Below are 115,343 nucleotides of genomic sequence, written 5' to 3' on the forward strand. Positions count from 1 at the left end.
CCAACCACACCGGTGCCGGCGTGGCGGCGGCCCTCGCCCCCGAGACTGAATGGCTCACGCCGCTGGGGTCGGTGCCGGTGAACCGGCGCCTGTCGCAACTCATCCTCGAACACGCCCCGCTGGTCCGCGAGGACGCGGTGGCGCACCGTTTCGAGCACTCCCTCGAAGTCCAGGTTCCTTTCCTGCAGTACCGCAATCCCCGCGTCTCCATCGCCGCCCTTTGTCTCGCGCTGCCCGACTTCCCCTCGATCTCCCGCATCGGAGAGGGGATCGCCCGGGCCATCGCCGCCTACGGCGACGAGGTTCTCATCGTCGCGAGCTCCGACATGACCCACTACGAATCCGCCGCCGCCGCGAAGGTGAAGGACGACCAGGCCCTGGATCGCCTGACGGGCATGGACCCGGAGGGATTGCTCAAGGTCTGCCGCGAGAAGAACATCACCATGTGCGGTGTGATCCCCGCCACGGCGCTGCTGGTCGCCGCCAAGATCATGGGAGCCACCTCCTGCCGCCTCGTGCATTACACCACCAGCGGGGAGGTGAACGGCGACCTGCACAGCGTCGTCGCTTACGCCGCCCTCATGGTTTGCTGATGGAGATAATCACCACCCACGTCAACGCCGACTTCGACTGCATCGGTTCCATGGTCGCAGCCAAAAAGCTCTACCCCGATGCGGTGCTGGTATTTTCCGGGGCACAGGAGAAAGGGGTGCGCGAGTTCTTCCTGAAGTCGCCCCATCCCGAGTTCGAGTCGGTCCGGATCAAAGACGTGGATTTTTCCACCGTAACCCGCCTCATCGTCGTCGACTGCCAGCACTCCGCGCGCCTTTCCAAGTTGGGGGAGCTCGCCCAAAAAGAGGGCGTCGAGCTCATCATCTACGACCACCACCCGATCAGTTCCGGAGATCTCAAGCCCGACGGCGGCATCATCCGCCCCTGCGGTTCCACCACCACCATCCTCGGGACCTTCCTGATGGAGCGCGGTATCGAGGTGAGCGCGGCGGAGGCCACCCTGATGATGCTCGGTATCCACGAGGACACCGGCAACCTCACTTTCCCCTCCACCACCGCCGAGGACTACGCCGTCGCCGCCTGGCTCCTGGAGCGCGGCGCCCAGCTGAACGAGGTGGCCGACTCCATCGGGCGCGAACTCACCGTCGAGCAGGTGTCGCTGCTGAACGATCTCCTCACCTCGCTTAAGACCAGCTCGCTCAAGGGGGTGGACGTCTCGGTGGCGCACGCCTCGGTGGACCGCTACATCGGCGACATCGCCTCGCTGGCGCACATGATCCGCGACATGGAGAACCTGCAGGTCCTGTTCCTCGTGGTGGGGATGCAGGACCGCGTCTTCGTGGTCGCCCGCAGCCGCATCCCCGAGGTGAGGGTGGGGGAGATCCTGCGAGAGCTGGGTGGGGGAGGGCACGCCACCGCCGCGTCCGCCACGGTGCGGGGGCTCACCCTCATCCAGGTGCTGGAGCAGTTGGATGTAGTGCTGCGCAAGCGGGTCGACCCCATTCGCGTCGCGCGCAGCATCATGTCCTCGCCGGTCAAGACCCTCCCCCCCGACTGCACCATCGAGGAGGCGCGCGAGCGGCTGGTGCGCTACAACGTGAGCGCCATGCCGGTCCTCTCCGGCGAGGAGGTGCAGGGGATCATATCCAGAAAGACCGTCGAGAAGGCGCTCTACCATAACCTCAACACGGTGCCCATTTCCGACTACATGCACTCCGAGTTCTACGCGGCCACGCCGGAGACGCCCATCAGCGAGATCCAGAGCTACATGGTGGGAGGAGACTCCCGGCTGGTGCCGGTCCTCGACCAGGGGCGACTGGTAGGGGTCATCACCCGCACCGACCTCCTGCGCTACAGCCTCGGGAGCGAGGCGATCTACGACCTGTCGCGCGACGCCCTTCAGGTGAAGAACCGCGAGGTCGAGGGGATGATGAGGCGCTATCTCCCCAAGAGCTCGGTGGAGATCCTGCACAACCTGGGACTGGTCGCGGACCGGCTCGACCTCCAGCTCTTCGCCGTGGGGGGCTTCGTGCGCGACCTGCTGCTTGGGCAGCGCAATTCCGATGTCGACGTCACCGTGGACGGCGATGGCATCCTGTTCGCGGAAACCTTCGCCGCCGAGTTTGGCTGCCGCGTCAAGAGCCACGAGAAGTTCGGCACCGCCGTGATCGTCTTTCCCGACGGCTTCAAAATCGACGTCGCCAGCACCAGGCTCGAATACTACGTCTCCCCGGGGGCACTCCCCACCGTGGAGCGCTCATCGCTGAAGATGGATCTCTACCGCCGCGATTTCACCGTGAACACCCTGGCCATCGCCCTCAACAGCCAGTCCTTCGGCAGGCTCATCGACTACTTCGGGGCTTACCGGGACCTGCAGGCGAAGGTGATCCGCGTGTTGCACAACCTCTCCTTCGTCGAGGACCCGACCCGGGTGTTCCGCGCCATCCGCTTCGAGCAGCGGCTCAACTTCAAGATCGCCAAGCACACTGAGGACCTCATCAAGAACGCGGTGAAGATGGACTTCCTGGTGAAGCTCGGGGGGAGAAGGCTCCTCTCGGAACTGGTTCAGATCCTTAGGGAAAAGGAACCGCTGCAGGGGATCGGCCGGATGGCGTCGCTGGGGCTTTTGCGCTTCATCCATCCCTCCATCCAGCTGACACCGGAACTGCAGGCCGCCCTGGAGCAGGTACGCTACGTCGTCTCCTGGTTCGACCTCCTGTACCTGGACCGCCCCTACGAGCGCTGGGCGGTCTACTTCCTCGCGCTGTGCGAGGTGCTCTCGCCCGAGGAGTTCTGGGCGACCTGCACCAGGCTCGCCGTCAGCGAGAACCAGAGGGAACATCTGGCCGAGTCGAGGCGTCAGGGCGATGAGCTGATCGGCGCCATGGAGCGCAAGCTGGCGCGACAGGAGCGGCTCGAGAACAGCGAGATTTACTTCACCCTGCGCGGGCTTCCGGTCGAGATCCTGCTCTACCATATGGCGAAAAGCGGCAACCCCGAGACCAAGCGCTGCATCTCGCTGTACTTCACCAAGCTCCATGGCATGAGTACGCTCATCGGCGGCGAGGACCTCAAGGGGCTCGGCATCAAGCCGGGGCCGCTTTTCCGCGAGCTTCTCGACGCGGTCCTGAGCGCCAGGATGAACGGCAGGGTATCCAGCAAGGAGGATGAAATCCAGCTGGTACGCGAGCTGAAGCCCTAGCTGTGGCTTTTTTGCCACACGCCGTCTTTTCGCCGGAATGCCGTAAAATGCCGGGAAATAACGTTTTTTGCCGCAAGTCCCTGAAAGGTGATGCGTTTACAGCACATTAAAGAACCGCTCCCCGCTCCGCCAACCCGCCGTCTCCTGCCGTTCTTCATATCACTTCCCTGTAAAATAAGCCTGTTAGCTCATTGTGTATGCGAATGTCCTGTTTTGGCCCCTGATTTGCAGAGCAGACGGCGAACTGCTGCAAGAACCGGAAAAGGGGACCGTATGAAGAACCTGAAGCGCGCCGTGGCCATTGTCGTAACCCTGCTGTCTATGGCAACTCCCTGCCTTGCTGAAGAAAACGCGATGAAGACCATCTTCGAGGATGCCTTCTACGGCGGTCTCGCCGGCGGCCTGGTCGGCGCGGCCATGCTCGCTTTCACGGACAAGCCCGGCGACCACCTGCAGAACGTCGGCATCGGCGCCGGTATCGGTGTCATCGTCGGCGCCGCCTACGGCGCTTTCACCACCTCCAGGTCCCTGGCCGAATACGAAAACGGCAAGGTGAAGTTCGCCATCCCTACCATCCACCCCGAATTCAGGGAAGGGAACGTCAAGGGGCAGAGCAACATCGTCGCCATGGCGGAGCTGCTGCGCGGCAAGTTCTAACCACACAGTCCCCGTAGTTACAAGTACGAGGGAGGCTCATGCCTCCCTTTTTTTTTGCACCCGTGGCGGCGGTGGGATACACTTCACGGGTTTGCAGCTCACCAGCCGGGGGTGCCCATTGGCTGAAATAGAAACCCAGTCCGACCTTCTCTCCTATACCAATGCCCTTCTTACCTGGGTCAGTGGTCGCGGGCGCATCCTCATCGTGGTGCACGACAACCCGGACCCCGACTCGCTCGCTTCCGCCATGGCGCTCAGGCACCTGTTTGCGGTCCGGTTGAACCGGGAGGCGGTGATCGCCTTCTCCGGCATGATCGGCAGGAGCGAGAACCTGGCCATGGCCACACTGCTGCAGATCCCGCTCACCCCGTTTCCCCTGATCGATTTCAAGGCGTTCCCGGTGATCTGTCTTTTGGACACCCAGCCCGGCACCGGCAACAACTCGCTCCCCCCTGACGTTCGCGCCGACATCGTCATCGACCACCATCCCATGCGCGACGGGAGCGCCACCTGCCGCTGGGTCGACATCCGTCCCAACTACGGCACCACGGCGACCATCCTGTACGAGTACCTGAAGGTGCAGGGGGTCTCGGTGGGTACCAAGCTGGCCACGGCGCTGTTCTACGCCATCAAGTCGGAGACCCAGGACCTGGGGCGCGAGGCGACCCGCCCGGACCGGGAGGCGTATCTCGTCCTCTTCCCCCTGGCCAACAAGACGCTTTTGAACAGCATCACCCGTCCCAATCTCCCCAGGGAATACTTCGTTGCGCTGCACAGCGCCCTCGAGCATGCCATCCTCTACGGGAAGGTGCTGGTCGCCTCGCTGGACGGGGTGCAGTTCCCTGAGGTGGTATCCGAGCTTGCCGATCTCCTTGTGCGGCTGGAGGGGACCGAGACGGTGCTCTGTCTCGGGCACTACAGTAACGAGCTCGTGCTCTCGATCCGGACCACCAGCGAGGGGATCAATGCCGGGGAGCTGATCCGCAAGCTGGTGGCGGGTATCGGCACCGCCGGCGGGCATGGGATGATGGCGGGGGGGAAGATCGACGACGTGCCGTTGGGGCGGGTCGCTGAACTCGAAACGGTGCTGACCCGGAGGTTCCTCGCGGAGCTTTGTGTGACCGACCCGCCATTAGCGTTAGTCCCGTAAACAATTCATGAAACGGGTTGCCAAAGCCCCCTTAAAATGCTAGTAGATACGGTATGTCCGTATTCCTAGATAACGCAGCGACTTCCTTCCCGAAACCGGACTCCGTCTATCTGGCGATGGACGCTGCAATGCGGGAAGTCGGCGTTGCACCCGGCAGGGGAGGGTACCGCCAGTCGCTCGCAGCGGCCCGCATTGTCTTCGAAGCACGCTCCGCATTGGCCCGCTTTTTCGGAGTCTCCGACTCCTCCCGCCTCGTGTTCACCCACAGTGCAACGGAATCCATCAACATAGCGGTATTCGGGCTGCTGAAGCCGGGCGATCACGTCGTTTCCACCACGGTGGAGCACAACGCCCTGGCGCGTCCGCTGCACCTGGCGGCACGGCGCGGTGTCGAGGTGACCTTCGTGGGCTCGGACGCCTGCGGCGTCGTCTCGGAACAGGACATCGCCCGCGCCATGCGCCCCAACACGAGGCTCGTTGCGCTCGCACACTGCTCCAACGTGACCGGCGCGGTGCAGCCCATCGCCGAGATCGCCAGCACCGCGCGCCGGGGAGGGGCCCTCTTCCTGGTGGACGCGGCGCAAAGCGCAGGCTTTTTCCCCATCGACGCCGAGGGGATCGGCATAGACTTCCTCGCCGCCCCCGGCCACAAAGGGCTCTACGGCCCTCCGGGCACCGGCATCCTCGCGGTCGCCCCGGGCATAACGCTTGAGCCGCTGCAGGTCGGCGGTACCGGCGGCAGCGCCAGCACCCCCGAGCCCCCCGAGCAGATGCCCGAGCGCCTGGAGAGCGGCACCGTCAACACCCCGGCCATAGCCGGGCTCAAGGCGGGGCTTGCGTTCGTGGAGGAGGTCGGGCTCGAAGTGATCCGCGCCAAGGAGACCGCCCTCGTCGACCAACTCCTGGACGGGCTCTCCGGCATCCGGGGTGTGCGCCTGTACGGCCCCCGGCACGGGGAGCGCGGCGCCGCCGTGTCGTTCAACGTGGAGGGGCACGATCCCGCGGCCCTCGGCTATCTGCTCGACAGCGAGTACGATATCAGCGTCCGGGTCGGTCTGCACTGCGCACCGGACGTACACCGCAGCATCGGCAGTTTCCCCGAAGGAACCGTCAGGGTCAGTCCCGGCTTTTTCAACACCGGATCAGATATCGACTTTTTTATTAAGGCGCTGCGTGAGATAATATCATGAGCGTTCCGCCGGCTCATTAGCGGCGCAGCACGCCACCTCTCTTTGAGGGCCTGTTGCAGGCGCTCGGAAGAGGCGGGCGTGATTGGGTGAAACCGCGTTACGAATATCGAGCAACAGACGGCGATCGGGCCGTGGAAGGGGATACTACGAAAAGTTCAGCTTTATTGGTCAGGGATGAGGCATTCGCTTTTTCTGAAGGCAGCAACGTACAGGGAGTGGATATGAAGAAAATCTATGTTCTTGATACAAATGTACTTCTGTACGACCCGCAGGCTCTCACCAAGTTCGAAGACAACTCCATCATCATACCCATCACGGTTATCGAGGAAATCGACCGCTTCAAGAAGGACATGAACGAGACCGGCCGCAACGCGCGCCAGGTTTCCCGGCTCATGGACGCCTTCCGCAAGGAGGGGTCGCTCTCGCAGGGGCTCGACCTGGAAAACGGCGGCACCCTGAAGATCGAGATCTACGAAGAAAAGGTGATGAAGCGGCTTCCGCCCGAGCTGCGCGAGGAACGGGGCGACAACCGCATTCTGGCGGTGGCCGTCGACCTCATGGAATCGCAGAAAGAGATGCCGGTCATCCTGGTCACCAAGGACACCAACCTGCGCATCAAGGCCGACGCCCTGGGGCTCGCGGCACAGGATTACGAGTCCGACAAGGTCGCCATCGACGAGCTCTACACCGGCTGCGCCACCCTCGAGGTCGGGGCCGATGCCATCGACCGCTTCTACAGCCAGGGATGGCTGGACATGGACAACAACGGCTACCTCCCCAACCAGTATCTGCTTCTCTCCGAGGCGGGGAACCCGTCGCACAGCGCCGTCGGGCGCTTCGACCACGTCTCCCGCAGGATGGTGCCGCTCGCCATACTGGACAAGGAAGGGGTCTGGAGCCTGTTCCCGAGGAACATGGAGCAGTCCCTGGCGCTGGACGCCCTTTTGGACGACAACATCAAGATCGTCACGCTGGTCGGGAAGGCCGGTACCGGAAAGACGCTGCTCGCCATTGCCGCCGGGCTGCAAAAGACCGCCGAAGAGAACATCTACAACCGCCTGCTGGTGTCGCGCCCGGTGTTCCCGATGGGACGCGACCTGGGCTTTCTCCCCGGCGACATCGAGGAAAAGCTTTCCCCCTGGATGCAGCCGATCTTCGACAACGTCGAGCTCCTGTTGAGCGGGCACGAAGGGGAGAAGCGCCACAGCAAGGGGTACAAGGAGCTGATGGCGATGGGGATCCTCGAGATCGAACCGCTCACCTACATCAGGGGGCGCTCCATCCCGAACCAGTACATGATCGTCGACGAGGCGCAGAACCTCACCCCGCACGAGATCAAGACCATCGTGACCCGCGCCGGCGAAGGGACCAAGATCATCCTGACCGGCGACCCGTACCAGATCGACAACCCCTACGTGGATGCCGAAAGCAACGGTCTCACCTACGTGGTCGAGCGCCTGAAGGAGCAGACCATCTCCGCCCACGTCACCATGACCAAGGGGGAGCGCAGCGACCTGGCCGAGTTGGCGGCGAACCTGCTGTAACTGACGCGAAAACCTTAGAACGGGAGAAAAGGGGGGCACGCTGCTGGTGCCCTCTCTATTTTTTATGCTTTTACTTGCGCTCGAATCTTCATGTGACGAAACCGCGGCCGCGGTGGTGAGGGACGGCAGGACGGTCCTCTCCAGCGTCGTGGCAAGCCAGATCAGCACCCATGCCGAGTACGGTGGGGTGGTTCCCGAGATCGCCTCGCGGCAGCACCTGGAGGCGGTTTCCATCGTGGTTGAGCAGGCGCTCCAGGAGGCCGGGGTGGGGATCGCGGAGATCGAGGGTGTCGCCGTGACCCAGGGGCCCGGGCTTGCCGGCGCCCTCCTCGTTGGCGTCTCCGCCGCCAAGGGGCTCTCCTTCGGCAGACAGATACCGCTGGTCGGGGTGAACCACATCGAGGGGCATCTCCTGGCCGTCTTCCTGGAGCGGCCGGTCGAGTTCCCCTTCATCGCCCTGGCGGTGTCCGGGGGACACTCGCACCTGTACCGCGTCGACGGCATCGGCCGCTACACAACACTCGGGCAGACCGTGGACGATGCGGCCGGGGAGGCCTTCGACAAGGTCGCCAAGCTGATCGGACTTCCCTACCCGGGGGGCGTCGCCATCGACCGCCTGGCGGCGGACGGCGATCCGCAGGCCATCAAGTTCCCGCGCCCGCTATTGCACGACGGCAGCTTCAATTTCAGCTTTTCCGGGCTGAAGACCGCAGTCCTCACCCACGTGAGCAAGCACCCGGAGGCAAAGGGGGAGGGGATTAACGACCTGGCCGCCTCCTTCCAGGCGGCGGTCTGCGAGGTGCTCACCAAGAAGACCGCGGCGGCCATAGCCGCGACCGGAATCAAGCGCCTCGTGGTTGCCGGAGGGGTCGCGTGCAACAGCGGCCTGCGCCGCTCCATGGCGGAGTACGCAGCGGCGAACGGGGTGGAGCTTTCCATCCCTTCACCCAGCCTCTGTGCCGACAACGCGGCCATGATCGCGGTCCCCGGGGACTTTTATCTGAACGCAGGATACCAAAGCGGCTTCGACCTGGATGCGCTCCCGGTCTGGCCGCTCGACAAGCTGGCGGCACGTTTCACCGGAGGGAAGTGATGGAGATAAGGATCAAGGCCAAGAAGGAGTTCGGCCAGAACTTCCTGGTGGACGACAACGTGCTCAACCGCATCGTTTCCTGCGTGGCGCCCGGCAGCGACGACTGCATCCTCGAGGTCGGGCCGGGGAGGGGGGCGCTCTCCCGGCTGCTGGTGGCCAGCGGCGCGCGCTTCGTGGCGGTGGAGTGGGACCGCGAGCTGATACCGTTTCTGCACGCCGAGTTCGCGGGCAATGACCGGGTCGAGATCGGCCACGGCGACATCCTGAGGGTGGACCTCCACCAGATCCTCACCTCGCGGGCCCCGGGGCGCAAGTGGAAGGTCGCCGCCAACCTCCCCTACAACATCTCGTCGCAGGTCCTCTTCAAGTTCATGGAACAGTGTGACCTCTTCGAGTCCCTGGTGCTCATGCTGCAAAAGGAAGTGGGTGACCGACTTACCGCCCCCCCCGCCTGCAAGGAGTACGGCGCCCTCACCGTGCTGCTGCGGCTGCATTTCGACATCCGCCGCGAGTTTATCGTGAAGCCCGGCTCCTTCCGCCCCGTCCCCAAGGTGGACTCGGCGGTCCTGAGCTTCACGCCTCTTCCCGGGCCGAGGGTAGAGGTGGGGGACGAGGAACTGTTTCGCCGCCTGGTCAAGGGAGCCTTCAACCAGCGCCGCAAGACGCTGCTGAACTCGCTGCGCTCCGCCGGTTTCGACGACGGCGACGGCTCGCTGAGCCTGGCGCTCTCCCGATGCGGCATCGACGGTCTCAGGCGGGGCGAAACCCTATCGTTGGACGAGTTCGCGGCGTTATCGAGGGACTTGTGCGCGGGGAAATCTCTGGCATAAACACACATGAGTGTGCTATATAAGAACGCTAATTTTTTATCCTAGGAGGAGTGCGCCTCATGAAAGTATGCGTGATCGGTTCCGGATACGTCGGCCTTGTGGCCGGCACCTGTTTTGCCGAGAGCGGTAACGACGTCATCTGCGTTGACGTCGACCAGGCCAAGATTGAGGGTCTCAAGCGTGGCGTGATCCCCATTTACGAGCCCGGGCTGAAGGAAATGGTGCTCAGAAACGGCGAGGAAGGGCGCCTTAAATTCACCACCGACCTGGACGCTGCCATCAAGGAGTCCCTGGTCTGCTTCATCGCCGTGGGCACCCCCCCGGGAGCGGACGGTTCCGCCGACCTGCAGTACGTGCTCTCCGTGGCCCGCAACATCGGCCGCGCCATGGAAAGCTTCAAGATCATCGTGGACAAGTCCACTGTTCCCGTGGGGACCGCGGACAAGGTGCGCGCCGCCGTGAAGGAGGAACTGGACGCCCGCGGGCTGCACATCGAGTTCGACGTCGTCTCCAACCCCGAGTTCCTGAAGGAAGGGGCGGCCATCGACGATTTCATGAAGCCCGACCGCGTCGTGATCGGAACCGACAACGTGCGCACCGCCGAAATAATGAAAGAGCTGTACTCCGCCTTCATGCGCAAGTCCAACCGGATGCTGGTCATGGACATCAGAAGCGCCGAGATGACCAAGTACGCGGCCAACGCCATGCTGGCAACCCGCATCACCTTCATGAACCAGATCGCCAACCTGTGCGAGATGATGGGGGCCGACGTCATGGCCGTGCGCGAGGGAATCGGTTCCGACTCCCGCATCGGCTACGACTTCCTCTTCCCCGGCGTCGGCTACGGCGGTTCCTGTTTCCCCAAGGACGTCAAGGCGCTGGTGCGGACGGCGGACGAGTGCAGGTACGACTTCGTCCTTCTGAAGGCGGTTGAGGAGGCCAACGAGCGCCAGAAGCGGATCCTCTCCGACAAGATCGAGCGTCGCCTCGGCGAGGGGGGGGATAAGCCACTGGCCGGCAAGAGCATCGCGGTCTGGGGGCTTTCCTTCAAGCCCCGCACCGACGACATGCGCGAGGCCCCCTCGTTGACCATCATCAACCGGCTCCTGGAGTTGGGCGCCACGGTGCGGGCCCACGACCCCGAGGCCCTCAACGAGGCGAAGAAGCATTTCGGCGAGCGGATCGATTACCACATGAACCAGTATGAGCCGCTCAAGGGGGCGGACGCCCTGGTCATCATCACCGAGTGGAACGAGTACCGTAACCCCGATTTCGACAGGATAAAGACGCTCCTGGTCAACCCGCTCATCTTCGACGGCCGGAACCTGTACCAGCCCGGCCGCATGCGCGACATCGGCTACGAGTACCACCCCATCGGCAGAAACGGCGCGGCATCCTGCGAGATGGAGTAAAACTAACGGCTGTTCTAGGTTCTATGTTCCAAGTTCTACGTCGGGGAGGCGCTGTTCCGCGAGGCCCGAGCCGGCCAGGCGACAGCAAGTTAACGTAGAGCGTAGAACCTGAACACAGAACGGGTTTATTGAGGTTTCAATGCGCATACTGGTCACCGGCGGCGCCGGATTCATCGGTTCACATCTTTGCGAGAGGCTTTTGAAGGAGGGGCACGATGTCATCTGCCTCGACAATTTCTTCACCGGCAGCAAGCGCAACATCTCGCACCTGCTGGACCACCGCGAGTTCGAGCTGATCCGCCACGACGTCACCGAGCCCATCCTCCTGGAGGTGGACCGGATCTACAACCTGGCCTGCCCCGCGTCGCCGATCCACTACCAGTACAACCCGGTGAAGACCACCAAGACCAGCGTGATGGGCGCCATCAACATGCTCGGGATCGCCAAGAGGGTCAGGGCCAGGATACTGCAGGCTTCGACCTCGGAGGTGTACGGGGATCCGCAGGTGCACCCGCAGACGGAGGCGTACTGGGGCAACGTCAACACCCTTGGGCTTAGAAGCTGCTACGACGAGGGGAAACGGGTCGCCGAGACCCTGATGATGGACTACCACCGCCAGAACCATGTGGACGTCAGGATCATCAGAATCTTCAACACCTACGGCCCGAAGATGGCCGAGAACGACGGCCGCGTGGTCTCCAACTTCATCCTGCAGGCCCTGAAGGGTGAGGACATCACCGTCTACGGCGAGGGGGAGCAGACCCGTTCTTTCTGCTTCGTCTCCGACCTCGTGGAGGGGATGGTGCGCATGATGGAGACTCCGGGCTTCATCGGACCGGTCAACCTCGGCAACCCCGCGGAGACCACCATCCTGGAATTCGCCAAGAAGATCATTGAACTCACCGGCTCCACCTCGCGCATCGTCTATCGCCCTCTGCCGGCGGACGACCCGAAACAGAGGCAGCCGGATATCTCGCTGGCCAAACAGATGCTCGGCTGGGAGCCCAAGGTGAGCGTGGACGACGGTCTCAAGCAGACCATCGAGTATTTCCGCTCCGTCCTCACCCCCGCATAGGAACGCATGCAGAAACGATTTTTTCTGATACCCGGCGCAGCGATCATCTTCATCCTCTGCTTCACCGTCTTTGGTGACCGGGGACTGCTGCGCATCAACCACCTGCATCGCGACCTCGACGACACCCAGAAACGCCTGAACGAACTGAAAGAGGAAAACGACAAGCTGAAGCGGGAGATCGCCGCTTTGCAATCGGACCGGCGCTACCTGGAGAGCATCGCCCGGCGCGACTTCGGCCTGGTGCGCGGCAACGAGGTGATCTACCAGTTCCCCGGCGCGGGGAAGGGGGGGGCAAACGCAACCGGTTCGCAGGGTGCGGCTGCTCAAGACGTGGGGGCGAAAACGGCCCCGGTGCAAGCGCCTGCGGCGGCACCTGCGGGGGCACCAGGCGGCGCGACACGTCCGGCGCAGTCCGCCCCATCCGGCAGGTAACAGGCCCCACAGGGGCATTGTGAGGGAAAACGTATGACTCAGGCTGGAAAGCAGCACTGCGTGGTTTGCGCCTGGCGCGAACACTGCTCCAAGAAATTCTGCGTGCCCGACGGCGGCGCCCGCTGCCCGGACTTCACACGCGACGTGACCATAAAACCCGTGCCCGACGCGGAAAAGGATAAGGAAAGGGAGGAGAAGATATGAAGGAGCAGCTGCGCGCATGCATCCTGAAGGGAATCGAGGGGTGTTTCGCCGACGGCACGCTCACCTCTGGTGTTGTCCCGGCCATCAGCGTGGAGAAGCCGGCGCACGCCGAGCATGGAGATTTCGCCACCAACGTCGCCATGCAGATGGCCAAGCAGGAACGCAAGGCACCCCGCGCCGTGGCCGAGGCCCTGGTCAAGAAGCTCGCCGAGGCTTCCGACCTGATCGAGTCGGTAGAGATAGCGGGTCCCGGCTTCATCAACTTCTTCGTCAAGGACAGCGCATGGAGGAAGGTCCTCACCGGGATCGACCGCGCCGGTGACGAGTACGGCAAGAGCAAGGTGGGCGCGGGCAGGAAGGTGCAAGTCGAGTTCGTCAGCGCGAACCCCACAGGACCGCTGCACATCGGCCATGGCCGTGGCGCCGCGACCGGGGACGCCGTCGCTTCGCTTCTCTCCGCCGCAGGTTTCGACGTGCAGCGCGAGTACTACATCAACGATGCCGGGAACCAGATGAACACCCTGGGGCTCTCCGGCCTTTTGCGTTACAAGGAGCTTTTGGGCGAGAAGATCGATTTCCCCGAGAACTGCTACCAGGGTGACTACATAAAGGACATCGCCCGGGATGCCATCGCCAAGCACGGTGACCGCTTCCTCAAAGCACCCCAGGAGGAGGGGGTCGCCTTCTTCGCCAAGATGGGCGGTGACCTGATCCTCAAGGGGATCGATGACGACCTGCAGGACTTCGGCATCCGCTTCGACAACTGGTTCTCGGAGCAGTCCCTGTTCGACGACGGGAAAGTCACCACGGCGATCGCCGAGATGCAGGAGAAGGGGCACATCTACGAGCAGGAGGGTGCGCTCTGGTTCAAAACCACCGCCTTCGGTGACGACAAGGACCGCGTCGTGGTCAGAAGCAACGGCGTCACCACCTACTTCGCTTCCGACATCGCCTACCACCGCGATAAATACGCGCGCGGCTTCGACTGGGTCATCGACGTCTGGGGCGCCGACCACCACGGCTACGTTCCCCGGCTGAAGAGCGTGGTGCAGGGGCTTGGGCGCGACGCCGACGACCTCGGCATCATCCTGGTACAGCTCGTCTCGCTTTTGCGCGACGGCCAGCCGGTGGCGATGTCCACCAGGAGTGGCGAGTTCGTCACCCTCAAGGAGGTTGTCGACGAAGTAGGTCGCGACTCGGCCCGCTTCTTCTTCCTGATGCGCCGCTCGGACAGCCAGCTCGACTTCGACCTCGAACTCGCCAAGCGTCAGAGTAACGACAATCCGGTCTACTACGTGCAGTACGCCCACGCGAGGATCAGGAGCATCTTCGATACCGCCAGGGAGCGCGGCGTGGAGCCGGATTTCGGCAACGTGCGCCTTGAGCTTTTGGAAAGCGCGGACGACATGAGCCTCATCAAGAAGCTCTCGCTCTACCCGGAGATCCTGGAAGGGGCGGCGGTTAACTTCGAGCCGCACCGTATCACTTACTACCTGCAGGACCTCGCCGGCGAGTTCCACAGCTTTTACAACAAGAGCAGGGTGATCACGCCGGAGGAGCCGGAACTTACCCAGGCCCGTCTGTTCCTGCTGCACTGCGTCGCGGTCACGCTGAAGAACGCGCTGACCGTGCTCGGGATCTCGGCTCCGGAGAGGATGTAGGAGGGGCGCATGCGGCTTGACTACAGCGAGAAGATGAAGGCGGTCAGGGAGAGCGCTGAGCGCGCCAAACCCGTGCAGAAGAACCGCCCGCGGCGTGAGCCGATCGGCACCTTCGCGGTGGTCGGCCTGCTGCTGCTCATCATTGGATACGGCGCCGGCGTGTTGACCGGATGGTTCCTGTTCAAGGGGAAGGTCGACCCGAAGGCACTCGCTGCCGCACAGGCCGCTGCCCAGCCCAAAGCGCAGACCGCCGCCACGCCGCAGGCCGCTGCGCCGGCTCAACCCGGTCAGCCGGTGCAGCCCGCTCCCGATGTCCCGCTCACCTTCTACAAGACCCTTCCTTCGGGCGGGAAGGGGGCTATGGGAAGCGGCATCAACACCAAGCTTCCGGAGGTGCAGTCGAAAGCCGCCACCGCCGCTTCCGCCTCAACGGCGACGCCGGTCCCCGCATCGGCACCCGCAAAGCCCGCCGCTGCCGCTGCAGCGGTCACGGCGAGCGAGAACAAGCCCCCTGAGAAGTCGGCCGACAAGGGCGCGGAATCGGCAGGAGACAAGCCGGCAGCCGAAAAGCAGGGGGGCGAGGCGCGTTACCTGGTGCAGGTGGCGTCCTATAAGGAGAGGAAAGAGGCCGACGCGGTGCGCGCCAAACTGGTCGCGAAGGGGGTAGCCGCTTACCTCGTGGAGTCAAAGCTTCAGGACAAGGGGGTGTGGTACCGTATCAGGGTTGGCCGGCACCTCTCGAAGCAGGAAGCACAACAGTTGGCGGTGAAGGTTGGGAGCGGGGCGACGGTGGTCGCGGAATAGCTTTTTAGCCCCCGGAATGGTTTTTTTTCTCCCCGAGCTACAGTTAACCCCGGGATGGGGAGTTCCTATGGAAAAACGTAAAAAGCTGGGCGAAATATTCATCGACAACGGCCTCCTTACCGACAAAACGGTGGAGCGCATGCTGGCGCTCTCCAAGAAGCTCGGCAAGCGCTTCGGTACCGTCTTGGAGGACCTTGAGCTGGTCAGCGGCGAAGAGCTGGCCCACGCCCTTGCCTCGCAGTACGGCTGCCGTGTCGCCAGCAACTTTGCCGGCTACAGCTTCTCCGCGCAACTGCTGAGGACCATACCTGTCGATGTGGCGATGCAGAACCACATTTTTCCGCTCAAGCTGGACGAGAAGCGGCTTGCGCTCGCCATGGCGGACCCCACCGATACCAGGGTGGTGCGCAACATCTCGGCCAATCTCGGGCTGACCATAACCCCCTTCATCGCCACCAGGAAGGAGATCTACGCCGCCATCTGCAAGAACTACCTGCAGAAGGAGGTATGCAGCGCCGCCGCCCACACGGTTTTGGTGGTCGAGGATGACAAGCTGATAGGGACCATGTTCGCCGACTTCCTTGGGCGTGAAGGGTTCCGCGTCATTCAGGCCGCCGACGGGCTTGAGGCATACAAGGCGGTCCTGACCGAGAAGCCGCACGTGGTGCTCACCGACCTGATGATGCCCAAGCTGGACGGCTTCGGGCTCTTCGATGCGCTGCGCAGCGTCCCAGATCTGAGTTCGATCCCCGTCATACTGATCACCAGTTCGCTGCAACCCGAGGACGAGGTGAAGGCCTTCGAGAAAGGGTTCTTCGATTTCATCGAGAAGCCGGTTCGCGAGGAGACCCTGATCACGCGCGTAAAGAGGGCGTTGCAGTTCCGGGAGCGCACGTACCAGTTGAGTTGATCGCCTGCGCCGCAATCCGACCAGAACCATTCACCCTCCAGCCCCGTCGGGCGCTGGAGGTATTTATTTGAGGAAACACCATGTGCGCCATACAGACCGTCAAGTGCCCGCACTGCCGCAAGGAGGCCCCTTTGGCGGGGAACCCCCATCGCCCGTTCTGCTCCGAGCGCTGCAAGATGATCGACCTCGGCACCTGGGCCAGCGAAGGGTACCGCATCCCGGGGGAGAAGGCTCCGCAGCACGAAGACGACGGGGACGATGAGTAAGCCGGTCGCACCGGCCGGACTTTTTACCACACAACATTTTATTGCAGCCCTGCAATGATCAAAGCAGCAAAGGAGCCTTTCATGTCAGAAGTACGTCTCCGTTTCGCCCCGAGCCCGACCGGTTACCTTCACGTTGGAGGGGCGCGCACGGCGCTTTTCAACTGGCTTTTGGCCAGGAAGCAGCACGGTACCTTCGTACTCAGGATCGAGGACACCGACGTGACCCGCTCGACCCAGGAGTCGGTCGACGCCATCTTCGAAGGGATGAAGTGGCTGGCTTTTGACTGGGACGAGGGCCCCTTCTTCCAGTCCGATTACTTCCCGGTCTACAAGGAGTACATCGACAAACTGGTCGCCGAAGGAAAGGCGTACAAGTGCTACTGCAGCGTCGAGGAATTGGAGGCCAAGCGCGAGAAGGCGCTCAAGGAAGGGGGGAAGCCGAAGTACGACGGCACCTGCCGCGACCTTCCTCCCCAGGAGGACGACGGGCGTCCCTACGTGATCCGTTTCAGGACCCCCAAGGAGGGGGCCACCACCTGGAACGACCTGATCAAGGGGAAGGTCTCCTTTGAGAACGCGGAACTCGACGACCTCATCATCCAGCGCACCGACGGCACCCCGACCTACAACTTCGTCGTGGTTGTCGATGACGTCGTCATGAGGATGACCACCGTGATCCGCGGCGATGACCACGTCAACAACACCCCGCGCCAGATACTTATCTACCAGGCGCTCGGTGCGCCGGTCCCGGTGTTCGCGCACGTGCCGATGATCCTCGGCGCCGACAAGGCCCGTCTCTCCAAGCGGCACGGCGCCACCTCCGTCATGGCCTACCGCGACATGGGCTTTCTCCCGGAGGCGATGGTCAACTACCTGGTCCGCCTCGGCTGGAGCTACGGCGACGAGGAGATCTTCTCTCTGCAGGACCTGATCGAGAAATTCTCCATCGAGAACGTCGGTCGCTCGGCTGGTGTCTTCAATCCTGAAAAGCTTTTGTGGCTTAACGCCCACTACATAAAGACCGGTGACCCGGTGCGTCTGGCCGGCCTTCTGATACCGTTTTTGAAGGAGCGCGGCGTGGATCCCGCCCAGGGGGGACCGGACCTGGTTGCCGTGATCAAGACCCTGCAGGAGCGCGCCAAGACCATGCTGGAACTCGCCGACGGGGCGCTGTTCTACTACAGGGACGAGCTCTCCTACGACGAGCAGGGCGTGGCGAAGGCGTACAACGCCGACACCCCGGCGCTGCTCACCGCCCTGGCCGAGAAGCTTGCGGCCCTGCCGCAACTCGACCAGGCGCACATCGAGCAGGCCTTCAAGGAGCTGATGGCCGAGAAGGGGATCAAGCTGGGTCAGGTCGGTCCCGCCGTGCGCCTCGCCCTTTCCGGCACGACCGCCTCTCCCGGCATCTACGAGATGATCGAGGTGCTCGGCCTGGCCGAGACCAAAAAGCGCATCGAGCGCGCCATTTCCCTGCTGGCGAAGTAGCCGGAACGGGGAGGGGGTTGAAAAGAAAAGGAGGGCGCCCGGGGGCGCCCTCCTTTTTGGTTCCTTGCTGCAAAAAATGAGGCCTGCAGCGGACGAGCCGGCTGCAGGCCATGGCATTACATGTTTCTTTTGGTGCGGTTGCTGATTAGGCCGGGGAGATTGCGGACACCGGGCAGGTGTCTACGCAAGCGCCGCAGTCAATGCAGGTATCCGCAGCGATCGCCCTCTTGCTGCCAGCCTCGCTGATAGCGTTGACCGGGCAGGAATCGTCGCAGGCGCCGCAGTTGATGCATTCGTCGCTGATGGTATGTGCCAAAGTATTCACCTCCTTCACCTGGAGTTAAAGTTGACGTGGAAACTAGCACAGCGCTGGCAAAAAGTCCACCATAAAGCTGTAGACAATAAACTCCTAATCGGGAGAAAAATCTTGAACTGCGGCCCACTCTCCTGTATATATAAAAAGAGGTTTTATTTGCGTACTTTTTGTCTGGTGTGGATCTTCCTCGTATCACTGGGCAAACTACAATCACGGGGGATGCTAATCGATGGATATTCTGGCACTTAACTGCGGGAGTTCTTCTGTAAAATACCAGTTGTTTGACTGGGATAAAAAAGTGGTTGTGGCAAAGGGGATGGTGGAGCGCGTGGTGATCGGTGACTCCTTCATCCTGCACGAGGTCCCCGGGCGCGAGACCTACCGTGAAGACTCCGACTGCCCGGACCACAAGACCGCAGTTGACCTGATCCTGAGAACCCTTACTTCCCCGTCCCATGGCGTCCTCCAGGACATCAAGCAGATCGCCGCGGTCGGTCACCGCGTGGTGCACGGCGGCGAGAAGTTCACCAAGTCCGTTCTGATCGACGACGAGGTGCTCGCAGCGGTCACCGAGGTGCAGCACCTCGCTCCGCTGCACAACCCGCCCAACATCGCCGGCATCGAAGGCGCGATGGCCGTGCTCCCCGGCGTGCCGCAGATTGCCATCTTCGATACGGCGTTTCATCAAACCATGCCCGAGCACGCCTACCTCTACCCGCTGCCGTACGAGTGGTACGAGAAGTACGGCGTACGCCGCTATGGCTTCCACGGCACCTCTCACCTCTACGTCTCCAAGCGTATCGCCGCCATCCTGGGCAAGCCCGCCAACCAGTGCAACGTCATCACCATGCACATAGGCAACGGCGTCTCCCACTGTGCCATCAAAAACGGCGTGTCGGTCGACACCAGCATGGGGCTCACCCCGCTGGAAGGCGCCATGATGGGTACCCGCTGCGGCGATATCGACCCCGCCATCCCCGCGTTCATGATGCAGAAGGAGAACCTTTCCGCAAAGGAGATCGACTCCATCCTGAACAAGAAGAGCGGCGTCATCGGCATCACCGGCCGCTTCACCGACCGCCGCGACGTGATCGAGAACGCCAACGGCGGAGACCGTCTCTGTGCGCTGGCGCTGGACATCGAGGCCTACCGTCTCAAGAAGTACATCGGGACCTACATGGCCGTCGTGGGGAGGCTGGATGCGGTCGTCTTCACCGCCGGGGTAGGGGAGATGGGGGCGCCGATCAGGGAACGTGCCATCTCCGGACTTGAGCACCTGGGTATAGTACTGGACAAGGAGCGCAACGCGTCAGCCATGACCAGGAAGCGCGAGACGCTGATCACCACCGACGACTCGCCGGTCAAGGTGTACGTCATCCCGACGGACGAGGAACTTGTCTTCACCGAGGACGTCGCCGCCATACTGGACGGCACCTACACCGATCACATGAACTTCGAGTACAGCTTCTCCAGGCCCGACTTCGTCAGGAAGTAGGGACTGCAGGGCGCAAGACAGCAAAAAGGCCGGCGGGGCAACCCCGCCGGCCTTTCTTGTTTTTAGCGTCAGTCGGACCAGTCGGACCTGTTAGCCTTGCGCCTGGACTGCGGTGATGGCGGTGACGTCCACGATGTCCTGCACGGAGCAGCCGCGGGAAAGGTCGTTGACCGGCTTGGCCAGCCCCTGGATCACCGGGCCGATGGCCTTGGCGCCGGCCAGACGCTCGACCAGTTTGTAGGCGATATTGCCGGCATCGAGGGTGGGGAACACGAGCACGTTGGCCTTGCCGGCGACGCCGCTCCCGGGGGCCTTCTTGGCGCCGACCGCGGGGATCAGGGCGGCGTCTGCCTGCAGCTCACCGTCGATGGAGAGTTCCGGATCCATCCCCTTGGCGATTTCCAGCGCCTTCAGCACTTTGTCGGCATCCTGGTGACTTGCGCTTCCCTTGGTGGAAAAGGAGAGCATGGCGACGCGCGCCGGCACGTCGAGGAAGGACTTGCAGTTTCTCGCGGTGGCGATGGCGATCTCGGCGAGAGCCTGGGCGTCGGGGTTGGGGTTGACAGCGCAGTCGGCGAAGAGGATCACGCCGTTCTCGCCGAAATTGGGCGTCTGGGTGGCCATCAGGAAGAAGGAGGAAACGGTCTTGATGCCGGGTGCGGGCCCCACGGTCTGGAAGGCGGCGCGCAGCACGTCGCCGGTGGTGCCGGTCGCGCCGGCTACCTCGCCGTCGGCGTCACCCTCTCGCACCATCATCCCGGCGAAATAGAGGTTGTCGGGTGCGGTCAGCATCTCCTGGGCCTGCTGGGGGGTGAGCCCCTTGGACTTCCTCAGTTCCACGAGCTTACCGACGTAGGCGTCGAGCTTGGGCGAAGTGGCGGGGTCCACCAGTTCCACGCCGGCGAGGTTGATCCCTTTGGCAGCGGCCGCCGCCTGGATCGCATCCGGCTTGCCCAAAAGCACGATCTTGGCCAAACCTTGTTCCACGATCTGTTGCGCGGCGAAGAGCATCCTCTCGTCGTAGCTCTCCGGCAGGACCACCGTCTTGAGTTTCGATTTCGCCTTGTCGTGAATCTGCTTAACCAACGGCATGAGCATTCCTCCGTAATTGAATTATAAAACCGTGTTAGGTTATATAACCCAGCAGGCGGGATCGGTCAATAAAAAAGCCGTCGTCCGGGGCTTAGCGGGAGATAGGTGTTCCGCACTCCTCGGGGTCCCCCTGCAGTTTGGCGACCGCATGCGGCACCGCTGCCCACACGAAGCCGATGTTTTCGGTGGCGCCTTTGGGGCTGCCTGGGAGGTTGATGATCAGGGTGTTCTTCCGGATGCCGGCGACGGCGCGGGAGATGATGGCGTGCGGGGTCTTCTTTAGGCTTTCCATGCGCATCACCTCGCTGAAGCCGGGGAGCAGCCGCTCCACCACGCGTTCGGTTGCCTCAGGGGTGACGTCGCGCGGCGAGACGCCGGTGCCGCCGGTGGTGAGGATGAGGTCGTAGAGGCCGCTGTCGGCCCATTCGATGAGCTTTTCTGAGATGAGGGCGCCCTCGTCGGGGATGACGCCGGTGCAGGTGACCGTGACGCCGCGTTCTTCGAGCCAGGCCCGCAGGGCGGGCCCGCTGCCGTCGGCACGCTCGCCGGTGGAACAGCGGTCGCTGAGGGTGAGAATTGCTGCACGCATGGTGGTGGCTCCTTTATCTGGCGGGCGGTCCGACAGGTCCGACTGGTCCGACTGGTCCGACTGGTCCGACTGGTCCGACGCCGCGGGACTGGATTATTGTTCGCGCTTGAAGACGCCGCTCTTGCCGCCTTCCTTGTAGTGCAGCTTCACGTCGGAGATGACGATCCCCTTGTCCGTCCCCTTGCACATGTCGTACACGGTGAGCGCGGCTACCGTGGCGGCAGTCATGGCTTCCATCTCCACGCCGGTGCGCTCGAAGGCACGCACGGTGGCCATGACGCCGATGGTCCCTTCGGCTTCGTCCACGTCGAACTCTATGGCAACGTGGTGAATGGCGAGCGGGTGGGAGAGCGGAATCAGGTCAGGGGTCTTCTTGGCGCCGGCGATTCCGGCGAGCCTCGCCACGCCGAGGACATCCCCCTTGGCCATCCTTCCGGACACGATGGAGTGAACGGTTTCCGGCTTCAGGGTCAGCACGGCGCCTGCTACGGCGGTGCGCATGGTCGGGGTCTTCTGGCTTACGTCGACCATGATGGCGTTGCCGCTGGCGTCAAAGTGGTTGAACGACATGTTAAACCTCCATTTCCAAAGTGGGGTCGAGCAGGTGCAGATCTACTTCCGCACCGGCGGCGAACTCGGTCGCTTCCGCCGGGAGGATGGCCAGCGCGTTGCAGCGCAGCATGGTCTTCAGTATTCCGGTGTTCTGATCGCCGGAGGTGCTGGCTATATAGCGCCCCCCCTCGATGGCGACGTGGACGCGCAGGAAATTAACCTTGCCGGCTTTCTTGCGGACCCCTTCTTTCAGGACGCCGCGCACGGTGCGGCGGAACACCTTCTCGTGCCCCATCATGCGCAGGATCGCCGGGCGGGCGAACTCCTCGAAGGTGATCATGGTGGAGACCGGGTTGCCGGGGAGGGAGAAGACCGGGACGTTCCCCTTCATGCCGAAGGCGGTGGGGCCGCCGGGCTTGATGCCCGGCTTCCAGAACTGCTCCACGACGCCCAGTTCCGCCAGGACTTCACGCACGAGGTCGCGGTCTCCGGCGGAGACCCCTGCCGACGTGATCAGGACGTCCGCCTTCAGTCCCTCGGAGAGCAGGGCGCGGTGGCTCTCCCTGTCGTCGCGGGCGATGCCGAGTATCACCGGTTCGGCGCCGCAGAGCTTGATGGCGGTGGCGAGCGCAAGGGTGTTGCTGTTCACGATCTGGCTCTCCCTGGGCTCGGTGCCGACCTCGACCAGCTCGTCACCGGTGGAGAGGATGGCCACCCGCACCTTGCGGTAAACAGGCACCAGCACCGTTGAGAAAGAGGCCATAAGGCTCACCTGGGGCGCACCGATCACGGTTCCCCGTGGCATGATCGTCTCGCCGCCGTGCACGTCCTCGCCCTGGAACCGGATGTGGTCGTGCTTTTTCACCTGTTGCAGCAGCTTCACGCTCTCCGCCGTGTTCTCGGTCTCCTCTATCGGGACGACCGCATCGGCCCCCGGCGGGATGGGGGCACCGGTCATGATCCGCGCGGCGCACCCCGGCGTCACCGCGTCCCCGGAGCTGACGCCCGCGGGGATGTAGTCGGTGACCTTAAGGACGGTCCCCGGCGCGCAGTCGGCGCTCCTGACGGCGAACCCGTCCATGGCGGAGTTGTCCCAGCGCGGCATGTCCGTCGGCGCCACGTACTCCTCGGCCAGCACCCTTCCTGCCGCCGCCAGCAGCAGCACCCTTTCCACACCGGCGGGCGCCACCTTCTCGATCACCATGCGCCTGGCTGCCTCGTAGTTTGTCATTTGTTTCCCCTGGTAATGGCGATATAGAAAAAGGCCCGACCTCCGGTAAGGAAGAGGGGCCCGTGCGCTCGTGCGGCGGTGCTTCTCCTTTCCAAGAGGGAGGCGGTGCCGTTTCCGGCAGCACCCATCGGTCGCGGCGCCCTGGGGAATTTTCCCGGTAGACGGCGCGGCTCGGAGATGTTCTGCATATTTTCACAAATCCATAGCATATTTGGCACCAAATAAACAATTATTTTAGGTTAAGGGGCCCAGCACCCTGACCTCAATGCCTCTCTAAGTCGCGCCGCAATCGCAGTTTCCCCGTTGCTTTAGGTACAAAGGCGCAGCCGTATACTTTCCGGTTTCCGCCGGCGCGCCGGCTCGGGTGGCTTCATTAAAGTGGTTGCTTTCCATTTGACAAACGGAGTATCGTTTTGCAGAGTGTGCATGGTGAAATGGCTGCAAAGACCCGCACCAACGGCGGTTTCGTTGCCACTTTTCACCACAATTATCTGTTTTTACGAGAAAGTCATGTCCTTAATCGATACGTACGGCAGGCGCATCAATTACCTTCGTCTCTCGGTCACCGACCGCTGCAACTTACGCTGCAGCTACTGCATGCCCGAAGAGGGGGTGGAGAAGCTGAGCCATTGCGAGATGCTCTCCTACGAGGACCTGCTCAGGATCTCCGCGGAAGCGGTGGCCGCCGGGATAGAGAAGATCCGGGTGACCGGTGGCGAGCCGCTGGTCCGCAAGGGTATTCTCGGTTTCCTGGCCGAACTGGCCGCGCTGCCGGGCCTGAAAGAACTGGTCCTGACCACCAACGGCCTCCTCTTGAAGGAGATGGCCCAGGGGCTGAGAGATGCCGGGGTGCAGAGGCTCAACGTGAGCCTCGACTCGCTCAAGCCCGAAACCTTCGCCGCCATCACCCGCGGGGGTGAACTGCAGCGGGTTCTGGACGGGCTCGAGGAGGCGGAGCGGGTCGGTTTCCCGCCGCACAAGATCAACGTGGTGGTGATGCGCGGGGTGAACGACGACGAGATCCTCGATTTCGTGGGGCTGACCCTTAAGCGCCCCTACGCGGTCCGCTTCATCGAGTACATGCCCACCTGCGGCGACGCGGACTGGCGCGACCGCACAGTCCCCGGTGCCGAGATCAGGGAGCGCATCGCCCGGGAGTACGCCATAGAGGAGAGCACCAACAGCGAGCGCTCCGGCCCTTCCAAGAACTTCCGGGTCCAGGGTGCGCCTGGGTCGCTGGGGATCATCACCGCCATGACCGGGCACTTCTGCGACGGCTGCAACCGCCTGCGGGTGACCGCCTCCGGCGTCGCCAAGGGGTGCCTGTTCTCCGGGGCAGGGGTCGACCTGAAGCCGGTGCTGGCGACGGGTGACGACGGGCTGTTGCGCACCGAAATCAGGCGCATCGTCGCGGCCAAACCGGGGCGCCATGAAGTGACCGATGAAGGAGTCGAAACCAAACCTTTCGCCATGTCCCGCGTGGGTGGCTGAAAAAAAGGAGAACGCATGATCGGGAAGATAATCGCCGTCAATATCAGCAAGAACAAGGGAGAGAGGAAGACCCCGGTACCCGAGGTCACCCTGCGCGAGGAGCACGGGATCGTCGGAGACGGCCATGCCGGCGACTGGCACCGCCAGGTGAGCCTGTTGGCCCAGGAGAGCATCGCCAAGATGCAGGCGCTCGGGCTGGACGTGAAGGAAGGGGACTTCGCCGAGAACATCACCACCGAAGGGGTCGACCTGGTGAGCCTCCCCATCGGCGCCAAGATCGAGCTGGGGGAGACCCTCCTCGAGGTGACCCAGATCGGGAAGGAATGCCACACCCGCTGTGCCATCTATTACCAGGCCGGCGACTGCGTCATGCCCAAAGAAGGGATCTTCGCCAGGGTGCTGAAGGGAGGGGTAGTAAGGCCGGGGGATAAGGTGGTGGTGTAGGGCTGGCGGCTGCGGGGGACGGTGGTGGTGCCGGCTGCTGAGAACTGGCGTGCACGCTTTTGGTGGACGACATGGACCCGGTGGACCTGGTGGACGCTGTGGACCTGCAAGAATTTGAAAACTGAACGGCCGCGAGGCGCTTTGCGCTCGCGGCCATTTTTTTCTGCTCAGTGCTCGCAGGGGAGCAGCACAGTGAAGCTGCTCCCGCGACCGGGCACGCTTTCCACGTCGATGCAGCCGCCGTGCTCCCTTATGATGCCGTAACTCACGGACAACCCGAGCCCGGTGCCGTTGGCCTTGGTGGTGTAGAAGGGGTTGAATACCTGCCTCAAGTTTTCCAGCTGGATGCCGACCCCGGTGTCGGAAATCTTCACCTCGTAATGGTCGCCGCTTCCCACCGGAGCGCTCCTGATGCAGAGCGCGCCCCCTTGCGGCATGGCCTGCACCGCGTTCAGGATCAGGTTGGTGAACACCTGCCGCAGCTGGTCCTCGTCACCCTCGATCACGGCCGTCTCCTCCGCGTATAACTCCAGCACCTCGATCCCCTCCAGGGAGACCTGGTGTCCCAATTGCCCCACTATCTCGTGTAAAAGCTCGTTCAGCCGCACCTCGCCGCGCTCCATCTGCTCGCGCCGGGCGAATTTCAACAGGTTCGAGACGATCCGCTCCACCCGTTTCACCTGCTGAAAAATGGTGTCCACTTCCTCCCGGTTCGGCGCATCCTCGGGGACCGAGAGCTGTAAAAGCTCGGTGTTGCCCCGGATGATGGCCATGGGGTTGTTGATCTCATGGGCGACCCCGGCTGCCAGTTCACCGATCGCCGCCAGCTTCTCCACCCGCACCAGTTCCTCGCGCGTCTGCACCAGGAGCCGGTTCTTCTCCTCCAGTTCCGCGGTCCTCAGTTGCACCTTCTGCTCCAGGTTCCGGTTCAGCTCGATGATGCTGTCTTCGCGCTCGGCAAGGGACTGGCTCATGTCGTTGAAGCGCTCGGCCAGGTCGCCGATTTCGTCGCGCGAGTCGATGTTGCTCTTGACGTCCCTCTCGCCCGCCGCCACCCGCCGGGTCAACAGCTCAAGTTCCTTGATCGGTTGCGCAAGCTTCCGCCCGAGAAAACCCGCCATGGAGACCCCGGTCAGCCCGCTCAGAAGCAGCACGAAGCTTAAAAGGACGGCCATGTCGGTCTTTACCGCAGAGTAGTGACTCTCCAGCATCCCCACGTAGAGCGCACCGATCGGCACGCCCTGCAGCGACAGGATCGGCTCGTATGCCGTCAGGTGCCAGTCGTTCACCACGAAGGCCCTCCCGACCCACTTGGCGCCCTTCAGCAGCACGCGGTCGTAAACCGGCGCAGAGAGCTTGGTCCCGATGGCGCGGCTGCCGTCGGTATTGGGGACGTTGGTGGCGATCCTCACGTCCCCCTGGAAGATGGTTGAATTACCCACGTCCCGGCCGTTGGACTTGGCCCCCTCGTAGACCACGTTCTTAATCTTGTCGACGAGCTTCTTGTTGTTGTTCAGGAGAACTCCGCCGTAGAGGGCACCGACGACGTTGCCCGCGGGGTCGCGCACCGGGGCGGCCACGAAAAGGAACATGGCGCCGTTGAGCGGGGCAGGGGGGGTGGGGTCGGAGCGGGTTCCGGTCACGGTGACATGCGCCTGCCGCACCAGTTCCTCCCCCTCCAGGGCCAGTTCGCCGGTCGGGATGATGGTGGTCCCGCTCACCAGTTCCCCCTTGAGCGCGCGCGCCACGAACTGGTTGCGCAGTTTCTCGTCGCCGAACTGCCGGGGGTTGTTGGCGCGGAAGATGACCTTCCCGGAGGCGTCGACCGCCGCCAGGATGTCAAGGTGCTCGCTTTTGCGCACCGGGGCCAGGGTGGCGGCAAGCGCGTGCTGGTCGGCGGCCGCCACGGTCTCGGCCGTCCTGCCGAAAGAGGCGGAGAGCTTCACCGCATCGTAGAGCCGGGTCAACTCGTTCAGGTACGCCTCGCGCGCCACGGAGAGGTCGTAACGCACCTTCTCCTGTGCCTGCGCTGCTACCTTGGCGCTCAGGATAAAAACGCCGGCCATCCAGCAGATCAGGATGGCGATCCCCAGCGGGATCAGCGTCGCGACCGTCAGCTTGGTCTTGATGGGGAAACGGAGCCTGGGGATATTCATGAGGGGATGGCGATCCCGTATTCGGCGATCTTGCGGTCCAGCGTCTTGCGGGATATGCCGAGTATCTCCGCGGAGCGGCTCTTGTGGTAGCCGGTACCGAGCAGGGTCCGCTCGATGTGCACCTTCTCCATGTTTTCCAGCGAGACGAGCTGCGGCTCGGGGGGGGGCGCGACCTTTTGCTGACGGCGCCAGATGGGGAGCTCCTTGGGGGTCACCAGCGGCGTCCGGGCGAGGATCACGGCGCGCTCCATGACGTTTTCCAGCTCGCGGATGTTGCCGGGCCAGTCGTAGCCGCACAGGATCAGCAGCGCCTCCGGCGTCACGCCGGTTACCTCCTTCTTCATCTTGAGGCTGTATTTTTTCAGGAAATGCTGGGCCAGCGGCTCGATGTCGTCCTTTCTCTCGCGCAGGGGGGGGAAGGGGATGTTGATCACGTTCAGGCGATAGTAGAGGTCCTCGCGGAACCTCCCGGCGCGCACCTCCTCCTCGAGGTCCTTGTTGGTGGCGGCGACGAAGCGGATGTCGGCGCTCTTGCTGCGGGTGGCGCCGACCGGGATGAAGTCGCGCTCCTGGATCACGCGCAAAAGCTTCGCCTGGATGGGGAGGCTCATGTCGCCGATCTCGTCCATGAACAGGGTGCCGCCGTCGGCCTCCTCCAGGAGCCCCTTCTGGTGCGTTATGGCGCCGGTGAAAGCGCCGCGCACGTGCCCGAAGAGCTGGCTCTCCAAAAGGGTCTCGGTGAGGGCGGCGCAGTTTATGGAGAGGAAGCGGCGCTCGCGCCGGGGGCTGTTGTAGTGGATGGCACCCGCGATGAGTTCCTTGCCGGTGCCGGATTCGCCGAGCACCAGTATGTTCGCCTCGCTGGCGGCGACCTGGAGGGTGAGGTCGTAGGTCTCCTGGAACACGGCGCTTCTGAAGATGATGGCGTCCTGCAGGATGGGTTTGCCGATCTCCGATTTGAGCGCCCGGTTTTCCTGCAGGAGCTGCTCCTTCTCCAGGGCGTTTTTCAGGACGCTCAGGATCTTCTCCTTCGGGAACGGTTTGGTGACGTAATCGTAGGCCCCGAGCTTGATGGCCTCCACCGCGGCGTCGATGGTGCCGAACGCGGTCATGATGATGATCGGGAGCGAGGGACGGAGCTGCTTCACCTCCTGCAGTACGCTGATGCCGTCGAGATCCGGCATCCTGACGTCCTGAAGGATCAAATCCGCGTCCCCGGGGTCCCCCTCGCGCAGGCGGCGCAAAAGCAGCGAGCCGGCGTTGAAGGTCTCCACCAGGTACCCCTGGGTCTGCAACAGCTTCTTCAGGTAGATGAGGATCCCTTCCTCGTCGTCGCAGATGAGAATTCTTTCTTGTGTCATTTTGGGGCGTTCCTCGCTTCTTTCCCGCGCCGTTGCTGGGGGGCGCGTCTTGGACAAAATGTCACACATTTTGACAAAAAGACGCAATTGTTAATTAAAGTTAACGTTAATGAAAATCCCGGTTGGCGCAGACAACATTATCATTTCGGATGTTTACGGTACACAACTATTTTTATAGTAAACGTTTACGCGCTGGCATGGCAATTGCCGTATACGCGGTGCTTATCCGGCGTCGACGACGTTTATCATGGAAAAAGGAGAGATTCAACATGGCAGTTTCACGACGTGAGTTTCTGCAGGGGGGGGCGGCGGCAGCGGCGCTGATCCTCTCCGGCAAAAAAGCGGAAGCGGGCGGCGCAGACGCCCCGCAGATGCGGACCAAGGGGCTGAAAAGCTCGACCACCATCTGTCCTTTCTGCGCGGTAGGTTGCGGGCTTGTGGTGCATACCAAGAACGGCAAGATCGTGAACATCGAGGGGGACACCCAGCACCCGATTAACCAGGGTGCGCTCTGCTCGAAGGGTAGCGCGCTGTTCCAGGTGGCCAACAACGAGCGCCGCCTGCAGAAGGTGATGTACCGCGCCCCCGGCAGCGACAAGTTCGAAGAGAAGTCGTGGGACTGGGCCCTGGAGCGCATCGCGCAGAAGATGAAGGAGACGCGCGACAAGTCCTTCAAGGCGAAAGAGATCAACAAGAAGGACAACAAGGAGTACGTGGTCAACCGCACCGAAGGGATGGCATTCCTCGGCGGCGCCGGTCTCGACAACGAGGAGTGCTACCTCTGGAGCAAGTTCGCCCGCTCCATGGGGGTCGCGAACCTCGAACACCAAGCCCGAATATGACACTCCGCTACAGTCGCCGGTCTGGCGGCTTCGTTTGGACGTGGGGCAATGACCAACCACTGGATCGACCTGAGAAACGCTGACGCGATCCTCGCCATCGGCTGCAACCCGGCCGAGAATCACCCGATTTCCATGAAATGGATCGAGGCGGCCATGGATCAGGGCGGCAAGCTGATCGCCGTCGATCCCCGCTTCACCAGGACCGCCTCCAAGGCGGACCACTACGCGCAGATCCGTCCGGGCACCGACATCGCCTTCCTGGGCGGCATGATCAACTACGCCCTCCAGAACAACATGATTCACGAGGAGTACGTGCGCGAGTACACCAACGCGGCCTTCATCGTGAACGAGAAGTACGACTTCAACGAAGGGATCTTCTGCTCCTTCGACGACCAGGAGAAGACCTACGACCCGAAGGCCTGGGCCTACGCGGTCGACGGTTCCGGCAACCCCAAGCGCGACCACAGCCTCAAGGACCCGCGCTGCGTGTTCCAGCTCCTGAAAAAGCACTACTCCCGCTACACCGTGGAGATGGTCTGCTCCATCACCGGCACCAAGAAGGAAGACTACATCGCCGTCGCCAAGGCCTTCTGCTCCACCGGCCGCGCCGACAAGGCGGGTACCATCCTTTACGCGATGGGTATCACCCAGTCCACCCACGGCACCCAGAACGTCCGCGCTACCGCCATGCTGCAGATGCTTCTGGGTAACATCGGCATCGCCGGTGGCGGCGTCAACGCGCTCCGCGGCGAGTCCAACGTCCAGGGTTCCTCAGATTACGGTCTGCTTTTCCACCTGCTACCGGGTTACCTGAAGTCGCCCGAGTTCGACAACGTCGACCTCAAGTCCTACCTCGAGAAATGGACTCCTAAGACCAAGGATCCGAAGAGCGCCAACTGGTGGGGCAACACCCCGAAGTACACCGTGAGCCTCCTGAAAGCCTGGTACGGCGACAACGCCACCAAGGAAAATGGTTTCTGCTACGACTACCTCCCCAAGAGAAGCGGCAACTACTCGTTCATGAAGCTGATGGAGAAGATGGGTAAGGGCGAGCTGCAGGGCCTGGTCTGCATGGGCCAGAATCCGGCCGTGGGCGGCCCGGATTCGTTGAAGACCCGCGAGGCGCTCGGCAAGCTGGACTGGCTCGTCACCGTCGACCTCTGGGAGACCGAGACCTCGATCTTCTGGAAGCGCCCCGGCGTCAACCCGAAGGACATCAAGACTGAGGTTTTCATGCTGCCGGCAGCCTCTTCCGTCGAGAAGGAAGGCTCCATCTCCAACTCCGGCCGCTGGGCCCAGTGGCGCTACAAGGCCGCCGAGCCGGTCGGTGACGCGAAGAGCGACCTCTGGATCATCAACCAGTTTGCCACCCGCGTGAAGAAGGCTTACGAAAAAGGCGGCGCCTTCCCCGAGCCGATCACCAAGCTCTCCTGGAACTACGGCAAGGGCGAGGAGCCGGAAGTGCATATGGTGGCCAAGGAGATCAACGGCTACTTCACCAAGGACATGACCATCGTCGACAAGGACAAGACCCTGGAGTTCAAGGCAGGTGACCAGGTCCCGATGTTCAAGTACCTCCAGGACGACGGCTCCACCGTCTCCGGCTGCTGGATCTACTGCGGCTCCTACACCAAGGAAGGGAACCAGATGGCGCGCCGCGACCTGGCCGACCCGACTGGTCTGGGCATGTACCCCAAGTGGTCCTGGTGCTGGCCGGTCAACCGTCGCATCATCTACAACCGCGGTTCGGTCAACCCGGACGGCGTACCGTTCAACCCCAAGCGCGTGGTCATCACCTGGGATGCCCTGGAGAAGAAATGGAAGGGCGACGTGCCCGACGGTCCCTGGCCACCGATGAACGACGCCAAGGAAGGGAAATATCCCTTCATCATGCTGCCTGAAGGTCACGGTCGCCTCTACGCCCTGGACATGAAGGACGGTCCGTTCCCCGAGCATTACGAGCCGGTGGAGAGCCCGGCCAAGAACCTCATGTCCAAGACCCAGACCAACCCGGCCGTGAAGATCCCGGCCAACATGTCGAGCGACACGGCCAAGTTCCCGTTCGTCGGCACCACCTACAGGATGACCGAGCACTGGCAGGCAGGCGCCATGACCCGTTCACTCCCCTGGCTGGTGGAACTGGTCCCGACCATGTTCGTGGAGATCTCCCAGACGCTGGCACGTGCCAAAGGCATCAGCAACGGCGACATGGTCAAGGTAACCACCGAGCGCGGTTCCATTGAGGCGAAGGCCCTGGTCACTTCCAGGCTGAAGCCGTTCAACGTGCAGGGGAAAGAGGTTGAGCAGGTCGGTCTCCCCTGGCACTTCGGTTATGCAGGTCTTGCTACCGGCGACTCCGGCAACGTCCTTACGCCGTCGGTCGGTTGCGCGAACACAAGCATCCCCGAGTTCAAGGCATTCCTCTGCAACATCGAGAAAGGGGGTAAACGCGCATGAGCAGCGAGAACCAAGACTTCAACAAAAGCAAAGCATTTTTGATCGACATGACCAAGTGCACCGGCTGCCGCGGCTGCCAGGTCGCCTGCAAGCAGTGGAACCAGCTGGGCGCCGAGAAGACCGAGTTCTTCACCGGCGAAGGCTACCAGAACCCGCCGCTCATGTCGGAATACACCTTTACCCGCATCAAGTTCCGGGACTACGAGAAGAACGGGCAGAACGAGTTCGCCTTCTACAAAGAGATGTGCATGCACTGCAACGAGCCTGCCTGCGCATCCGTCTGCCCGGTAGGCGCCTTCAAGAAGACCAAGGAAGGCCCGGTCACCTATGACGCGGAACGCTGCATCGGCTGCCGCTTCTGCATGGTAGCCTGCCCGTTCGGGGTGCCCAAGTACGAGTGGAGCAAGGCCCTGCCGCTGGTGAGAAAGTGCACCGGCTGCTACTCCAGGGTGAAGGAAGGGCTGAAGCCTGCCTGCGCTACCACCTGCGTCTCCGCCATCACCTACGGCAACCGCGAGGAGATGATCAAGGAAGCCAACAAGAGGATCGCGGCTCGTCCCGAGAAGTACCTGAAGAAGCTCTACGGCTCGGAAGAGGCGGGCGGCACCTCGGTCATCTACCTGACCGCGCTCCCCTTCGACGAGCTCGGCTTCAAGCCGGTCACCAAGCGTCCGCTCCCGTCCTACACCTGGCAGGCGCTGCGCCTGGTCCCGGGCATCTTCCTCACCGTCGGCAGCTCGCTGTCGCTGCTTTCCTGGTTCAACCACAGGAAGGAGAGGATCGCCAAGGAAGAGGAGCAGAGAAAATCCGGCGCTACGCCGAAGGAGGAGAGCTAGATGACCGCTGCAAAGATAATCGTTAACGAGATCAAGGGCTACCACCGCTTCGTTAAGTTCCTGATCGTCCTGGTGGCTCTGGGCGCACTCGCCTCCCTGGCCCGTTTCGTGTTCGGTCTGGGCGTCACCACAAACCTGAACGACACCTTCCCTTGGGGGCTCTGGATCTCCTTCGACGTCGTCACCGCCGTACCTCTGGCGGCTGGTGCCTTCACCCTCGGGGCCATCGTGCACTGCTTCCACATCAAGAAGCTCGAGCCGCTGGTGCGCCCGGCCATCGTGACCGGCTTCCTCGGCTACTCCCTGGTCTGCGTCGGCCTCCTGCTCGACCTCGGCCAGCCGCAGCGCTGCTGGCACACCATGGTGTACTGGAACCCGCACTCCCCGATGTTCGAGGTTTCCATGTGCATCGCCGCCTACACCACGGTGCTCTTCCTCGAGTTCCTGTCGCCGGTGTGCGAGAAGTTCGGTTACCACGTGCCGCTGCGCCTTCTGCGCACCATCGAGATGCCGCTGGTGGTCGCGGCGGCCTCCATCTCGACCCTGCACCAGTCGTCGCTCGGCACCTTCTTCCTGATCGCGGTCGACAAGCTGCACAGCCTCTGGTACAACCCGCTGCTGCCGCTTCTGTTCTGGCTCTCCGCTATGTGCGCCGGCATCTCCATCATCATCGTGGAGGCCACCATGAGCCACAAGTACATGGGGCAGCCGGACGAGAGCGAACTGCTCGAGACCCTGGCCAAGATCCTTCCCTGGGTCATCACGGTGTACCTGACCGTGAAGGTGTTCTCCCTGGTGGCACTCACCCAGGGGCCGCTCTTCAACCGTCCCGGCCTGCTGGTGCTCTTCGTCGTCGAAGTCGCGGTAGGTGTCCTGCTGCCGCTGGTCATGCTCATGAACGGCAACGTGCGTGAGAACAACCGTCTGCGCGCCACCGCCGCCTGGCTGGTGATCGCAGGCGTCATCCTGAACCGCTTCAACGTCTCCATGTTCGGCATGGAGGCTCCGGGAACCTTCTACTACCCCTCCTTCCTGGAGTCCGTGGTAACCATCGGCATCATCGCGGCGCACATCCTGTTCTTCGTGCTGATCGCGAAGTACTTCCCGATCTTCGAGCACCATCCCGAGACCGTCGACTACTCGATCCCGGACCACTTCCGCAAAACCGAGAAAGGCCATGCTCACGGTGCGGCCAAGGCGTAGTGGAAGTTGCAGCAACCGTTTGAATCTTACGCAGTAACAGCTTAGAAGTACGAGGAAACCCTCCCGTAGTCCCCTCTCCCGCACACGGCGGGGGAGGGGCAGGGCGGGGGACGGCAACAGCTTTGAGCCAGATCAGATTCAAGGAGTCCGCAGGTGGCAACTATTTACAGTTTCAAGAAGGGCGTCATGGAGCAGGTGGAAGGCGGGGTGGTGAACGAGTATCCCCTGCAGCTGGTGGTGAACGGGCGCGAGATGGCGACCCTGATCGCTTCCCCCCACGACCTCCGTTTCCTGGTTGCCGGTTTCCTGCGCCTGCAGGGCTTCGTCACCAAAGTCGAAGACTTCCTTGCGCTGGCCATCTGCCAGGACTTCGGCGCCGCGAGCGTCACCATCCGCGGCGAACTCCCCGAGCGCCTGAAGCCGGTGCTCACCTCCGGCTGCGGCACCGGGATCAGCTTCAATATGCCGGAACCGGTCCAGAAGTGCGGTCCCTCCCGGGTGCACGCGCCCGAGACCATCTTCGCCCTGATGAACCAGCTGGCGCAGAAGTGCGAAGGGTACCAAAACCACGGCGGGATGCACTCCGCGGGGGTCGGGAGCGACACGCTGCTCCTGCATGCCGAGGACATCGGCCGCCACAATACCATTGACAGAATCGCCGGCGAGGCGCTCCTGAAGGGGATCTCGCTGGCTGGAACCATACTGGTCACCTCGGGGCGCGTCTCCACCGAACTGGTCGCCAAGGCGTCGCTTCTGGGGATCGACCTGATCGCCTCGCGTACCTCGCCCACCGACATGGCGGTGAAGATGGCCGAGGAGGCCGGCATCACCCTGGTGGGGTACGTGCGGGCCGACAGCTTCAAGGTCTACACCCATCCCGAGGCCATCATCACCTCCGGTCCGGAGAAGATCGCCGGCGTCACCGGCGTGATCCTGGCCGGCGGCGCATCCAGCCGCATGGGGAGCAACAAGGCGCTCCTGCCGCACAAGGGGGGGCGCTTCATCGAGAGCATCTACCGGGAACTCTCGGAGATCTTCCCGGAAGTGATCCTGGTGACCAACGCCCCGGAACAGTACCAGTTCCTGCCCTGCCGCAAGGTGGCCGACCTCTACCCGGGCATGGGCGCGCTGGCAGGAATCCACGCCGGGCTCGCCCAGGCCAGCACCCCGAGCGTCTTCACCGTCGCCTGCGACATGCCGCATCTCGATCCGGCCCTGATCAGGCACATCGCCGGGCGCCGCGGCGGCTGCGACCTGGTGCTCCCCAGGAGCGAACACGGCTACGAGCCACTGCACGCCGTGTACAACAAGAGTGCCCTGGCCGCCATGGAACAGTGCCTGGAGCAGGGGAAGCGGCGCATCGTCTCCATCCTGCCCAGCCTGAAGGTGAACGAGATACCCGCCGGCGAGGTGGCGGGCTTCGATCCCGACTTCGACTCCTTCAGTAACATCAACACCCCGCAGGAATACTACGAATTGAGAAACGGCGACAAGGCGAGGCCGGGCATCGAGAACCTCCCTGCCGCAGAGGAAGCACACCAAGCGCAGGCCTAGCCCAGGGGGCGGCCTGAACCAAGAGGCGTCAACGCAACAACTCCCCGGCGCGGGAGTTCAAAGGAGAAGGTAAATGTTTGGATTCGGTATGCCGGAAATGATCATCGTGCTCGTGATAGCCCTCGTGGTTGTCGGCCCGGCCAAGTTGCCCCAGCTCGGGCAGGCATTGGGGAGCAGCATCAAGAACTTCAAGAAGGCTTCCGCCGGCGAGGACGTGGTCCAGCTGAACGAGGAGAAAAAGGCCTAGCTTCGGCAGGGCCCGTCAATACTTTCAAAGCCCTGGGCGATCCCGGGGCTTTTTTTTTAACGAAAGTTCTCAAGGAAGTGGGACTTGCTGCCGATGTAAGCGACAGCCGGTTGAAAAAACCGGTTCTGCGGTTTCGGCGGCACTTGCAGCTGCCGTGGGGTACAAGGAGACGGGAAATGTTGACGCAGTGGCACGAGGACATGGCGACGGGGAGCGAGGCGGTGGACAAGCAGCACAGGGAGCTGCTGCGCCGCGTCGACGACCTGCTCAAGGGGGCCAAGAGCAGGAAGGGCGCCGAAGAGATCGGCAGGTTGATGTGGTTTCTCAAGAAGTACGTGCGGTGGCACTTTCGTGACGAGGAGAAGCTGATGCTGGAGGCTGGGTACCCCGGCTACCAGTCCCACAAGGTGCAGCACGAGATCTTTTTCAGGGAGGTGCTCCGCCTGGAGTCGCTGCACGCCGAGCAGGGGGACAACACCCTGATGATCGTGGCGGTCATCACCGCCATGTGCGAGTGGCTCCGCTCCCACTTCAACAAGCTGGACAAGGAGTTCATCGACTTCTTGAAGGACACCGGCCAGAACGGCAACGGAAATGGCGGTAATGGCGAGAGTCCCGGGGAGAACGGGGAGCAGTAGCCGTCGGTTGGCGGCGTGAGAGGCTCGTAGCAAGAAAGGGGGGCGCCGGTCTATGGCGCTCCCCTTTTTCGTGTCCAGGACGGGAATTCCATGAGGGGCCTGGTTCCCCTCCCGTCAAGGGAGGGGGAGGGGACCCCGAATGCCTGCAGCCTTTGATGTCAGGGGGCGCGTCGTCACGAGCGATGCACCGCCAGGGGTCCCCAGGCCTGGTGCACCGACATCACCTCGACGCTATTTATATTCACTCGCGCCGGAACCGAAGCGACCCATAGCACGATGTCGGCGATGTCCTCCGGCCGCAGCGGCTCGCTACCGGTGTACACCCGCTGAGCCTTGTCGTCGTCCCCCTTGAAGCGGACCTGGGAGAATTCGGTTTCCGCCATGCCCGGCTCGATGTTGGTGACCCGGACGGCGGTCCCCAACAGGTCGGCGCGCAGGTTCCTGGAAAACTGCTGCACGAAGGCCTTGGTGGCGCCGTAGACGTTGCCGCCGGGGTAGGGCCAGCTTCCGGCCACGGAGCCGATATTCACGATGTGGCCGCGGTTGCGGGCCACCATGCCGGGAAGGATGGCACGGGTGCAGTACATCACCCCTTTGACGTTGGTATCCACCATGGTTTCCCAATCCTGAAGCACCGCCTGGTGCGCGGGCTCCAGCCCCAGGGCGAGTCCCGCGTTGTTGACCAGCAGGTCCACTTCAGCGTACTCCTGCGGCAGGCCGGCGCAGGCGGCGGCCACGGCGTCTCCGTCGCGCACGTCCAGCGCCAGCGTGTGAACCCTGGTCTTCCCGGCCAGTTCCCGCCCCAGTGCCTGCAGCTTCTCTTCGCGCCGGGCGGTGAGTACCAGCTTCCAGCCATGTTCTGCCAGCGCCCGCGCGCAAGCGGCGCCAAATCCCGACGATGCTCCAGTTATCAGGGCACACTTTCCCATCCTCAAATCCTCCTGGCGTCTATTGGGCTTTTCCCGGCGCTATCTTAGATGAGATCGGCGCGCAAGACAAGCCACGGCTTGCCCACCTCGTGCGGCGGCGCCTTTCCCTCCGCCGCAAGCACCGTGGCGGGTACTGACCGTCGATAGATTCCCATGAAAAAACCGCAGCTTTTCGTTGCTGCCCCTGAACAATCGGGTAAAGTATTCAAGTTGTTTCGCAGGAGGGATACAATATCTAATGAACCCTTCGGGGACAGAGCGAGCGGGAGGTGCACGCCATGCGCAAAATCTCTCATAGCTGCGAAGTACATGCCGCACTCGACACCGTATGGAATCTTCTCATTGAAAAGATGGAACAGCCGCATTCGTACCTGCCCGGGGTGACGCAGTCGCGTACCCTGCAGCACTACGGCAACGGTCTGCTGCGAGAAATAAGGGGGGAGGGGCTCCTGATCACGGAGAAGGTGGTGCTCGACAAGGTGCACGGGGAGGTGCGCTACTTCCTCATGGAACATCCGCTGTTCACCGGCCGCGTCGTGAACAGGGTGGTGCCGTCCTCCGTGCAAAACCCGGTGGCCCCGCAAGTGTTGACCATAGAGGTCGAGTGGGTACCCAAGGATGATCAGGCCGAGCGCATGATTCGCAGCGATCTCCCTGAACAGATTCAAAGAGAGGTGATGAGCTTGAAAGAAAAAGCAGAAGCCCTTGAAGCGCAGGAGGCGAAGCCCCTGACCACTCCCTATGCCTTTGGTATAACCATGGCGCTCCCCTTTGCCGACGCCCTCCCCAGGGTGCACCAGGAACTGCAGAAGGAGGGGTTTGGTGTCCTGTTCGAGATCGACGTGAAGCACAAGTTCAAGGAAAAGCTCGATAAAGAGTTCCGCAACTACCACATCCTCGGGGCCTGCAACCCCGGGTTGGCCTACCAGGCCTTCGGTGTCGAGATAAACATAGGGACGCTGCTCCCCTGCAACGTCGCGGTCTACTCCGCGAGCGAGTCCCGCACCGTGGTGATGGTGATGGATCCGGTTGCCGGGCTGTCACTGGTAGGAAACAGCCAGCTGAACGAGCTTTCCATCACGGTGAAGCAGAGCCTGCAGCGGGTCATGGCGGGACTGCACCCGTTCACGGCCTGAAGCCATGATCCGCCTGAAGAGGATATACGAGGATCCGGCAGCGCAGGACGGGGTGCGCGTGCTGGTGGACCGGCTCTGGCCCCGGGGGATTTCCAAGGACAAGGCGCAGCTGGACCGCTGGGAGAAGGAACTTGCCCCCTCCGATGAACTGCGGCGTTGGTTTGGGCACGATCCGGAAAAATGGATCGGGTTCCGGGAGCGCTATCGCAAGGAACTGGAGGGACAGGGGGCGCTCCTAGCAGAGCTTGCGGAGCTTTCAGCACGCGGCACGCTGACCCTTCTTTATGCGGCAAAGGACGAAGAACATAACAACGCGGTCGTACTGAAGGAACTGATGGAGGACTCCAGCATCGGCTGATCAGGGGGGCAGGCACCTGCGGAGCCAGTCCCCTGCCGCGGCAAGCCCGCGGTTTTAGGAGGCTAGGATGGGAGACAATCTGGCTAGAAAGATATTGAAGGAGCACCTGGTGGAAGGGGAATTGGTGCCGGGGAGCGAGATAGCGATCCGGATCGACCAGACCCTCTTGCAGGACGCGACCGGCACCATGGCCATGCTCGAGTTCATGGCGACCGGTCTCCCCCGGGTCAAGGTCGGGCTGGCGGCGCAGTACGTCGACCACAACCTTTTGCAGACCGACAACAAGAACGCCGACGACCACGCATTCCTCGCCAGCGCTGCGCAGAAGTTCGGGGTAAATCTCTCAAAGCCGGGTAACGGCGTCTCGCACCAGGTGCACCTGGAGCGTTTCGGCGTCCCCGGCACCACGCTCCTTGGCGCCGACTCGCACACTCCGACGGCGGCGGGGATGGGGCAGCTCGCTATCGGGGCCGGCGGGCTGGACGTCGCGCTCGCCATGGCGGGGTATCCCTTTCACCTCACCTGCCCGAAGATCTGGGGTGTGAAGCTCACCGGGCGGCTGCAGCCCTGGGTCTCGGGGAAGGACGTGATCCTGGAGATGCTCAGGCGCCACACGGTGAAGGGTGGGGTGGGAAAGATAATTGAATATTACGGGCCGGGTGTCGCCACCCTTTCGGCAACCGACCGCGCCACCATCGGCAACATGGGTGCGGAGCTTGGGGCGACCAGCACGGTCTTTCCCAGTGACGAGAACACCCGCGCCTTCCTGGAAGCGCAGGGGCGCGGCGGGGTCTGGCGCGAACTGTCGGCCGACCCGGACGCCGGCTATGACGAGTACGACGAGATCGACCTGTCCCAGGTGGTGCCGCTGATCGCCTGCCCCTCCTCGCCGGACAACGTGGTGCCGGTCTCCGAGATCGAGGGGCTCAAGGTGGACCAGGTCATCGTCGGGAGCTCGGTGAACTCCTCGTTCCGCGACCTGATGACCGTATGCCGCATCCTCGAGGGGCGCCGCATCGCCCCGGGGCTCGCCTTCCACATCAACCCCGGCAGTCGCCAGGTGCTCGAAAACGTGGTGGCACGCGGCGGATTCATGATGCTGCTCCTGGCCGGCGGGCAGGTGCACCAGCCCGGGTGCCTCGGCTGCATCGGCATGGGGCAGGCCCCCGGCACCAACCAGGTCTCCCTGCGCACCTTCCCGCGCAACTTCCCGGGACGAAGCGGCACCAAGGAGGACCGGGTCTACCTCTGCTCGCCGGAGACCGCTGCAGCGGCCGGCGTGTTCGGCGTGGTGACCGATCCGCGCAAACTCTCGGAGCTGCTCCCGTGGCCCGACGTGAAGAACCCGGACCGCTATCTGGTGGACGACTCCGGCATCCAGGCGGCGCCTGACGACGGCGCTTCGGTCGAGATCGTGACCGGCCCGAACATCGTCCCTTTCCCGGAGTTCCCGGCGCTTCCGGACCGGCTCGACGTGGAGGTCATCATCAAGGTGGGAGACAACATCTCCACCGACACCATCATGCCGGCGGGGAACAAGGTGCTCCCGTTCCGCAGCAACATCCCGGCGATCAGCAAGTTCGTTTTCGAGCAGGCGGATCCGGAGTTCGCGGCGCGGGCGGCGGAAAAGGGGGACGGCGCCGTGGTGGGGGGCGAAAACTACGGCCAGGGCTCATCGCGTGAGCACGCCGCCCTCGCGCCACGCTTCCTGGGCATCAGGGTGAAGATCGCCAAGAGCTTCGCCAGGATCCACCGCTCAAACCTCATCAACTTCGGTATCGTGCCGTTGGTGTTCAAGGACCCGGCCGACTACGACCGCATCAAGCAGGGGGATCGCATCAGCATCCCGCGGTTGCGCGAACTTGTCAGCAGCGGCGCCACCGAGATCCCTATTGATGTTGGCGGCACCGGGATGACGACTCTCTTGCACGCCTCTGAACGCGAGCGCCGTGAGCTCGTTGCCGGCGGGCTGCTCAATTCTGTGAAGGAGGAGAATCATGGCTGAAACCCTGAGGGAGCTGCTTTCCGAGGAGGAACTGCTCGGCTTCTATGAGCAGATGGTGCTCTGCCGTGAGTTCGAGGAGAGCTGCGCCGAGCAGTACTCGAAGGGGCATATCACCGGGTTCCTGCACCTGTACTCTGGGCAGGAGGCGGTCGCCGTCGGCGCCACGGCGGGGCTGCAGCAAAAGGACTACATCCTTTCCGCCTACCGTGACCATGCCCAGGCCATCGTCCGCGGCGCCGAGCCCAAAAAGGTGATGGCGGAGCTCTTCGGCAAGGCAACCGGGCTTTGCAAGGGAAAGGGGGGCTCCATGCATCTCTTCTCACCGGAGCTCAACTTCATGGGGGGATATGCCATCGTCGGCGGCCAGTTCCCCATCGCCACGGGGCTTGCCTGGGCGAGCCAGCTCCTCGAAGAGGACCGGGTCACCGCCTGCTTCTTTGGCGACGGCTCCATGAACCAGGGAACCTTCCACGAGTCGCTCAACTGGTCGCGTCTTTGGGACCTTCCGGTGCTTTTCATCTGCGAGAACAACTTCTACGGTATCGGCACCGAGGTGCATCGCGCCTCCGCCCAGGCGGCGCTGCACCGGCGCACCTGCGGCTACGACATCCCCAGCGAAAAGGTGGACGGCATGGATGCGATCGCCATGTACCAGGCCACCAAGCGGGCCGCCGAGTGGGTGCGGGAGCGGCAGCGCCCCTACTTCATCGAGGCGGTCACCTACCGCTTCCGCGGGCACTCCATGTCCGACCCCGCCAAGTACCGGAGCTCCGCGGAAACGGACGTCTGGAAAAGCCGGGACCCGATCATAAATCTTTCGCGCCGGCTCATGGAGGAGGGTATAGCGACCCAGGAGCAGTTCGATGAGGTCACCAAACGCTGCCTGGCCCAGGTAGAGGAAAGCGTCCGGTTCGCCGAGGAGTCTCCCTGGCCCGAGGACGCCGAGGTATGGGAGGATATCTACGTTTGATGTCGATCCGATGGCGCCCCAACGGGGCGCCATCTCATCCTTGCCAATCACGCAACTCTGCCATCTCCTTGGCAGCTTTTCCCCGTCCCTCAGCGACCAGCACAGGCGCATCCCCGGCTTACTGACCGATCGTTGCCAACTCCGCCCTGACCCGGTCACGCTGCCGGTCGATCTGCTCATCGGTCGCCCCCAGTCCGCGCAGCATATGCTCGGTCATGTTGAGGGCGATCTCTCCTTCCCCAGAAAACACGGCGTTGGCTCCGGCACGGTACAGTGTCGGCATGTCCCTGAGGTAGCTGGTCCGGGCCAGAATGCGTAACTGCGGGTTCAGCTGCCGTGCCAGCCGGATAACCTCTTCCTCGCCCTGCATCCCCGCCGAGGTCAGCACCAGCGCCACGGCCTGTTCCAGCCCGGCTGCCTCGAGGGTTTCCCTGAGGTTGGCATCGCCGTAAAGCGCGCCTATCCCTTCCTGTTGCAGTTGCCGCACCGTGTGCAGGTTCATCTCCACGACGAACGGTTCGATGCCGTTTTCAGTGAGCAGACGCGCCAGGGTTTTTCCGGTGGGGCCGTAACCAACGACGATGGCGCGATCGCTGCTGGAGGAGGTGGTGCCGTCCGCGTGGGCCCCCGTGTAATCCGGGCGGGAGCGCGCCTCCAGCCACTGCCACAACCGTGTCCCTTTCGCTTGCCGCTCGAAAAACGGGATGCAGCGGTACAGAAGGGGGTTCAGGCTGATGGAGATGATGGCCGCGGCGACGAGGGTGTTGGCACCACTTTTCTCCAACACCCCCAGGTCCCTGCCGACCGACGCCAGTATGAAGGAAAACTCCCCGATCTGTGCCAGGGCTAAGGCCACAGAGAGGGCGACCCGTGGTGCGTAGCCAAGGCCAAGCATGATGGCCACGGCGGCCAGAGGCTTACCGATGACGATGATGGCGAGGACGATGAGCACGAGGCCAGGTTGCTGCATTAGGTGGGCAGGGTCGAACAGCATTCCGACAGAGACGAAGAAGAGTACGGCAAAGGCATCCCGCATCGGCAGCGCCTCGGTTGCCGCTCGGAAGCTGAAGTCGGATTGTTTCACCACCATTCCTGCCAGGAAAGCGCCCAGCGCCATGGAGACGCCGAAGAACTTGGCCGACGCCACGGCGATGCCTAGGGCGAGCACCAGCACGGTCAGGGTGAAGAGTTCGCGGGAGTGCGTTTCCGCCACGTGTTCCAGAATGCGCGGGATCACCTTGCCCCCCCCCCAGAAGGTGACGACGATCAGCAGGCCGATCTTCAACAATGCCAGACCGATTGCGGCAGGGAGGTTGCCGCCACTTGTCGCCTGCGGTCCGAAGAGTACCGGCAGGATTACCAGCAAAAAGACGGTCAGCAGATCCTCGACTACGAGCCAGCCGACAGCGATGTGCCCGGCGGGGGTGTGCAGTTCATTGTTGTCGACCAGCACCCGTAACAGCACCACGGTGCTCGCCACCGACACGGCCAGACCGAAGATGATGCCCGCGGGCCAACTCCAGCCCATTCCGACCGCCACCACTGCGCTCAACAGGGTCGCCACCGCGCTCTGGCCCAGTGCCCCGGGAACCGCGGCGCGCTTTACCTGCAGCAGTTCCTTGAAGTGGAACTGGAGGCCTACGCCGAACATCAGCAGAATCACGCCGATTTCCGCGAACTGCTCGGCCATGTGCCGGTCCGCCACGAACCCCGGCGTGTAGGGCCCCACGGCGATTCCGGCCAGCAGGAAGCCCACAATGGAAGACAGACCGATCCGGTGCGCCAGGTATCCAAAGCACAGGGCGGCGACGAAGCCGCCGGTCACGGTCATGATAAGGCTGAGATCGTGCATCAGGTTCTCCTTTGATCCCCATCGCTCTCCGGCGCCCCGGCTGTTTCGGCGCGGGCCTGCCTCTTGGCCTCGTCCCTTCGCTCCAGTTGCAAAACGATTGGGCTCGCGATGAAGATTGATGAATAGGTCGCAATCACGATGCCGGCAACGAGGGCCAGTGCGAAATCGCCTATGGCTTCGCCCCCGAAAAGATACAAGGATATGGCGGCCAGAAAGGTGGTGAGCGAGGTAATGATAGTTCTCGGCAGTACTTCGTTGATGCTCCGGTTGAAGAGTTCCCCTTTTGCTTCCAGGACCGACTTGTTCAGATTCTCTCTGATACGGTCGAAGATCACTACTGTGTCAGTCAAAGAATACCCGGCGATGGTCAGGATGGCAGTTATGAAAAGAAGGTTGACCTCCTTGTCGAGGAGATAGAACAGGGCGATCATGGCCAGAACGTCGTGCAACGTGGCCGCTACGGCTCCTATTCCGAAGTTGAAGTCGAAGCGCCATGCGATGTAGAAAACGATGCCGACCATGGAAAGTGCTACTGCCTGTAGCGTATCTTTCTTGAGCTTGTCGCCGATGGAAGGGCCTACTTCGTTTGAGCTCTCCACCACGAACGCGTTGTCTGGGAATTCCGCCCTCAGCCTGCCGGTTATGCTGTCCGCCACGTTGAGTGAATCAGTACCTGATTTTCCGACCTTGATCAGTAACCGGTTGCCGCCGCTGATCTCCTGGAGATTGACCTCCTTGTGCAGTTCTGCCGACAAAGCCTTGTGCACCTTATCCTGCTGGACGGGACGGGTGAAGGCCACCTGGACGGAGGTGCCGCCGGAGAAGTCGATCCCCATGTTGGCCCTGTTGGTTGCGATCTGGAGCGCTCCGAAGAGGCCGATGATAGTGATAAGCGCGGAGACGGCAAAACTCAACGTGCGCTTTCCGATGAAATCTATTTGGGTGTTGCTGATAATTTGCATGGTCATAGCTCCCTGATGCCGGGTTATCCCCGGCTCTGTCTTTGGGGGGACGGCTGTCGTTCGCCGAAGCTGTCGGTCCGGCGACGGGCATGGTGCGCTCAGGTGGGAAGAAGGCGCACGACGGCGCTGGAGTGTGCACGGGAGTGCAGCTCCGCCTGAGCGGACCTGTGACAGGCTGGCGAACCCTCGTCGCTAGTTGGCGCGCCGGGTGACGGGCCTGTCGTCTAACGGGCCGGATGAATGACGATAGAGTGGGACGCTAAGCGGGAGGAGCCCGGGCAGGGGAGGTGCTGCGATCAGCGGAGGTGAAGGCGAGGGTGGCAAGAGATGATACGGTGTGACTGCCGAGGATGACCGGCACCTTGGGCGGGGCTTCCGCCAAGACGGCCAGGGGAAAAGCGTGCGCAGTTTTGGTCGACTGGCTCCCCTTGGCGGAGTGCAGCAGGCAGGCGTCGTGTGAGCTCTGAGTCAGGTGTTTGGCGGACAGCAGGGGGGTGTCGCACGGGTTGGGTACGATGATCCCTTGCGAGACAAAGAAGACCGCGACGGCCAGAACCAACGCCAGCAGGTTTATTTTGGATGTCGAGCGTTCCATGGCCGATTTCATACCCGCGACCCTACCGTACTTGCATTGCTGTTGCAAGAATTTTACGCTCACCGTTGTGTAGACATGATCCCTGGACTGGAACTGTCTGAATTTGATCTCACCCTCGTTGTTTTCATTTAATGCTTTGCTAGTATTGGTACCTTGTACTGCGGAAAGTAACGATCACCTGCGCTAACGGAGACGACGTATGGCTGAAATGACCTATCGTGACGCCATCAACCTGGCGCTCAAGGAAGAGATGCGGCGCGACAAGACCGTCGTGACCTACGGCGAGGATGTGGCTCTCTACGAGGGGGCCTTCAAGGTGACCCGGGGACTTCTGTCGGAGTTCGGGGAACTGCGGGTTCGCGACTGCCCCATTTCCGAGAACACCATCGTGGGCGTCGCGGTCGGCGCCGCCATGGGTGGAGTGCGGCCGGTGGCGGAGCTGATGACGGTGAATTTCGCTCTGCTCGCCATGGACCAGATCGTGAACCACATGGCCAAGGTGCGCTACATGTTCGGCGGGCAGACCAAGGTTCCCATGGTGATCCGGATGCCGGGAGGCGGGGGGAGCCAACTCGGCGCCCAGCACTCGCAGAGCCTGGAAAGCTACTTCATGCACTGTCCGGGAATGCTGGTTGCCTATCCTGCGACCCCTGCCGACGCCAAGGGGCTTTTGAAGAGTTCCATCCGCGACGACAACCCGGTCATCTACCTGGAGCACGAACTACTCTACAACAGCAAGGGGGAGGTCCCGGAAGACCCGGAGTTCCTGGTCCCCTTCGGCAAGGCTGCCGTGACGAGGGAGGGGGACCAGGTGACCCTGGTGGGTTATGGACGGATGGCCATCCTGGCGCTGCAGGCCGCCCAGCAGCTGGAAAAGGACGGGATCTCCTGCGAGGTGATCGACCTGCGCACGCTGGTGCCGCTTGACATGGAGACGGTGCTCGCCTCGGTACGCAAGACCGGCCGCGCCCTCGTGATCGAGGAGTGCTGGAAAAGCGCCGGCCTTGGCGGCGACATCGCCTCCCGCATCTACGAGGGATGCTTCGACACCCTGCTCGCGCCGGTCCGCCGCATCTCCGGGCTCGACGTGCCAATGCCCTATTCCCGGAAGATCGAAAAACTCTGCATCCCGCAGGCCGAAGGGATCGTGCAGGGGGTACGCGACCTTCTTAACGAATCGTACTGAGGAGCCGCCATGAACGAGATCGTCATGCCTAAGCTGTCCGACACCATGACCGAGGGGAGACTGGTCTCTTGGAAAAAGCGGGTCGGGGACGAGGTGCGCCGCGGTGAGGTGATCGCCGAGGTGGAGACGGACAAGGCCAACATGGAGCTTGAGGCCTACGCACCGGGGGTGCTGCTGGAGATCAGGGTGCAGTCAGGCGAAATGGTGCCAGTGGGGACGGTGATCGCCGTGGTTGGCAAGGCGGGGGAAAAGGCTGGGGGTGCAGATGGCGCTTCCGCCGGAGCAGAGCCCCCACCGGCGGAAGCGGTGCAGCCGGAAAGAGGCGGCGAGGAGCCGGCGGGCGAACCCCAGGCGCAGGCGGAACAGGGAGCGGCGGAAACCGTTTCGGCTCAGGGGGGTGAGGCGCCGCGCGTGGCGTCGACAGGCGGAGAGGAGGGGGGCGCCCCTAGAGCTGAACCGGCCCAGGCTGCGGATCTGGCCCTCGGAGAAGGCGAAAAACAGGCTCCGGCTGCACCACCGCGTCCGGGAGATGAAAAGACCCAGCCGGTAAGCGAATCTACCGGCGCACCCCGGCAGTACATCCAGACCAGGGCTCCCTATTCCGGCGGGCCGGCTCAGGAAACGGCGCCCGCCGGGAGGGAGCGGGCCGCACCGGTCGTCCGCCGCCGTGCCCGCGAACTTGGGATCGACTTGGGCCAGGTCCGCGGCACCGGTCCCGATGGGCGCATCCTGCTTCAGGACCTGGAGGGGGAAGGGGGCAAGCCGTTGGAAGCCGCCGAGGCGGCGCGTCCGGCCCAGCCCCTGGCGCAACCCCAGGCGCAGGCGGCTCAACCCCAGGTTGAGGCGGTGCCGGCTGAGGACAAGGCCAAGGGGCCGAGGCTGGTGCAGGAGGTGAAGGCGATGTCCAGGCTCAGGGCGGCGGTGGCCAAGACCGTCGCGGATTCCTGGGCGCACATCCCGCACTTCACCGTGACCATGGACATAGCCATGGACGAGGCGGAATCGGTCCGGCGCCAGTTGAAACAGGGGGGGATGCGGATCACGGTCAACGACCTCATCGTCAAGGCGGTTGCGCTCGCGCTGGTGAAGTTCCCCCAGCTGAACGCGAGCTTCGCCCAGGAGGGGCTGCAGTTCCACGGTGAAGTGAACGTCAGCCTGGCGGTAGGGGTGCCGGAGGGGGTGCTCATGCCGGTGATCCATGGGTGTCAGGATCTTTCGCTACCTGCGATCGCGCAGGAGGCCGACCGGCTGGTGCAGCTGGCGAGATCGGGCGCCCTGACCGAGCAGGAGATGAATGGTGGGACCTTCTCCGTCTCCAACCTCGGTATGTTTCAGGTCAGCAGCTTCAGCGCGGTCATTCCCCCTTCCCAGGGGGGCGTGCTTGCGGTCGGGGCGGTGGTGGACGTCCCGGTGCTGCGCTCAGGCGTGCTGGCGAACTCCAAAATGATGAAGGTCACCCTCTCCGCGGACCACCGCGTGGTCGATGGCGCCTACGCTGCGCAGTTCCTCGTTGAGTTGAGGGGGGTGCTGGAGAATCCGGTACGCCTGCTCATGTGACAGAAAAGGGGGGCAGGCTCTTGCCTGCCCCGCATTCCCTCCACCCCTTCGTTTTTCCCTCCGCACTACCTCCCGGTCCGCCTCTTCCCGCACTCCGCCGGGCGCGTGCCACAAACCTCCCCCCCCAATATTTTCATTATCGCGCTAAAGAATGGTTTCCATGAGCCGATAGGAAAAAGTGCCACAGGACTGGACGCTCCCGAAGGGAAGTGCCTGACGGCATGAACACCACACCAAAAACTGGGGGAGAGCTATGAAGTGCTTGATAGTAGATGACGAGGCTTTTTGCCGTGACTTTGTCGCCACTTTGCTGAGCGCGACCGCGGACTGTCACCAGGCCAGTAGCGGCATGGAGGCTCTCGAAAAATATAACGCGGCGCTGGCAACCGACGAGCCCTTCGACCTGGTGATCATGGACATCATGATGCCGGGAATGAGCGGTCACGATGCGGCCAAGGCGATCAGGCACATCGAGAAGGAGCAGAAGCCTGCCAAGCGCGTGAATATCGTCATGTTGACCGCGCTGAACTCGTCCAACGACGCCATGGAGTCCTTCTGCAACGCGCAGTCGGCGGCCTACCTGGTGAAGCCGGTTTCCAAGGAAGGGCTCTTTAACGTGCTGTCGAAGCTCGGGCTGATGAAGCGGTAACTGCACGTAAAATAGTCGGGACTGCGGTTGCCCACGGGGGGCGGCCGCAGCCTCCTGTTTCCACCTATGCCACCTTGAACTGGGTCACCAGCGTGCCCAGATCGTCCGACAGGCTGGCCAGTTCCGCCGCTGCCATGGACGAATCATGGGACCCCTGGACGGTGAGCTGCACGACCTCGGAGATCCTGGTGATGTTGCCGGTGATCTCGCTGATGGTGGCGGTCTGCTCCTCCGCCGCCGTCGCGATCTGGTTCACCTGCATGCTGACCGCGTTGATCTGATCCAGTATCTCCTGCAGCGCGGCGCCCGACTTGGCTGCTTCCTGAGTCCCCTGCTGCACCTCGCGCACCCCTTCCTCCATCGCCAGTACCGCCCCCTTCGTTTCCCCTTGAATCGCCTTGATCATCTCGCCGATTTCCCGCGTCGCCTTCGTCGTGCGCTCAGCCAGTGCGCGGACCTCGTCGGCAACCACCGCGAAGCCGCGCCCCTGCTCCCCGGCCCGGGCCGCCTCAATGGCCGCGTTGAGCGCCAGGAGGTTGGTCTGGTCCGCGATGTCCTCGATGGTGCCCACGATGGCGCCGATCTGGTCCGAACGCTCACCGAGGCTTTCCACGGTGCGGGAGGTCGCGTTGACCCGGTCGGCGATCCGGTTCATTACCTCGACCGTCTGTGCCACCACCTGAGCCCCTGTTTCCGCGGCGCTGCTGGCCTGCTTGGAGTTTCTCGCCGCTTCGTGACAGTTGAGGGCGATCTCGTTGGAGGTCGCGGACATCTGCTCGCTTGCTGTGGCTACCGTCTGGGCCTGGCATGCGACCTGCTCAGCGCCGCTGGCCATCTGCTCTGAACTGCGCTGCAGCAGGCTCGAGGAGGCGGCGATGCCGCTGGCGATGTCACTGGTTCGCGTCACTACATCCCGCAGATGCTGCAGCATGCTGCCGATCGCGGTCATGAGCCGCCCGGTTTCCGCTGAGTCCTCACCCGTGACCTTGGCGGTCAGGTCCCGCTGCGCGATCCGCCCGGCGGTGGCTACGGCCAGTTGCATGGGGCGGGTGACGCAGCCGTCTAGCCAGAACGCTGCGGCGAACGCGCTCCCCAGCGAGGCGAGCAGCAGGACAATGATGGCCATTTTTGCACTACGCGCGGTCCCTGGAGCCTGCGCGCCCGCTGATGCCTGCCCCGCGAACGCGGCGGATAGCTGTGTGAGCGCCTCCTGGATCTCCCCGCGTCTCGCCTGCACCTCCCGAAGCGCCTGGAGGGCCTGTTCCTTGTCCCCCTGGCTCGCAAGCCGCAAGGCCCTGCCGCGTGCGGACTGGCCGGCGGCAAGCTTCGCGGTAAGGGCCTGGTACAGGGCCTTTTCCTTGTCGGTCGCCAGCGTCGCTGTCAGCTTTCCAATCTGGTCCGTCACGGCTTTTTCAGAGGCCGCTCCGGCGTTCAGTTCCACACGGGCTGCCGCGAGACCTCCGGTGGCCATAGCCTCGGCAAGGCGCTGGCGGGCGCCCGCGTTCGCGGAACTGATCTCGGCGATGGTCCTCATCTGCCCGATCTGCCTGTCAGCTAGGCTTCGTGCGCTCCTGTCCACAGTGGACATGCCATAAAAAGCGGTCATTGCAAGAATTAGCGACACCGCGCTAGTGATGCCAAAGCCGACGAGGAGCTTCACCCTGAGGTTCCAGTTCGTGCGCATTGGTTGCCTCCCTTGAACTGCCAGCTTGTCGCTTAAAATTAAAACAAATTCACAGTATAAGGTGGTATGCGGGCGTGTCAAGGCGGCCGGGGAGGAGCTTCGGACGTGCTGCCGAAAGGTGAGCCTGTTCCAGCAAGAGGTGTCATTTGTCTTTGCAGCCGACTCCCCGTGTGTTAGGTTGCGCCAACAGGTCCGGCCTGAAACGAAGGTAGGGGAGGTGTCCATCGTGGACGAGAAACTGAAAGAGGCGATCTTCCGGCAGGTTGAGCAGGAACCCTTCGCGAAGGCGTTGAAGATGGAGCTGGTGCAGCTCGATGATGGTTTTTCCGCCGTCGAAATGGCTTACGAGGCAGGGGTGATGAACAACATGTTCGGGCGCGCCCACGGCGGCGCGATCTTCTCCCTCATCGACGAGGCCTTTGAAACCGTCTGCCAGACCGTCGGCAGCGTCACCGTTGCCCTCAACGTGGCGGTGAATTTCGTGGCGAGTCCTGAGGCCGGAGCGGTGCTCAGGGCGGAGGCGCGGGAGGTGAACAGCACCAAAAAAACGGCCACCTATGACATAAAGGTGCATGACCAGAACGGAGTGCTGATCGCGGTCTGTCATGCTCTGGCATATCGCACCGGGAAGCCGCTTCCTTTTCTCTGAGTGAATCCTCGGCAGCGAGTGAGACTGACAGGGCGGCGTCAACCGGCAGCGACAGCAAACCCCGCTCCCGATGTACGAACAATCCGCCCCTGTTCACGTGCCATGGGCGTGACCCCGACGGGTACTCAGCCTGACTGGGCGATAGCGAGCCACCAGGCGTAAACGACCACAGAGGCGCTGGCCAGCGCGAGCAGGGCGTTGGCAAGACGTCCCGGCCTGCCCACATACCCCACCAGCAGTTCAGCGACGAATCCGAACAGGCAACCGAACAAGAAGCCGAAGAGGTGCGCACCCAGGTCGGTCCTTTCCCCTTCGGTGCCCAAAAGCACCAGCAGCGACAACGCCGCCGCGATGGGAAGCGGCCAGCGCCTGCGCAGGTGGTGCCGGTAGCGCGTCATGGTGACCGCCCCCAGGATCCCCACCGCGCCGAACACCGCCGTCGAGGCCCCGACCGAAGTGTGACTGGGGAGCTGGATGTAGGCGTTGGCCAGATTGCCGCAGACGCCGGAGGCGAGGAGCAGGGTCCAGGCGAGCCCGGAGCCCAGGTCGCGGCAGAGGTAGACGATGAAGACCCCGCCGATGGCGAGGTTGCTGACCAGGTGCAGTGCGTCGGCGTGCAGGGTAAGGGCCGTCACCAGGCGCCACCATTCCCCCTTGAGGATGAGGCCGGCATGGGCGTTGCCGATGTCGATCCAGTCGACAGGGTAGTGCCCCAGGACCTTCAGGTCCAGGCTGGTCAGGTTGTGAAAGGTGGCCAGCAGGATCAGGATGGAAAGGGTAGGGAGGGTGTTCTCCTTCATCGGGTGCACCGTCGGCAGGAACGGTGGCCAGTTGCGGTTCTCCTCCACGTAGAGGTTCAGCTCCCGGCAGGCTGCCTCGTAGTTCTCCGGGGCGACCCAGATCTGCCATCCGCGCGGTCCCGGCTCCAGGCGGGACTCGATGTAGCGTGACTCCAGCACCAGCGCCCACAGGCGTGCCTGGCGCAGGGAAAGCTTGCGTCCCCGCTCCTCGACCCGCCAGACCGGAACGATGCGCCAATCGTCCCGCGGCTCTACGCTGTGGTCCTCATCCCCGGTCATGCCGGGCAGTATGTCAGATCCTTCACGCTCAGTCACCAACAAAGGAGAGCCGCAGCTGCAGGTTCTTTCGTCTTGTCGCTCCATCCAAACTTCACCTGCAGCCGGGCCGCACAGCGGCCAGACCCCTTCCTTGACTATTTATCACCCGGTGCTACAAGAACGTAGTGCTGACGGACGGTTAAATCAAGGGGGGCTGGCAGAAAGATTCATCCCAAGGAGAAACGAGGATGAGATCCAGGGTCAGGCTGACTAAAGCGGCGGTCCCACAAGCGCCTCTTGCTGCAGGCTGCGGCGCATCCGCCTGCAGGAACCGGCATCCTTCACGCAGGTGGCCGATCAGGATGCGCTGGCATCGTCGGCTTATCCGCATCGGCAAGAGGAGGTATGTCAACATGATCAGTGAAAAGATAAGGGATTTGGCAGAGCGGGCGGGGCATGCCTTCGTTGCCACCTGTGATACCGGTGGTCACCCGCACCTCGCGGCGGGGAGGGGCGTCGCGCTGTTCGAGCCGAACCGGCTGGTGTTCGAGTCCTGGTTCTGCCCCACCACCATGAAGAACCTGCAGGACAACCCCCACGTCTCGGTCGTGATCGCCGATGAAGCGGGAAACGGCTATCAGTTCGTGGGGAAGGTGGAGAAGTCGACGGACACGGCCTTGCTGAACGGATATATCCCTGAGCTCGAGCCTGCCGGATTACCGCAGGTGCAATGGAGGCTCGAGATCAGGGTGGAAGGCGTGATGGCGTTTACAGCTGATGCTCATTCGGACCGTCCGCTGGGGTAGGGTGCGGACGCATTGGATCGTCACTTCGTTTTGAGGAGCAGTTCCTCTGCCCTTGGCAGATCTTCCTCCGCCACCTCGATTTCTCCGGTTACATCATCCCGCGTGAGACCGGTCACGAAATACTCGATCCCGCCCTGCTTAAGCACAGCCTCGACGCGGGCCAGTTCGGCCTCGCTCTTGGCATCGTAGAATTTCACCATGGTCATATCCTCCTTGTCTCAGGTGCGCCTCACAGGTTGGAGGGGGGCTGTACGGTCAGTTCCGCCTCTCTTGCCGCGCGTTCGCGGCTGATCCTGCTGCGCGGGCTTTCCAGGGCGCGGTCGATGGACCAGCGGCCTGCGCCCCAGATGATGAGGTTTATCGCCACCGTAATCGCCAGAAGCTGAAACTCCACACCCGGCGAGAGTTGCTTGCCGCTCCAGGTGGTCAAAAAGCCGTTGCCGTAGTCCAGGACACCCAAGGACGCCAGCATGACGACTATGACGGCAGAAGCTGCGATTCTTACATACGCTCCGATCAACAATGCGATCCCTCCGAAAAACTGGGTCATGATGATCAGGACGGCGAACATCTTAGGCACCATAAGCTGCGTCGTCATCACAGACATCGCGTGCTCAAATCCCAGCCCTCCAAACCATCCTAGCAGATTTTGGGCGCCGTGAAGAAACATCACGAGGCCCAGCCCCACTCTCAGTACGGTCCCTTTCCAGCTGTCGTTGGTGAGCAATATCCTTTCCATGATCCGTCCTCCTTTGAGTTGTCCCGTTGTTTGCCAGGTTGGTTCAACACCGTGCGTCGGCAGGTAGTGCCTCTGAAATTTGGCTTAGCAAATTCTAATCACATCGTCCGCAAAAGCAAGAGTCGCGTGGTGCGCTGCCGCTTGGGGGATTTCACCCGATGTCCTACGCCATTTCGCGCGGCATTGCGCTGGATTCGGCGTAAAGGCCGGGCCAGTAGCAGCGCAGGCTCCGTCATTACGCAGGCGCGCCCGTTTCCGCTTCCCGGCCCAGGATTAAAATTTGGGAAAAGGCGCACGGAAATGGGCAAAGATTTCCCGAAGTTGGCGGGGGGAGTGCGTTTCGTGGTTTCTAATAAATGAGGTTCTGCCCCCGAGATGTGCGAAGTTTGCACAATGTGGGCACGTTTTCGGCAGATAAATCGTCAAATGCCGGCGGGACAGAGGCACCACTGGATTCATTGTATTGGGGTGTGAAATGAAGAGAAGGGTCCTCATAGTTGATGATGTTGAAGACATCAGGCAGATGCTCCGTTTCATGGTGGAGAGGGAAGGACACACCATCGTCGCCGAGGCCACCAACGGCATCGAGGCGGTGGAAAAGTACCGCGAGCATCGCCCCGATGTCACCATTATGGACATCGACATGCCGCTGATGACCGGCGTGGAGGCGGCACGCGAGATCCGCGACATGGGGGGGAGCGCGCGGATCGTCTTTTGCAGCGGGGGGCTCTCCAAATTCGAGACTCCTCCCCAGGAGCTGCGCAGTGAAGGAAGCACCTTCTTGCGGAAACCGTTTTTGCCCGCACAGCTGTACCAGGCACTGGCGGCCTGACACCCGGGTTTTAAGTGATGTACCCATGGTTTGTGATGCAATGCTCTGTATCCGTTTGAATGCCTGCTATGCGATGTAGTGTGATGCTTTGATGTGATGTGGTGAATGCAATGTTCCTTTAAATGTTACCTGTTGTTTTTGCTTGATGGAGACCGGGAAGTTTTTGATGTTATGGCCGTTACGGCCCCGAATGTGATCTGATAATTCAATTACTGTACTTGTTGTGATGGGAGCCTGCCTTGGCTCCCATTTTTTTGGCCACGACGGCTGCGTCGCGGGCGTTGCCGGCCCGCATCCTTTAGCTGGCGGAAGGGGCGCACCCGGCCGCCGTCACCCCCTTCGTGCCAATTTGATGTATGCGATTTGCCCCTGCTTGTGCTAGGGTAGTCAATTGCCAAGCGGCGGCCGCAACCTCTGAGTATGGCCACGTGAAATACAACTAACGGTAGGTGCCATTTTATGACCTCTGAACATCTTCAAAAGATTTCCGACCGGCTTGCCAGGCTCCACGGTCACGCCTATTTCAGGGTGGAAGAGGGCGCTCTCAAGGAGTGCCTGACCGGTATCATACTCGACGCCGTCGAAGGTGATCTCGCCGAGCAACTCGCCAGCGGTGCCTTCGACCTCGAAGTGAGCGTCGGCATCCAGGAAGGGGATAGCGAGGCGACCGTGGACTTCCGCGTCGACCGTCCCGGCGTCGTCTACCGTGCCGACGCTCTCGTTTCGCGCCTGAGCGTCCCCGGCCTGGAGGACCTGGCCCGGTACCTCGAGCATCTGGCCAATCAGGCCGAGGTTGCCCCGGTGGTCGAGGAAAAGGGAGGCGCAGGCAACATAGTGCGCAAAAGCCAGGATCACGATCACCACGAGAAGGAGGCGGCCGCGGCGCGGCTCAAGGTCACTCCGCAGTGGCTGAAGAGCGTGGTTCCCTGCACCGACTACAGTTACGACGAGATTGACGGCAAGAAATACATCCGGGAGTACTACTGGTCCCGCGAACTGATCGAGCGGCTGTTCAAGATCAAGACGAGCAAGACCACGCCAGAGGACCTGCAGTACGTGGCGAAGGAATGCTGTGACGGCGATGCCGAGTGGGCGCGCGAACTGATCGCCCGGCTCAAGTCGCCCAACCGTCCCGAGCCGCAGCAAAAGGAGCAGCAAAAGAACCAGCCGCAGAGGGAAAAGGAGAAGGGTGCGGCCCAGCAGCAGGCGAAGCCCGCGGCAGGGGATCGTCCCCGCGGCCGATCCCGGCACAGGAAGTCCTTCAGGCAGGGAAAGGATGGCGCCCGCAAGGGCGAAGGCGCAGCCGACGCGAAGAAACCGTCTTAACCCTACCTCTGCGTGTCTCGTTCCTGGTTCCCTTCCCCTCGTGAGGTTGAGGGAATGCGGACGCCAGGGCGATAAGTTCAACCCAGGAGAGCAAAATGAAAAAGGTCCTCCTCGCCGCGCGAGGGGGACCTTTTCGTTAATGCCGGTGGAGTGCGGGGATGACCCCTTCGCAGCATCCTTTCTTGAGGTGAAAAATGCCTTACTGCTCGCGCAGGTAGCGGGCGAAGGCGGTATCCACCCTCTTGATGTGCTGGATGAGCCAGTCGGCGAGGGTCCTGTTGGTCTGGATCACCAGGGGGAGGGTCGCCCCTTCGTCGCGAAAGGAACGGGTCAGCTTGTCCACGTTGGCCATGAAGCTGACGTGCTGTGACTTGTGCGCGGGGTAGTCGGGATAGTTGCTGCGCTTTTGCAACTCCTCCTCTGCGGCGAAGTGCTCCTTCACGTACTCCTCGAGAAAGAGCAGCAGCTTCAGGACTTCCTCGTTCCCTTTCCCCTCGTTGCAGGCACTCAGCAGGCGATCGAACCTCCTGAAGATTTCCTTGTGCTGGTCGTCGATCTCGTTGACGCCGATGGCCAGATCGCTGGTCCACTCGATGTTCATTGTCGTGCTCCTTTTTTTTATTGTGTGGTCGTGAGGCGGACCTACGTCGTAGCTTGTGTGCTCCGTCAATCAGTCACCGCGGGGGCGAGAAGGTCCACCCCCGGCAGTTCTATCTCGAAGCAGGTTCCCGTCCCCGGGGTGCTCGACACCCTGATGTCCCCGCCGTGGTCCTTCACGATGCCGTAGGAAACCGAGAGGCCAAGGCCGGTGCCGGTGTCCTTGGTGGTGAAAAAGGGGGTGAAGATCTTCTCGAGGTGCTCGGGAGATATACCCTTGCCGGTGTCGCGGATCTCCACGATGCAGCCGTTGCCCGGGCCGTGCCGGCGGGTGGTGAGCCGCAGGGTGCCCCCGTCCGGGAGCATGGCCTGCACCGCGTTCAAAATGATGTTGCTGAACACCTGTCGCAACTGGTCGGTGTCGCCGGTGACCGGCCCCAGGTTCAGGTCGTACTCCCATTTCACCGACACCGCGTCCATGGGGACCTGGTGCCTGATCTGCGCAACGATGTCGTCCAGCACCTCGTGCACCATGAACTGCCGGTGGTTCAAGGATTTCTGGCGCGCGAAGGTCAGGAGGTTGCCCACGATCTTCGCCATGCGCTCGGTCTGCTGGCTGATGATATCGACCTCTTCGCGGTTTGGGTGTTCGTTGGGGAGGCACATCTCCAGAACCTCGGTGTTGCCGCGGATGATGGCCAGCGGCGTGTTGATCTCGTGCGCCACGCCTGCCGCGACGATGCCGAGGTCTGCCAGTTTCTCGGCGCGGGCCAAGTCCGCCTGGGTCTGGGCGAGGAGCTTGGTCTTGTCGGAGAGCTGCGCGGTGCGCTCCTCGATCTTCAGCTCCAGGGCGCGGTGCAAAAGACCTATCTCCGCCTCCTGGCGCCCGAGCGCCCGGGTCATCAGGTTGAACGCCTCGGCGAGGTCTCCGACCTCGTCGGTCGACTCCACCTCGATCTGCAGATCGCGCTCGCCGCGCGCAACCCGGTGCGCCAGTTTCTCCAGCTCCTTGATCGGGCGCGCCAGCAGGGTGCCGATGAAGCCGGATACGGCGATACCGATCAGCGAGGTGACGAAGAGCACCAGGTACAGGATGGAGTTGACGCTTTTTTGCATGTGGGTGTACGGCTTTTCCAGCATCCCCACGTAGAGCGAGCCGATCGCCTTCCCCTGCAGGTCGATGATCGGTTCGTAGGCGGTGAAGTACCAGTCGTTGACCACGAAGGCGCGGCCGATCCACTTCTTCTTGTCCTGGATCACCTGCTTGTAGACCTGCTCCGAGACCCTGGTCCCGATCGCCCTGGCGCCGTCGGTGGTGCGCACGTTGGTCGCTATGCGGGTGTCGCCGAGGAAGATGGTGGCACTCCCCACGTCGGTTCCCTTGAACTGGACCCCCTCGTAGACGATCTCCTTGATCTTGTCCACCAGGGCGTTGTTGTTGTTGAGGAGAATCCCCCCGTAGAGCGCGCCGATCACGGTGCCGGAGTTGTTCTTGAGCGGGAAGGCCGAAACCATGATCATCCCGGAGCGCTCGGTCTTGTCGGCGCGCGGGCGTGCGTGCGGGGTGGACACGAGCGGGATGGTGGCGCGGTTGGTGAGGGAGATCCCTTCCTTGCCGAGCTCTTCCGGGGTGAGTACCGTGGTCCCGGCGACGGCGATTCCTTTGAGCGCCTGTTGCACGAAGTAGGAGGACTGGCGGTCCCCCTTGAGCTGCGGACTGTGGGCGCGGTAGAGCACCTTGCCGGAAGCGTCGACGGCGGTGAGTATGTCGAGATGCTTGTTCTCCATCCGGCTGCGCAAGAGCAACTGGATGTTCTTCTCGCCGGCCACGATGGAGTTGGAGTTGTAGGGATTGGTCGCCGTCAGGTCCATCAGCTCGCGGATCCGCTCCAACTCGTTTCGGTACACCTCGCGTGCGGAGTTGAGGTCGGTGCGGACCTTCTCCTGGGCCTGGCTTGCGATCTTGTCGTTGATGATGTAGAGGCCGGCCAGGGAGCAGATGAAGAAGGCGACGAAGAGGGGGGCGACGGAGCCGACGGTGAGCTTGGCCCGGATCGGGAAACGCCTTAACATCAGCGCGCTCCCTCGTCTTCCAGCCCGTACTCCTCGATCTTGCGGTCCAGGGTGCGCCTGGCGATCTCGAGGATCTTCGCGGCGCGGCTCTTGTTGTTGCCGGAGGCCTTCAGCACGTGCAGGATATGCTCCCGCTCCACGGTCTCCAGCGAGACCAGGCGCTTGCCGCCGTCCTGTTTCGCTTCCGGGAGCTGGGGGGGGGTGCGCCAGACCGGCAGGGTCTCGGCGGTGATGGTGCTGCCGCGGGTGAGGATGGCCGCGCGTTCGATGGCGTTCTCAAGCTCGCGGATGTTGCCGGGCCAGTTGTAGGACTTCAGAAGCTGCATGGCCTCGCGGGTGAAGTCGCTGATGTCCCGCTTCATGCGGGAGGCGTACTTGGCCAGGAAGTGCCGTGCCAAAAGCTCGATGTCATCGCCGCGGTCCCGCAGGGGGGGAAGGTGCAGCGAGATCACGTTCAGCCGGAAGAAGAGGTCCTCGCGGAAGCGCTTTTGGCGCACCTCCTCCTCGAGATCCTTGTTGGTCGCCGCCAGGAAGCGGATGTCCACGCTCTTCGCCTTGGTGTCGCCAACGGGGATGAAGTCCCCCTCCTGCAGCACGCGCAGAAGTTTCGCCTGGATGGCGGGGCTCATGTCGCCCACCTCGTCCAGAAACAGCGTGCCGTGGTTGGCGGCCTCCAGGAGCCCCTTCTGCGCGGTGATGGCCCCGGTGAAGGCGCCCTTGACGTGCCCGAAGAGCTGGCTTTCCAAAAGGGTGTCGGAAAGGGCGGCGCAGTTGATGGTGAGGAAGCGCTCCTTGGCCCTCGGGCTGTTGTTGTGGATCAGGCTCGCGACCAGCTCCTTCCCGGTGCCCGATTCCCCGAGGATCACCACGTTGGACTCGCTCTGGGCCACCAGCATGGCCATGTCGTGAACGCGCCTGAAGGTTTCGGAGGAGAAGATGAGCGGGGTCGTTGCGGACGGGATCCCCAACTCGTCCTTGAGCGCGATGTTCTCCTTGAGAAGTTCCTTGCGCTCCAGGACCTTTTCCAGGATGCCGAAGATCTTTTCCTTGGGGAAGGGCTTGGTGACGTAATCGTAGGCGCCCAGTTTCATCGCCTCGATGGCGGAGTTTATGGAGGCGTAGGCGGTCATCATGACCACCGGAACGTCCAGCTTCATCCTCTTCACGCGCTGCAGTATTTCCAGACCGTCCAGGTCGGGCATCTTCACGTCGAGGAGCATCAGGTCGCCGTCGTCAAGTCCCCGGTTCTCCAGGCAGTTCATCAGGGAGGTGCCGGAGCTGAATACCTCGAGCTCCAGCCCCTTGGCCGATAGAATCTTGCTCAGGTACCTGAGGATCTCGACCTCGTCGTCGCAAATGATCACCTTGCCGTTATACATAATTCTCTGTCACCTGTCGTCTTGGGGAGGCTGCGCCTGACCGCGCGCAGCGGCGCGCACGTGGGCCGCCCCGGATTCTGTAAACACCGGATCACTATCTTTCGCCGGAGGCTTGGTTGTCAAGGGAAAACCTGTTCAGGCGCGGATCTTGCGCCAGTCCCCGCACTGCGCTACACTTCCCCGTCTCTTGACGGGAGGAGGCGGTGGGGAGGAGCGCCGCGGTAAACTCTGGATCAGCAACTGTGGTTGCTGTTCGATGCTACTGTGGCACTGTCTCAGTATCCCGTTCGGCCGCAAAGGTCTAGATAATACCATTTTATCCTCTCGATAACCATATCCAGAATGAATTATGTTATTGTCATCCGGACCGCGAAGAAGTCATTGCTACAAAAATAACAACAGCCGGGAGCTTTCATGATTTTTTTTGCTATTCTCTGTAAGGCGGTCGTGTGGATCGTGGTTTTCCGTTCCGCACTCAAGGCGGACGGGCGCGGAATGCTGCTATGGGCATCTGCCAGTGCCGTCATCCTGACATTGGTGGACAGCTTCAGTGTCGCGGCGAACCTGCGCCTTTCCGCGCACCTGCTCACCCTGTTCCTTTATCTGCTTATGGCATTCATCCTCATCCCCGTTGCCTGGAAGATGCGTAACGGTCTCGTCTCTGCTGCGTGCGGGGTGGCCGGGGCGCTGGGCGCCTTGGCCGGGGTGAACTTCGTCATGGATCTGTTGCGCGGCCTGGTGCCGTTTCTGAACCGCTAGCCGTCACCCACGCCTGAATACCGCTCCGGTCGCCCGTGCCGGGTGAGAGAGATGGAGGATCCCATGCGCCTTACCGTGTCATTGTTGCTGCTTTTCCTGGTCGCCGTGCCCGCTTCCGGCTGGTCGGCCTCCGATCAGATCCACCTTTCCAAGGGACAGACGGTGTACGTCCCCGTCTACTCGAATGTTTTCAGCGGGCCGCGCAGTCTGCCGTATCAACTGGCCGCGACTCTCAGCATTAGGAACACCGACATGGACTCCTGGCTGCGCATCACCTCCATCGACTACTACGACACAAGCGGGAAGCTCCTGCGCCGCTACCAGGACAAGCCGCTCTCCATCGCGCCGATGGCCAGTACCTACGTCCACATCGAGGAGAAGGACGTGGCTGGCGGTTTCGGCGCCAATTTCATCGTGAAGTGGCAGTCCGACCGCACCATCAACGCACCCATCATCGAATCGGTCATGATAGGCGCCACTTCCGGACAGGGGATTTCCTTCGTCAGCCCCGGACAGGTGATCCGTCCGGGCATCAGGTAGTCCGCCGCCGCAGGCCTTTTCGGGAGGAGAGCCGTGATCGCATCGGGGAACGGCCAGCGCACCCCCCCTGACCATCCAGCGCAGCTTCAGGTCCCCTGGCACAGCCTCGAGCCGGGAGAGGTCTGCGACCGCTTGGAAACCGGCGCGGGGGGGCTCGACCATGCCGAGGCGGCGCGGCGGCTCGCCCGCTTCGGCCCCAACGAACTGACTGCCGCAAAGCCGCTCTCGCCCTGGCCCGTCTTTTTCCGGCAGTTCAAAAACGTCCTCATCGTCATCCTGTTCATCGCGTCACTCCTCTCGGCATTCCTGGGGCACGCCGTCGAGGCGCTCACCATCGCCGTCATCGTCATTTTCGCGGCGCTGCTCGGGTTCGTTCAGGAGTACCGGGCGGAACGCGCCCTGGAGGCGCTGCGCCGCATGGCGGCGCCGGATGCCGCCGTACTGCGGGGGGGGGACGAGGCGACGGTGCCGGCCCGGGACCTCGTGCCCGGCGACCTGCTCCTTTTGCGCCCCGGCGACCGGGTCGCCGCCGACGTCAGGCTCACCGAGGCGTTCAACCTGCAGCTCGACGAGGCGGCGCTGACCGGCGAGTCGCTTCCCGTCGACAAGGGGGGAGGAGCCGTGTTCTCCCCGGAAACCCCGCTCGCCGAGCGCAGCAACATGGCCTACGCCGGCACGGTGGTGAGCTACGGCCGCGGTGCGGGGGTCGTGGTCGCCACCGCCATGCAGACCGAGTTTGGCAGCATCGCCCGGATGATCTCCGGCATCGAGACCGGGAGGACGCCGCTGCAGGAAAATCTGGACCGGGTGGGAAATCTCCTGGCCCGCGCCGCCCTCATCGCGGTCGCCGTCATCGTCGCCGGCGGGCTGCTGCGCGGCGAACCGTTCGTCGGCATGCTCCTCTTCGGCATCGCGCTGGGGGTTGCCGCGGTACCCGAGGCGCTCCCCGCCGTGGTCACCATCTCCCTCGCCCTGGGGGTGCAGCGCATGGTCAAGCGCCACGCCCTGATGCGGCGCCTGGCCGCCGTGGAAACCCTGGGGAGCACCACCGTGATCTGCTCGGACAAGACCGGGACGCTCACCCGGGACGAGATGACCGTGCGCAGCCTCTACTGCGCCGGCGCATGGTACGACGTATCCGGCGCAGGCTACGCCCCTGAAGGCGAATTTTATTTACAGGGGAACGTGGTCCCCCCCTCCGCCGCACTCGCCGAACTGCTACGCGTGGGAGTCCTGGCCTGCGACGCCAGGGTGGTGTGGGATGAGCCCTCCGGGCGCTGGTCGGCGCAGGGGGACCCCACCGAGGCGGCCCTCGTGGTTGCCGCAGCCAAGGCCGGTCTGTCCCAGGCTGAGCTCGCCGCCCGCTGTCCGCGTCGGGACGAGATCCCCTTCAGCTCGGAGCGCAAGCGCATGACGACGCTGCACGGCGAAGGCCCGGTCCTGGTCGCCTGCGCCAAGGGGGCGCCCGAGGTGATCCTCTCCGCGTGTGCCGCAGAACTGACCGGGGAGGGGGAGCGCCCGCTCGACGAGGCCTCTAAAGCGCGCATCTCGGAGGTCGCGCGCGAGATGGCAGCCGGGGCCCTGCGCGTGCTTGCCGTCGCGCGCAAGCGGGGAACCGACCGCGCCGGGGCCGAGACCGGGATGACCCTGCTCGGCCTGGTGGGGATGATCGATCCGCCCCGTCCCGAGGCCCGCGCCGCCATCGGCATCTGCCGGGAGGCGGGGATCCGGCCGGTCATGATCACCGGGGACCATCCGGTCACCGCCGCCGCGGTGGCGCGCGAACTCGGACTTCTGGGAGAGGGGCGTGTCGTCACCGGCGCCGAACTGGAGGCGATGGATGATCCCGCCCTGGAGCGTGAGGTCGCCGATATCCGGGTCTACGCGCGGGTTTCCCCGGCACACAAGCTCCGGGTCGTCGCCGCCCTGCAAAAGAACGGGGAGGTGGTCGCCATGACCGGCGACGGGGTCAACGATGCCCCTGCGCTCAAGAAAGCGGACATCGGCATCGCCATGGGCATCACCGGCACCGCGGTCAGCAAGGAGGCCGCCGCCATGATCCTGACCGACGACAACTTCGCCTCCATCGTGGCCGCGGTGGAGGAGGGGCGCGCGATCTTCGACAACATCAAGAAGTTCCTGATGTACCTCCTGTCTTCGAACATCGGCGAGATCGGCCTCATGATGGGTGCCATGCTGGCCGGTCTGCCGCTCCCCCTGGGTGCGGTGCAGATCCTGTACGTGAACCTGGCCACCGACGGTCTCCCCGCCCTGGCGCTCGCGGTCGATCCGGCTGACCCCGGCCTCATGCGCCGTCCCCCCAGGGACCCCTCGCGCGGCATCTTCGATCGCTTCGTCGTGACGCTGATCCTGGTGGGCGGGGGCTGGTCCGCGCTGGTGAACCTTGCGCTTTTCGCATGGGCCCGCGCGTCCGGGCGTTCCGATGCGGAGGCCATGACGGTGACCTTCGTGTCGCTGGTGCTGATCCAGTTTTTCAACGCGTACAATTTCCGCTCGGACCGCGATTCCGCCTTCAGGCGCCCCTTCGCCAACCGGTGGCTGAACCGCGCCATCCTCTGGGAGATCTGCCTGCTGCTGGTGGTGGTCTACCTGCCGGTACTGCACCGCCCCTTCGGGACCTTTTCCTTGACACCCCTCGATTGGGGCTTCATCATCCTGGCTTCGGGATCGATCGTCCCGGTCCTTGAGCTGACCAAGTGGCAAGCGCGGCGCCGTGGCGCCGCGTGCATATAAAAGCGAGGTTTCATGGATTTTCACGCTCTGCGCGACATCGTCGTTCTCTTCGGCCTAGCCCTTTTTACCGTGGTAGTGCTGCGCAGGTTCAAGCTTCCCTCCATCATCGGCTTCCTCATCACCGGATTTCTGGCCGGCCCCTATGCCCTGGGCTTCATCAGGAACACCCACCAGGTCGAGCAGATGGCCGAGTACGGCGTGGTGCTCCTTTTGTTCACCATCGGCATCGAGTTGTCCTTGAAGGAGCTGATGCGCATCCGCCACATGGTCCTCCTGGGGGGCGGGTTGCAGCTAGTCCTCACCATCGCCGTGGTTGCCGTTTTGGGCTCCATGGGAGGGTTCCCGTTCCCCCAGGCCGTCTTCTTCGGCTTCCTGGTGGCGCTCTCGTCCACCGCCATCCTGATGAAGCTGATGATGGACGCGGGCGAAATGGACACCCCCCAGGGGAAAGCCGCACTCGGCATACTGATCTTCCAGGATCTCTGCATCGTCCCCCTGATGCTCTTCACCCCCTTCCTCGCCGGCGGCGGCAAGGGACTCGCCGACATCGCCGTGGTCTCGGCCAAGGCGGTGGCCGTCATCGTCGGTGCCCACTACGGCGCCCGTTTCGCGGTCCCCTGGCTCTTCGAGCAGGTGGTGAAGACCAGGAGCCGCGAGCTCTTCGTCCTCTCCATCATCTTCGTCGGCATGGGAACCGCGTGGGTCACGGCGCAGGTGGGGCTCTCGCTCGCGCTGGGGGCCTTCATCGCCGGGCTCGCCATCTCGGAGTCGGAGTACAGCCACCAGGCGCTCAGCGACATCATGCCCTTCCGCGAGGCCTTCATGAGCCTCTTTTTCATCTCGGTCGGGATGCTGCTGAAGCCTGCCATCCTCTTCAAGTTCCCGCTCCTTTTGCTCGGCCTGGTGCTTTCCATCATCGTGGGGAAGGCGCTGCTCACCTCCGCGGTAGGGATCGCCCTCGGGCTCCCCATGCGCATCGCCCTCATAGCCGGACTTTCCCTGGCCCAGATCGGTGAATTCTCCTTCGTTTTGTCCAGCAGCGGCCTGAAGTACGGCCTGCTCACCCCGGAAACCTACCAGCTTTTCCTGGGTGCCTCCATCGCCACCATGGCGCTCACCCCGCTGTGCATGAAGCTGGCGGGGCCGGTATCCGACTTCATGACCGCCACCCTGCCGCACTCATGGACCCGCGGCCGGAGCAGCCTGGCGCAAAACGGCGGGAAGGTCGGCTACCGGGACCACGTCATCATCGTCGGCTACGGCGTCAACGGCAAAAACCTGGCGCGCACCCTGAAGAACCTGGAGATCCCGCGCGTCATCGTCGAGACCAACCCCTTCACCGTGCGCAGCCTGAGAAGGGAAGGGGAGGAGATCATCTTCGGCGACGCCTCCAAGCCGGAGATCCTGGAGCACGCCGGAATCCTCGACGCCCGCATCGTGGTGGTCGCCATCTCCGACGCCGCGGCCAGCCGCCGCATCGCCGCGCAGGCCAGGTCCATGAACCCTTCCATTCACGTCATCGTGCGCACCCGCTACCTGCTGGAGATGGAGCCCCTGTTCCGGCTCGGCGTGAACGAGGTGATCCCGGAGGAATTCGAGACCTCGGTGGAGATCCTGTTCCGCGTGCTGAAGCGGTTCCTGATCCCGCAAGACGTGATAGAAGATTGCATCGCCGAGGTCAGGCGCGACGGTTACGACATGCTGCGCAGCGTGAGCAAACGCCACAGCCATGCCGTCGGCATCGCCGGGTTCCTCTCCGGCGCCGAGATCGGGAGCTTCAGGGTGCGCAGGAACGCGCCCATGGAGGGCGAGAGACTCAGCGGGGGGATGCTTCGTTCCCAATCCGGAGCCACCGTCGTGGCCATCAAGAGGGGAGACGACATCGCCGCCAACCCCGATCCGGTATGGGAGTTCCAGGAAGGGGACATCGTGCTCCTCCTGGGGACCCCCGAGCAGATGCGCGCCGCCGCCAAGCTGTTCGAGCCGGCCTGAGGCTGCGCCTTCCCTCACCCGGCCTGCGGCCACCCTCTCCCAGGGGGAGAGGGTACATCATCCGGCCAAGCCCCTCTGCCGCAGAGGTTCCTGGCAGATTCACGTCCGCGCCCCTCTGTTGCAGAGTGGTTATCGTCAACGCCCCCTCTCCCTCAGGGAGAGGGCTGGGGTGAGGGCTGGGGTGAGGGCTGGGGTGAGGGAACTGCTTCAGCTAAACGTTTATGCTGCCGAAAGAGGTACAATGTATCGCCGTCAACCTAACCCCCCGCGAAAGGAGTTCTCGCTTATGCACGACAACGAAAAGAATATCCTTTGCCCTCAGAACGTCAGCGAGCTGGAGGCGCTCCCCATGGACGCCGAAGGCCTGGTCAAGGATTTCGTACATCATTACTTTCACCACCTGGGGCGCGACAAGTACTGCCGCAACATCCGCTACCACTACCAGGCCGTCGCCTATACCATCCGCGAGCGCCTGATCGAACGCTGGAACAACACCCGCTACGCCTACATCAACGCCAATACCAAGACCGGCTACTACCTTTCCCTGGAGTTCCTGATGGGGCGGGCCCTGGGCAACGCCGTGCTCAACCTCGGGCTCGACGAGCCGGCCGCGGAGGCGATGCAGCAGCTCGGGCTGCACCTGGAGGAACTGGCCGACCAGGAGATCGACGCGGGCCTGGGCAACGGCGGCCTTGGGCGTCTCGCCGCCTGCTTCCTGGACAGCTGCGCGACGCTGCAGCTCCCGGTGATGGGGTACGGCATCCGCTACGAGTACGGCATGTTCCGCCAGCGCATCGAGGACGGACGGCAGGTCGAGGAGCCGGACCACTGGCTGCGCGACGGCAACCCGTGGGAGATGGAGCGCCCCGAGTACACCCAGCGGGTCCGCTTCGGCGGGCGCTGCGAGACCAGGCGCAACGACGACGGCACCGTGAGCTACTGCTGGCTCGACACCCACGACGTGCTCGCCGTTCCCTACGATCTCCCCATTCCGGGCTACCGCAACGGGACCGTCAACACGCTGAGGCTCTGGAAGGCCGCCGCCACCGACGTCTTCGACCTCGAGGAGTTCAACGCCGGGAGCTACACCGAGTCCGTCGCCATGAAGAACGAGGCGGAAAACATCACCATGGTGCTCTACCCCAACGACGCCAGCGAAAACGGCAAGGCCCTCCGGCTCAGGCAGCAGTACTTCCTGGCCTCGGCGAGCCTGCAAGACGTCCTGCAGCGCTGGATCTCGCGCCAGGGCAAGACCTTCGAACTCTTCGCCGAGCGCAACTGCTTCCAGTTGAACGACACCCATCCGAGCTGCGCCGTCCCGGAACTGATGCGCCTGCTCATGGACGAACAGGGGCTCTGCTGGGACGAGGCGTGGCAGATCACCACCCACACCATGGCCTACACCAACCACACCCTCCTCCCCGAAGCGCTGGAGAAGTGGTCCGTGCCGCTGTTCAGGCAGCTTTTGCCGCGCCTTTTGGAGATCATCCTGGAGATCAACGCCCGCTTCCTGGGCGAGGTCGCCAGCCGCTGGCCCGGTGACAGCGACCGTCTGCGTAACATGTCCATCATCGAGGAAGGGGAGGTGCAGCAGGTACGGATGGCCTACCTCGCCATCGTCGGAAGCTTCTCGGTGAACGGCGTGGCCGCCCTGCACTCGGAACTCCTGGTGCAGGGGCTGTTCCGCGATTTCTACGAACTGTGGCCGGAGAAGTTCAACAACAAGACCAACGGCGTCACGCCGCGCCGGTGGCTGGCCCGCTGCAACCCCGGTCTCACCAGTCTGCTCGCCTCCAGGATTGGCGACGGCTTCGTGGCCGACCTCTCGAGGATCTCCGAGGCGGTACGCTACGCCGACGACCCCGGTTTCCGCAAGGATTGGCACGCCGTGAAAAGGGGCAACAAGGAGCGGCTGGCGGCCCTGGTGCAGGAGCAGTGCGGCGTCACCTTCAACCCCGACAGCCTCTTCGACGTCCAGGTGAAAAGGATCCACGAATACAAGCGCCAGCTCTTGAACGTCCTGCACGTGATCCACCTCTACGACCGGATCAAACGCGGCGACACCGAGCCCTGGACCGACCGCTGCGTGCTGATCGGGGGCAAGGCGGCGCCCGGCTACTACATGGCCAAGCTGATCATCAAGCTGATCAACAACGTGGCCCGCGTGGTGAACGACGACCCGGTGGTGGGGGGGCGGCTCAAGGTCGCCTTCCTCCCCAACTACCGCGTTACCGCGATGGAGGTGATCTGCCCCGGCACCGACCTCTCCGAACAGATCTCCACCGCGGGCAAGGAAGCCTCAGGCACCGGCAACATGAAATTCATGATGAACGGCGCCATCACCATAGGCACCCTGGACGGCGCCAACATCGAGATCCGCGAAGAGGTGGGGGACGAGAACTTCTTCGTCTTCGGCCTCACTGCCGAGGAGGTGGAGCGGGAGCGCCGCAACTACAACCCCGCCGGCATCGTGGCCGCCGACCCCGACCTGGAGCGGGTCATGCAGCTTCTGGCCAGCGGGCATTTCAACATGTTCGAGAAGGGGATCTTCGACCCCATCGTGAAGGCGATCCTGAGCCCGCACGATCCCTGGATGGTCGCCGCCGACTTCCGCAGCTTCGTGAGGGCGCAGAGGAAGGCGGCCGAGACCTACCAGGACCGCGAGGCGTGGACCCGGATGAGCATCGTCAACAGCGCCAGGAGCGGCAAGTTCTCCACGGACCGGACCATCTCCGAATACAACGAGGGGATATGGCACCTCCGCGCAGTGGATCCGGGCGCCGGGAGCTAGCCCCGGGTGTCAACTTCTCCTCAAGATTCTTTCGTGGCTGCCGATACGTCCCACAAAGTATCGCGAGATACACCATGTGACAGCGGCAACCTTGTGCAGACCGCACGTCAGGAAGCTAGTTGAGAGATAGATCCAGAAAACCCGGAGGAATAAATGTCTACCGCGAATTTGCCGATTAAAAAGGGTGAGTCGAGCAGCGAACTGATCCAGCTGGTGAGCTTCAACCTGGGCGCCGAAGAGTATGCCGTCGAGGTGCTCAAGGTGCGCGAGATCATCAGGATGACCCCGATCACCCATATCCCGAACACCCCTCCAAGCGTGGAGGGGATCATAAACCTGCGCGGCAAGGTCATACCCATCATCTCGCTCAGGAACAGGTTCGGCATGTGCAGCACCGATGATGACCAGCACACCCGGATCATGGTCATGGACATCGACGGAAAGCTCATGGGGTTCATCGTCGACGGTGTATCCGAGGTCATCAGGATTGCCAGCGGCGAGATCCAGCCCCCGCCCAGCATCGCCGCCGGCGGCGTGGACCAGGACTTCATCTGCGGCGTCATCAAACACGGCGAGCAGTTGCTGCTCATGCTGCAGCTCGACCGGATGTTCACCAGCGCCGAGCAGGATGCCTTCTCAAGCTTCGGTTAGCCGTCCCGCCGTATCTCACCTGAACCATAAGAGGGGAGGAAGCTTAGTCTTCCTTCCCTCTTGGCATCCAGTCCCCTTTCCCCCGTTTTGAAATCCGTCCTGCGTCATGACACCGAAGCCTCTGCCGCGGCGCCATCGTCACACACCCCCCTTTGGGTGTTTAAAAAAATTAGATTATTTAAATTGAAGTTGACAGATTAGCTAGTTTTAAAATATAGTCGCCGTCATCTTGACGCCGACGGGTGGTGCGAATCGTCGCTGCCGATCTTTCTCGCAGCTTGCAGCACAGGCTTGTGCCATCTCGAAGGTCATCAGAAACCACTTCAAGGAGGGTTCAAGATGTCCCGAAAAGGATCGACCGCTTTTCCAGCAGTATCGCTTCTTCTGTCAATCTCCTGCGTGTCTCCTGTCACAGCTGCCGATTTGGTGGTCAATGGCGGGGTGCAGACACTGTCAGGTGAGCAGAGCTTCGACAACGTGAGCGTTGTCAACGGCGGCAAGTTGTATGTAGAGCCGTACAACGGCGCGACCGGCGGCTACCTGAAGCTCAAGGCGAGCAAGGTCGTCGTTGACGCCACCTCGGCGATCATAGCCGACGCGCGGGGCTACCGGGGGGCGTTCAACAGCAACGGTGAAGGCCCGGGAGCCGGCCGCATCGGGAGCACCGATGGCGGCGGTGGCGGAGCCTACGGCGGCAAAGGCGGCAACGGCGTCAGCGACGGGGGGTGGAGGGTCGACGGTCTCGGCGGCACCCCGTACGGGAGCGTGGATACGCTCAGCATCGAAATGGGATCCGCCGCCGGGGCAGCGGGCTACGTGGACTACGCGTACAACAACGGCGGTTACGGCGGCAATGGTGGCGGCGCGCTCTGGATCGAGGCTGAAACCATAAATAACGCAGGTACCATCAGCGCAAACGGCGAAGACGGCAAGATTTACTACAACGATTCCACCGGCGGTGGCGCGGGGGGCGGCATTCTCCTCTACGGCGGCACCATCGTCAACACCGGCAGCCTCAAGGCCAACGGCGGTGGAGGCGGTACCATCGGGTGCGGCACGCCGGGCATGTGCGGGCAGGACGACGGCGGCGGCGGTGGTGGCGGTGGCAGAATCAAAATCTTCTACGGCTCCCTGCAGAACACGGGAACGGTTTCAGTCGCCGGTGGCAGAGGCGGGGTCTACGCGGCAGCTGGGGGCAACGGTACTTTCTTCAGCATCGCCAAGGGAGCTCCCCCCATTGCCAACGCCGGCGCGGACAACTCCCTCAACGAAGGGTCGATCGTTGTTCTTGATGGATCGGCCAGCAGCTCCGTGAGCGGTGATCCGTTGTCCTACTCCTGGACCCAGATCGCCGGTACTCCGGTGGCTTTGAACATGGCTGACCCGGTTCATCCCACCTTTGTCGCCCCCCTGGTCTCCGCCGGAGGCAGCACCCTTTCCTTCCAGCTGATCGTCAACGATACCCACTTCCCGAGCGCGCCGGACACGGTGAATATCACGGTCAAAAACGTGAATCATCCGCCGGAGGCAGACGCAGGCGATGACCAGACCGTTGCCGAAAAGTCCGCGGTGCGGCTGGACGCTTCGCGTAGCTGGGATCTCGACGGTGAAACGCTTGCCTACACCTGGCAGCAGGTCGCCGGACCCGTGGTTCCGCTGCCGGAGGAGAATGCAGTGGCTCCGACCTTCATCGCCCCCTCGGTGGGTGTTGAAGGCGCCCGGCTGACCTTCATGGTCACCGCGTTCGACGGGATCGATACCGATACCGACACCGTCGACGTTGTGGTGGAAAACGTGAATCACGCGCCGGTGGCGAACGCCGGCGCGGACCTGACCCGGAACGAGGGGAGCATCGTCACCCTCGACGGGACTGCGAGCAGCGACCCGGACCTCGACCCCCTGAGCTACAGCTGGACCCAGGTGAGCGGCCCCGTGGTGACCCTTTCGGATGCCAGCAGCCCCAATCCGACCTTTACCGCGCCCCTGGTGGGATTGGGCGGCGAGACCATCACCTTCAAACTCGTCGTCAACGACGGCCTCGCGGTCAGCGAACCTGCGGATGAGGTGGCGGTACAGGTCCTCAACGTGAACGATCCTCCCTCCTGCGAACATGCCCAGGCGGCCCCCGGCGCGCTCTGGCCGCCCAACCACAAGCTGGTTCCCGTTACCGTCACCGGCGTCAGTGACCCCGACAACGACAAGGTCATCCTCACCATCACCGGCGTAACCCAGGATGAAACCATCGACGGCCTTGGTGACGGCGATACCAGCCCGGATGCGGTGATCCAGGGCGATAAAGCCCTGCTGCGTGCCGAGCGCTCCGGGACCGGCAATGGCCGCGTCTACCGGATCGGCTTCAGCGCCAACGACGGGCAGGGGGGGGTCTGCAGCGGTTCCGTCTCTGTCGGTGTCCCCCACAGCAGGAGTGCCGGCGATGCCATCGTGGACGACGGGCAGAACTACAACTCTGTCCAGCCGTAACTGTTTGATGCAATGACAGGCTGCAGCTGCGATTGCGGCGGCGGGGCTCCCTCCCGCCGCCGCCTTTTTTTCTGTTTCTTCCTGTGTAAACCCGGTGCCGGACTGTTACAGTCCCCTTCGCCGCGACTGGAGCGTACATTTCGTGATTTTCAAGGTGGGAGGACCAGATGCCATTCGTCAACGTCAAGATCACCAGGGACGGAGCGACGGCGGAGCAAAAGGCCGCGCTTATCAAGGGAGTCACCCAACTGCTGGCGGACACGCCCGGGAAGCACCCCGCGACCACCGTGGTAGTGATCGAGGAGGTCGACACCGACAACTGGGGCATTGGCGGTGAGTCTGTCACCGCGCGCAGGAAAGCGGGGAAGTAGGCTCTGACGTGTAAAGCTGTCAAAGGAATCGACACAAGTTTGTGTAAAAAGTGTCGATAAGCTTAACAGCTCGCGGCGCCTGCGCCGTCAGAAACGGGCGCTTCCCTTGATCGGCTGGATCGCCCCTTTGTTTCCGGTCTGTTCCGGTGCCTGCAGGCGCTCTCTGTCAAAGATATTCATGGCACTGTCTATGCTAAAGTCTGTGTAAGTCGGCGGTGGTTCCAATGTTGATGTGCTTGACAGCGCAGGATGTACGCCGATGGAGGAGGTGGCCAGTATGGAATACTTAAGCTACGGCCACGAATGCGTCATCTACATCGTGCTGCTTTTAGTCATCTGCCATCTGATTCTGGATGTGCTGCCGGTCTGGTTCAAGCGTGCGCGCCTCCTCCTGGCTTCAGTGCCGGTCAGGATAACCGGCGGGCTCTTCATAATCATCATCTCCTTTTTCCTCCTGTAGATCGCTATCCACCCGGACTTCCAGTACGAGCTTCAGGCGGCACGCCTCCTGGAGCAGGTCGCTCTTCGCTTTGGCGCCGTAGACTTCGACCGACATGTCCTCGTCTCCGCTCAGGGTGAGCCGCAGGAGGTCCTTGTCGATGGCGCAGTCGAGCTGCCGCACCACGGCGTTGCGGCGCCGGTCCAGGCCGTCACACAGCCTCAGAATCCCTCCCAGTCGGGAAACAAGGAGCTGGTCCGCCGCCGTGAGGCGGGTGAACTCGTCGTGCTTTTTCTTGGGCAGGGACTTCCGGTGGTAGCGGGCGATGTTGGCCATCAGCTCGCGCTCCCGGGGGGTGAACCCGAACAGGTCGGCGTGGCGGATCAGGTGGTAGGAATGCTTGTGGTGACTGGAATAACTGATGAAGTAGCCGACGTCGTGCATGACGGCGGCGGCGTCCAGAAGTCTCAGCTCCTTGTCCCCCCAGCCGTAACGCTTTGCCAGCGCATGGAAAATCTGCCGGGAGAGCTTGGCGACCTGCCGGGCGTGCCCCTCGTCGCAATGACAGGAACGGGCGAACTCGAGTGCGCTTTCGCGCCAGGAGCGCCTCTTTTTCTCCGGCAGCAGGTTGCGGCGGCGCAGGGCGCGCAGTATGAGCCCCTCGCGGATCCCGCGCTCGTTCACCTTCAGATGGTTCACCTGGAAGAAATCCATCAGCTCGTCGACCGCAGTGACCCCGGCCACGATGATGTCTGAGCGGTCCGGGTTGAGCCCCGGCAGGGCGCGACGCTCCTTGTCCCCCTTTCTCGCCAGCATGGCCAGAAGGTGCACCAGCTCGGAGCGGAGCAGTTCGTATCCGTGCAGGGAGTCGAACTTCTCCCCCCGGGACGCCGCCACCATCGCGGCGATGGAGGTGACGGTGCCTCCCGAGCCGACCAGGCACTGCATCCCGGTACGCTCCCCGGTGTAGGCGGTCTTCAGCGTCTTGCGGATGTACTTGCGCAGTTTCTGGTGTTCGCTTGGCGAGACCGGGTCGCTCTTTATGAAGCTCTCCGTCAGGAATACGGCGCCCAGTTCCAGCGACAGCATCTCCTCGGTGTGCCCACCAAGCGCCGAGATCAGTTCGAGGCTGCCGCCGCCGATGTCGAAGATGAGGTGCCGCACCCCTTCGAGTTCGAAGTTGTGCTGGGCGGAGAGGGCGGCCAGTTCGGCCTCCTCCTCGCCGCTGATCACCTCTATCTCCAGGCCGGTATGTTCCCTGATGGCCGCCACGAGTTCGCGCCCGTTGACCGCCTTGCGCATCGCGCTGGTCGCCACGGCCTCGATGGAGGCGACCCGGTAGCCGTCGATGATCTTTTTCTGGCGGGACAGCGCCTCGATGGCCCGCTCCCACGCGGCGGGGGAGATGGCGCCGGTCTGGTGCAGTCCCTCGCCCAGGCGCACCAGAACCTTTTCGTCGTCAAGGATCCTGTACTTGCCGTTCCCCGCGGTTTCCACGATGATGCTGCGGATCGAGTTGGTGCCGATGTCGATGGCCGCCAGCCGGTTCTGTCTCAACGGCTTCTCCTTGAGTGTGATGGAATGGCAAGATTGTATCAGGACGGGGCGGGTAGTGACAACCCGGGAAGTCGGAAGTGGCGACGCTACATCAGAGCCTTCAACACTGCCTTTCTCGCTTTCTTGAACCCCTTGCGAACCTTCTTGAGGCTTGCCTCTTCCAGTCCGGTTACCTTCTTTTCCGCCTTGGTGAGTATCTTGGCGATGCGCCGGGACCGCTTGTTGCCGAAATCATGCATCTGTGACAGGGCGTTTTCGATTCGCTCCAGGTCGGCGCCAAGCTTCCTGCCGCACTTTTCCGAGATCTCACCCTCGAACCTGTCGCGGGTCGCCTGCGCGAGGTTCTCCACCATTTCCCTCATTTCAAGCACACGCTCCTGCATCCGTTGCGCCGGTTCCTGCCGCTCGTCCTGTTCCAGCCCGGCAAGCTCCCTGGCCTGCTGCAGTATCGACCCCACGTGGCGCCGGCTCACACCGCGCACCTTGCTCAAACCTTCCTCGCCCGCCTGGGCGATCTTGGCGAAGCTGTCGAACCCGGCATCATACAGGCGCTTGCCTAGGATCGCGCCGACGCCTTTGAGACGCCTGAAATCCGCTGCCGATTGGACCATCTTTGACACTCCTTGTGCGTTGTTTGTTGAGACCTGGTTCCGGGTCAGCTCCCCTGCCGCAGGCGGTCGATCGCCTTGCCGCGGGCGGTTACGATCCTGCCCGTTCCGGTTACCAGTTGCTGGAACTGCGGTTCTCCTCCGCCTGCGCTTCTCTTGAAGGAAACGGTCCCCCCTTTGGGAAGGGTGAGGGATAGTTCCTCCCCGAGCAGCGCCTGCGTCACCAGACCCAAGTCCGGCTCGTGTCCGACCAGCGCGACCTCGCTCACCTGCGGGTATAGCTTGAGCAGCTCGTCGTGCTTCTCCGGGCGGAAACCGGGAGAAAGCTGCGTTGTCACGATCAACTCCCGTTTGTAACGCAACCTCTCAGCGAGGATATCGGCGGTCTGCACGGCGCGCACCAGCGGGCTGGTCAGGATCAGGTCCGGCTCGATGCCGAGGGTGGCAAGGCTCTTGGCGGCTTTGCGGAAGCGTCTTCTGCCGCGGCGCGTGAGGTACCGATGCTCTTCGGGCACCTCGGGTGTTCTCTCTATGGCTTCCGCGTGACGGACTATGTGAATGATCATGGGTGACTCCATGGATTAGGCGACGTTAAAGACTTTAGCGGATCTATTTCGATTTGCAACCGGCTGTCTCTAACCGCCGCCGACAGGGTCAGGTGAACGGTACACATCGTGCCGATTGTGCAATGGTGAACCGTGTGAGTGAGAGGGGCTGCACGGAAGAGAACTGCTGACGAGGTCGAGGGGAAGGAGCCCTCCCTGTGAGGGGAGGGCGTATCTGTGTGGCCGGTGATCAACGCAGGCGTTGACACTGCGGAGTCAGCGCGCCAGGAGCTGCTCCAGGTTTTTTTTCATGGCGTCGGAGATCGCCACCGAAGGTACCGAGCCCCCAAGGCCCCTGAGCCAGAAGCGGTCGACAGCTGTGGCACCCTGGGTGTCGATGGTCATCTTCACGGGAAACAGGCAGCGCATGCTGAAGTAGTCCAGCAGGTCTCCGAGAAAGCCCAGCCGGTCCATCCCCTTGATCTCGACGAAGAGGCTCCCGTTGTGGTACGCCGTCGGCTCCATGGTGAAGGAGAGGAGTTCGATCCGGGCCGCCTTGTGGTTGGATTCGGCAGTGGCGAGCCGCAGGAAGTCGATCCCCTCGGGGTTCCCGGCGAAAGGGGCGCTTTTCAGTTCGAAACCGGAGCGCCAGCTGCTGGCGTTGATCTTCTCCGCGCTCCCCCGCACGATGCCGACGCGGTGGTCGGAGAGGCCGGCGGCAAGCCTGCCGCTCCACCCAGGCGCAAGAAAACCGGACATTTCCAGGCGGTATGCGCCGGGATGCCCGGGGATGGGCTCTATGGCGAAGCCGGGTTCCTGGAAGCCGGCGTGGAGCGTGTCTGTCGTTGACCTTCTCATGGTGGCTAAGCTGTTCATTGCCGCTCTCCTTTATGTGGCTGACGCTGCAGCGCGTCAGGGAATTCAGGCTGCTGTGCCCGGGGTGGTGCCGGCGTGATGCCGCTATCGATAGGAGAGCATCTCCCTGCCGCAGCCGGTGAGAAAGTCGAAAACCTCGCCGCGGCTGACCAGGAAGCGGGGCATGTCCTGGTTCATCAGGTCCTCGAGGAAATGCAGGGTGATGGCGTCCTCCCGCTTAAGTTCGTTCATGACCGCCGCGAGCAGCGGCAGGATGTCATAGAGGTCGTCCCGGTTGAAGGGGGCGGTGTCGCCCGGGCCCGAAAACTTGGCATCGAACCTGGTCCCGGTAACCTTCGGGTACTTGTATTTCAGATCGGAGGCGAGGATGGTAAGTTCCATGGTGTCACTCCTGGTGGCAACCGCACCTGGAAGCGGTGCAGGCGCTGAGGCAGGCTGGCGGTCGGGCCGTCTCGCTGTGGCGGTCGAACCGGTCCAGGGAGGCCCTGGTGATGAACCATCCCTGGTCGGAGAGGGTTCCCTGCAGCACATTCTGCTTGAGCAGCATGAGGACCCGCGTTTCCGTGGTGGATAGTTCCGCTGCGGCCTCGGCCGCAGTGAGGTGCGCGATACCGTCGATGATCTCTGTCATGGCAGATCCTCCTTGAGACCCGAACTTTACACGGAGCGTGCCATCGGGGGGGGCGGGGTGGGTTTGCCTAATTTTCGGATAGTTACCGCGCCGGCGCTCCCTGGGCGGTCCCCGCATGTTGCTCATTAAATAGCCAGTGTGCCTGTCCGGGTGCACGCTGACAGCCTCATGGTCCGGCACCCGCACGACGAGAGTGTGATCCGCGGGCTCCGATGACAGGTCATATCGGGAGTTGATAACAAAGGCGAGACATAGTACCCTGCAGCGGTAATTCATCTTCGTCCGTGAGAGATTTTATGCCGACACAATTGCAACTCGAATCACTGAGCGGGCTCCTCGAAGCTGAACTTCCGTCTTTGGTTGAGATCTATGAGCATCTGCACGCGCATCCCGAACTGTCCGGGCAGGAGCGGGAGACTGCCTCGTTGCTGGCGGGCGAGCTGAAAGCGCTGGGGTTCACGGTCACCGAGGAGCTCGGCAGGTACAGCAGGTTCGACTGGCCCGGTTTCGGCGTGCTGGCGGTACTGGAGAATGGGCCGGGACCGGCGCTGCTGGTGCGGGCGGACATGGACGCGCTGCCGGTGGAGGAGAAGACGGGGCTGCCGTACGCCAGCGCGGCGAGGGCGGTCTACCGCGACGGCGCCGAGGTGCCGGTGATGCACGCCTGCGGGCACGACGTTCACGTCGCCTGCCTGCTCGGGGCGGCGCGGGTGCTGGCCCGGGCGAGGGATTGCTGGTCCGGGACGCTGGTGCTGGTGGGGCAGCCCGGGGAAGAGGGGGCGGACGGCGCCCAGGCGATGATCGACGACGGCGCTTACACGCTCTGCCCCAGGCCGGATTACGCCCTCGCGCTGCACAGCACCCTTTTCCTGAAGGCCGGGACTGCCGGGTACGCTCCCGGCAACTTCCTCGCCAGCTTTACCGAGGTGGAGATCGTGTTGCGCGGGGTGGGGGCGCACGGTTCGGCGCCCGAGTGCGGCAAGGACCCCGTGGTGATGGCGGCGCAACTCGTGCTCGCCCTGCAGACCATCGTGAGCCGCGAGATCCCCCCCCACGAGCCCGCCGTGGTCACCGTCGGTTCGATCCACGGCGGCGCCGCTTGCAACGTCATTCCCGAAGAAGTGGTGCTGCAACTGAGCATAAGGAGCTTCAGCGACCGGGTGCGTGACCGGATCCTCGACTCGGTGCGGCGCATCTGCGCCGGCGTGGCGCTCGCCGCAGGGGTGCCCGAGGAGCGCTCTCCCGTTGTTTCGGTCCTCGCCTGCCACCCCGCGACCTACAACGATCCCGGCCTGGCCGAACGCGTGGGGGAGGCGCTGCGGGGGCACTCGGGGCGGACAACGTGGTCCGCTCGGAGGCGAAGATGGTGAGTGAGGATTTCGGCTCCTGGGGACTTTCCGGGGAGATCCCGGTCTGCATGTTCTGGCTGGGAGCGGCCGATCCGGAGCGCTTCGAGGAGGCGCACCGCCAGGGGAAGACGCTCCCCTCGCAGCATTCGCCATTGTACGCGCCACTGCCTGAGCCGACGTTGCGGGCGGGGGTGAAGGCCTTTGTCGCAGCCGCGTGTGATCTGCTTCCGGCGGGATGAAAAGCGGCAACAGGTCCGTGCCCGGGACGGGTCCGGGGCGGCGGCATCAACGTGAAAAAGGGAAGGGGCGCATCGTGAGATGCGCCCTTTCTGTTTTACCCCCTCTCTGTGGCCAGAGGCTGCCGACGCCCTCACCCCGGCCTCTCCCACGGGAGAGGGGGGGCAGAAGGGGAGGCTGGATCAGCGATCCTGGCCCCTCTGGATGGCGCGACCTCCGGTGGATTCGCCGCGTCCGCGTCCCTGCCCTGGCTCGAAGTCACGCACCGGTCGTGCCGGTTCTGCGGGGTCCGCGTTGGGCGCCGGGGGGGTGGCCGGAGCCGGTGCCGGCGCAACCCTCGGATGCTCCACCCGGGGAGTGACCGGCCTCGCCGGTGCCGCGGGTGCGGCAGGAGTTGCGCGGACTGCCGGAGCTGCAGCTGGCGCCTTCACCGCCGGTTCCGCTGCCGGAGCGTGAGGCACGGCACCGCGCGCAGCAGGGGCGCTTGGCGCCGGCGCCGGCGCTTTTGCGCCTTCGGGAGGCTGCACGCCGGGGCGATTCACCGGGCGCGGCTCCCTGCGCCGCCCCTCTCCCTTGCCCGGACGTCCGGCAGGGGGCTCGCCGGTGACGGCAGGAGTCTGCTCCGTACCGGTCTGCACCTGCGGCTGCTGCTTGGGCGGCGCCGGTGTACGCTGCCTCCCCGGCTGGGGTTGCGGCTTCACCGGCGCGCCCGGAGGCTGCACGGTTTCGCCCCTGGGGGGCGCGGGCGCCGGCTGCTGCCGGGTTGCCGGCGGGGGAGTGCCCGGTTTGGCCGGTGCGGCCGCTGGTGCCGGCACACCAGGCGCGGGTGCGGTCTCACGTCTGTTCCACGGTTCCCTGCGCCGCTCGTTCGCGGGGCGCTGTTGTTCCACCTTGCCGGGGCGCGGCTGCTCAACCCTGCCGCGCTGCTGCTGTGGGATCCCCGGGCGCACAGGTTCTACCTTGCCGGGGCGGCGCGGTTCCAGACGGACCGGCGGCATCTTCCCTTCCTCCCGGTGCCTCCTGGTCTCGACGCGCAACTGCGCGCGGTAGTTGCGCGTGTCGCGCTGCACCACCCGCTCGTTTATGGTGATGGTGGAAGCGCGCCTGTTGATGTAGATGCCGCGACGGTCACGCGCGTAGGGGCGCGAGCGGGTGATCCACCCGTCTCCCCGCCAGCCGTGGTAGTAGACCCTGTGCTCGCGCCAGTTGAAGTCGCGGTTCAGCCACGGACCGATGGCGAAGCCGACGCTGAAGGTGATGAAGGGTGAACTGGGGTAGTAACGCTCCACGTACACCACGGTCGGGTCGTACACCGGCACGTAGACGAACTCCGGGCGCCCCGGGACGATGCGGATGACGTCCCCTTCGAAGTAGACCTGCTGCTCCCGCGTGGTGAAGAGATTTCCCTGTTCGTAGGCGAAGCGGCGCAGCCTCTGGATCGCATCCATCACGTCCTGGGGTTGTTCGATGTAGGCCTGCCCCAAAGACGCCGTCCACTGGTATTCGCGGTCCATCATGTAGAGCACCTGCGGGTAGTGGGCGACCGCGCGGACGCTGATGTCCCAGGGTTGATAATCGATGCGCGGCGTGTTGCCGTAGAGCCTGACGAAATTGGCCGCGTCGTGAATCTGGTCCACGTAGGTGGCCGCAGGCAGAATCTGGGCTATCAGCGGGTCGGGGTAGAGTGCGATCCTGCCAAGCAGGTCGTCCAGTTCCTCCGGGTACAGAAGGTCGTCGTCCGCGTAGCCGTCCTGATCCGATATCTGGTAGTAACCGGGCTCCGACTGTGCAAGAACCGGTATGGCAGTGACCGTGAGCGGAACCAGTACTGCCAGTATCAGGATGATCAATACTCTTTTCATAACTGTCTCCTAAAAGCTGCCTTGCCTTCGGCGCTACCGGTTCAGTCTAGCAGAAGCGAGCAGGCAAGGCAAAAATGGCCGTAGGGTACGGCCCGGTAAGTTTCAACAGGCGGAACGCATCTCGATGATCTTCGCGTGCAGCCCTTCCATGTCGAAAGGTTTCTGAATGTAGTGCATCGCCAGGTCCGCGCTCATGCCGCACTTGGCGATGATGTCGGAGGAATAGCCGGTCATGAACAGCACCTTGGTCTCCGGGCGCAGCCCCGCTATGCCGCGGGCCATCTCCAGTCCGTTCATCTCGGGCATGATCACGTCCGAGAGCACGAGGTCGATGTCGTGGGCCGGTTCCCCGCAGATGGAGAGGGCCGCGTGCGGGGTCGCCGCCTCGATCACCCGGTACCCAATCTTCTCGAGCATCTGGGTCGCCATGGCGCGCAGCATGTCGTCGTCCTCGACCACGAGGACGGTACCCGAACCGCGCAGGGGGGCGATCGCGCTGTGCGCCGACGGCACCGCCTCTCCGGTGAGTTTGGGGAGATAGATCCGGAAGGTCGTGCCGTGGCCGGGCTCGCTTTCCACGTCGACGAATCCGCCGTTTTGGGTCACGATGCCGTAGACGGTGGCGAGACCCAGGCCGGTCCCCCTCCCCACCTCCTTGGTGGTGAAAAACGGCTCGAAGATCCGCTTCACCAGCTCACGGTCCATGCCGGTCCCGGTGTCGACGACGCTCAGGCAGGCGTACGAGCCGGGCTTCGCGTCGAGGCGGTAGTCGCAGAAGGCTTCGTCCGCGACGACGTTGCCGGTCTTTATGGTGAGCAGTCCCCCCTCGGGCATGGCGTCCCTCGCGTTCACCGCCAGGTTCATCAGGATCTGGTCCACCTGCGAAGGGTCGATCTTTACGGCCCAGAGATCCGGGTCGGGGATGAAACTGAAGCGTATCTCCTCGCCGATCAGCCTGCTTAGCGTCTTCTCGGTTTCCAGGCAGTGGTCGTTCAGGTTCACCGCCCTCGGGGAGATGATCTCCTTGCGCGAGAAGGCGAGCAGTTTGCGCACCATGTCCCGGGAGCGTTCGCCCGCCTTGATGATCTCCTGCAGGTAGGTCCACATCGGAGAGTCCTGCACGGCTTCGAGCTGACCCAGTTGGGCATAGCCGAGCATCACGCTCAGCATGTTGTTGAAATCGTGGGCCACGCCCCCCGCCAGCTGCCCGACCGACTCCATCTTCTGCGAATGCCTGAGCTGCGCCTCGATCTTTCTGTGCTCGGTTATGTCGATGCCGAAACAGAGGGTGCCGATCCTGACTCCCTTCTCGACGATGGCGCTGTTGCGCCAGGAGATGGTGCGCATGGCTCCGGCCTTGGTCACGATCTGCCCTTCGAAGGCGCCCAGCCCCTGGCCGTCGGTCCCGGGATGCGGCGCCCCGCACATCTTGAAGAAGGCTTCCGCGCCCATCACCGTCTCGAACCAGTTCTTGCCGGTGAGTTCCTCCTGGCTGTACCCGGTTATCTCCTCGCCGGTCCGGTTGAACAGGGTGACCTTCCCCTTGAGGTCGAGTCCGAGGATCATGACGCAGGCGGCACGGATCAGGTTCTCCGTGTATTCCTTGGCGGATTTGAGCGCCTCCACCGCCAGCCTGCGCTCGGTGATGTTTTCCACGGAAAGGACCGTGCCGGCGATGCGCCCTTCCTGGTAGACCGGGGTGGCACCGCAGGCGATGGTCACCCTGCTGCCGTCCTTGCGCAGCATGTCCGCCTCGAACTTCACGATATCGGCGGCTCCGGTGGCGACCAGGTGCAGTTGCCCGATCACCATGTCGCTCGACTCCGGGCAGACCATCTCGGGAATCCCCCTTCCGATAAGCTCCTCCGGCGTGTAGCCGCTGGTTTCGGTGCAGCGCCCGTTGACCATGCCGATGGTGCCGTCGAGGTTGAGGACGATGAGGGCGTTGGCGCTGCTCTCCATGACCTTCCTCAGGAAATTGTAGGAATCCTGTAGCTGGCGGTTGGCGCGGTTTATGGCCCGGAAGGGGAGCAGGATGAAGACGATGAGGGCGACGCCGAGCCCAAGGACCGTGACCAGGAGGGACCTCTTGAGGATGGGGCGCAGGGAGCGGCTGATCTCGACGCTGCCGATCACCTTGTCGCCGTAGCGGACGGGGTGCGTGCGCCGGATCACCGGTACGTCGGGATCGTTACCGCTGGCGGCCAATTCGTTGCCGACCGAGTCGAGGATCCGATGCTTCTCCTTGTGCGCGGGGGCGCTGTGGTGGGAGAGCAGGGCGTCCAGGCGGTGCGCCTCGCTGTGCCAGGCACCGGGGGCCAAATCTCCCAGGCCGGAGATGATCCTCGCGTTAATTTCCGCCTCGGTTTCGAGGCTGCCGACGGCGTATTGGTAGCTGATGGCGAAGTAGCCGATGGGGAAGAAGAGGGCGACGAAGAAGGCGAGCAGTACTGTGCAGTTGGCGGTGAAATGGACGGTTTGCTTTTCAGAACCAGTCATGGCAAGCGCTCCTTGCGCAGCAACCAAATCAGTACCTCGTGCCCCGGCGATTAGACCTGGTCCCATGGCACAACCACCAGGAGCGGAGATTAGCATCATTTTAGGTAAAAGAGAAGTTATATTGTACGTTTTCACCTGTAAACATTAATCCTGTGGCTGATGCTGCCATGCATGTGATTGGTTCATTGCATGACGTGCAGGATCAGTCGGGACGCGGTATGGAAATAGAAGAGCGGAGGAGCGCCAAAGTCCCTATATTCCAGTCAGGGATGATGAAGTGGAGGGGGGAGATTGTGTATACGTGTGGGCCGTGGTGACACGTGCCATATGCGTTGACAGCGTCCGGGCCATCTTGTATAAGTTGCCGTGTTACTGAATTGAAAATCGTGCTACGGCTGCCGGGTTTTTTCCGGCACGGGGAGGAAGAATCATGCACATGGCGGACGCTCTGCTCTCGCCCGCCGTCGGTACGGCCATGTGGGCCGTGTCCGCCGGGAGCGTCGCCCTGGCCTCGCGGCGTTTGTGCCGGAAGCGGGACGACCGGCTGGCGCCGCTCATGGGCGTGCTGGGGGGCTTTCTCTTCGCCGCCCAGATGATCAACTTCTCCATTCCGGGCACCGGGTCGAGCGGCCATCTGACCGGAGGCCTGCTCCTTGCCATTCTGCTAGGGCCGAGCGCCGCCTTTCTCACGGTGGCCTCCGTCCTGGTCATCCAGGCGTTTCTCTTCGCCGATGGCGGCCTGCTCGCACTGGGGTGCAACATCTTCAACCTCGGCATCATCCCCGCGCTGTTGGTCTATCCCCTTTGCTACCAGAGGCTGATCGGGCAGTCGCCGGGGCGCCGGCGCGAGTCCGTCGTGACCATGGTGTCTGCCGTCATCGCCATGCAGCTGGGTGCGCTGTGCGTGGTCCTTGAGACTGCGGCCTCCGGGATCTCCGTGCTCCCCCTGGATAAATTCCTGTTCCTGATGCAACCCATTCACTTCGCCATCGGTCTGGTCGAGGGGGCGGTGACGCTGGCCGTGGTCTCGTTCCTGCGCAAGGCCCGCCCCGAGCTGCTGGCGAGGAGCACCCCCGGCGTCGCTTCCGGCCGCATCGCGTTCGCCGCCCTTCTGGTCGTTTCCCTCCTTGTCGCCGGCGCCCTGTCCCGCTTCGCCTCGGAAAAGCCGGACGGGCTCGAGTGGTCGGTGGAGCAGGTTACCGGCGACGGCTCCCTTCCCGGGCACCGCTCCGGGCTTTCTGCGCTGCTGGGAGCACTGCAGAAGAGGACGGCGTGGCTTGCGGAGTACCGGATCGCTCCCGCCGCCATCCACGCAGAGGCTCCCGCTCCGGCACCGGCCGCCTCGCAGAGCGCCGCCGCTACCGGCAAGGGAAGCGGCCTCCCCGGTGTCATCGGCACCCTGCTCACCGTCCTCCTGGTCGCGGGCGCCACGCTCCTGCTGCGCAGGGGCAACCGGGGAAGCGATACCCCCGGGGCGTAGCGGGGTGCGGCCGCGGCCGCCTGCGAGGATGGGATTACGATGGCATCGGTACAAGGGGCATTGCTGGATTTGAAGCGGCTTGACCAGCTCGCGGCGGGGGAGACCCCTCTGCACCGGCTGGATCCCCGTGCCAAGGTGCTCGCCACCCTCGTTTTCATCGTCTGCGTGATCTCCTTCGGCCGTTACGAACTTTCCGCGCTGATCCCCTTCTTCATTTTCCCCGCCACCCTGATCGCGTCGGGGCGTCTTCCCGCCGGTTACCTGGCGGCAAAGGTGGCGCTGGTCGCGCCGTTCGCCATCGCCGTCGGCATCTGCAACCCCTTTTTCGACCGCGCCGTGCTCTTGCACCTGGGGCCGGTGGACATCACCGGCGGCTGGCTTTCCTTCGCCTCCATCGTGCTGCGCAGCGCGCTCACCGTCGCGGCCGCGCTCACCTTGACCGCGCTCACCGGATTCGCCTCCATCTGCCGCGCCCTGGTGCGGCTTGGCATGCCCAGGCCCTTCGCCATGCAGCTCCTTTTCCTCTATCGCTACCTGTTCGTGCTGGCCGAGGAGGGGGGGCGGGCCGCGCGGGCGCGTGAACTGCGCACCTTCGGCCGCAAGGGAAGCGGTCTCGCCAGCTACGCCTCGCTTCTGGGGCACCTGCTGCTGCGAACCTGGCAGCGGGCCGAGCGGATGCACATGGCGATGCTGGCGCGCGGCTACACCGGGTCCTTTCCCGCCGCCCGGGAAGGGCGGTTCGGCGCGCGCGAGTTCTGCTTCGTGCTCTTCTGGAGCGCGCTCTTCATCGTCCTGAGGCTTTACAACGGCGCGGGGTTGCTCGGCGCGCTGGTTACGGGGAATCTGCCATGAGCCACCACATATTGGAAATCGAACACCTGCGCCACGTCTATCCCGACGGCACCGAGGCGCTGCGCGATGTAAGTTTCAGCGTGCGCCACGGCGAGTCCGTTGCCGTCATCGGCGCCAACGGTGCTGGAAAGTCGACGCTGCTCGCGCACCTGAACGGCCACCTGCTCCCCCATTCGGGCGAGGTGCGCATCGGGCATGTCCCCGTGGACCGCTCGACCCTTCAGGAGGCGCGGCGCACGGTCGGGATGGTCTTTCACGACCCGGACGACCAGCTCTTCATGCCGACCGTCTACGAGGATGTCGCCTTCGGCCCGATGAACCTGGGCTTGACCGGCGACGAATTGAAGCGCTGTGTGGCTCAGGCGCTGCGCCGGGTCGACGCGGAGCACCTGGCGGGAAAGGCACCCTATCATCTTTCCGCCGGGGAGAAGAGGAGGGTGGCCATCGCCACCGTCCTTTCCATGTCGCCGGACATCCTGGTCATGGACGAGCCGACCAACGGCCTGGACCCCTACGCACGCCGGCAACTGATCGGGCTTCTGAAGGATTTCCGCCACAGCAAGATCGTCACCAGCCATGACCTGGACATGGTGCTGGAGGTGTGCGAGCGGACCGTGGTGCTTTCGCAAGGGGTGGTGCGGGCCGACGGGCCGACGCTGGAGATCTTCCGGGACGAGGCGCTGCTCAGGGAATGCCGGCTGGAAATGCCGCTTTCGATGCAGGGATGCCCGGTGTGCGGTACAGGGGGGCGCTGAGAGGGAAGACAAAAAAAGAAAGCCCCGGATTCCTCCGGGGCTTTCGTAAAGTTCTACGCTATGTGATTGGGATTAAACCCTGCTGACGTTCGCTGCCTGGAGACCTTTCGGGCCCTTGACGATTTCGAAGGTCACGCTGTCACCCTCGGTGAGGGATTTGAAGCCGTCGCTGTTGATGGCGGAGAAGTGAACGAAGACATCCTCGCCGTTCTCCTGCTCAAGAAAGCCAAACCCCTTGCTGTCGTTAAACCACTTTACAGTACCGTTTACCATTTACTTACTTCTCCCATATTACTTCTTTTTGGTTTTAATCCACGGGTATTCGCGGACGAGAGACAATACCACCTCGTCCATACCGTGTCAACCTATTTTAAATTAGATTTAAAGTTTTTTGCTTTGTATACAAATAGACCTGGTTGACAACGCGAAAGCCCTGTGACACTGTGCCTACCGTTTGGACCGCACCATGACTGTGCAGCAGGCCGCTATGCCAGCAGCCGCTTCGGAGTAACCCATGAAGATCTGGATAGATGCTGACGCCTGCCCGAGGGTGATCAAGGAGATAGTGTTCCGCGCTTCCCAGCGCCTGAAGGTCCCGGTCTGCCTGGTCGCCAACACCGACCTTTCCCGGGCCCATACCCCCCTGATCACCTCGGTGCGCGTGGCCGCCGGCTTCGACGTCGCCGACGACTACATCGCTGAGCACGCCGGGGATGCCGACCTTGTGATCACCGCCGACATCCCGTTGGCCGCCCGCGTTGTCGAAAAGGGAGGGGTGGCTCTCGACCCGCGCGGCGAACTCTACACCGAGGAGAACGTGGGGGAGCGGCTCACCATGCGCAACCTGATGCAGGACCTGCGCAACGACGGACTGCTGCTGGGCGGCCCCGCGCAGTTCGGACCGTCAGACCGGCAGCGTTTCGCCTCGGCGCTGGACCGGCTGCTGACCCGCATGGTGCGCGGTGATCGTCCCTGAAAAAAGCTTCGTACGCTCTCATAGCCGGGTCGCTGCCGAGCTTTCGCCCTTTGCACGATCCCTTCCCGCTTTCTCAGATCCCGCCTGACTCCCGTTTCTGCCGGTGCCTCATGTCACTGTCTTCTTACCGCCTGAACCAGAATTCCTTTCAGTGTGATAAAATCTTTTGTATCTATGTCTCAGGTCGTGTTAATGTCCGCCAAAATGACAGTTCGTCGATAATTATTGAGACAGTGCGACGCCTATGACTGCCCACTATCAACACAGCTCCACCGAGGAACTAGAGCTCGAGCAAAGACGTGCCGAGCTGGCGTCGCTGCGCGCCCGTCACGCCGAGGCTGCCGCCGTTTTGCACCAGTTGCGCGAGGAGATCGCCGGCTTCGAGAGGAGCTACCAGCAGACGCTGGGGCGGCGCATGGCCGAACTCGAGAGGCTGGAGAACGAGATCGCCCGCTTTGCCGGGGGGGGTGTCCAGCAGGACGAAGGTTTCGGCGATGAGGAGTCGCGGCATCGCGATGAGGATGAGTACAGCGACGGCCAGACCTACAATAGCGGCGCCTCCTTCCGTGGGGAGGGACAGGCGCGTGGGCGGGTCTGGACATCTGATCCACGGGACATAAAGGCGCTCTACCGGGAGGTGGCCAAGGCCATCCACCCCGACCTGGCCGGGGAGGGGGCGGGCTCCTTGCGGCACGAGCTGATGCTGAAGGCGAACAAGGCCTACGCCGAGGAGGACCACCGCACCCTGCGTGAGATCCTGAGGAGCTGGCGCAGGCATTTCCCGGAGCAGGCCGAGCAGAGCGATCTGAGGGCCGAACTGGCGCGGCTGAAAAGGCAGGTGGCGGTCGAGGTCGAGGCCATACGGGAGATCAACGAGCAGATAGAGCAGTTGCGCGGGAGCTACGTGCACCGCTTCAAGCTGCGCGTCGATGAAAGCACCGCCGCCGGCAGCGATCTCTTTGCGGATCTCGTGGCCGCGGCCGATATAAACATCGCGCGCGCCCAGCGGCGCCTGGCCGCCCTGCAGGGGGAAAAGGCCCGGGAACGCACGCAGGGCACGGGGAGGCGCAATCGCGTGGTCTCCTTCCCCGACGACGCTCCCTGCGGCGACCTCTACCTGCGCGAGCTCTCCTCGGTCAGTTTCAACGCCTGGAAGAAGGCGGGGCCCGCTATCGGTCCGGTTAAGGTCTACCTGGACCAGGCCCTGCGGCTGGACGTGAAAGAGGGGGCGGGCCGGAAGCTCAAGCTGTTGCAGGGGCTCGGGGGGGAGGACCTGCAGGCGCTTTACCTGTACGACGTCTGCGACGCCGACCTCGACAGCATCGTCCATCTCTCCGGGCTGGAGGAACTCTACCTCTGCGGGGCGGAGTTGACCGACGCGGCGCTGCTCTGCATCTCGACCCTGGCCAACCTGAAGCGGATCTACCTGTACCAGACCCGCATCTCCGACCGCGGGCTGGTTTACCTGCAGGGGATGCAGGGGTTGCAGGGGCTGACCAGCAGCGGCAACAGCATCACCGACGAGGGGCTCGCGGTGTTCCAAAAGGCGATTCCGGGGGTGAAAACGGTGAGCTTCACGTGGAGGCGGTAAGGCAGGGCGGGCGCTGAGCCTGATATTGAAAATGAGCAAAGCCCGGGAAAGAGCTTCCCGGGCTTTTTACGTTTGGTGCCGGAACACCGGCAACATGTCATCAGGTTCCTGTAGGGGCAAATAATTATTTGCCCAGCCGCCCCTGCCTGAGCGCTGCCGATGGCATGTGCGGCGGAGGTGCGATTGAGGGGGGGGCGAATGATTATTCGCCCCTACAGTGTCAACAGCAGGTGCCGGGGCGCGGGACTTTTGCCTGGCCCTAGGCGTTGAGAAACCTCGCCATGTCCGCGATCAGGTCGTCCGGGTCCTCGAGACCGACCGAGAGGCGGACCAGGGTGTCCTTGATGCCGCGCGCCTCCCGCTCCGACGGGGGCATCGCCGCGTGCGACATCTTCGCGGGATAGGAGAGGATGCTCTCGACCCCCCCGAGGCTTACGGCGAAGGCGGCCAGCTTCACCCCTTCCAGCAGACGCTTGGTGACGTCGTAGCTTGCGAGCTCGAACGAGAGCACGCCCCCGGGGCCGCTCGCCTGCCGGTTGTGGATCTCGTAGCCGGGATGGTCGGGAAGGCCGGGGTAGTAGACCCGTTGCACCTCTTTTTGCTCGCAGAGCCAGGCGACTATTTTCCGGGCACTTGCCTGGTGTTCCTCCATGCGGACCTTGAGGGTTTTCAGCCCGCGCAGCACCAGCCAGCAGTCCTGCGGGCCGAGCACGGCGCCGAAGGCGTTCTGGATGAAACGGAGCCTCTGCCCCAGTTCCGCATCCCTGGCGACGGCGAAGCCGCAGATGACGTCGGAGTGGCCGTTCAGGAACTTGGTGCCGCTGTGGACCACGATGTCGCAGCCAAGCTCCAGCGGCCGCTGCAGGTACGGGGTCATGAAGGTGTTGTCCACGATGGTGAGTATCCCGTGCTCCCTGGCCAGGGTGACGGCGGCGGGGAGATCGGTGATCTTTATCAGCGGGTTGGAGGGTGTTTCCAGGTAGAGCGCCCTGGTTTCGGGGCGGATTGCGGCGGCGATTGCCGCGTTGTCGGTGGCGTCGACGAAGGTCGCCTCCAGTCCCCACCCCTTGAACAGGGTGGTGAGGAGCCGGAAGGTGCCGCCGTAGACGTCCTCGCACACCACCAGGTGATCGCCCGGCCTGAACAGGAGCAGGGTCGAAGCGGTAGCGGCGATGCCCGAGGCGAAGGCGAGCCCGACGGCACCCTTTTCCAGACCGGCCACCGCCTCCTCCAGCGCCTCCCGCGTGGGGTTGCCGGATCGGGCGTAGTCGTAGCGCCCGAAGCTGTCGACGGAGCGCTGCGCGAAGGTCGAGGAGAGGTAGATGGGGTGGCTGACGGAGCCGTGCTCGGCATCGATCGGGTCGACGCCGTGGATCAGTTCGGTGGCGAATTTCATGCGTGTTCTCCTTCAAATGCCTGCGCCAGGTCGGCGATCAGGTCGTCCTTGTCTTCGATCCCCACAGAGAGCCGCAGCAGCAGGTTGTTGATCCCGAGCCGCTGCAGCGTCTCCGGCTCGATGTCGGCGTGGGTCTGCACCTGGGGGAAGGTGATCAGGCTCTCCACCCCGCCGAGGCTCTCGGCGAAGGATATGAGCCGGGTCTTCATCAGGAGCTGGTTCACGAGCGCCGGATCGGTCACCTCGAAGGCGATCATGGCCCCGAAGCCGCGGCACTGCCGCTTCATGAGTTCGTGCCCGGGGTGGCCGGGAAGTCCGGGGTAGTAGACCCGTCCCACCTGGGGGTGCTGCTGAAGCCACTGGGCCAGCGCCAGCGCATTCTCCTGCTGGCGGTCCATGCGGACGCCCAGCGTCTTGATGCCGCGGATGGTGAGCCAGGAATCCTGTGGCCCCAGCACCGCGCCGGCCCCGTTTTGGTGGAAGTAGACCTTTTCCGCGAGCGCCTCGTCCTTGACCGCCACCACGCCGCAGACGACGTCGTTGTGCCCGGCCAGGTACTTGCTCCCCGAGTAGACTGTGATGTCGGCGCCAAGGTCCAGGCAGCGCAGCAGGTAAGGGGTGAGGAAGGTGTTGTCGACGATGCAGAGCATGTCGTGGGCCTTGCAAAGGGCGGCCAACGCCCCGACGTCGGCGACCTTCAGGAGCGGGTTGGTGAGCGACTCCACGAACAGGGCGCGGGTGTTGGGGCGGATCGCCTGGCGGACCAGTTCCACGTCGCTTGTGTCGACATAGCTGAAGCTCAGGCCGAACTGCTGGAACAGCTTCTCGAACAGGCGGTAGCTCCCGCCGTAGAGGTCCTCGGTCACGACCAGGTGGTCCCCCTGCCGAAACAGGAACATGAGGCTCGTTATGGCGGCCATTCCGGACGCATAGGCGAAGCCGCGGCTGGCGCCTTCGAGCTTGGCGATCCCTTCCTCCAGTGCCTGCCGGGTCGGGTTGCCGGAGCGGCTGTAATCGTATCCGGTGCTCTGCCCGAGGCCGGGATGACGGAAGGTGGCGGTCTGGTAGATGGGGACGGTGACCGCGCCGGTCCGGCTCTCGCGCTCCAGGCCTATCTGTGCTGCGGTTGTTGCGATGTTCATCGTAGCCTCCAAATGAAAAAGTCCCCTTCCGGGGTCGGAAGGGGACTTATCTATGGCTCGTCCGCACTTCCTTATCTTTCGGAACGGTTTCCGTTCCGCAGGATTTGGCACCTTCCCCCCGTGGGGAGGTTGCCGCGACGTCATCGGGCCAGTCCCTCGATCGCTCTAGATAAGTAATGCTATTCGGTTGTAAGAGGTGCTGCTTTAACCAGCGTCTTAACTAATACTGAGATGGTGCGGTTTTGTCAACCGTAAAACTCTACTTCTTGACTAATATAAAAGTTATTTTCGATAAATCTTTTCCCTACCGTTCCGGTCGTGTTGTTCGGCGCGCCGCGGTCGTCCGCTTCGCCATCGAAGGGGATTCACCGTTTCTCCGCGGCGCCTTCTGTATCTGGTACAGCACCGGAACGTACTTTTTCTTTCATAGGCCACGTGGATGGTACCTTCTTTCCGTTACAGGGGGGGGCGCACTGAAAACCGCTCCTTGCATTGCCTGTCATTGATCCGCCTCGTCTGCTATACCGGCTGACATAGACAAACTTTATTTTGTGGATTTGACAATACTTGGAAACCTGCCACTATATTGCAAAGCAGACAATGATCAATGGAGGGATAATCAATGGCAACTTTGGTAGAGATCGCGGCTCAGATCGTAGCGTCACATGCGTCCAGCACTCCGATGACTTCAGATCAGCTTATATTCGAAATCAGCAAAGTGCACAGCGCCCTCAAAAACCTTGAAGCCGGCGAGCCGATCGAGGGGGTTGAGGAGACGAAGCCTTCTATGTCAGTAAAAGAAGCCTTCAAAAAAGGTGAGGTCGTGTGCATGCTGTGCGGTAAAGGGGGGTTCAAGACGCTGGCCCGCCACCTGAACACCGCTCACGGCATGAAGCCGGGCGAGTACAAGAAGCAGTTCGGCATCCCGGGCAAGCAACCGCTGGCGGCCAAGAACTACTCCGAGGCCCGCAGGAAAATGGCGCTTGACCGTGGGCTGGCCGACAACCTCGCCAAGGCGCGCGGGGTACGCATGGCCAACATCGAAGCCAAGAAGGCCGTCCCCGCCAAGGCCGCCAAAGCGGCAAAACCCGCCGCACCTGCCAAGCCGGCCAAGGCTCCCAAGGCTCCTAAGGTTGCCAAGGCGCCCAAGGAACCCGCGAAGGCCAAGGTCGCCTAGAAAAGCCCCACGCGCATCGAAAAAGCCGCTCCCTCCCGGGGCGGCTTTTTTTATGGCCTTTTCTTGGAGATTCGCAGGCGTCACAATGCGTGGCGGTCGTCAGGTGCAGAAGCTGACTGCAATCCATCGTATTGTTTCAATGACAGCTGTTCATGGTTCCGCAAAGGCACATCCCCCTTGCCCCCTTCTCAAAGGGGGGACGTAAGGTCTCGGGCAGCGCTTCGTGGATACATAGCCGGACCCTGTATTGCCGCTGAAAAAGTGAAATCACGAAAGGCGGCCTGGCCAACTGCGCAGTAGGCACGGCCACGGATTGGTTAGCTTTTGTGATTGGTTTTACTACCGGCTTCGGTTAAACTCGCCTGCCTCGTCGCGGTTGCTTACTGCGTGGCCATTGTTTGCTCTCTGCCATTGCATGGTTGCCAAAGCGATGCGTGCATGTGACAATGCTTCCTTGGGAAAGATGACGCGGACGAAGTAGTGTCAGTAGGTGGTGCCGCCCGAGCTTTTCTTTTCATTCAAGTTGTGACGTTACCGTCATTACCTGCAACTGACATGCGCCGCCTACGGGAGTCAGATATGCGGACACTGGTTGATCTGTTCCACACCTTCGCGCCACGCGGCGATAAAACCGCGCTGGTGAACCGGACCGGGGTGCGTCGTTTCGCGGTGTCGTACCGGGAGCTGTCGGAGCTTTCCCTGAAGATGGCGAATTTCCTGGCTCGAAACGGAGTCGGGGCCGGGGATCGCGTCCTCTTGTGGGGCCCCAACTCCTCCTGGTGGGGTGTCGCCTACTGGGGCATCATCATGCGCGGCGCCATCGCCGTTCCTGTCGATTTCATGTCCGACCGCGGCCGCGCCGAATCGATCCTGAAGCTGACCCAGGCCAAAGTGGTGCTGCAAAGCCGCTTCAAGCCGGAACGGCTCGATGTCCCGGGTTCCCTGCTGCTCGAGGATCTCAAGCACCTGCTGGATGACATCACCCCTTATCCCGACGTGGCGCATCCCGCCCCCGGCGACATCGCCCAGCTCATCTACACCTCCGGGACCACCGGCAACCCCAAGGGGGTGATACTGACCCACAAGAACCTGGTGGCCAACATGGTCCAGATCAACCAGCAGGTGCCCATCATCACCCCGGAGTTTTCCTTCCTCTCGCTGTTGCCGTTGTCCCACATGTTCGAGCAGATGGGAGGCTTCTTCACACCTCTTTACCGCGGCGCAGCCGTCATCTATCCGCGCACGCTGAAGCCCTCCGCGATCATGGAGGCGCTGGGCGAGGAAGATGTCTACGTGATCATGTCGGTGCCGCGCCTGATGCAGCTTTTGAAGACCACCATCGAGCGCGAACTGGCCGAGAAGCATCTCCTGGGCGTGTTCGCGTCCTTGGCGAAGCTTGGGGCGGGGATGGACAAGTCCGGGAGGAAGAAGCTCTTCTTCCCGGTGCAGAAGAAGTTCGGCTCCCACTTCACGGTGTTCGTCTCTGGCGGCGCCCCGCTCGACCCTGAGGTGTTCCGCTTCTGGGACAGCATGGGCTTTACCGTGCTCGAGGGGTACGGGCTTTCCGAGTGCTCCCCGGTTCTCTGCGTCAACACCATCGACAAGCAGGTGGCGGGGGCGGTCGGGCCGCCTCTTCCCGGGGTGGAACTCAGGCTGGACGGCAAGGAGGTGGTGGTCAAAGGGGACAACGTCTTCCCGGGCTACTACCAGAACGAGGAAGCGACCCGGGGCGCCTTCACGCCGGACGGCTGGTTCAAAACCGGCGACCTGGGCGAGATCGCGCCTGACGGCTGGCTCACCATCAAGGGGCGCGAGAAGGAACTGATCGTCACCGGCGGCGGGGTCAACGTCTATCCCGACGAGCTCGAGGCGGTGCTGAACAAGGTTCCCGGCGTCAAGGAGTCCTGCGTCATCGGCCTGGACCGCGGCGCCGGTGAGGAGGTGCACGCGGTCCTTTTGCTGGACGACAGCGGCGCCAAGCCGGACGAGATCCTGGCACGGGCCAACGCCCGGTTGGACACCATGCACCAGATCACCGGCTACACGATATGGCGCGAGCCTGAGTTCCCCAAAACCACCACCCTCAAGATCAGGAAGTTCCAGGTCAAGGAGCAGGTGAAACAGGGGGCCGCCGCCGGGGGCGCCGGGGCGACCGGGGACCACCTGGTGAACCTGCTTGCCAAGGTGACCGGCACCGATCCGGGCGAGATCCGGGAGGATTCCCTTCTGGTCGCCGATCTGGGGCTCACCTCCATCGGGCGGCTCGAACTGGTCAACTACCTGGAGCAGGAATTCCGGCTCGACATCGAGGACTCGCAGATCGGGCCGCAGACGAGGGTTTCCGAGGTGCGAGGCATCATCGCCCGGCGCGAGAAGGGGCGCCGGCGCGGCCACTACCGCTTCTGGACCAACTCCCCGCCGGTGCGCGCCCTGCGCATGATGGGCGACGCGCTCCTGAACTATCCTCTGTACCGTTTGTTCGTGAAGCTCGAGGTGCGCGGGCGCGAAAACGTCGAGCGGCTGCAGGGGCCGGTGATCTTCGTCGCCAACCACCTGGGATATTTCGACCAGCCCTCGCTGATGTTCGCGCTCCCCAGGGAGGTGCGTTACCGCACGGCGACGGCCGCGTGGGAGGAGTTCTTCTTCGGCGATTACCACGGTCTCGAGCGCCTTTGGCGGCTCGCCTGCTACCAGTACGGGACCCTGTTCCTGAACCTGTTCCCGCTGCCGCAGACCAGCGGCTTCTCCGGCGCCGTGAAGTTCATGGGCAAACTCACCGACCGGGGGCTGAACACCCTGATCTTCCCCGAGGGGGGGCACTCGCACGACGGCACCATGCAGGACTTCCAGCTCGGCCTGGGCATCATCGCCAAGGAACTGGAGATCCCCATCGTGCCGGTGAAGATCGTCGGGACCGACAAGATCCTTCCCCCGAAAAAGAGCGGCCTTCCCAACCGTGGTACGGTGACGGTCAGCTTCGGGAAGCCGCTGAGCTTCCGCTTCGAGGAGCCCGCCGAGATCGTGGCCCGTGCGCAGGCCGCTGTTAATGAAATTACATGACCGTTTGTGATGAAGGAGTGTGCCGGATGAAGGAACCCGTCTCCCTGGCTTACCGCCGCTACGCCCTGGGACTGCTTTTAGCGGTGAACCTGCTCAACTACATCGACCGCCAGGTGCTGTTCGCCGTCTTCCCGCTGATCAAGGCGGACCTTTCCATAACCGACACGGAGCTCGGCCTCCTCGGTAGCGCCTTCATGGTGAGCTACATGGTGATCGCCCCCGTGTTCGGCTGGCTCGGCGACCACTGGGACCGGGTCAAGCTCGCCTCCACCGGCGTCGTCATCTGGAGTTTCGCCACCATCCTCGCCGGGTTTGCGCCCGGCTACCGTTCGCTCCTCGCCGCCCGCGCCACCGTCGGGGTGGGGGAGGCGAGCTTCGGGACGGTCTCGCCGGGGCTCATCGCCGACTTCTTCGAGAAGGAGAAGCGCGGCAGCGTCCTCTCCTGGTTCTACGTCGCCATTCCCGTCGGGAGCGCCCTGGGCTACCTCTTGGGGGGCGTGCTCGGTCAGCGTTTCGGCTGGCACTCGGCCTTCCTGATGGTCGGCCTGCCGGGGCTTTTGATCGCCGTGCCGCTCTGGTTTTTGCGCGCGCCCGAGCGTCCCGCCTCCGGCCCCTCCGGGCAGACGACGGGGGAGGGGGGTGAGGGACTCTCCGGCTACCTGCAGCTCTTCCACAACCGCTCCTTCGTCACCAACACCCTCGCCATGGCCGCCATGACCTTCGCCATAGGCGGGCTGGCGCAATGGATACCCACCTTCCTGTTCCGCACCCATGCCCTCAACGTGGAGAAGGCGAACCTCATGTTCGGCGCCGTGACCGTGGTGGCCGGCATCCTGGGCACGCTGGTGGGGGGTGTCCTCGGTGACCGCTGGCAGCAGAAAAGCAGCAAGGGGTACCTGCTCGTGTCCGGGTGGGGCTTTTTCATCGGTGCACCCTTCGCCGCCTGGGCGATCCTGGCACGGGACGTTCCCTCCTGCATGGCCGCGATCTTCATGGCCGAGTTCTTCCTCTTTCTCAACACCGGACCGCTCAACACCGTCATCATAAACGTCACCAACCCCGGGATGCGGGCCATGGCCTTCGCGGTCAACATCTTCTTCATACATGCCCTGGGGGACGCCATCTCGCCGTCCATCCTGGGGTGGTTCTCCGACCAGTGGGGGCTAAGGAGCGCGCTCCTGTCCACCCCGCTCGTGATGGCGCTCGCCGGCGTCTTCTGCTTCGTCTGCGGACGCTTCGTGGCCCGCGACATGGCGCAGGCCGAACCGTCCGCCTGACAGGCCACCCATCCCCAATCGAGGTCACCGTGATCGCAAGCAACGTCCTTCCTTTTCGCAGGCTGGTCCTGCTCGTACTCTGCGCCGCCACCCTTTTCGGCTGCGCCACCGTAAAGAAGCCTCTCACCGGCCTCGTGCCGGGACGCGGCATCAGCACCGTGCAGTCATCGGTGAGCCTGTCGGCCTCGTCGGGTGAGCGCACGAGCGCCGGGCGCGGCTACCTGGTCTACCAGGCGCCCGACCTGTACCACCTGCTCATCCTCTCCCCGTTCGGACAGACCATCCTGGAAGCGTTCGGCGAGAGCGACCGCTTCACCTGCGTCGTCCCGTCACGGCAGATCGCCTTCACGGGATACCTCTCGGAACTCCCGGAGCAGAGCGCCCTCAAGAGCCTGCAGCTCTTCCGGTGGGTCATGGCGCCGTCGCCCCTGCCGCTTCCCGGGCCGCCGCGCCAGAAGGTGGATATCACAGGGACCGCCTATTATTACGACGAGATCGGGATGCTGGAGCGCAAGGTGGCCCCTTCGGGTGACCAGGTGCGCTACGAGGGGTATCAAAGCATCGAGGGCATCCCGTTCCCGGAAACCGTCGAGATACGCAACGCCGCCGGGGGCGAGGTACGCATCGTCTTCGACGAACCCCAGCTGAACGCACCGGTCGACGCCTCGACGCTGAGACCCGAGCTGTCCGGGATGACGCTTTATCCACTTTCGGAATTCAAGGTGATGTGACCCCGCAGGTTGACCACAGGCAGTTCTTTGCCATAATGTGCCACTGGTTGTGTTTTTGGCGGCAGTTCGATCCTGAATGATTTGCGTTGATGCTGCTGGAGTTGCCGGGCCGTTCAAAACAAAACTTTTAATTATATCTGCATCTTGCTATCCTTACTCTCAGCTCCGGCAAGGAGTGCGGAAAGAACGCTCAGCAGCAGAAGTTGATTCAGCTCACCGGCAACTAAGCCTTCAGGAGTCGACGCCATGAGACACGTACATTCAACGCTACTAGTAATCGCTCTGCTGTCACTCAGCGCCTGCACGATCTTCGAGGCCAACCAGCAGCCCCAGACGCAGCCGGCACAGGTAAAAGAGCTCTCCGTCCCGGTCGGTAAGAACTGGAAGGTCGTTGAGGAGCCGCCCGCCCTGGGGAACGAGAGGCGGGAACGGCTGCCGTTCCAGACCGAGCAGTCGGTCCAGCCCGAAGGCGTCCAGCGCCCCGGCGCCGCACCCGAGGAGAAGGAACGCAAGATCGAGACCACCCGTTAGCTACATAACCCTTACCCGTCAGGCGGGCGCCCCGGTGCCCGCCTACATCAGGGACCGGTCCGGTCCAGCCATGGCACTTCCCGAAGCACCCCGGTAATCCGGCAACGCCCATACCACCCTCCAAGGGGAGCCCGATGGACAGAAAACTCTACCTCAGTATTTTTGCGGCCTTCATCACGGCCGCCGCGATCGTCCTGATGGTTATGCTGGCCGCCCCGGTCCTGAAACCGCTCGCCTGGGCGCTCATCATCGGCGTGGCCACTATGCCCCATTACAACCGCGTGCTGCGTCGCTACCCCGAGCATCCGGACCGCTCCGCCGGGATCATGGTGTTCATCGTCGCGATATGCTTCGTCCTCCCGGTGGCCGCGTTGGTGGTCACCGCGGCGGTCAACGCCCCTGAAGTGGTACAAGCAGGTGGTGCAACTGGTCCAGAGCGTGGCCAAGACCGGCACGACCAGCTTCGGCCACTGGCCCGTGGTGCAGAAGGTCATGTCGCTGGTGGAGCGCTTCAACATCGATCTGGCGGGGCTGGGCGGCAAGGTCGCCTCCACGAGTTCCACCGTGATACTGGGGATGGCCGCGGATCTCGCGCGCAACATGTTCAGCTTCCTGGGGACACTTGCCGTCGCACTCTTCATCCTTTACTTCATCTATCGCGACGGGGAGCGGGCGGTCTGCGCCTTCATCGGCAGGCTCGCGCCCGACCCGCGCAAGGCCCAGCACTACGCGAGCCAGGTCCGTTCCATCACCACCGCGGTGACGGTGGGGACGGTGCTCACCTGTGCCACCCAGGGCGTTCTCGCAGGGCTTGGCTACTGGGTCGCGGGGGTGCCGGCGCCGATCTTTTGCGGTGGACTCACCGCCATCGCCGCGCTGATCCCCGTGGTTGGGACCGGGGTGGTGTGGGTGCCTTTGGTCGCCATCCTCGCCCTCAACGGCTCCTACCTTGCCGCCGGACTCCTCGCAGCCTGGTGCATCATCTTCGTCGGCATAGCCGACAACGCCATCCGCCCCCTCGCCATCGGTGCCTCCAGCGACATCTCGACCCTCGCCGTGGTCCTCGGCGCGCTCTGCGGCGTGGTCAGCATGGGACTGCTCGGGCTGATCGTGGGGCCCGTCATTTTCGCCGTTTTGTTCTCCCTGTGGGACGACGCCGTTGCCGATGCCGACGAGGCGGAGCAGGGGGAAGTTACCTGATGTCCGGGCGCCGGCCTGGTTTCACCTGCCTGCGGGCGGAGGAGGTTGTATCGTATGGCAGCTAGCAAACGGATCACCGGAGCCGCCCTGTGCGCCTTCGCCCTGTTGATGGTTCTTATCTGCAGCAGCCTCGCTTGCGCCGCCGACACCGAGTCATCGGGGGAGCGGGCCCTGCTCGCCAAACACGCCGCCATCAAGGCGAAACTCGACAAGAACCAGTTCGGCGCCCCCATCTACCTCGAATCCACGGAGGGGCCGGACTCGGTGCGGGTTGACATGTACGGCGTGTTCCACTACCCCTTCGAGACGGTCCGCGAGGCCCTGCAGTCCCCGGCGGCCTGGTGCGATATCACCTCCCTGCACATCAACATCAAGGCCTGCATCTATAAGACGGTGAAGCAGCAAACACAGTTGACCCTCTACAGCGGGCGCAAGTACTTCCAGCCTCCCTCCGACGCCTATCCCCTGAAGCTCGCCTTCCGCGCGGCCGCAAGCCACCCCGGCTACCTGGAACTTTCCCTGGTGGGGGAGGAGGGGCCCTTCGGTACCCGGGACCACCGCATCGGCGTGCAGGCTGCATCACTTGAGGGGCAGGCCACCTTCCTCCACTTCAGCTACACCTACAGCCACGGCACCATGGCAAGGATGGCCATCAAGACCTATTTCGCGACGCTTGGGCATGACAAGGTCGGCTTCACCCAGGTCGGGGAGGACGGGAAGCAGACCTACATCGACGGCGTGCGCGGGGCGGTGGAGCGCAACACCATGCGCTATTACCTCGCCATGCAGACCTACCTTGACACCTTGAAGGCCCCTGAGGGGCAGCGCTTCGAGCAGCGCTTGAACCGCTGGTACGACCTCACCGCCAAGTACCCACGCCAGTTGAAGGAGATCGACAAATCCGCCTACCTGAACAACAAGAAATTGGAGCGTGCCCAGCAGGAAGCCCTGCAGGCGAAGCAGGGGAGCTGATCCTGGCCGCGCCGCGCCCACCCCAGGCAAAGGACATGCAATGGCAGAACCGGTTGTCGAACTGAAGGGAATCGGCAAGAGCTTTCGCGAAGGAGACCGGGAGCGTGTCGTGTTGCGCGACGCCTCCCTCTCCATAGATCCCGGCTCCTGGGTCTTCCTGCTCGGGCGCAGCGGTTCCGGTAAATCCACCCTCCTGAACCTGATAAGCGGCATCGACCTTCCCGACCAGGGGGACGTCGTGGTGGACGGCGCGGTGCTCAATCGTCTGGGCGAGCGCGAGCGCACCCTGTTTCGCCGCAACCACATCGGCTTCGTCTTCCAGTTCTACAACCTGATCCCCACTCTCACGGTCGAGGAGAACGTCCTGCTTCCCCTGGAACTGGCCGGACTCCTCACCCCCGCACAGCGCCGGCGCGCCATCGAGCTTCTCGATGCCGTGGGCATCGCCGACCGGGCCCGCGCCTTTCCCGACCGCCTCTCCGGTGGCGAGCAGCAGCGTGTCGCCGTAGCCCGCGCCCTGGTGCACGCCCCCAAGCTGGTGCTGGCCGACGAGCCCACCGGGAACCTGGACGCGGAAACCGGGCGCCAGGTGCTCGACCTGTTCGAGCGGCTGCTTCGCCCGGCGGGCACCACGCTGGTGCTGGTGACGCACAGCGGCGAGGTGGCATCGCTTGCCGACCGGGTTTTGAGCATAAAGGACGGCGTCCTGGTGGATGGCGCCGGGGTGCAGGGAGCGGCGCCGTGATCCTGTGGCGCGCCGGGATGCGCAACGTGCTGCGCCACCCCTGGCTCACCGTGCTGGCCGTCCTCGGCGTCGCCCTGGGGGTCGCGGTGGTCACCGCCGTGGACCACGCCAACGAGGCGGCGCAGCGGGCCTTCCGCCTCGCCGCCGAAACCGTCGCCGGCCGCGCCACGCACCAGGTCGTCGGCGGTCCCACCGGCCTTGCCGAGGACCTCTACCGCAAGATCCGCGTCGATCTCCGCGTGCGCGGCTCCGCCCCCGTGGTCTCGGGTCACTTGCAGCTCTCCGGCCGGACCTTCCAGTTGATCGGCATCGATCCCTTTTCCGAACCTCCCATCAGGAGCTTTTCCTCGCGTTTCGCCGATCGCGGCGTGCTCACCGCTCTGCTGACGCGCCCGGGCGCGGTGCTGATGCTGGAAGAAAGCGCTGCCGGGCTCGGCCTGAAGCGCGGCGCCACCTTCGCCGCCGACAGCGCAGGTGTCCGGCGGCGGCTGGAGCTGGCCGGATACCTGGACCCTCCCGACGAGGTGAGCCGCGTGGCCCTCGCCTCGATGCTCGTCTGCGATATCGCCACCGCGCAGGAACTCCTGGGGGGTGCCGGCAGGCTGTCCCGCATCGACCTGGTGCTGCCGGACGGGGAGGAGGGGGCGAGGGCGCTCAGGGAGGTTCGGGGCATCCTCCCCCCCGGCGCGGACATCGTACCGGCCGGGGCCAGGGCCGGCGCACTGGACCAGATGACGCGCGCCTTCCGGCTGAACCTGAGGGCCTTGAGCCTCCTGGCCCTCGTGGTGGGGATGTTCCTCATCTACAACACCATGACCTTTTCCGTGGTGCGCAGGAGGCGGCTGATCGGGATGCTGCGGGCGCTCGGGGTGAGCCGCCGCGAGATCTTCGCCATGGTCTGCGCCGAGGCCCTCGTGATCGGCATCGTCGGCTCCGTTGCCGGGCTCGCGGTCGGTGCCCTGCTCGGTTCGGAACTGACGCGCCTGGTCACAAGGACCATCAACGATCTCTACTTCGTGATGGAGGTGCGCCGGGTGCCCCTGCTCCCGGGTGAACTCTGGAAGGGGGCGTTTCTGGGAATTGCCGCCACCCTGGCAGCCACCATGCCCGCCGCCCTCGAGGCGACCGCCGCTCCACCGCGCGCCGTGCTGTCGCGCTCGCAGGTGGAATCGCGCAGCAGGAGGCTCGTGCCGCTCGCCACGAGTTGCGGCGGTCTCCTGATGGCTGCGGGAGGGGTGCTGTTCCTCACCGGGCGCGGCGGCATCGTGGCCGGTTTCGTCGGGCTCTTCGCCGTCATCGTCGGGTACACGCTTTTGGTACCCGCCGCCGTGATGCTCCTTTCGGCGCTGCTGCGCCCTCTGCTGGAATTGCTGCTCGGCTCCCTGGGGCAGATGGCCGCGCGCGGCGTGGTGGTCTCCCTTTCCCGCACCGGCGTCGCCACTGCGGCGCTGGTGGTTGCTGTTTCCGCCGGGATCGGCGTCGGCATCATGGTGGGGGGATTCAGGCTGACGGTGCAGAGCTGGCTCCAGAACTGGCTCCAGGCGGACGTCTACCTGACCTCGGCCGACAGAGGCGGTGGCCGCTACCGTCCTCCGCTAAATCCCGCCCTGGTGCGCCGCCTTTCCGGGCTCGAGGGGCGGGCCCAGGTGACGCTGTCGCGCCGGGTCCGCATCGAGGGGGCGGTGGGAGCGGCCGAGGTGTTCTCGGTGCAGGTGCCGGAGCGGAACTTTCTCCGCTATCCCTTCAAGGAGGGTGATCCGGCTGCCGCGTGGAGACGCTTCAAAGGCGGCGACGCCGTGCTCATTTCCGAGCCTTACAGCTACCGGCACCACCTGCACCCCGGAGACAGCGTCACCCTGCGTACCAGCCGCGGAGAGAGGAGTTTTCCCGTCGCTGGTGTCATCTACGACTACGGCTCCGATACCGGCATCGTCATCATGAGCCGCGCCGGTTACGTCGCCAACTTCGCCGACGAGAGCGTGGACGGTATGTCTTTCACCGCCGGTCCCGGGCTCACTTCGCAGCGGCTCCTCGAGCTGGTGCGCGAGAGGGCAGGGGGGGAGCAGGTGATGGTGGTGTCCAACGCGCAACTGCGCCAGGCGACGGTCGAGGTGTTCGACCGCACCTTTGCCATCACGGGTGTCCTGCGTATGCTGACCATGCTGGTCGCCTTCGTGGGGATCCTCTCCGCGCTGATGGCCATGCAGGTCGAGCGGGCCCGCGAGCTCGCCGTGCTGCGCGCGGTGGGACTCACCCCGGGGCAGGTCTGGGGTGTCGTCTGCGGGGAGACCCTCCTCATAGGTCTCATCGCCGGGCTCCTGTCGATCCCCCTCGGCATCGTCGAGGCCCTGGTGCTGATCTACGTGGTGAATCTGCGCTCTTTCGGCTGGACCATGCAGCTCGCCATCACCCCGGCGCAACTGGGGCAGGCGCTGCTTCTATCGGTCACGGCAGCCTTCCTGGCCGGGATCTACCCGTCGCTCAGGATCGCCCGCACCTCGCCGGCGCTCGCCCTCAAGGAGGAGGACTAACATGCGCCGTGTCCTTTTTCTGCCGGCGGCGGCAGCGGTCATGGCGCTGCTGGCCTGGTACCTCTGGTCCGCCTCGCGCCCGGCCGGGAACGCGCCGCGTGAGACCTTCACGGTGGGGCAGACTCTGGGCGGGCCAGCGGCTCCCGGCTTCTTGCGCGCCGAGAAACCACGCCGGTTTTCCTTTCCCGCGGATCACGGACCGCACCCCGGCTATCGCAACGAGTGGTGGTATTTCACCGGCAACCTGAAGGGGACCGACGGGCGCCGCTTCGGATACCAGCTCACCTTCTTCAAGACCGCTCTCACCCCCGGGGGGGTGGCGAGGGCATCGGCCTGGGCGACCAACCAGGTCTACATGGCGCACTTCGCCGTCACCGATGTCCAGGGAAGGCGGTTCCGCTTCGCCGAACGCTTCAGCCGCGGAGCGCTGGGGTTGGCCGGAGCCTCGGGGGAGCCCCTTGCCGTGCGCCTCGACGACTGGTCGGCGCTGCAGACCACGCCCCGCCCCTGGGGCGTCAGGCTGGCCGCAGCCGAGAACGGCCTGGCCCTGGATTTGAACCTCGTGAGCGTGAAGCCCGAGGTTCTAAACGGCGCAGGGGGGCTGAGCCGCAAGGGCGCGAGTCCGGGGAACGCCTCCTACTATTACTCCATCCCGCGCCTGGCTACCTCCGGGACGCTCCGCATCGGGGGGGAGCGCTTTGACGTGAATGGGCTCTCCTGGCTGGACCGGGAATGGAGCACCAGCGCACTCGAGCCCGACCAGGTCGGGTGGGACTGGTTCGCCTTGCAACTGGAAGACGGCAGGGATCTGATGTTTTACCAGTTGCGCAGACGTGACGGCCGCAGCGATCCTTTCTCCGGAGGGACCCTGGTGGCCGCCGACGGGCGTAGCGAAACGCTGAAACGTGGGGACGTGCGTCTGGAGGTGGTGAATTGGTGGGAGAGTCCCGCCAGCGGGATTCGCTATCCGTCGGTCTGGCGCCTGCGGGTGCCATCGGCCCGCATCGCCCTGGAGATTGTGCCGAGGCTCGCCGGACAGGAACTGCTGACCGGGTTCCGGTATTGGGAGGGCGCCGTCGAGGTGCGCGGCCTGGAGGGGAGCCCAGGCGGCACAGGTTACCTGGAGATGACGGGGTATTCAGGAGCTGCGGCGGGGAGCGCCGGCGCTGCCGGCAGGTAGCTCAGAAACGAAAAAAGCACCGGACCGGGGTCGGTGCTTCTGGTGAAGAATAAAAAAAGGACCCGGGAAGTTCCCAGGTCCTTTGTAATTGATGGTGGAGCTGAACAGGATCGAACTGTCGACCTCTTGAATGCCATTCAAGCGCTCTCCCAACTGAGCTACAGCCCCATCTAAGGAGTCCTGTTTATAGCAAACGGTGGTTTGTGTGTCAATAGCTAATTCTCCAATGGATGCAAAAAAGTTATTCCCGCATAGCCGCCCTGGTTGCGGTTCTACGCACCTGGGACGGCACCGTCTGTCTCCTCCTGTTTCAGCGTCGCCGCTATTTTGCTTCCCAAGTTGAATTGGCCGTGTCCTCCCCGCGATGCTCTTTGCCTGTAAGCTCCAGCGAAATGTCAGTTTCGATTCCTCCTATACAGCCAAGGCGTCAGTGACCCGATATGACATAGACAGCGGCAGCCGAACCGGTGGCCCTGTCACTCTGTTGCAGTCCGCTCGTCCGTCCGGCAGATCGCGTTTTTGTACTATCGGCCGAGCACTCTTAACACCCGGGAGAGTGGCTGAGGTGAAATCCGACCAACAAAATTCCTTCCACCGCACTGGATCCGTCAAAACAATCCTCTCTAGAGCTGTAATCACCGCCCTCGTCTGGACCCTGCTCCTTGCCGTCGCAGTGTGGTGGAACGTGCGCGTCGCCTATCAGCAGGCGCTGGAACTCGCCAAAACCCAGGCCGAGATAGCGCTGGCCAAAGACCTGGCTTTCAGGAAATGGGCCTCCAAGCGTGGGCGGATTTACATGGAGCACGGGCCGCTGGTCTCCCCGAGCCCGTTTCTGAATCACGTCCCCGACCGGGACCTGGAAAGCACCAATGGGCTGCGCCTGACACTTAAAAACCCCGCCATGATCATGAACGAGATCACCCGGGAGGCGCCTCAATTCCACGGCGTCAGTACCAGAATCACCTCCAGGCTTTACCTCAATCCCATGGACGCGCCTGACCCGTGGGAGCAAAAGGCCCTGTTCATCGTGGAGGGGACCCGTGAAGATTATCACGCCGCCACCCTCATCGACGGCCAACCGTACCTGCGCATGATGCAACCCCTGATCATGGAGGAATCCTGCCTCAAGTGCCACGCCTGGACCGGAATCAAGGTCGGTGAGCTGCGCGGCGGCACCGACGTCTCGATACCGCTTGCCCCTTTTTACGCCGCGGCCGGGAAGCAGGCCCGGGGAGTGGCGGCCAGTCACGGCGCGATCTGGCTTTTGGGACTGGTCTCGATCGGATTCATCACGCGCCGGACCATGATCGTCGAGGTGGAGCGCTCCCAGCAAGAGGCGCAGTTGAAGGAGAAGAACCTCGAACTGCAGGACTCGAAGCAGTACCTTTTGACCATCATCGAGTTCCTGCCGGACGCCACCCTCATCATCGACAACAACGGAAGAGTTGTCGGTTGGAACCGCGAGCTGGCCCGGCTGACCGGGATTGCACCCGAGGCGATGATCGGCCGCGGCGAGCTGGAATACGCCCTTCCTTTCTACGGCCATCGGCGCCCGCTCTTGATAGATCTCGCGTTGAATCCGGCCCTGGATTGCGAGGGACGCTACGAAGGGTTCGTGCGCAACGGCGACATCGTGCAGGGCGAATGCTACGCCCCGAAGCTTGGCGAAACGCCGATCCACCTCACCTCATCTGCCTCCGTCCTGCGCAACTCCAAGGGGGAGATCATCGGCGCCATCGAGTGCATCAGGGACACCACCGAGCAGATGAAGACGCAGAAGCGGATCAAGCTGCTGGCGAAGATCTTCAATGAGAGCGGCGAGGCGATCGTCATAACCGACAGCGAAAACAAAATCATGGAAACCAACAAGGCCTTCGCCCAGTTCACCGGCTACTCCAGGGAGGAGGCGCTCGGCAAGAACCCGAGAGTCTTGAAGTCCGGCATCGAGGACAGGAAGTTTTACGAGAACATGTGGCGCTCCATCCTGGAGACCAATTACTGGCAGGGAGAGATCTGGGACAAGCGCAAAGACGGCTCCCTCTATCCAAAATGGCTCACCATCACGGCCATTCGCGGCCAAGACAACACCATCACCAACTACTTTGCGACTTTCTCAGACATAACACAGCGCAAGGCGGCGGAGATGCGGATCGAACAGCTGGCACATACCGATACCCTCACCTCGCTCCCCAACCGTCATACACTGGTCGAGCGGTTGACCCAGTCGCTCGAGCAGGCGAAGAGGGGAGGGCACATGCTCGCCGTTCTTTTCGTCGACCTTGACCGTTTCAAGATGATCAACGACACCCTCGGGCATCACGTAGGTGACCTGCTGCTCACCGAGGTGGCGTCCAGGCTGAAGGAATCGCTGCGGGCGGAGGATGTCGTGGCGCGTTTCGGCGGGGACGAATTCGTGGTGGTGCAACCCAAAATCAGGTCGCAGATAGAGCCAGCGCACGTGGCCGAGAAGATCCTGAAGACCGTTGCGGAGCCGTACTTTCTGGACAACAACACCGTCTACACAAGCCCAAGCATCGGCATCAGCGTCTTTCCAGATGACGGAACGACCGTGGCTGAGCTGTTCAAGAACGCGGATGCCGCCATGTACCACGCCAAGGCCGCCGGGCGCAACACCTACCAGATGTTCACCCGCGAAATGCATACGGCCGCCCGCCAGCGTCTCGCGATAGAGAACAGCCTGCGCAGTGCCGTAGCCAACGACGAATTCGTGCTCCATTACCAGCCGCAGGTGGACCCTGCAAACGGCAGGCTGGTCGGGTTCGAGGCGCTGGTACGCTGGCAGAACCCGGAGAACGGCCTGGTGTTCCCGGACCGGTTTATCCCTGTTGCCGAGGAGACGGGACTCATCCTGGAGATCGGCCGGCAGGTCTTCGAGAAGGCGTGCCGGCAGGCGGCTGCATGGCGTGAGGCCGGGCTCCCGCCGGTGAAGATCGCGGTCAACCTATCGGCCCGGCAACTGCGGCAGCCCGATCTTCCCGAGACCCTTTCCGCCATCATGAAGAGCTGTGGTGCGGACCCGGGGATGATGGAACTTGAGATGACCGAAAGCATGACCATGGAGCGCCCTGTGGAAAGCATCCGCATTCTCGGGGCCTTCAAGGAAATGGGGATCGGCCTCGCCATCGATGATTTCGGAACCGGTTACTCGTCGCTTAGTTACCTGAAGCTCTTCCCAGTCGACAAGCTGAAGATCGACCGGTCCTTCGTAAAAGACATAGAGGTCGATCCTGACGATGCCGCGATCGCATCGGCGACCATCGCCATGGCGCATACTCTTGGCAAGAAGGTGGTAGCGGAAGGGGTGGAGACTCAAGCCCAGCTGGAATTCCTGGTGCGGCACGGCTGCGACATCATTCAGGGGTATCTCTTCAGCAAGCCTTTGTCAGCCGAAGAAGCGGAACTCTATCTATCGAAGCGGGGGGAGGAGCAGGGGGATTCGACACGAATGCGGTACGTTAGGGAAAGTTACTTGACCGGCATTCGATTTATTGATATAAGGTGTGTCTCTTTGAGGCGGTAGCAGTCAGGACCGTTGCATAAGACGCCGGAGTGGTGAAATTGGTAGACGCACTGGATTCAAAATCCAGCGCCGCAAGGCGTGCCGGTTCGACCCCGGCCTCCGGTACCATACAAAATTAAAAGGCTTAGCTCTCACGGGCTAGGCCTTTTGTTTTTTCTGACGTCAGCAGTTGCGTCCGAATTCAAACACAGGACCATGCGTCTAACCATGCTCATGGTGAGACTGCAGATTGGCAACAGTACAAGAAATATAATTGATCCATACTAACCCTGCATGTTAATCTGCTGCCTGCTGCTCAATCTTGTTCCGCAGCTACTATCAGTTGAAAAGTGTCGTTGCACTGTGCAAGATCAACCCAACACGCCAGGGGAGCAGTCGCGGTAAAACCGCGCCGCTCGTCGGCGGCACGTTATAACGGAGGGGAAATGATGATGCGGTCATTAGTTGCCATGTTTGCAGTGTTGCTTGCGTTCCCAATCGTCATTCATGCGGAGATGTACAAATGGATTGACGATACCGGCGCCGTGACGTTCAAGGACACTCCTCCGCCGGCATCGAAAAAGAAGAAAAAAGTTAAAACTTACACCGATGCCGATTTCGACCCTGCCCCAACTCAGCAGCCGGCAGCCAAGCCCCCTCCGCGCAAAACCGCTTCAGTCGCTTCGGAAAAGCAGACCCCACCGAAGCAGCAGTTCAGCGGCACCGTCGAATTGTACGTCACCTCATGGTGCGGTTACTGCAAAAAGGCCCGTGCCTACCTGGACAGTAAGGGAGTTCCTTACGTCGCATATGACATCGAGAAAGACGCCGCCGCCGACCGGCGACACAAGGAGTTGGGAGGCCGCGGCGTGCCGCTCATCGTTATTGGCTCCAACAAGATCTCTGGCTTTTCCGCACAGGCGATAGACCACTACCTGGAGAATGCCAAGTAATGGTGGACTGCCTGTCTAACATTTCAGAGAAACGAATATACCGCAGTGAAAGAGGAACACATGTCTCGATTCATAATCATGATGCTTCTTGTCCCCCTTTTACTGGTTTAGGTCTGATGTGCTTCTGTTCAAGCCACACAGCGTGAGCCGTGTGCCGGATTCCCGTATCCTGAGGAGATCCCATCTGAGAAATGATAGTCGATACTGGGAGAAGAGCCATGACTTCACCTGAGGCAAGCACGGCCCTCGCGGTTTGCCCTAAGTGTTCGGCGCCGCGCCAGCTAGATTGTGACACCTGCCCCAGGTGTGGGGTCATCTTCGCTAAGGTACGGCAGCGCCCGGATCAAACGCCTGCGGAGCAGGAGTTTGACTTGTCTTTTGCTGCGGCTGTTGCTGCCAAGCCCGCTGCCAGGGGCGTGGTTGCTGCCCGATGTGCGTTTCTCGCTCTCCTTGCATTCTACAGCTTTCGCATCCTGACCCATCCTGTCGCCTCTAATTACGTGGGCGAAACTTTCCTGCACCTCGTCAATCTTCCCTTCCACGAGGCGGGGCACGTCCTCTTTTCACCTTTTGGCCGCTTCCTCCAGGTCGCCGGGGGGACGATCATGCAGCTTCTGGTTCCGGCGGTTGTGGCAATCTCCTTCTACATGCGCAAGGACCGCTACGCTGCAGCGGTCGGTATCTGGTGGTTGGGAGAGAGCATGGCGGATGTGGCTCCCTACGCGGATGACGCACGTGCCGGCCAACTGCCGCTCCTGGGGGGTGTCACGGGGAGCGAGGTGGAAGATTACCACGATTGGGAGGTGATGCTGGGGAAACTTGGGCTCCTTACTTGGGATCATTCCATCGGCAGCTTTTTCTTCGTCACCGGTGGTGTCGTCATGGCAGCGGCCATTATCTGGGGCGTCATGGTATCCTTTCGCCAGCCAGAAGCTGACTGATGCCTCAATGGCCGGGCGAGATATCGACAACCTTGCGCAGGTAACTGACTCCTGCGCCGACTGTTATTCATCGAGGATCTGAAAATAGAGGTAGTTGTAGTTGTCAACCGAGCGTGTTAATCTGCTTAGCCTCGACTTAACCTGAAGTGCCAAAAAGCTCGTCCCATACTTGCAGGAGCCACATTGCCATCTGAAAACGGAACTCGTCGAGTAGTCATCGCCGCAGCCTGCACGCTTCTCATGTTGAACCTGGGTACTGTGTATGCCTGGAGCTTCTTTCAGAAGCCGTTGTGCGAAACCTATGGCTGGTCCAACAGCCAAGTGGTATGGACGTTCAGCCTCGCCATCTGCTTTCTCGGCCTTTCCGCCGCTGCCGGCGGTCTCATTCTCCCCAAAACCGGACCGCGCCCCCTCGCCCTCGCAGGGGCTGTACTGTTCGGTTCGGGGTACCTCCTTGCGGCACTCGCTCTCCAAATGCACTTGCTGCCGCTCCTTTACCTCGGATACGGCGTGGTCGGTGGCATCGGGCTGGGTCTTGGCTACGTGACCCCCGTCGCGACGGTCTCCCGCTGGTTTCCGGACCACCGGGGATTGGCGACGGGGACGGTGGTGATGGGGTTCGGCTTCGGCGCGCTGCTCATGTCGAAGGTGATCGCCCCGTTTTTGCTGCGAAGTGTCGGTGGAGATATGGTGCTTGCCTTCACGGTAATGGGGGTGCTTTTTCTTGCTCTTTCGCTGGCTTCCGCTGCCTTCATTCGCAACCCTCCCGCTGCGTCACCTGCCAACGCCACAGCCGGTGATCTCCCGGATAGTGACGCGGCGACAGCCGGAAGTCGCATAGCCTCCAAGTCGTTCGTCTTGATGTGGCTGATCTTCTTTTGCAATATATTCGCGGGCATCGCCCTGATCGGGTTTCAGTCACCACTGTTTCAGGATGTTTGCGCGAAGTACGATCCCGGCCTCGGTAGGGAAACTCTGGCGGGCTATGGCGGGACTCTGATCGCCGCAAGTTCGGTGTTCAACGGCATCGGGCGTTTTCTCTGGGGAGCTTTATCCGACCGCCTGGGGCGACTTCTTGCATTCAGGTTGATCCTTGCCTCGCAGATCGCAGCCTTCGCCGTTTTGATGCAGACCGCCCACCCGTGGCTGTTCGCGACGCTCGTCTGCTATATCCTTCTCTGTTACGGGGGCGGGTTCGGGACCATGCCTTCGTTCGTCCTCGATATGTTCGGAGCTCGATTGATGCCGGCGGTGTACGGGACCATCCTCACGGCGTGGTCGGCTGCCGGGATAGCCGGTCCCCAGCTCGTGGCGATGATGAAAGATCGGTTCCCCGGTCAACCTGCGCTTGCTTCCTTCTACAGTTTTGCCACCGCCATCTGTTTCCTGGGGACGGGCATGTTGCTTTCCTTGTTCTTGAAGGAGAGACGGAGGGAGCCATGCTGTTCCTGACACTCTTGCCGTCGTCAGGGCTGAGCAGCCCCGACACTCGCTCACGTTACGCTCTTAAAAAAGGAGAGTTGCACAATGTTTGAGACGCAGTACAACGAGGAGATGGAAGCAGAGGTAAGGCGGTTGGAGGCCAAGAAGAGGGCCGAGGAGGCGGGGCACCCGGAATGGGACAACGCCTGCGCGTCTTGCCGATGCCGGCTGGCCGGTACCGACGACAAGTTCTGCACGGCCTGCCGCCGCTAAGGAGCTGTCCCAATGCAATTCCGGGTTAAACGGCATGTCACTCAACCCTAGCGGGTATGCCCTAAGGGGCTAATGGCATACCATGTAACGCTAACCGGTATGCCGTTAAAGTCTAACGGCATACCATGTAACCTAATCAGTATACCGTTTAGGTCTAACGGCATACCATGTAACCTAATCAGTATACCGTTTAGGTCTAACGGCATACCATGTAACCTAATCAGTATACCGTTTAGGTCTAACGGCATACCATGTAACCTAATCAGTATACCGTTTAGGTCTAACGGCATACCATGTAACCTAATCAATATGCCGTTTGGGTCTAACGGCATGCCATGTAACCTAACCGGTATGCCGTTTAGGTTTAACGGCATACCATGTAACGCTAACCGGTATGCCGTTTAGGTTTAACGGCATGCCATGTAACGCTAACCGGTATGCCGTTTGGGTTTAACGGCATGCCATGTAACCTAACCGGTATGCCGTTTAGGTTTAACGGCATACCATGTAACGCTAACCGGTATGCCGTTTAGGTCTAACGGCATACCATGTAACGCTAACCGGTATGCCGTTTAGGTTTAACGGCATGCCATGTAACGCTAACCGGTATGCCGTTTAGGTTTAACGGCATACCATGTAACGCTAACCGGTATGCCGTTTAGGTCTAACGGCATACCATGTAACGCTAACCGGTATGCCGTTTAGGTCTAACGGCATACCATGTAACGCTAACCGGTATGCCGTTAAGGTCTGACGGCATGCCACTCAGGCTTTGCGGCACTCCAAAGGGGTGTAGAAACAGGGGACATGGCAGTTGCTTGCCTGACGGTAAAACAAAAGGGTCTCTTGCGGGAGACCCTTTTGTTCCTTTGAGTGGCGGGGCAAGGTCCCGGATTTACATCTGCATCCGCTCCTCGGCCTTGGTCCACTCGATGTTCTGGAAGAAGGAGTTGATGTAGTCGGCGCGCTTGAGGCCGTAGTCGGTCATGAAGGCGTGCTCGAAGACGTCCATCACCAGGATCGGGACGCAGCAGGCAGGATGACCGACGTCGTGCTCGTTTATCCAGCAGTTCATCAGCTTGCCGCTGTGCGCGTCCTGGTACAGGATGGCCCAGCCGATACCGCGCATGGCTCCCACGGACTTGAAGTCCTGGACCCACTCGTCGTAGCTACCGAAGTCCTGGTGCAGTCTTGCCGCCAGCCTGCCATCCTGGTTGATCGGCTGGTTGCCACCAAGGTTCTCGAAGTAGAGCTCATGCAGCTTCATGCCGTTGAACTCCCACCCGAAGCGCCTCTTCAACTCGGCAAAGACCGGTTCCGAGCCCTTGCCCTCTTTGCACATCTGCATGAGCTGCTCGTCGAGGGCGTTGCTGTTTTTCACGTACCCCTGGTACAGGGTGAAATGGTTGTTGAGAAGCGCCTCGCTGAATCCGGGCATCCCGATCAGTTGGGAGTATTCTTTTGCCGTGAACGCCGTCATAACTCTCTCCTTTATTAGTTGGATTGGCACGTGCCGTGGTCACGCAAAAACACCGACCAATTGTACCGGTGTGGTTAGTTATGTCAAATGTGGTGTGGTGGCGGAATAGGCAGATTATTTTCATTGACCCCAGGTTCAGTGATGGTTAAAGTGACGGTTTGACTGCGGATTGCAGAAATTTCATTCGGTTCATCTTTCTTGCACATTTGGCATCTACCCTGTCGCAGGACTGGTGCTGCCAACCCGTCGATGCAGGTGCAGTCTTAAGAATCATTCAAGAGGTGGAATCGTGAAAAGAATCATAGGCGCCGTCATACTGTTGACCGTTCTGGGAGTGGCCGGCTATTTCTACTTCAAACAACCCCCCAAAGCGCAGTACAAGACGCAAAAGGTCGAGCGCGGTGCCATAACCTCCACCGTCTCCGCTACCGGTACCCTCAACGCGGTGGTCACGGTTCAGGTCGGTACCCAGGTCTCCGGGACTATCGCCAAGCTCTACGTCGACTTCAATTCGCCGGTGAAGAAGGGGCAGCCCATCGCCCAGATCGATCCCGCCCTGTTCAATTCGGCCGTGCAGCAATCGCGCGGCAACGCCCTCAACGCCGAGGCGACTCTCGCCAAGGCCAAGGTGACGGTTGCCGATGCCAAGAGGACTCTTGGACGCAACAGGGAACTGCTGAAGGAAGGGATCGTCGCTCAGAGCGATCTCGACGCTGCGCAGACCGCGTATGATTCCGCGCTTGCCGGCGTGAGGGCGGCCGAGGCATCCGTGATGCAGACTCGCGGCTCCCTGAAGCAGGCCGAGACCAACCTGAACTACTCCACCATCAGGTCCCCGGTGGATGGCATCGTCGTCTCGCGCAACGTGGACGTCGGGCAGACGGTTGCCGCCTCATTCCAGACGCCGACCCTCTTCACCATCGCCCAGGACCTCACCAAGATGCAGATCGACACGAGCGTGGACGAGTCGGACATCAGCAAGCTGAAGGTGGGGCAGAAGGCAACCTTCACGGTGGACGCCTACTCGGACCGGCAGTTCGAGGGAACCGTGGTGCAGATCAGGAACGCACCCGTCGTCACCCAGAACGTGGTCACGTACGTCACGGTCATAGCGGTGGACAACAAGGAACTGAAACTAAAGCCGGGGATGACGGCCAACGTCACAGTGGAGACGCTGAGAAAGGATAACCTGCTCAAGGTCCCGGCTGCGGCGCTCCGTTTCAAGCCGCGATCCGATAAAGAGAAGAGCGCCTCCGGGAAGGGGGGTGCCGGGAGCATGACCGGCGCAGGCGGCGGACGCGGCGCGGGGAACGGTCCCAAGGGAAAACCCGGTGGCAAGGATGGCGGACAGAAGGTCTACACCCTCGATGCCGAAGGGAAACCGTCGCCGGTCACCATCACCACCGGGATCAGTGACGGAAGTTTCGTCGAGGTGTTGAGCGGCAATCTGAAGGAAGGCGACGACGTCATCATCGAGCAGGTGAGCCAGGATAAGAAGAAAAACGGCATGAGCTCCCCCATGGGACCGAGGTTCTAAATGGACGAAGTGGTCCGTCTCAGCGACGTCGTCAAGATCTATACCATGGGAGAGGAGCGCGTCGAGGCCATGAAGGGGGTTTCCTTCACGGTGCACCGCGGCGAGTTCGTCTCCATCATGGGGGCCTCCGGCAGCGGCAAGTCCACCTGCATGAACATCCTGGGATGCCTGGACGTCCCGACGCGGGGTAGCTACTTCCTGGACGGCGTCGACGTGGGGAGGCTTTCCGCCGACGCGCTGGCCGAGGTGCGCAACAGGAAACTCGGCTTCGTGTTCCAGGGGTTCAACCTGCTGGCCCGCACCACTGCGCGGCAGAACGTGGAACTCCCCCTGGTTTACTCCCAGGTTCCCGCGGCAGAGCGCAGGGCGCGCGCACTCGAGGCGCTGGAGCGTGTGGGGCTCGCGGGAAGGGAAGGGCATTATTCGAACCAGCTTTCCGGCGGACAACAGCAGCGCGTCGCCATCGCCCGCGCCCTGGTGAACCGGCCGTCCATCATCCTGGCAGACGAGCCCACCGGTAACCTCGATTCCAGGACCACCATCGAGATCATGTCGATCTTCCAGGAATTGAACCGGCAGGGGATCACCATCATCATGGTGACCCACGAGCCCGACGTGGCCGAGTTCACTAACCGGCACATCATCTTCCGCGACGGGGAGGTCATCTCCGACCAGCCGTACCAGCCCAAGACCGCAGCCTTGCCCGCGGAGGTGCAGCACCCATGACGACCCTTTACCAAAGCCTGCTCATAGCGCTGCGCGCCCTGCGCGTCAACAAGATGCGCGCGCTGCTCACCATGCTGGGCATCATCATCGGGATCGCCGCGGTGATCGCCATGGTTGCCATCGGCGCCGGCGCGAGCAAGATGATCTCTGACCAGATCTCCAGCATCGGATCGAACC

Annotated in this window: 101 protein-coding genes, 2 tRNA genes and 2 riboswitches (2 of these 105 running past the window's edge); of the genes, 72 read left to right on the plus strand and 31 right to left on the minus strand. The window is 62.8% G+C overall.

Going from position 1 to position 115,343, the window contains the following annotated elements:
• From amrB to gltX, 17 genes are all read left to right on the plus strand, one after another.
• Positions 1-593: the 3' portion of an AmmeMemoRadiSam system protein B gene (amrB, locus tag KP001_RS04775; RefSeq protein WP_217288427.1), read on the plus strand. It extends 208 nt beyond the left edge of the window; the window shows 593 of its 801 coding nt (coding positions 209-801); the start codon falls outside the window, past its left edge; the stop codon is at positions 591-593.
• Positions 593-3,214, plus strand: coding sequence for a CBS domain-containing protein (locus tag KP001_RS04780; protein WP_217288428.1), 2,622 nt, complete (start codon positions 593-595; stop codon positions 3,212-3,214). The genes amrB and KP001_RS04780 overlap by 1 nt, the downstream gene beginning before the upstream one ends.
• 273 nt (positions 3,215-3,487) lie before the next feature.
• Positions 3,488-3,871 carry a hypothetical protein gene (locus KP001_RS04785; RefSeq protein WP_217288429.1) on the plus strand — a complete coding sequence of 128 codons (384 nt, stop codon included), beginning with the start codon at positions 3,488-3,490 and terminating at the stop codon, positions 3,869-3,871.
• A 118-nt stretch (positions 3,872-3,989) separates the two neighbouring features.
• Complete coding sequence (locus KP001_RS04790; RefSeq protein WP_496197184.1) at positions 3,990-5,021, plus strand: DHH family phosphoesterase; 1,032 nt, start codon at positions 3,990-3,992, stop codon at positions 5,019-5,021.
• A 53-nt stretch (positions 5,022-5,074) separates the two neighbouring features.
• Positions 5,075-6,211 carry an aminotransferase class V-fold PLP-dependent enzyme gene (locus KP001_RS04795; protein WP_217288430.1) on the plus strand — a complete coding sequence of 379 codons (1,137 nt, stop codon included), beginning with the start codon at positions 5,075-5,077 and terminating at the stop codon, positions 6,209-6,211.
• A gap of 221 nt (positions 6,212-6,432) precedes the next feature.
• Positions 6,433-7,755 carry a PhoH family protein gene (locus tag KP001_RS04800; protein WP_217288431.1) on the plus strand — a complete coding sequence of 441 codons (1,323 nt, stop codon included), beginning with the start codon at positions 6,433-6,435 and terminating at the stop codon, positions 7,753-7,755.
• 64 nt (positions 7,756-7,819) lie between these two features.
• Entirely contained in the window at positions 7,820-8,848 is a 1,029-nt protein-coding gene (tsaD, locus tag KP001_RS04805; protein ID WP_217288432.1) for a tRNA (adenosine(37)-N6)-threonylcarbamoyltransferase complex transferase subunit TsaD, read from the plus strand.
• On the plus strand, positions 8,848-9,678 hold the full coding sequence (rsmA, locus tag KP001_RS04810) for a 16S rRNA (adenine(1518)-N(6)/adenine(1519)-N(6))-dimethyltransferase RsmA (RefSeq protein ID WP_217288433.1): 831 nt from the start codon (positions 8,848-8,850) through the stop codon (positions 9,676-9,678). Before tsaD ends, rsmA begins: the two co-directional genes overlap by 1 nt.
• 59 nt (positions 9,679-9,737) lie before the next feature.
• A complete protein-coding gene (locus KP001_RS04815; protein ID WP_217288434.1) occupies positions 9,738-11,090 on the plus strand; it encodes a UDP-glucose dehydrogenase family protein in 1,353 nt (450 codons plus the stop codon).
• Between the two features lie 139 nt (positions 11,091-11,229).
• Entirely contained in the window at positions 11,230-12,165 is a 936-nt protein-coding gene (locus KP001_RS04820; protein WP_217288435.1) for a UDP-glucuronic acid decarboxylase family protein, read from the plus strand.
• A gap of 6 nt (positions 12,166-12,171) precedes the next feature.
• Positions 12,172-12,597, plus strand: coding sequence for an FtsB family cell division protein (locus KP001_RS04825; protein ID WP_217288436.1), 426 nt, complete (start codon positions 12,172-12,174; stop codon positions 12,595-12,597).
• Between the two features lie 33 nt (positions 12,598-12,630).
• Positions 12,631-12,801 carry a hypothetical protein gene (locus tag KP001_RS04830; RefSeq protein ID WP_183346272.1) on the plus strand — a complete coding sequence of 57 codons (171 nt, stop codon included), beginning with the start codon at positions 12,631-12,633 and terminating at the stop codon, positions 12,799-12,801.
• Positions 12,798-14,462 (plus strand): arginine--tRNA ligase, encoded by a 1,665-nt coding sequence (gene argS / locus KP001_RS04835; RefSeq protein ID WP_217288437.1) that lies wholly within the window; start codon positions 12,798-12,800, stop codon positions 14,460-14,462. Before KP001_RS04830 ends, argS begins: the two co-directional genes overlap by 4 nt.
• 9 nt (positions 14,463-14,471) lie before the next feature.
• Positions 14,472-15,266 (plus strand): SPOR domain-containing protein, encoded by a 795-nt coding sequence (locus tag KP001_RS04840; protein WP_217288438.1) that lies wholly within the window; start codon positions 14,472-14,474, stop codon positions 15,264-15,266.
• Positions 15,267-15,333: 67 nt separating this feature from the next.
• Positions 15,334-16,176 (plus strand): response regulator, encoded by an 843-nt coding sequence (locus KP001_RS04845; RefSeq protein WP_217288439.1) that lies wholly within the window; start codon positions 15,334-15,336, stop codon positions 16,174-16,176.
• Between the two features lie 80 nt (positions 16,177-16,256).
• On the plus strand, positions 16,257-16,442 hold the full coding sequence (locus tag KP001_RS04850; protein ID WP_217288440.1) for a DNA gyrase inhibitor YacG: 186 nt from the start codon (positions 16,257-16,259) through the stop codon (positions 16,440-16,442).
• A gap of 81 nt (positions 16,443-16,523) precedes the next feature.
• Positions 16,524-17,930, plus strand: a complete 1,407-nt coding sequence (gltX, locus tag KP001_RS04855) for a glutamate--tRNA ligase (RefSeq protein WP_217288441.1) — start codon at positions 16,524-16,526, stop codon at positions 17,928-17,930.
• 145 nt (positions 17,931-18,075) lie between these two features.
• Here the strand turns inward: gltX and fdxA are convergent, their stop codons facing one another.
• A complete protein-coding gene (fdxA, locus tag KP001_RS04860) occupies positions 18,076-18,246 on the minus strand; it encodes a 4Fe-4S ferredoxin (RefSeq protein WP_129126239.1) in 171 nt (56 codons plus the stop codon).
• A 229-nt stretch (positions 18,247-18,475) separates the two neighbouring features.
• Here fdxA and KP001_RS04865 point away from each other — a divergent pair, with 229 nt between their 5' ends.
• Positions 18,476-19,741, plus strand: coding sequence for an acetate kinase (locus KP001_RS04865; RefSeq protein WP_217288442.1), 1,266 nt, complete (start codon positions 18,476-18,478; stop codon positions 19,739-19,741).
• A 90-nt stretch (positions 19,742-19,831) separates the two neighbouring features.
• On the opposite strand, the gene pta is transcribed toward KP001_RS04865, so the two are convergent.
• The 4 genes from pta to KP001_RS04885 all read right to left on the minus strand — a co-directional run bounded on the left by pta (position 19,832) and on the right by KP001_RS04885 (position 23,205).
• Positions 19,832-20,833 carry a phosphate acetyltransferase gene (pta, locus tag KP001_RS04870; RefSeq protein ID WP_217288443.1) on the minus strand — a complete coding sequence of 334 codons (1,002 nt, stop codon included), beginning with the start codon at positions 20,831-20,833 and terminating at the stop codon, positions 19,832-19,834.
• Between the two features lie 91 nt (positions 20,834-20,924).
• Positions 20,925-21,422: a MogA/MoaB family molybdenum cofactor biosynthesis protein gene (locus KP001_RS04875; RefSeq protein WP_217288444.1), complete on the minus strand. Its 498-nt coding sequence runs from the start codon at positions 21,420-21,422 to the stop codon at positions 20,925-20,927.
• A 93-nt stretch (positions 21,423-21,515) separates the two neighbouring features.
• Positions 21,516-21,992, minus strand: a complete 477-nt coding sequence (moaC, locus tag KP001_RS04880) for a cyclic pyranopterin monophosphate synthase MoaC (RefSeq protein WP_217288445.1) — start codon at positions 21,990-21,992, stop codon at positions 21,516-21,518.
• A gap of 1 nt (position 21,993) precedes the next feature.
• Positions 21,994-23,205: a molybdopterin molybdotransferase MoeA gene (locus KP001_RS04885; protein WP_217288446.1), complete on the minus strand. Its 1,212-nt coding sequence runs from the start codon at positions 23,203-23,205 to the stop codon at positions 21,994-21,996.
• Positions 23,206-23,273: 68 nt separating this feature from the next.
• A riboswitch (molybdenum cofactor riboswitch) is annotated at positions 23,274-23,394 on the minus strand.
• A 321-nt stretch (positions 23,395-23,715) separates the two neighbouring features.
• On the opposite strand from KP001_RS04885, the gene moaA reads away from it, so the two are divergent.
• Both moaA and KP001_RS04895 read left to right on the plus strand, forming a co-directional pair.
• Positions 23,716-24,696, plus strand: a complete 981-nt coding sequence (moaA, locus tag KP001_RS04890; RefSeq protein ID WP_217288447.1) for a GTP 3',8-cyclase MoaA — start codon at positions 23,716-23,718, stop codon at positions 24,694-24,696.
• 15 nt (positions 24,697-24,711) lie between these two features.
• Positions 24,712-25,140 (plus strand): MOSC domain-containing protein, encoded by a 429-nt coding sequence (locus KP001_RS04895; protein ID WP_217288448.1) that lies wholly within the window; start codon positions 24,712-24,714, stop codon positions 25,138-25,140.
• 167 nt (positions 25,141-25,307) lie between these two features.
• Here the strand turns inward: KP001_RS04895 and KP001_RS04900 are convergent, their stop codons facing one another.
• Complete coding sequence (locus KP001_RS04900; protein ID WP_217288449.1) at positions 25,308-27,296, minus strand: cache domain-containing protein; 1,989 nt, start codon at positions 27,294-27,296, stop codon at positions 25,308-25,310.
• Positions 27,293-28,657 carry a sigma-54-dependent transcriptional regulator gene (locus KP001_RS04905; protein WP_217288450.1) on the minus strand — a complete coding sequence of 455 codons (1,365 nt, stop codon included), beginning with the start codon at positions 28,655-28,657 and terminating at the stop codon, positions 27,293-27,295. Before KP001_RS04905 ends, KP001_RS04900 begins: the two co-directional genes overlap by 4 nt.
• A 269-nt stretch (positions 28,658-28,926) precedes the next feature.
• Here KP001_RS04905 and fdnG point away from each other — a divergent pair, with 269 nt between their 5' ends.
• From fdnG to KP001_RS04935, 6 genes are all read left to right on the plus strand, one after another.
• Complete coding sequence (gene fdnG / locus KP001_RS04910; protein WP_217288451.1) at positions 28,927-31,956, plus strand: formate dehydrogenase-N subunit alpha; 3,030 nt, start codon at positions 28,927-28,929, stop codon at positions 31,954-31,956.
• Positions 31,953-32,792, plus strand: a complete 840-nt coding sequence (locus KP001_RS04915; protein WP_216498883.1) for a 4Fe-4S dicluster domain-containing protein — start codon at positions 31,953-31,955, stop codon at positions 32,790-32,792. Before fdnG ends, KP001_RS04915 begins: the two co-directional genes overlap by 4 nt.
• Positions 32,793-33,995 carry an NrfD/PsrC family molybdoenzyme membrane anchor subunit gene (gene nrfD / locus KP001_RS04920; protein ID WP_217288452.1) on the plus strand — a complete coding sequence of 401 codons (1,203 nt, stop codon included), beginning with the start codon at positions 32,793-32,795 and terminating at the stop codon, positions 33,993-33,995.
• A gap of 153 nt (positions 33,996-34,148) precedes the next feature.
• Positions 34,149-35,549 carry a formate dehydrogenase accessory sulfurtransferase FdhD gene (gene fdhD, locus KP001_RS04925; RefSeq protein ID WP_217288453.1) on the plus strand — a complete coding sequence of 467 codons (1,401 nt, stop codon included), beginning with the start codon at positions 34,149-34,151 and terminating at the stop codon, positions 35,547-35,549.
• Positions 35,550-35,622: 73 nt separating this feature from the next.
• Positions 35,623-35,796, plus strand: a complete 174-nt coding sequence (gene tatA, locus KP001_RS04930) for a twin-arginine translocase TatA/TatE family subunit (protein WP_129126225.1) — start codon at positions 35,623-35,625, stop codon at positions 35,794-35,796.
• Positions 35,797-35,972: 176 nt separating this feature from the next.
• Complete coding sequence (locus KP001_RS04935) at positions 35,973-36,434, plus strand: bacteriohemerythrin (protein ID WP_217288454.1); 462 nt, start codon at positions 35,973-35,975, stop codon at positions 36,432-36,434.
• A 173-nt stretch (positions 36,435-36,607) separates the two neighbouring features.
• Here KP001_RS04935 and KP001_RS04940 read toward each other — a convergent pair whose 3' ends face one another.
• Positions 36,608-37,363 (minus strand): SDR family oxidoreductase, encoded by a 756-nt coding sequence (locus tag KP001_RS04940; RefSeq protein WP_217288455.1) that lies wholly within the window; start codon positions 37,361-37,363, stop codon positions 36,608-36,610.
• A gap of 278 nt (positions 37,364-37,641) precedes the next feature.
• Here KP001_RS04940 and KP001_RS04945 point away from each other — a divergent pair, with 278 nt between their 5' ends.
• From KP001_RS04945 to pdhA, 4 genes are all read left to right on the plus strand, one after another.
• Positions 37,642-38,499: a DUF302 domain-containing protein gene (locus KP001_RS04945; protein ID WP_217288456.1), complete on the plus strand. Its 858-nt coding sequence runs from the start codon at positions 37,642-37,644 to the stop codon at positions 38,497-38,499.
• A gap of 4 nt (positions 38,500-38,503) precedes the next feature.
• Positions 38,504-38,857: a DUF488 domain-containing protein gene (locus KP001_RS04950; RefSeq protein ID WP_217288457.1), complete on the plus strand. Its 354-nt coding sequence runs from the start codon at positions 38,504-38,506 to the stop codon at positions 38,855-38,857.
• 67 nt (positions 38,858-38,924) lie between these two features.
• The gene (locus KP001_RS04955) at positions 38,925-40,862 is read left to right on the plus strand and encodes an aconitate hydratase (protein ID WP_217288458.1); all 1,938 of its coding nucleotides are present in this window, start codon (positions 38,925-38,927) and stop codon (positions 40,860-40,862) included.
• Positions 40,855-41,832, plus strand: a complete 978-nt coding sequence (gene pdhA, locus KP001_RS04960; protein ID WP_217288459.1) for a pyruvate dehydrogenase (acetyl-transferring) E1 component subunit alpha — start codon at positions 40,855-40,857, stop codon at positions 41,830-41,832. The genes KP001_RS04955 and pdhA overlap by 8 nt, the downstream gene beginning before the upstream one ends.
• A 118-nt stretch (positions 41,833-41,950) precedes the next feature.
• Here the strand turns inward: pdhA and KP001_RS04965 are convergent, their stop codons facing one another.
• The 3 genes from KP001_RS04965 to KP001_RS04975 all read right to left on the minus strand — a co-directional run bounded on the left by KP001_RS04965 (position 41,951) and on the right by KP001_RS04975 (position 45,241).
• Positions 41,951-43,684: a cation:proton antiporter gene (locus KP001_RS04965; protein ID WP_217288460.1), complete on the minus strand. Its 1,734-nt coding sequence runs from the start codon at positions 43,682-43,684 to the stop codon at positions 41,951-41,953.
• A complete protein-coding gene (gene secF, locus KP001_RS04970; protein WP_217288461.1) occupies positions 43,684-44,646 on the minus strand; it encodes a protein translocase subunit SecF in 963 nt (320 codons plus the stop codon). The genes KP001_RS04965 and secF overlap by 1 nt, the downstream gene beginning before the upstream one ends.
• A 259-nt stretch (positions 44,647-44,905) precedes the next feature.
• Positions 44,906-45,241, minus strand: coding sequence for a hypothetical protein (locus KP001_RS04975; RefSeq protein ID WP_217288462.1), 336 nt, complete (start codon positions 45,239-45,241; stop codon positions 44,906-44,908).
• A 199-nt stretch (positions 45,242-45,440) separates the two neighbouring features.
• Between KP001_RS04975 and KP001_RS04980 the strand changes: the two genes are divergently transcribed.
• From KP001_RS04980 to KP001_RS04990, 3 genes are all read left to right on the plus strand, one after another.
• Entirely contained in the window at positions 45,441-46,427 is a 987-nt protein-coding gene (locus KP001_RS04980) for an alpha-ketoacid dehydrogenase subunit beta (protein WP_217288463.1), read from the plus strand.
• 9 nt (positions 46,428-46,436) lie between these two features.
• On the plus strand, positions 46,437-47,984 hold the full coding sequence (locus KP001_RS04985) for a dihydrolipoamide acetyltransferase family protein (RefSeq protein ID WP_217288464.1): 1,548 nt from the start codon (positions 46,437-46,439) through the stop codon (positions 47,982-47,984).
• A gap of 253 nt (positions 47,985-48,237) precedes the next feature.
• Positions 48,238-48,633 carry a response regulator gene (locus tag KP001_RS04990; protein ID WP_216802204.1) on the plus strand — a complete coding sequence of 132 codons (396 nt, stop codon included), beginning with the start codon at positions 48,238-48,240 and terminating at the stop codon, positions 48,631-48,633.
• A gap of 64 nt (positions 48,634-48,697) precedes the next feature.
• On the opposite strand, the gene KP001_RS04995 is transcribed toward KP001_RS04990, so the two are convergent.
• Complete coding sequence (locus KP001_RS04995; protein ID WP_217288465.1) at positions 48,698-50,317, minus strand: methyl-accepting chemotaxis protein; 1,620 nt, start codon at positions 50,315-50,317, stop codon at positions 48,698-48,700.
• Between the two features lie 226 nt (positions 50,318-50,543).
• On the opposite strand from KP001_RS04995, the gene KP001_RS05000 reads away from it, so the two are divergent.
• Positions 50,544-50,966, plus strand: a complete 423-nt coding sequence (locus KP001_RS05000; RefSeq protein WP_217288466.1) for a PaaI family thioesterase — start codon at positions 50,544-50,546, stop codon at positions 50,964-50,966.
• A 125-nt stretch (positions 50,967-51,091) separates the two neighbouring features.
• Here the strand turns inward: KP001_RS05000 and KP001_RS05005 are convergent, their stop codons facing one another.
• Entirely contained in the window at positions 51,092-52,129 is a 1,038-nt protein-coding gene (locus KP001_RS05005) for a rhomboid family intramembrane serine protease (protein ID WP_217288467.1), read from the minus strand.
• 257 nt (positions 52,130-52,386) lie between these two features.
• Here KP001_RS05005 and KP001_RS05010 point away from each other — a divergent pair, with 257 nt between their 5' ends.
• On the plus strand, positions 52,387-52,830 hold the full coding sequence (locus KP001_RS05010; RefSeq protein ID WP_239027895.1) for a pyridoxamine 5'-phosphate oxidase family protein: 444 nt from the start codon (positions 52,387-52,389) through the stop codon (positions 52,828-52,830).
• A gap of 20 nt (positions 52,831-52,850) precedes the next feature.
• Here the strand turns inward: KP001_RS05010 and KP001_RS05015 are convergent, their stop codons facing one another.
• A complete protein-coding gene (locus KP001_RS05015) occupies positions 52,851-53,036 on the minus strand; it encodes a putative signal transducing protein (protein WP_367620599.1) in 186 nt (61 codons plus the stop codon).
• A 23-nt stretch (positions 53,037-53,059) separates the two neighbouring features.
• Positions 53,060-53,569: a DoxX family protein gene (locus KP001_RS05020; protein WP_217288468.1), complete on the minus strand. Its 510-nt coding sequence runs from the start codon at positions 53,567-53,569 to the stop codon at positions 53,060-53,062.
• A 475-nt stretch (positions 53,570-54,044) separates the two neighbouring features.
• Between KP001_RS05020 and KP001_RS05025 the strand changes: the two genes are divergently transcribed.
• Both KP001_RS05025 and KP001_RS05030 read left to right on the plus strand, forming a co-directional pair.
• A complete protein-coding gene (locus tag KP001_RS05025) occupies positions 54,045-54,401 on the plus strand; it encodes a response regulator (RefSeq protein WP_217288469.1) in 357 nt (118 codons plus the stop codon).
• Positions 54,402-54,860: 459 nt separating this feature from the next.
• On the plus strand, positions 54,861-55,727 hold the full coding sequence (locus tag KP001_RS05030) for a hypothetical protein (protein ID WP_217288470.1): 867 nt from the start codon (positions 54,861-54,863) through the stop codon (positions 55,725-55,727).
• A 199-nt stretch (positions 55,728-55,926) separates the two neighbouring features.
• Here the strand turns inward: KP001_RS05030 and KP001_RS05035 are convergent, their stop codons facing one another.
• From KP001_RS05035 to KP001_RS05045, 3 genes are all read right to left on the minus strand, one after another.
• On the minus strand, positions 55,927-56,328 hold the full coding sequence (locus tag KP001_RS05035; RefSeq protein ID WP_217288471.1) for a bacteriohemerythrin: 402 nt from the start codon (positions 56,326-56,328) through the stop codon (positions 55,927-55,929).
• 65 nt (positions 56,329-56,393) lie between these two features.
• Positions 56,394-58,397 (minus strand): cache domain-containing protein, encoded by a 2,004-nt coding sequence (locus tag KP001_RS05040; protein ID WP_217288472.1) that lies wholly within the window; start codon positions 58,395-58,397, stop codon positions 56,394-56,396.
• On the minus strand, positions 58,397-59,776 hold the full coding sequence (locus tag KP001_RS05045) for a sigma-54-dependent transcriptional regulator (RefSeq protein WP_217288473.1): 1,380 nt from the start codon (positions 59,774-59,776) through the stop codon (positions 58,397-58,399). Before KP001_RS05045 ends, KP001_RS05040 begins: the two co-directional genes overlap by 1 nt.
• Before the next feature lie 414 nt (positions 59,777-60,190).
• Here KP001_RS05045 and KP001_RS05050 point away from each other — a divergent pair, with 414 nt between their 5' ends.
• The 9 genes from KP001_RS05050 (at position 60,191) to KP001_RS05090 (ending at position 72,575) form a co-directional block, all read left to right on the plus strand.
• Complete coding sequence (locus KP001_RS05050) at positions 60,191-60,535, plus strand: hypothetical protein (protein ID WP_217288474.1); 345 nt, start codon at positions 60,191-60,193, stop codon at positions 60,533-60,535.
• A 63-nt stretch (positions 60,536-60,598) separates the two neighbouring features.
• Positions 60,599-61,075: a DUF3124 domain-containing protein gene (locus KP001_RS05055; protein ID WP_217288475.1), complete on the plus strand. Its 477-nt coding sequence runs from the start codon at positions 60,599-60,601 to the stop codon at positions 61,073-61,075.
• A gap of 33 nt (positions 61,076-61,108) precedes the next feature.
• A complete protein-coding gene (locus KP001_RS05060) occupies positions 61,109-63,829 on the plus strand; it encodes a cation-translocating P-type ATPase (protein WP_239027896.1) in 2,721 nt (906 codons plus the stop codon).
• 12 nt (positions 63,830-63,841) lie between these two features.
• Positions 63,842-65,821: a monovalent cation:proton antiporter family protein gene (locus KP001_RS05065; protein ID WP_217288476.1), complete on the plus strand. Its 1,980-nt coding sequence runs from the start codon at positions 63,842-63,844 to the stop codon at positions 65,819-65,821.
• Positions 65,822-66,107: 286 nt separating this feature from the next.
• The gene (locus tag KP001_RS05070) at positions 66,108-68,612 is read left to right on the plus strand and encodes a glycogen/starch/alpha-glucan phosphorylase (RefSeq protein ID WP_217288477.1); all 2,505 of its coding nucleotides are present in this window, start codon (positions 66,108-66,110) and stop codon (positions 68,610-68,612) included.
• Positions 68,613-68,765: 153 nt separating this feature from the next.
• Positions 68,766-69,263 (plus strand): chemotaxis protein CheW, encoded by a 498-nt coding sequence (locus KP001_RS05075; RefSeq protein ID WP_217288478.1) that lies wholly within the window; start codon positions 68,766-68,768, stop codon positions 69,261-69,263.
• 339 nt (positions 69,264-69,602) lie between these two features.
• Complete coding sequence (locus KP001_RS05080; protein WP_217288479.1) at positions 69,603-71,744, plus strand: PKD domain-containing protein; 2,142 nt, start codon at positions 69,603-69,605, stop codon at positions 71,742-71,744.
• 167 nt (positions 71,745-71,911) lie between these two features.
• Positions 71,912-72,115, plus strand: a complete 204-nt coding sequence (locus KP001_RS05085) for a 2-hydroxymuconate tautomerase family protein (protein WP_217288480.1) — start codon at positions 71,912-71,914, stop codon at positions 72,113-72,115.
• 277 nt (positions 72,116-72,392) lie between these two features.
• Positions 72,393-72,575, plus strand: a complete 183-nt coding sequence (locus KP001_RS05090; protein WP_217288481.1) for a hypothetical protein — start codon at positions 72,393-72,395, stop codon at positions 72,573-72,575.
• Here the strand turns inward: KP001_RS05090 and KP001_RS05095 are convergent.
• The 6 genes from KP001_RS05095 to KP001_RS05120 all read right to left on the minus strand — a co-directional run bounded on the left by KP001_RS05095 (position 72,513) and on the right by KP001_RS05120 (position 76,771).
• The gene (locus KP001_RS05095) at positions 72,513-74,111 is read right to left on the minus strand and encodes a Ppx/GppA phosphatase family protein (RefSeq protein ID WP_217288482.1); all 1,599 of its coding nucleotides are present in this window, start codon (positions 74,109-74,111) and stop codon (positions 72,513-72,515) included. The two genes, KP001_RS05090 and KP001_RS05095, sit on opposite strands and share 63 nt — an antisense overlap.
• 86 nt (positions 74,112-74,197) lie before the next feature.
• Entirely contained in the window at positions 74,198-74,722 is a 525-nt protein-coding gene (locus KP001_RS05100; RefSeq protein WP_217288483.1) for a helix-hairpin-helix domain-containing protein, read from the minus strand.
• 44 nt (positions 74,723-74,766) lie between these two features.
• Positions 74,767-75,285, minus strand: a complete 519-nt coding sequence (locus KP001_RS05105) for a SixA phosphatase family protein (protein WP_217288484.1) — start codon at positions 75,283-75,285, stop codon at positions 74,767-74,769.
• Positions 75,286-75,540: 255 nt separating this feature from the next.
• Entirely contained in the window at positions 75,541-76,140 is a 600-nt protein-coding gene (locus KP001_RS05110) for a hypothetical protein (RefSeq protein ID WP_217288485.1), read from the minus strand.
• An 84-nt stretch (positions 76,141-76,224) separates the two neighbouring features.
• A complete protein-coding gene (locus tag KP001_RS05115; RefSeq protein WP_217288486.1) occupies positions 76,225-76,521 on the minus strand; it encodes a hypothetical protein in 297 nt (98 codons plus the stop codon).
• 4 nt (positions 76,522-76,525) lie between these two features.
• Positions 76,526-76,771, minus strand: a complete 246-nt coding sequence (locus tag KP001_RS05120; RefSeq protein WP_217288487.1) for a hypothetical protein — start codon at positions 76,769-76,771, stop codon at positions 76,526-76,528.
• 296 nt (positions 76,772-77,067) lie between these two features.
• On the opposite strand from KP001_RS05120, the gene KP001_RS05125 reads away from it, so the two are divergent.
• Together KP001_RS05125 and KP001_RS21905 are read left to right on the plus strand one after the other, a co-directional pair.
• Positions 77,068-78,141 carry an amidohydrolase gene (locus tag KP001_RS05125; RefSeq protein WP_239027897.1) on the plus strand — a complete coding sequence of 358 codons (1,074 nt, stop codon included), beginning with the start codon at positions 77,068-77,070 and terminating at the stop codon, positions 78,139-78,141.
• Complete coding sequence (locus KP001_RS21905; protein WP_239027898.1) at positions 78,135-78,359, plus strand: hypothetical protein; 225 nt, start codon at positions 78,135-78,137, stop codon at positions 78,357-78,359. The genes KP001_RS05125 and KP001_RS21905 overlap by 7 nt, the downstream gene beginning before the upstream one ends.
• Positions 78,360-78,539: 180 nt before the next feature.
• Here the strand turns inward: KP001_RS21905 and KP001_RS05130 are convergent, their stop codons facing one another.
• Positions 78,540-80,219: a DUF3300 domain-containing protein gene (locus tag KP001_RS05130; RefSeq protein WP_217288488.1), complete on the minus strand. Its 1,680-nt coding sequence runs from the start codon at positions 80,217-80,219 to the stop codon at positions 78,540-78,542.
• 102 nt (positions 80,220-80,321) lie between these two features.
• On the minus strand, positions 80,322-82,718 hold the full coding sequence (locus KP001_RS05135; protein WP_217288489.1) for a PAS domain-containing hybrid sensor histidine kinase/response regulator: 2,397 nt from the start codon (positions 82,716-82,718) through the stop codon (positions 80,322-80,324).
• A 430-nt stretch (positions 82,719-83,148) separates the two neighbouring features.
• Between KP001_RS05135 and KP001_RS05140 the strand changes: the two genes are divergently transcribed.
• From KP001_RS05140 to KP001_RS05150, 3 genes are read left to right on the plus strand one after another with little or no spacing between them, the layout of a single operon-like run.
• Complete coding sequence (locus KP001_RS05140; protein ID WP_217288490.1) at positions 83,149-84,198, plus strand: energy-coupling factor ABC transporter permease; 1,050 nt, start codon at positions 83,149-83,151, stop codon at positions 84,196-84,198.
• Positions 84,199-84,237: 39 nt separating this feature from the next.
• On the plus strand, positions 84,238-85,050 hold the full coding sequence (gene cbiQ / locus KP001_RS05145; RefSeq protein WP_217288491.1) for a cobalt ECF transporter T component CbiQ: 813 nt from the start codon (positions 84,238-84,240) through the stop codon (positions 85,048-85,050).
• Entirely contained in the window at positions 85,047-85,805 is a 759-nt protein-coding gene (locus tag KP001_RS05150) for an energy-coupling factor ABC transporter ATP-binding protein (protein ID WP_217288492.1), read from the plus strand. The genes cbiQ and KP001_RS05150 overlap by 4 nt, the downstream gene beginning before the upstream one ends.
• Before the next feature lie 72 nt (positions 85,806-85,877).
• On the opposite strand, the gene KP001_RS05155 is transcribed toward KP001_RS05150, so the two are convergent.
• Positions 85,878-86,078, minus strand: coding sequence for a cold-shock protein (locus tag KP001_RS05155; protein ID WP_129126184.1), 201 nt, complete (start codon positions 86,076-86,078; stop codon positions 85,878-85,880).
• Positions 86,079-86,319: 241 nt separating this feature from the next.
• Between KP001_RS05155 and KP001_RS05160 the strand changes: the two genes are divergently transcribed.
• The gene (locus tag KP001_RS05160; protein ID WP_217288493.1) at positions 86,320-86,781 is read left to right on the plus strand and encodes a YaiI/YqxD family protein; all 462 of its coding nucleotides are present in this window, start codon (positions 86,320-86,322) and stop codon (positions 86,779-86,781) included.
• A gap of 244 nt (positions 86,782-87,025) precedes the next feature.
• A complete protein-coding gene (locus tag KP001_RS05165) occupies positions 87,026-88,372 on the plus strand; it encodes a molecular chaperone DnaJ (protein ID WP_217288494.1) in 1,347 nt (448 codons plus the stop codon).
• Between the two features lie 259 nt (positions 88,373-88,631).
• On the opposite strand, the gene KP001_RS05170 is transcribed toward KP001_RS05165, so the two are convergent.
• Both KP001_RS05170 and KP001_RS05175 read right to left on the minus strand, forming a co-directional pair.
• Complete coding sequence (locus KP001_RS05170; RefSeq protein WP_217288495.1) at positions 88,632-89,768, minus strand: trans-sulfuration enzyme family protein; 1,137 nt, start codon at positions 89,766-89,768, stop codon at positions 88,632-88,634.
• Positions 89,765-90,910, minus strand: a complete 1,146-nt coding sequence (locus KP001_RS05175; RefSeq protein ID WP_217288496.1) for a trans-sulfuration enzyme family protein — start codon at positions 90,908-90,910, stop codon at positions 89,765-89,767. Before KP001_RS05175 ends, KP001_RS05170 begins: the two co-directional genes overlap by 4 nt.
• Before the next feature lie 68 nt (positions 90,911-90,978).
• Positions 90,979-91,086, minus strand: a riboswitch (SAM riboswitch).
• A gap of 446 nt (positions 91,087-91,532) precedes the next feature.
• Between KP001_RS05175 and KP001_RS05180 the strand changes: the two genes are divergently transcribed.
• The 10 genes from KP001_RS05180 to KP001_RS05225 all read left to right on the plus strand — a co-directional run bounded on the left by KP001_RS05180 (position 91,533) and on the right by KP001_RS05225 (position 104,314).
• Positions 91,533-92,087, plus strand: a complete 555-nt coding sequence (locus KP001_RS05180; RefSeq protein WP_217288497.1) for a Ros/MucR family transcriptional regulator — start codon at positions 91,533-91,535, stop codon at positions 92,085-92,087.
• Positions 92,088-92,666: 579 nt separating this feature from the next.
• A complete protein-coding gene (locus KP001_RS05185) occupies positions 92,667-95,147 on the plus strand; it encodes an AMP-binding protein (protein WP_217288498.1) in 2,481 nt (826 codons plus the stop codon).
• A gap of 26 nt (positions 95,148-95,173) precedes the next feature.
• Positions 95,174-96,424, plus strand: a complete 1,251-nt coding sequence (locus KP001_RS05190; RefSeq protein WP_217288499.1) for a spinster family MFS transporter — start codon at positions 95,174-95,176, stop codon at positions 96,422-96,424.
• Between the two features lie 29 nt (positions 96,425-96,453).
• A complete protein-coding gene (locus KP001_RS05195) occupies positions 96,454-97,155 on the plus strand; it encodes a lipoprotein insertase outer membrane protein LolB (protein ID WP_239027899.1) in 702 nt (233 codons plus the stop codon).
• A gap of 246 nt (positions 97,156-97,401) precedes the next feature.
• Positions 97,402-97,686, plus strand: coding sequence for a hypothetical protein (locus KP001_RS05200; protein WP_217288500.1), 285 nt, complete (start codon positions 97,402-97,404; stop codon positions 97,684-97,686).
• A 417-nt stretch (positions 97,687-98,103) separates the two neighbouring features.
• Positions 98,104-98,886, plus strand: coding sequence for an AI-2E family transporter (locus tag KP001_RS05205; protein ID WP_239027900.1), 783 nt, complete (start codon positions 98,104-98,106; stop codon positions 98,884-98,886).
• Positions 98,887-98,940: 54 nt separating this feature from the next.
• A complete protein-coding gene (locus KP001_RS05210; protein WP_217288501.1) occupies positions 98,941-99,858 on the plus strand; it encodes a hypothetical protein in 918 nt (305 codons plus the stop codon).
• A gap of 40 nt (positions 99,859-99,898) precedes the next feature.
• On the plus strand, positions 99,899-100,603 hold the full coding sequence (locus tag KP001_RS05215) for an ABC transporter ATP-binding protein (RefSeq protein ID WP_217288502.1): 705 nt from the start codon (positions 99,899-99,901) through the stop codon (positions 100,601-100,603).
• A complete protein-coding gene (locus KP001_RS05220; RefSeq protein ID WP_217288503.1) occupies positions 100,600-103,134 on the plus strand; it encodes an ABC transporter permease in 2,535 nt (844 codons plus the stop codon). The genes KP001_RS05215 and KP001_RS05220 overlap by 4 nt, the downstream gene beginning before the upstream one ends.
• Position 103,135: 1 nt before the next feature.
• Positions 103,136-104,314, plus strand: a complete 1,179-nt coding sequence (locus KP001_RS05225; RefSeq protein WP_217288504.1) for a lipocalin-like domain-containing protein — start codon at positions 103,136-103,138, stop codon at positions 104,312-104,314.
• 92 nt (positions 104,315-104,406) lie between these two features.
• Here the strand turns inward: KP001_RS05225 and KP001_RS05230 are convergent.
• Positions 104,407-104,482, minus strand: a tRNA-Ala gene (locus KP001_RS05230).
• 517 nt (positions 104,483-104,999) lie between these two features.
• Between KP001_RS05230 and KP001_RS05235 the strand changes: the two genes are divergently transcribed.
• The 6 genes from KP001_RS05235 to KP001_RS05260 all read left to right on the plus strand — a co-directional run bounded on the left by KP001_RS05235 (position 105,000) and on the right by KP001_RS05260 (position 111,423).
• Positions 105,000-107,855 carry an EAL domain-containing protein gene (locus tag KP001_RS05235; protein WP_217288505.1) on the plus strand — a complete coding sequence of 952 codons (2,856 nt, stop codon included), beginning with the start codon at positions 105,000-105,002 and terminating at the stop codon, positions 107,853-107,855.
• Positions 107,856-107,878: 23 nt separating this feature from the next.
• A tRNA-Leu gene (locus KP001_RS05240) sits at positions 107,879-107,963 on the plus strand.
• Between the two features lie 317 nt (positions 107,964-108,280).
• Positions 108,281-108,787: a glutaredoxin domain-containing protein gene (locus KP001_RS05245; protein ID WP_217288506.1), complete on the plus strand. Its 507-nt coding sequence runs from the start codon at positions 108,281-108,283 to the stop codon at positions 108,785-108,787.
• A 371-nt stretch (positions 108,788-109,158) separates the two neighbouring features.
• On the plus strand, positions 109,159-109,728 hold the full coding sequence (locus tag KP001_RS05250; RefSeq protein WP_217288507.1) for a hypothetical protein: 570 nt from the start codon (positions 109,159-109,161) through the stop codon (positions 109,726-109,728).
• 183 nt (positions 109,729-109,911) lie between these two features.
• Complete coding sequence (locus KP001_RS05255; protein WP_239027901.1) at positions 109,912-111,180, plus strand: MFS transporter; 1,269 nt, start codon at positions 109,912-109,914, stop codon at positions 111,178-111,180.
• A 75-nt stretch (positions 111,181-111,255) separates the two neighbouring features.
• Positions 111,256-111,423 (plus strand): hypothetical protein, encoded by a 168-nt coding sequence (locus tag KP001_RS05260; protein WP_217288508.1) that lies wholly within the window; start codon positions 111,256-111,258, stop codon positions 111,421-111,423.
• 895 nt (positions 111,424-112,318) lie between these two features.
• Here the strand turns inward: KP001_RS05260 and KP001_RS05265 are convergent.
• Complete coding sequence (locus tag KP001_RS05265) at positions 112,319-112,903, minus strand: superoxide dismutase (protein WP_217288509.1); 585 nt, start codon at positions 112,901-112,903, stop codon at positions 112,319-112,321.
• 289 nt (positions 112,904-113,192) lie between these two features.
• Between KP001_RS05265 and KP001_RS05270 the strand changes: the two genes are divergently transcribed.
• The 3 genes in view from KP001_RS05270 to KP001_RS05280 are tightly spaced (each overlapping or abutting the next) and all read left to right on the plus strand, a layout consistent with a single transcriptional unit that may run on beyond the window.
• A complete protein-coding gene (locus KP001_RS05270; RefSeq protein WP_217288510.1) occupies positions 113,193-114,440 on the plus strand; it encodes an efflux RND transporter periplasmic adaptor subunit in 1,248 nt (415 codons plus the stop codon).
• The gene (locus KP001_RS05275) at positions 114,441-115,166 is read left to right on the plus strand and encodes an ABC transporter ATP-binding protein (RefSeq protein WP_275423350.1); all 726 of its coding nucleotides are present in this window, start codon (positions 114,441-114,443) and stop codon (positions 115,164-115,166) included. It abuts the gene before it with no gap.
• On the plus strand, positions 115,163-115,343 hold the beginning of the coding sequence (locus KP001_RS05280) for an ABC transporter permease (RefSeq protein ID WP_217288511.1). 1,049 nt of this gene lie beyond the right edge of the window; only the first 181 of its 1,230 coding nucleotides appear in the window; its start codon is at positions 115,163-115,165; its stop codon lies beyond the right edge, outside the window. Before KP001_RS05275 ends, KP001_RS05280 begins: the two co-directional genes overlap by 4 nt.

This window comes from Geomonas subterranea (assembly GCF_019063845.1).
Taxonomy (GTDB): Bacteria; Desulfobacterota; Desulfuromonadia; order Geobacterales; family Geobacteraceae; genus Geomonas; species Geomonas subterranea.

Bases quoted from the DNA above. Each gene is read 5' to 3' on its own strand.
- KP001_RS04780 (WP_217288428.1), top strand. From the start codon at position 593: ATGGAGATAATCACCACCCACGTCAACGCCGACTTCGACTGCATCGGT.
- KP001_RS04785 (WP_217288429.1), top strand. From the start codon at position 3,488: ATGAAGAACCTGAAGCGCGCCGTGGCCATTGTCGTAACCCTGCTGTCT.
- KP001_RS04795 (WP_217288430.1), top strand. From the start codon at position 5,075: ATGTCCGTATTCCTAGATAACGCAGCGACTTCCTTCCCGAAACCGGAC.
- KP001_RS04800 (WP_217288431.1), top strand. From the start codon at position 6,433: ATGAAGAAAATCTATGTTCTTGATACAAATGTACTTCTGTACGACCCG.
- tsaD (WP_217288432.1), top strand. From the start codon at position 7,820: ATGCTTTTACTTGCGCTCGAATCTTCATGTGACGAAACCGCGGCCGCG.
- rsmA (WP_217288433.1), top strand. From the start codon at position 8,848: ATGGAGATAAGGATCAAGGCCAAGAAGGAGTTCGGCCAGAACTTCCTG.
- KP001_RS04815 (WP_217288434.1), top strand. From the start codon at position 9,738: ATGAAAGTATGCGTGATCGGTTCCGGATACGTCGGCCTTGTGGCCGGC.
- KP001_RS04820 (WP_217288435.1), top strand. From the start codon at position 11,230: ATGCGCATACTGGTCACCGGCGGCGCCGGATTCATCGGTTCACATCTT.
- KP001_RS04825 (WP_217288436.1), top strand. From the start codon at position 12,172: ATGCAGAAACGATTTTTTCTGATACCCGGCGCAGCGATCATCTTCATC.
- KP001_RS04830 (WP_183346272.1), top strand. From the start codon at position 12,631: ATGACTCAGGCTGGAAAGCAGCACTGCGTGGTTTGCGCCTGGCGCGAA.
- argS (WP_217288437.1), top strand. From the start codon at position 12,798: ATGAAGGAGCAGCTGCGCGCATGCATCCTGAAGGGAATCGAGGGGTGT.
- KP001_RS04840 (WP_217288438.1), top strand. From the start codon at position 14,472: ATGCGGCTTGACTACAGCGAGAAGATGAAGGCGGTCAGGGAGAGCGCT.
- KP001_RS04845 (WP_217288439.1), top strand. From the start codon at position 15,334: ATGGAAAAACGTAAAAAGCTGGGCGAAATATTCATCGACAACGGCCTC.
- KP001_RS04850 (WP_217288440.1), top strand. From the start codon at position 16,257: ATGTGCGCCATACAGACCGTCAAGTGCCCGCACTGCCGCAAGGAGGCC.
- gltX (WP_217288441.1), top strand. From the start codon at position 16,524: ATGTCAGAAGTACGTCTCCGTTTCGCCCCGAGCCCGACCGGTTACCTT.
- KP001_RS04865 (WP_217288442.1), top strand. From the start codon at position 18,476: ATGGATATTCTGGCACTTAACTGCGGGAGTTCTTCTGTAAAATACCAG.
- pta (WP_217288443.1), bottom strand. From the start codon at position 20,833: ATGCCGTTGGTTAAGCAGATTCACGACAAGGCGAAATCGAAACTCAAG.
- KP001_RS04875 (WP_217288444.1), bottom strand. From the start codon at position 21,422: ATGCGTGCAGCAATTCTCACCCTCAGCGACCGCTGTTCCACCGGCGAG.
- moaC (WP_217288445.1), bottom strand. From the start codon at position 21,992: ATGTCGTTCAACCACTTTGACGCCAGCGGCAACGCCATCATGGTCGAC.
- KP001_RS04885 (WP_217288446.1), bottom strand. From the start codon at position 23,205: ATGACAAACTACGAGGCAGCCAGGCGCATGGTGATCGAGAAGGTGGCG.
- moaA (WP_217288447.1), top strand. From the start codon at position 23,716: ATGTCCTTAATCGATACGTACGGCAGGCGCATCAATTACCTTCGTCTC.
- KP001_RS04895 (WP_217288448.1), top strand. From the start codon at position 24,712: ATGATCGGGAAGATAATCGCCGTCAATATCAGCAAGAACAAGGGAGAG.
- KP001_RS04900 (WP_217288449.1), bottom strand. From the start codon at position 27,296: ATGAATATCCCCAGGCTCCGTTTCCCCATCAAGACCAAGCTGACGGTC.
- KP001_RS04905 (WP_217288450.1), bottom strand. From the start codon at position 28,657: ATGACACAAGAAAGAATTCTCATCTGCGACGACGAGGAAGGGATCCTC.
- KP001_RS04915 (WP_216498883.1), top strand. From the start codon at position 31,953: ATGAGCAGCGAGAACCAAGACTTCAACAAAAGCAAAGCATTTTTGATC.
- nrfD (WP_217288452.1), top strand. From the start codon at position 32,793: ATGACCGCTGCAAAGATAATCGTTAACGAGATCAAGGGCTACCACCGC.
- tatA (WP_129126225.1), top strand. From the start codon at position 35,623: ATGTTTGGATTCGGTATGCCGGAAATGATCATCGTGCTCGTGATAGCC.
- KP001_RS04935 (WP_217288454.1), top strand. From the start codon at position 35,973: ATGTTGACGCAGTGGCACGAGGACATGGCGACGGGGAGCGAGGCGGTG.
- KP001_RS04940 (WP_217288455.1), bottom strand. From the start codon at position 37,363: ATGGGAAAGTGTGCCCTGATAACTGGAGCATCGTCGGGATTTGGCGCC.
- KP001_RS04945 (WP_217288456.1), top strand. From the start codon at position 37,642: ATGCGCAAAATCTCTCATAGCTGCGAAGTACATGCCGCACTCGACACC.
- KP001_RS04950 (WP_217288457.1), top strand. From the start codon at position 38,504: ATGATCCGCCTGAAGAGGATATACGAGGATCCGGCAGCGCAGGACGGG.
- KP001_RS04955 (WP_217288458.1), top strand. From the start codon at position 38,925: ATGGGAGACAATCTGGCTAGAAAGATATTGAAGGAGCACCTGGTGGAA.
- pdhA (WP_217288459.1), top strand. From the start codon at position 40,855: ATGGCTGAAACCCTGAGGGAGCTGCTTTCCGAGGAGGAACTGCTCGGC.
- KP001_RS04965 (WP_217288460.1), bottom strand. From the start codon at position 43,684: ATGCACGATCTCAGCCTTATCATGACCGTGACCGGCGGCTTCGTCGCC.
- secF (WP_217288461.1), bottom strand. From the start codon at position 44,646: ATGCAAATTATCAGCAACACCCAAATAGATTTCATCGGAAAGCGCACG.
- KP001_RS04975 (WP_217288462.1), bottom strand. From the start codon at position 45,241: ATGGAACGCTCGACATCCAAAATAAACCTGCTGGCGTTGGTTCTGGCC.
- KP001_RS04980 (WP_217288463.1), top strand. From the start codon at position 45,441: ATGGCTGAAATGACCTATCGTGACGCCATCAACCTGGCGCTCAAGGAA.
- KP001_RS04985 (WP_217288464.1), top strand. From the start codon at position 46,437: ATGAACGAGATCGTCATGCCTAAGCTGTCCGACACCATGACCGAGGGG.
- KP001_RS04990 (WP_216802204.1), top strand. From the start codon at position 48,238: ATGAAGTGCTTGATAGTAGATGACGAGGCTTTTTGCCGTGACTTTGTC.
- KP001_RS04995 (WP_217288465.1), bottom strand. From the start codon at position 50,317: ATGCGCACGAACTGGAACCTCAGGGTGAAGCTCCTCGTCGGCTTTGGC.
- KP001_RS05005 (WP_217288467.1), bottom strand. From the start codon at position 52,129: ATGGAGCGACAAGACGAAAGAACCTGCAGCTGCGGCTCTCCTTTGTTG.
- KP001_RS05010 (WP_239027895.1), top strand. From the start codon at position 52,387: ATGCGCTGGCATCGTCGGCTTATCCGCATCGGCAAGAGGAGGTATGTC.
- KP001_RS05015 (WP_367620599.1), bottom strand. From the start codon at position 53,036: ATGACCATGGTGAAATTCTACGATGCCAAGAGCGAGGCCGAACTGGCC.
- KP001_RS05020 (WP_217288468.1), bottom strand. From the start codon at position 53,569: ATGGAAAGGATATTGCTCACCAACGACAGCTGGAAAGGGACCGTACTG.
- KP001_RS05025 (WP_217288469.1), top strand. From the start codon at position 54,045: ATGAAGAGAAGGGTCCTCATAGTTGATGATGTTGAAGACATCAGGCAG.
- KP001_RS05030 (WP_217288470.1), top strand. From the start codon at position 54,861: ATGACCTCTGAACATCTTCAAAAGATTTCCGACCGGCTTGCCAGGCTC.
- KP001_RS05035 (WP_217288471.1), bottom strand. From the start codon at position 56,328: ATGAACATCGAGTGGACCAGCGATCTGGCCATCGGCGTCAACGAGATC.
- KP001_RS05040 (WP_217288472.1), bottom strand. From the start codon at position 58,397: ATGTTAAGGCGTTTCCCGATCCGGGCCAAGCTCACCGTCGGCTCCGTC.
- KP001_RS05045 (WP_217288473.1), bottom strand. From the start codon at position 59,776: ATGTATAACGGCAAGGTGATCATTTGCGACGACGAGGTCGAGATCCTC.
- KP001_RS05050 (WP_217288474.1), top strand. From the start codon at position 60,191: ATGATTTTTTTTGCTATTCTCTGTAAGGCGGTCGTGTGGATCGTGGTT.
- KP001_RS05055 (WP_217288475.1), top strand. From the start codon at position 60,599: ATGCGCCTTACCGTGTCATTGTTGCTGCTTTTCCTGGTCGCCGTGCCC.
- KP001_RS05065 (WP_217288476.1), top strand. From the start codon at position 63,842: ATGGATTTTCACGCTCTGCGCGACATCGTCGTTCTCTTCGGCCTAGCC.
- KP001_RS05070 (WP_217288477.1), top strand. From the start codon at position 66,108: ATGCACGACAACGAAAAGAATATCCTTTGCCCTCAGAACGTCAGCGAG.
- KP001_RS05075 (WP_217288478.1), top strand. From the start codon at position 68,766: ATGTCTACCGCGAATTTGCCGATTAAAAAGGGTGAGTCGAGCAGCGAA.
- KP001_RS05080 (WP_217288479.1), top strand. From the start codon at position 69,603: ATGTCCCGAAAAGGATCGACCGCTTTTCCAGCAGTATCGCTTCTTCTG.
- KP001_RS05085 (WP_217288480.1), top strand. From the start codon at position 71,912: ATGCCATTCGTCAACGTCAAGATCACCAGGGACGGAGCGACGGCGGAG.
- KP001_RS05090 (WP_217288481.1), top strand. From the start codon at position 72,393: ATGGAATACTTAAGCTACGGCCACGAATGCGTCATCTACATCGTGCTG.
- KP001_RS05100 (WP_217288483.1), bottom strand. From the start codon at position 74,722: ATGGTCCAATCGGCAGCGGATTTCAGGCGTCTCAAAGGCGTCGGCGCG.
- KP001_RS05105 (WP_217288484.1), bottom strand. From the start codon at position 75,285: ATGATCATTCACATAGTCCGTCACGCGGAAGCCATAGAGAGAACACCC.
- KP001_RS05110 (WP_217288485.1), bottom strand. From the start codon at position 76,140: ATGAACAGCTTAGCCACCATGAGAAGGTCAACGACAGACACGCTCCAC.
- KP001_RS05115 (WP_217288486.1), bottom strand. From the start codon at position 76,521: ATGGAACTTACCATCCTCGCCTCCGATCTGAAATACAAGTACCCGAAG.
- KP001_RS05120 (WP_217288487.1), bottom strand. From the start codon at position 76,771: ATGACAGAGATCATCGACGGTATCGCGCACCTCACTGCGGCCGAGGCC.
- KP001_RS05125 (WP_239027897.1), top strand. From the start codon at position 77,068: ATGCCGACACAATTGCAACTCGAATCACTGAGCGGGCTCCTCGAAGCT.
- KP001_RS21905 (WP_239027898.1), top strand. From the start codon at position 78,135: ATGGTGAGTGAGGATTTCGGCTCCTGGGGACTTTCCGGGGAGATCCCG.
- KP001_RS05130 (WP_217288488.1), bottom strand. From the start codon at position 80,219: ATGAAAAGAGTATTGATCATCCTGATACTGGCAGTACTGGTTCCGCTC.
- KP001_RS05135 (WP_217288489.1), bottom strand. From the start codon at position 82,718: ATGACTGGTTCTGAAAAGCAAACCGTCCATTTCACCGCCAACTGCACA.
- KP001_RS05140 (WP_217288490.1), top strand. From the start codon at position 83,149: ATGCACATGGCGGACGCTCTGCTCTCGCCCGCCGTCGGTACGGCCATG.
- cbiQ (WP_217288491.1), top strand. From the start codon at position 84,238: ATGGCATCGGTACAAGGGGCATTGCTGGATTTGAAGCGGCTTGACCAG.
- KP001_RS05150 (WP_217288492.1), top strand. From the start codon at position 85,047: ATGAGCCACCACATATTGGAAATCGAACACCTGCGCCACGTCTATCCC.
- KP001_RS05155 (WP_129126184.1), bottom strand. From the start codon at position 86,078: ATGGTAAACGGTACTGTAAAGTGGTTTAACGACAGCAAGGGGTTTGGC.
- KP001_RS05160 (WP_217288493.1), top strand. From the start codon at position 86,320: ATGAAGATCTGGATAGATGCTGACGCCTGCCCGAGGGTGATCAAGGAG.
- KP001_RS05165 (WP_217288494.1), top strand. From the start codon at position 87,026: ATGACTGCCCACTATCAACACAGCTCCACCGAGGAACTAGAGCTCGAG.
- KP001_RS05170 (WP_217288495.1), bottom strand. From the start codon at position 89,768: ATGAAATTCGCCACCGAACTGATCCACGGCGTCGACCCGATCGATGCC.
- KP001_RS05175 (WP_217288496.1), bottom strand. From the start codon at position 90,910: ATGAACATCGCAACAACCGCAGCACAGATAGGCCTGGAGCGCGAGAGC.
- KP001_RS05180 (WP_217288497.1), top strand. From the start codon at position 91,533: ATGGCAACTTTGGTAGAGATCGCGGCTCAGATCGTAGCGTCACATGCG.
- KP001_RS05185 (WP_217288498.1), top strand. From the start codon at position 92,667: ATGCGGACACTGGTTGATCTGTTCCACACCTTCGCGCCACGCGGCGAT.
- KP001_RS05190 (WP_217288499.1), top strand. From the start codon at position 95,174: ATGAAGGAACCCGTCTCCCTGGCTTACCGCCGCTACGCCCTGGGACTG.
- KP001_RS05200 (WP_217288500.1), top strand. From the start codon at position 97,402: ATGAGACACGTACATTCAACGCTACTAGTAATCGCTCTGCTGTCACTC.
- KP001_RS05210 (WP_217288501.1), top strand. From the start codon at position 98,941: ATGGCAGCTAGCAAACGGATCACCGGAGCCGCCCTGTGCGCCTTCGCC.
- KP001_RS05215 (WP_217288502.1), top strand. From the start codon at position 99,899: ATGGCAGAACCGGTTGTCGAACTGAAGGGAATCGGCAAGAGCTTTCGC.
- KP001_RS05225 (WP_217288504.1), top strand. From the start codon at position 103,136: ATGCGCCGTGTCCTTTTTCTGCCGGCGGCGGCAGCGGTCATGGCGCTG.
- KP001_RS05245 (WP_217288506.1), top strand. From the start codon at position 108,281: ATGATGATGCGGTCATTAGTTGCCATGTTTGCAGTGTTGCTTGCGTTC.
- KP001_RS05260 (WP_217288508.1), top strand. From the start codon at position 111,256: ATGTTTGAGACGCAGTACAACGAGGAGATGGAAGCAGAGGTAAGGCGG.
- KP001_RS05265 (WP_217288509.1), bottom strand. From the start codon at position 112,903: ATGACGGCGTTCACGGCAAAAGAATACTCCCAACTGATCGGGATGCCC.
- KP001_RS05275 (WP_275423350.1), top strand. From the start codon at position 114,441: ATGGACGAAGTGGTCCGTCTCAGCGACGTCGTCAAGATCTATACCATG.